The organism is Azorhizobium sp. AG788, assembly GCF_004364705.1.
GTDB lineage: Bacteria > Pseudomonadota > Alphaproteobacteria > Rhizobiales > Xanthobacteraceae > Azorhizobium > Azorhizobium caulinodans.
In genome coordinates, this window is sequence record NZ_SOBM01000008.1 from 1 (window position 1) to 114,822 (window position 114,822).

General features: G+C 67.2%; 97 protein-coding genes, 1 tRNA gene, 1 pseudogene and 1 riboswitch (1 of these 100 only partly in view). Of the genes and pseudogenes, 53 read left to right on the forward strand and 46 right to left on the reverse strand.

From position 1 onward, the window contains the following. Window positions 1–161 (reverse strand): annotated as a pseudogene (locus DFO45_RS20105) (flagellin); the annotation flags it as partial. A gap of 503 nt (window positions 162–664) precedes the next feature. Between DFO45_RS20105 and DFO45_RS20110 the strand changes: the two are divergent. From DFO45_RS20110 to DFO45_RS20130, 5 genes are all read left to right on the forward strand, one after another. After that, window positions 665–1,228 (forward strand): isochorismatase family protein, encoded by a 564-nt coding sequence (locus DFO45_RS20110; RefSeq protein WP_133866255.1) that lies wholly within the window; start codon window positions 665–667, stop codon window positions 1,226–1,228. Next, on the forward strand, window positions 1,225–2,232 hold the full coding sequence (locus DFO45_RS20115; RefSeq protein ID WP_133866256.1) for a helix-turn-helix domain-containing protein: 1,008 nt from the start codon (window positions 1,225–1,227) through the stop codon (window positions 2,230–2,232). Before DFO45_RS20110 ends, DFO45_RS20115 begins: the two co-directional genes overlap by 4 nt. A gap of 116 nt (window positions 2,233–2,348) precedes the next feature. Then, a riboswitch (cobalamin riboswitch) is annotated at window positions 2,349–2,575 on the forward strand. Window positions 2,576–3,126: 551 nt separating this feature from the next. Further along, on the forward strand, window positions 3,127–5,271 hold the full coding sequence (locus DFO45_RS20120; protein WP_133866257.1) for a TonB-dependent siderophore receptor: 2,145 nt from the start codon (window positions 3,127–3,129) through the stop codon (window positions 5,269–5,271). Beyond that, on the forward strand, window positions 5,271–6,779 hold the full coding sequence (locus DFO45_RS20125) for a PepSY domain-containing protein (protein WP_133866258.1): 1,509 nt from the start codon (window positions 5,271–5,273) through the stop codon (window positions 6,777–6,779). Before DFO45_RS20120 ends, DFO45_RS20125 begins: the two co-directional genes overlap by 1 nt. Window positions 6,780–7,042: 263 nt before the next feature. Then, window positions 7,043–8,056, forward strand: a complete 1,014-nt coding sequence (locus DFO45_RS20130) for an alpha/beta hydrolase (protein WP_043879375.1) — start codon at window positions 7,043–7,045, stop codon at window positions 8,054–8,056. Between the two features lie 118 nt (window positions 8,057–8,174). On the opposite strand, the gene DFO45_RS20135 is transcribed toward DFO45_RS20130, so the two are convergent. The 6 genes from DFO45_RS20135 to DFO45_RS20160 form a co-directional block, all read right to left on the reverse strand. Next, window positions 8,175–8,900, reverse strand: coding sequence for a haloacid dehalogenase type II (locus DFO45_RS20135; RefSeq protein WP_133866259.1), 726 nt, complete (start codon window positions 8,898–8,900; stop codon window positions 8,175–8,177). Between the two features lie 121 nt (window positions 8,901–9,021). Further along, window positions 9,022–9,759: an AraC family transcriptional regulator gene (locus tag DFO45_RS20140; RefSeq protein ID WP_133866260.1), complete on the reverse strand. Its 738-nt coding sequence runs from the start codon at window positions 9,757–9,759 to the stop codon at window positions 9,022–9,024. Window positions 9,760–9,838: 79 nt separating this feature from the next. Then, window positions 9,839–10,891 carry a polysaccharide deacetylase family protein gene (locus DFO45_RS20145; RefSeq protein ID WP_166657196.1) on the reverse strand — a complete coding sequence of 351 codons (1,053 nt, stop codon included), beginning with the start codon at window positions 10,889–10,891 and terminating at the stop codon, window positions 9,839–9,841. Window positions 10,892–11,234: 343 nt separating this feature from the next. Then, a complete protein-coding gene (locus DFO45_RS20150; protein ID WP_245518197.1) occupies window positions 11,235–12,218 on the reverse strand; it encodes a phosphotransferase in 984 nt (327 codons plus the stop codon). Between the two features lie 141 nt (window positions 12,219–12,359). Continuing rightward, window positions 12,360–12,560, reverse strand: a complete 201-nt coding sequence (locus DFO45_RS20155) for a hypothetical protein (RefSeq protein ID WP_043879377.1) — start codon at window positions 12,558–12,560, stop codon at window positions 12,360–12,362. Window positions 12,561–13,014: 454 nt separating this feature from the next. Beyond that, window positions 13,015–13,239, reverse strand: coding sequence for a hypothetical protein (locus DFO45_RS20160; RefSeq protein WP_133866263.1), 225 nt, complete (start codon window positions 13,237–13,239; stop codon window positions 13,015–13,017). A 620-nt stretch (window positions 13,240–13,859) separates the two neighbouring features. On the opposite strand from DFO45_RS20160, the gene DFO45_RS20165 reads away from it, so the two are divergent. The 20 genes from DFO45_RS20165 to DFO45_RS20260 all read left to right on the forward strand — a co-directional run bounded on the left by DFO45_RS20165 (window position 13,860) and on the right by DFO45_RS20260 (window position 38,250). Then, window positions 13,860–15,350 (forward strand): glycerol-3-phosphate dehydrogenase, encoded by a 1,491-nt coding sequence (locus DFO45_RS20165; RefSeq protein ID WP_245518198.1) that lies wholly within the window; start codon window positions 13,860–13,862, stop codon window positions 15,348–15,350. 57 nt (window positions 15,351–15,407) lie between these two features. After that, window positions 15,408–16,904 carry a glycerol kinase GlpK gene (gene glpK / locus DFO45_RS20170; protein ID WP_012171234.1) on the forward strand — a complete coding sequence of 499 codons (1,497 nt, stop codon included), beginning with the start codon at window positions 15,408–15,410 and terminating at the stop codon, window positions 16,902–16,904. 198 nt (window positions 16,905–17,102) lie between these two features. Beyond that, on the forward strand, window positions 17,103–17,828 hold the full coding sequence (locus tag DFO45_RS20175) for an MIP/aquaporin family protein (protein ID WP_012171235.1): 726 nt from the start codon (window positions 17,103–17,105) through the stop codon (window positions 17,826–17,828). Between the two features lie 342 nt (window positions 17,829–18,170). Beyond that, window positions 18,171–20,261, forward strand: a complete 2,091-nt coding sequence (locus DFO45_RS20180) for a HAMP domain-containing methyl-accepting chemotaxis protein (protein WP_133866265.1) — start codon at window positions 18,171–18,173, stop codon at window positions 20,259–20,261. A 228-nt stretch (window positions 20,262–20,489) separates the two neighbouring features. Further along, window positions 20,490–21,659 carry an FMNH2-dependent alkanesulfonate monooxygenase gene (gene ssuD / locus DFO45_RS20185; protein WP_133866266.1) on the forward strand — a complete coding sequence of 390 codons (1,170 nt, stop codon included), beginning with the start codon at window positions 20,490–20,492 and terminating at the stop codon, window positions 21,657–21,659. A 26-nt stretch (window positions 21,660–21,685) separates the two neighbouring features. Then, entirely contained in the window at window positions 21,686–22,687 is a 1,002-nt protein-coding gene (locus DFO45_RS20190; protein WP_133866267.1) for an ABC transporter substrate-binding protein, read from the forward strand. 3 nt (window positions 22,688–22,690) lie between these two features. Continuing rightward, complete coding sequence (locus DFO45_RS20195; RefSeq protein ID WP_133866268.1) at window positions 22,691–23,491, forward strand: ABC transporter ATP-binding protein; 801 nt, start codon at window positions 22,691–22,693, stop codon at window positions 23,489–23,491. Beyond that, the gene (locus DFO45_RS20200) at window positions 23,484–24,323 is read left to right on the forward strand and encodes an ABC transporter permease (RefSeq protein WP_133866269.1); all 840 of its coding nucleotides are present in this window, start codon (window positions 23,484–23,486) and stop codon (window positions 24,321–24,323) included. The genes DFO45_RS20195 and DFO45_RS20200 overlap by 8 nt, the downstream gene beginning before the upstream one ends. Window positions 24,324–24,498: 175 nt before the next feature. Next, complete coding sequence (locus DFO45_RS20205; protein ID WP_133866270.1) at window positions 24,499–26,031, forward strand: sensor domain-containing diguanylate cyclase; 1,533 nt, start codon at window positions 24,499–24,501, stop codon at window positions 26,029–26,031. 169 nt (window positions 26,032–26,200) lie between these two features. Next, entirely contained in the window at window positions 26,201–26,974 is a 774-nt protein-coding gene (locus DFO45_RS20210; protein ID WP_133866271.1) for a gluconate 2-dehydrogenase subunit 3 family protein, read from the forward strand. A 58-nt stretch (window positions 26,975–27,032) separates the two neighbouring features. Next, window positions 27,033–28,802: a GMC family oxidoreductase gene (locus tag DFO45_RS20215; protein WP_133866272.1), complete on the forward strand. Its 1,770-nt coding sequence runs from the start codon at window positions 27,033–27,035 to the stop codon at window positions 28,800–28,802. Window positions 28,803–28,810: 8 nt separating this feature from the next. Continuing rightward, entirely contained in the window at window positions 28,811–30,064 is a 1,254-nt protein-coding gene (locus DFO45_RS20220) for a cytochrome c (RefSeq protein WP_133866273.1), read from the forward strand. A gap of 231 nt (window positions 30,065–30,295) precedes the next feature. Further along, a complete protein-coding gene (locus tag DFO45_RS20225; protein ID WP_012171245.1) occupies window positions 30,296–31,072 on the forward strand; it encodes an IclR family transcriptional regulator in 777 nt (258 codons plus the stop codon). Then, window positions 31,069–31,929, forward strand: a complete 861-nt coding sequence (locus DFO45_RS20230) for an ABC transporter permease (protein WP_043879382.1) — start codon at window positions 31,069–31,071, stop codon at window positions 31,927–31,929. The genes DFO45_RS20225 and DFO45_RS20230 overlap by 4 nt, the downstream gene beginning before the upstream one ends. A gap of 9 nt (window positions 31,930–31,938) precedes the next feature. Further along, the gene (locus DFO45_RS20235) at window positions 31,939–32,736 is read left to right on the forward strand and encodes an ABC transporter permease (RefSeq protein ID WP_133866274.1); all 798 of its coding nucleotides are present in this window, start codon (window positions 31,939–31,941) and stop codon (window positions 32,734–32,736) included. A 32-nt stretch (window positions 32,737–32,768) separates the two neighbouring features. Beyond that, window positions 32,769–33,830, forward strand: coding sequence for an ABC transporter substrate-binding protein (locus DFO45_RS20240; RefSeq protein ID WP_012171248.1), 1,062 nt, complete (start codon window positions 32,769–32,771; stop codon window positions 33,828–33,830). Beyond that, the gene (locus DFO45_RS20245; RefSeq protein ID WP_133866275.1) at window positions 33,827–34,894 is read left to right on the forward strand and encodes an ABC transporter ATP-binding protein; all 1,068 of its coding nucleotides are present in this window, start codon (window positions 33,827–33,829) and stop codon (window positions 34,892–34,894) included. The genes DFO45_RS20240 and DFO45_RS20245 overlap by 4 nt, the downstream gene beginning before the upstream one ends. A 6-nt stretch (window positions 34,895–34,900) precedes the next feature. Then, window positions 34,901–35,575: an AroM family protein gene (locus tag DFO45_RS20250; protein WP_245518199.1), complete on the forward strand. Its 675-nt coding sequence runs from the start codon at window positions 34,901–34,903 to the stop codon at window positions 35,573–35,575. Beyond that, window positions 35,572–36,693: a DUF917 domain-containing protein gene (locus DFO45_RS20255; protein ID WP_133866276.1), complete on the forward strand. Its 1,122-nt coding sequence runs from the start codon at window positions 35,572–35,574 to the stop codon at window positions 36,691–36,693. The genes DFO45_RS20250 and DFO45_RS20255 overlap by 4 nt, the downstream gene beginning before the upstream one ends. A gap of 3 nt (window positions 36,694–36,696) precedes the next feature. Continuing rightward, the gene (locus tag DFO45_RS20260) at window positions 36,697–38,250 is read left to right on the forward strand and encodes a hydantoinase/oxoprolinase N-terminal domain-containing protein (RefSeq protein ID WP_133866277.1); all 1,554 of its coding nucleotides are present in this window, start codon (window positions 36,697–36,699) and stop codon (window positions 38,248–38,250) included. 60 nt (window positions 38,251–38,310) lie between these two features. Here the strand turns inward: DFO45_RS20260 and DFO45_RS20265 are convergent, their stop codons facing one another. From DFO45_RS20265 to DFO45_RS20275, 3 genes are all read right to left on the reverse strand, one after another. Then, on the reverse strand, window positions 38,311–38,775 hold the full coding sequence (locus tag DFO45_RS20265; protein ID WP_012171253.1) for a YbaK/EbsC family protein: 465 nt from the start codon (window positions 38,773–38,775) through the stop codon (window positions 38,311–38,313). A gap of 114 nt (window positions 38,776–38,889) precedes the next feature. Next, window positions 38,890–40,272, reverse strand: a complete 1,383-nt coding sequence (locus tag DFO45_RS20270) for an amidohydrolase family protein (protein ID WP_133866279.1) — start codon at window positions 40,270–40,272, stop codon at window positions 38,890–38,892. A 135-nt stretch (window positions 40,273–40,407) separates the two neighbouring features. Then, complete coding sequence (locus DFO45_RS20275) at window positions 40,408–41,319, reverse strand: LysR family transcriptional regulator (RefSeq protein WP_133866280.1); 912 nt, start codon at window positions 41,317–41,319, stop codon at window positions 40,408–40,410. Window positions 41,320–41,447: 128 nt separating this feature from the next. Here DFO45_RS20275 and DFO45_RS20280 point away from each other — a divergent pair, with 128 nt between their 5' ends. The 6 genes from DFO45_RS20280 (at window position 41,448) to DFO45_RS20305 (ending at window position 47,383) form a co-directional block, all read left to right on the forward strand. After that, window positions 41,448–42,389 carry an N-carbamoyl-D-amino-acid hydrolase gene (locus DFO45_RS20280; RefSeq protein WP_133866281.1) on the forward strand — a complete coding sequence of 314 codons (942 nt, stop codon included), beginning with the start codon at window positions 41,448–41,450 and terminating at the stop codon, window positions 42,387–42,389. Between the two features lie 33 nt (window positions 42,390–42,422). After that, complete coding sequence (locus DFO45_RS20285; protein ID WP_133866282.1) at window positions 42,423–43,259, forward strand: amino acid ABC transporter permease; 837 nt, start codon at window positions 42,423–42,425, stop codon at window positions 43,257–43,259. Beyond that, a complete protein-coding gene (locus tag DFO45_RS20290; RefSeq protein WP_133866283.1) occupies window positions 43,256–44,026 on the forward strand; it encodes an amino acid ABC transporter ATP-binding protein in 771 nt (256 codons plus the stop codon). Before DFO45_RS20285 ends, DFO45_RS20290 begins: the two co-directional genes overlap by 4 nt. Window positions 44,027–44,039: 13 nt before the next feature. Then, window positions 44,040–44,861 (forward strand): ABC transporter substrate-binding protein, encoded by an 822-nt coding sequence (locus DFO45_RS20295; protein ID WP_133866284.1) that lies wholly within the window; start codon window positions 44,040–44,042, stop codon window positions 44,859–44,861. After that, window positions 44,848–45,729 (forward strand): polysaccharide deacetylase, encoded by an 882-nt coding sequence (locus DFO45_RS20300; RefSeq protein WP_133866285.1) that lies wholly within the window; start codon window positions 44,848–44,850, stop codon window positions 45,727–45,729. Before DFO45_RS20295 ends, DFO45_RS20300 begins: the two co-directional genes overlap by 14 nt. Before the next feature lie 70 nt (window positions 45,730–45,799). Continuing rightward, window positions 45,800–47,383, forward strand: coding sequence for an ABC transporter substrate-binding protein (locus DFO45_RS20305; RefSeq protein WP_133866286.1), 1,584 nt, complete (start codon window positions 45,800–45,802; stop codon window positions 47,381–47,383). Window positions 47,384–47,393: 10 nt separating this feature from the next. Here the strand turns inward: DFO45_RS20305 and DFO45_RS20310 are convergent, their stop codons facing one another. Continuing rightward, window positions 47,394–48,158, reverse strand: a complete 765-nt coding sequence (locus tag DFO45_RS20310; RefSeq protein ID WP_133866287.1) for a DeoR/GlpR family DNA-binding transcription regulator — start codon at window positions 48,156–48,158, stop codon at window positions 47,394–47,396. 380 nt (window positions 48,159–48,538) lie between these two features. On the opposite strand from DFO45_RS20310, the gene DFO45_RS25135 reads away from it, so the two are divergent. Further along, window positions 48,539–50,236: a methyl-accepting chemotaxis protein gene (locus DFO45_RS25135; RefSeq protein WP_133866288.1), complete on the forward strand. Its 1,698-nt coding sequence runs from the start codon at window positions 48,539–48,541 to the stop codon at window positions 50,234–50,236. A gap of 42 nt (window positions 50,237–50,278) precedes the next feature. Here the strand turns inward: DFO45_RS25135 and DFO45_RS20320 are convergent, their stop codons facing one another. After that, window positions 50,279–51,232 carry a helix-turn-helix domain-containing protein gene (locus DFO45_RS20320; protein WP_245518200.1) on the reverse strand — a complete coding sequence of 318 codons (954 nt, stop codon included), beginning with the start codon at window positions 51,230–51,232 and terminating at the stop codon, window positions 50,279–50,281. A gap of 80 nt (window positions 51,233–51,312) precedes the next feature. Here DFO45_RS20320 and DFO45_RS20325 point away from each other — a divergent pair, with 80 nt between their 5' ends. Continuing rightward, complete coding sequence (locus DFO45_RS20325; protein WP_133866290.1) at window positions 51,313–51,987, forward strand: DJ-1/PfpI family protein; 675 nt, start codon at window positions 51,313–51,315, stop codon at window positions 51,985–51,987. Window positions 51,988–52,061: 74 nt separating this feature from the next. Continuing rightward, on the forward strand, window positions 52,062–53,624 hold the full coding sequence (locus DFO45_RS20330) for a cryptochrome/photolyase family protein (protein ID WP_133866291.1): 1,563 nt from the start codon (window positions 52,062–52,064) through the stop codon (window positions 53,622–53,624). Between the two features lie 11 nt (window positions 53,625–53,635). Here the strand turns inward: DFO45_RS20330 and DFO45_RS20335 are convergent, their stop codons facing one another. After that, a complete protein-coding gene (locus DFO45_RS20335) occupies window positions 53,636–54,499 on the reverse strand; it encodes an FTR1 family protein (protein WP_133866292.1) in 864 nt (287 codons plus the stop codon). A gap of 571 nt (window positions 54,500–55,070) precedes the next feature. Here DFO45_RS20335 and DFO45_RS20340 point away from each other — a divergent pair. From DFO45_RS20340 to DFO45_RS20360, 5 genes are all read left to right on the forward strand, one after another. Beyond that, a complete protein-coding gene (locus tag DFO45_RS20340) occupies window positions 55,071–56,381 on the forward strand; it encodes an imelysin family protein (protein ID WP_133866293.1) in 1,311 nt (436 codons plus the stop codon). Window positions 56,382–56,528: 147 nt separating this feature from the next. Then, window positions 56,529–58,001: a multicopper oxidase family protein gene (locus DFO45_RS20345; protein WP_133866294.1), complete on the forward strand. Its 1,473-nt coding sequence runs from the start codon at window positions 56,529–56,531 to the stop codon at window positions 57,999–58,001. Beyond that, on the forward strand, window positions 58,001–59,245 hold the full coding sequence (locus DFO45_RS20350) for a di-heme oxidoredictase family protein (RefSeq protein ID WP_133866295.1): 1,245 nt from the start codon (window positions 58,001–58,003) through the stop codon (window positions 59,243–59,245). The genes DFO45_RS20345 and DFO45_RS20350 overlap by 1 nt, the downstream gene beginning before the upstream one ends. An 81-nt stretch (window positions 59,246–59,326) precedes the next feature. Further along, entirely contained in the window at window positions 59,327–60,400 is a 1,074-nt protein-coding gene (locus DFO45_RS20355; RefSeq protein ID WP_133866296.1) for an imelysin family protein, read from the forward strand. 16 nt (window positions 60,401–60,416) lie between these two features. Next, window positions 60,417–61,526, forward strand: coding sequence for a DUF1513 domain-containing protein (locus DFO45_RS20360; RefSeq protein ID WP_133866297.1), 1,110 nt, complete (start codon window positions 60,417–60,419; stop codon window positions 61,524–61,526). Between the two features lie 4 nt (window positions 61,527–61,530). On the opposite strand, the gene DFO45_RS20365 is transcribed toward DFO45_RS20360, so the two are convergent. The 4 genes from DFO45_RS20365 to DFO45_RS20380 all read right to left on the reverse strand — a co-directional run bounded on the left by DFO45_RS20365 (window position 61,531) and on the right by DFO45_RS20380 (window position 67,822). Further along, the gene (locus DFO45_RS20365; RefSeq protein WP_133866298.1) at window positions 61,531–63,024 is read right to left on the reverse strand and encodes a carboxypeptidase M32; all 1,494 of its coding nucleotides are present in this window, start codon (window positions 63,022–63,024) and stop codon (window positions 61,531–61,533) included. An 80-nt stretch (window positions 63,025–63,104) separates the two neighbouring features. Next, window positions 63,105–65,192 carry a glycogen debranching protein GlgX gene (glgX, locus tag DFO45_RS20370; protein ID WP_133866299.1) on the reverse strand — a complete coding sequence of 696 codons (2,088 nt, stop codon included), beginning with the start codon at window positions 65,190–65,192 and terminating at the stop codon, window positions 63,105–63,107. A 76-nt stretch (window positions 65,193–65,268) separates the two neighbouring features. Next, a complete protein-coding gene (locus DFO45_RS25510; RefSeq protein ID WP_166657197.1) occupies window positions 65,269–66,528 on the reverse strand; it encodes a PAS domain S-box protein in 1,260 nt (419 codons plus the stop codon). Window positions 66,529–67,201: 673 nt separating this feature from the next. Beyond that, window positions 67,202–67,822, reverse strand: a complete 621-nt coding sequence (locus DFO45_RS20380; RefSeq protein ID WP_133866301.1) for a hypothetical protein — start codon at window positions 67,820–67,822, stop codon at window positions 67,202–67,204. 225 nt (window positions 67,823–68,047) lie between these two features. On the opposite strand from DFO45_RS20380, the gene DFO45_RS20385 reads away from it, so the two are divergent. Continuing rightward, window positions 68,048–68,770, forward strand: a complete 723-nt coding sequence (locus DFO45_RS20385) for a response regulator (RefSeq protein WP_208299844.1) — start codon at window positions 68,048–68,050, stop codon at window positions 68,768–68,770. Further along, window positions 68,767–70,029 (forward strand): ATP-binding protein, encoded by a 1,263-nt coding sequence (locus DFO45_RS20390; RefSeq protein ID WP_133866303.1) that lies wholly within the window; start codon window positions 68,767–68,769, stop codon window positions 70,027–70,029. The genes DFO45_RS20385 and DFO45_RS20390 overlap by 4 nt, the downstream gene beginning before the upstream one ends. Window positions 70,030–70,127: 98 nt before the next feature. On the opposite strand, the gene DFO45_RS20395 is transcribed toward DFO45_RS20390, so the two are convergent. Then, window positions 70,128–70,204, reverse strand: a tRNA-Pro gene (locus DFO45_RS20395). Window positions 70,205–70,934: 730 nt separating this feature from the next. On the opposite strand from DFO45_RS20395, the gene DFO45_RS20400 reads away from it, so the two are divergent. Continuing rightward, window positions 70,935–71,132, forward strand: coding sequence for a hypothetical protein (locus DFO45_RS20400; protein ID WP_133866304.1), 198 nt, complete (start codon window positions 70,935–70,937; stop codon window positions 71,130–71,132). 474 nt (window positions 71,133–71,606) lie between these two features. Here DFO45_RS20400 and DFO45_RS20405 read toward each other — a convergent pair whose 3' ends face one another. Together DFO45_RS20405 and DFO45_RS20410 are read right to left on the reverse strand one after the other, a co-directional pair. Next, entirely contained in the window at window positions 71,607–72,512 is a 906-nt protein-coding gene (locus DFO45_RS20405) for a hypothetical protein (RefSeq protein WP_133866305.1), read from the reverse strand. Window positions 72,513–72,648: 136 nt separating this feature from the next. Then, complete coding sequence (locus DFO45_RS20410) at window positions 72,649–74,454, reverse strand: ABC transporter ATP-binding protein (protein ID WP_133866306.1); 1,806 nt, start codon at window positions 74,452–74,454, stop codon at window positions 72,649–72,651. 153 nt (window positions 74,455–74,607) lie between these two features. On the opposite strand from DFO45_RS20410, the gene DFO45_RS20415 reads away from it, so the two are divergent. Beyond that, complete coding sequence (locus DFO45_RS20415) at window positions 74,608–75,666, forward strand: glycosyltransferase family 4 protein (RefSeq protein ID WP_133866307.1); 1,059 nt, start codon at window positions 74,608–74,610, stop codon at window positions 75,664–75,666. Between the two features lie 45 nt (window positions 75,667–75,711). Here DFO45_RS20415 and DFO45_RS20420 read toward each other — a convergent pair whose 3' ends face one another. The 3 genes from DFO45_RS20420 to DFO45_RS20430 form a co-directional block, all read right to left on the reverse strand. Continuing rightward, window positions 75,712–76,965 (reverse strand): MFS transporter, encoded by a 1,254-nt coding sequence (locus DFO45_RS20420; RefSeq protein ID WP_245518201.1) that lies wholly within the window; start codon window positions 76,963–76,965, stop codon window positions 75,712–75,714. 86 nt (window positions 76,966–77,051) lie between these two features. After that, a complete protein-coding gene (locus tag DFO45_RS20425) occupies window positions 77,052–77,789 on the reverse strand; it encodes a PRC-barrel domain-containing protein (protein ID WP_245518202.1) in 738 nt (245 codons plus the stop codon). Between the two features lie 44 nt (window positions 77,790–77,833). Next, window positions 77,834–80,005: an amylo-alpha-1,6-glucosidase gene (locus DFO45_RS20430; RefSeq protein WP_133866308.1), complete on the reverse strand. Its 2,172-nt coding sequence runs from the start codon at window positions 80,003–80,005 to the stop codon at window positions 77,834–77,836. 406 nt (window positions 80,006–80,411) lie between these two features. Between DFO45_RS20430 and DFO45_RS20435 the strand changes: the two genes are divergently transcribed. Next, complete coding sequence (locus tag DFO45_RS20435) at window positions 80,412–80,822, forward strand: hypothetical protein (RefSeq protein ID WP_133866309.1); 411 nt, start codon at window positions 80,412–80,414, stop codon at window positions 80,820–80,822. Window positions 80,823–80,877: 55 nt separating this feature from the next. On the opposite strand, the gene DFO45_RS20440 is transcribed toward DFO45_RS20435, so the two are convergent. Together DFO45_RS20440 and DFO45_RS20445 are read right to left on the reverse strand one after the other, a co-directional pair. Beyond that, the gene (locus DFO45_RS20440) at window positions 80,878–82,473 is read right to left on the reverse strand and encodes a PEP/pyruvate-binding domain-containing protein (protein ID WP_133866310.1); all 1,596 of its coding nucleotides are present in this window, start codon (window positions 82,471–82,473) and stop codon (window positions 80,878–80,880) included. A gap of 26 nt (window positions 82,474–82,499) precedes the next feature. Then, window positions 82,500–84,428 carry a hypothetical protein gene (locus DFO45_RS20445; protein ID WP_133866311.1) on the reverse strand — a complete coding sequence of 643 codons (1,929 nt, stop codon included), beginning with the start codon at window positions 84,426–84,428 and terminating at the stop codon, window positions 82,500–82,502. Window positions 84,429–84,675: 247 nt separating this feature from the next. On the opposite strand from DFO45_RS20445, the gene DFO45_RS20450 reads away from it, so the two are divergent. Together DFO45_RS20450 and DFO45_RS20455 are read left to right on the forward strand one after the other, a co-directional pair. Beyond that, on the forward strand, window positions 84,676–85,602 hold the full coding sequence (locus DFO45_RS20450) for a diguanylate cyclase (RefSeq protein ID WP_166657198.1): 927 nt from the start codon (window positions 84,676–84,678) through the stop codon (window positions 85,600–85,602). Window positions 85,603–85,689: 87 nt separating this feature from the next. After that, the gene (locus tag DFO45_RS20455) at window positions 85,690–86,367 is read left to right on the forward strand and encodes a carbonic anhydrase (RefSeq protein WP_012171290.1); all 678 of its coding nucleotides are present in this window, start codon (window positions 85,690–85,692) and stop codon (window positions 86,365–86,367) included. 160 nt (window positions 86,368–86,527) lie between these two features. Here DFO45_RS20455 and DFO45_RS20460 read toward each other — a convergent pair whose 3' ends face one another. Both DFO45_RS20460 and uxuA read right to left on the reverse strand, forming a co-directional pair. After that, the gene (locus DFO45_RS20460) at window positions 86,528–87,241 is read right to left on the reverse strand and encodes a GntR family transcriptional regulator (RefSeq protein ID WP_133866313.1); all 714 of its coding nucleotides are present in this window, start codon (window positions 87,239–87,241) and stop codon (window positions 86,528–86,530) included. A 13-nt stretch (window positions 87,242–87,254) separates the two neighbouring features. Beyond that, window positions 87,255–88,475: a mannonate dehydratase gene (gene uxuA / locus DFO45_RS20465; protein ID WP_133866314.1), complete on the reverse strand. Its 1,221-nt coding sequence runs from the start codon at window positions 88,473–88,475 to the stop codon at window positions 87,255–87,257. A gap of 325 nt (window positions 88,476–88,800) precedes the next feature. On the opposite strand from uxuA, the gene fabI reads away from it, so the two are divergent. Continuing rightward, a complete protein-coding gene (fabI, locus tag DFO45_RS20470; protein ID WP_133866315.1) occupies window positions 88,801–89,583 on the forward strand; it encodes an enoyl-ACP reductase FabI in 783 nt (260 codons plus the stop codon). 3 nt (window positions 89,584–89,586) lie between these two features. Here the strand turns inward: fabI and DFO45_RS20475 are convergent, their stop codons facing one another. Both DFO45_RS20475 and DFO45_RS20480 read right to left on the reverse strand, forming a co-directional pair. After that, on the reverse strand, window positions 89,587–90,030 hold the full coding sequence (locus tag DFO45_RS20475; RefSeq protein ID WP_133866316.1) for a DUF1810 domain-containing protein: 444 nt from the start codon (window positions 90,028–90,030) through the stop codon (window positions 89,587–89,589). A gap of 54 nt (window positions 90,031–90,084) precedes the next feature. Beyond that, window positions 90,085–91,689 (reverse strand): gamma-glutamyltransferase family protein, encoded by a 1,605-nt coding sequence (locus DFO45_RS20480; RefSeq protein ID WP_348633847.1) that lies wholly within the window; start codon window positions 91,687–91,689, stop codon window positions 90,085–90,087. A gap of 252 nt (window positions 91,690–91,941) precedes the next feature. On the opposite strand from DFO45_RS20480, the gene DFO45_RS20485 reads away from it, so the two are divergent. Further along, window positions 91,942–93,483, forward strand: a complete 1,542-nt coding sequence (locus DFO45_RS20485) for a class I adenylate-forming enzyme family protein (protein ID WP_133866317.1) — start codon at window positions 91,942–91,944, stop codon at window positions 93,481–93,483. A gap of 6 nt (window positions 93,484–93,489) precedes the next feature. Here the strand turns inward: DFO45_RS20485 and DFO45_RS20490 are convergent, their stop codons facing one another. Further along, window positions 93,490–93,957, reverse strand: a complete 468-nt coding sequence (locus DFO45_RS20490) for an Lrp/AsnC family transcriptional regulator (protein ID WP_012171297.1) — start codon at window positions 93,955–93,957, stop codon at window positions 93,490–93,492. Between the two features lie 378 nt (window positions 93,958–94,335). On the opposite strand from DFO45_RS20490, the gene DFO45_RS20495 reads away from it, so the two are divergent. Then, window positions 94,336–94,815 (forward strand): hypothetical protein, encoded by a 480-nt coding sequence (locus DFO45_RS20495; protein ID WP_133866318.1) that lies wholly within the window; start codon window positions 94,336–94,338, stop codon window positions 94,813–94,815. Window positions 94,816–94,825: 10 nt separating this feature from the next. On the opposite strand, the gene otnK is transcribed toward DFO45_RS20495, so the two are convergent. The 3 genes from otnK to ltnD are packed head-to-tail and all read right to left on the reverse strand — an operon-like array spanning window position 94,826 to window position 97,916. Next, the gene (otnK, locus tag DFO45_RS20500) at window positions 94,826–96,100 is read right to left on the reverse strand and encodes a 3-oxo-tetronate kinase (protein WP_133866319.1); all 1,275 of its coding nucleotides are present in this window, start codon (window positions 96,098–96,100) and stop codon (window positions 94,826–94,828) included. Further along, window positions 96,097–96,891, reverse strand: a complete 795-nt coding sequence (locus DFO45_RS20505) for a TIM barrel protein (protein WP_133866320.1) — start codon at window positions 96,889–96,891, stop codon at window positions 96,097–96,099. The genes otnK and DFO45_RS20505 overlap by 4 nt, the downstream gene beginning before the upstream one ends. Beyond that, a complete protein-coding gene (ltnD, locus tag DFO45_RS20510; protein ID WP_133866321.1) occupies window positions 96,888–97,916 on the reverse strand; it encodes an L-threonate dehydrogenase in 1,029 nt (342 codons plus the stop codon). The genes DFO45_RS20505 and ltnD overlap by 4 nt, the downstream gene beginning before the upstream one ends. Window positions 97,917–97,987: 71 nt before the next feature. On the opposite strand from ltnD, the gene DFO45_RS20515 reads away from it, so the two are divergent. Both DFO45_RS20515 and DFO45_RS20520 read left to right on the forward strand, forming a co-directional pair. Next, complete coding sequence (locus tag DFO45_RS20515) at window positions 97,988–98,992, forward strand: LacI family DNA-binding transcriptional regulator (RefSeq protein WP_245518204.1); 1,005 nt, start codon at window positions 97,988–97,990, stop codon at window positions 98,990–98,992. Between the two features lie 28 nt (window positions 98,993–99,020). Continuing rightward, on the forward strand, window positions 99,021–99,770 hold the full coding sequence (locus tag DFO45_RS20520; protein WP_133866323.1) for an aldolase: 750 nt from the start codon (window positions 99,021–99,023) through the stop codon (window positions 99,768–99,770). A gap of 12 nt (window positions 99,771–99,782) precedes the next feature. On the opposite strand, the gene DFO45_RS20525 is transcribed toward DFO45_RS20520, so the two are convergent. From DFO45_RS20525 to DFO45_RS20535, 3 genes are all read right to left on the reverse strand, one after another. Next, entirely contained in the window at window positions 99,783–100,796 is a 1,014-nt protein-coding gene (locus DFO45_RS20525; protein WP_133866324.1) for an aldo/keto reductase, read from the reverse strand. 103 nt (window positions 100,797–100,899) lie between these two features. Beyond that, window positions 100,900–101,196, reverse strand: coding sequence for a putative quinol monooxygenase (locus DFO45_RS20530; RefSeq protein ID WP_133866325.1), 297 nt, complete (start codon window positions 101,194–101,196; stop codon window positions 100,900–100,902). 67 nt (window positions 101,197–101,263) lie between these two features. Further along, window positions 101,264–102,064 carry a type 1 glutamine amidotransferase domain-containing protein gene (locus DFO45_RS20535; RefSeq protein ID WP_133866326.1) on the reverse strand — a complete coding sequence of 267 codons (801 nt, stop codon included), beginning with the start codon at window positions 102,062–102,064 and terminating at the stop codon, window positions 101,264–101,266. A gap of 124 nt (window positions 102,065–102,188) precedes the next feature. On the opposite strand from DFO45_RS20535, the gene DFO45_RS20540 reads away from it, so the two are divergent. Beyond that, complete coding sequence (locus tag DFO45_RS20540) at window positions 102,189–103,118, forward strand: LysR substrate-binding domain-containing protein (RefSeq protein WP_133866327.1); 930 nt, start codon at window positions 102,189–102,191, stop codon at window positions 103,116–103,118. Between the two features lie 112 nt (window positions 103,119–103,230). Here DFO45_RS20540 and DFO45_RS20545 read toward each other — a convergent pair whose 3' ends face one another. The 5 genes from DFO45_RS20545 to DFO45_RS20565 form a co-directional block, all read right to left on the reverse strand. Next, a complete protein-coding gene (locus tag DFO45_RS20545) occupies window positions 103,231–104,619 on the reverse strand; it encodes a DUF1254 domain-containing protein (RefSeq protein WP_133866442.1) in 1,389 nt (462 codons plus the stop codon). 273 nt (window positions 104,620–104,892) lie between these two features. After that, a complete protein-coding gene (locus DFO45_RS20550; RefSeq protein WP_133866328.1) occupies window positions 104,893–105,636 on the reverse strand; it encodes a hypothetical protein in 744 nt (247 codons plus the stop codon). A gap of 260 nt (window positions 105,637–105,896) precedes the next feature. Then, the gene (locus DFO45_RS20555) at window positions 105,897–106,841 is read right to left on the reverse strand and encodes a PDR/VanB family oxidoreductase (protein WP_133866329.1); all 945 of its coding nucleotides are present in this window, start codon (window positions 106,839–106,841) and stop codon (window positions 105,897–105,899) included. Window position 106,842: 1 nt separating this feature from the next. Then, entirely contained in the window at window positions 106,843–107,352 is a 510-nt protein-coding gene (locus tag DFO45_RS20560) for an MOSC domain-containing protein (RefSeq protein ID WP_133866330.1), read from the reverse strand. Between the two features lie 58 nt (window positions 107,353–107,410). Beyond that, on the reverse strand, window positions 107,411–108,724 hold the full coding sequence (locus DFO45_RS20565) for an MFS transporter (protein ID WP_043879401.1): 1,314 nt from the start codon (window positions 108,722–108,724) through the stop codon (window positions 107,411–107,413). 571 nt (window positions 108,725–109,295) lie between these two features. Here DFO45_RS20565 and DFO45_RS20570 point away from each other — a divergent pair. Continuing rightward, window positions 109,296–109,892: an XRE family transcriptional regulator gene (locus tag DFO45_RS20570; protein ID WP_052286090.1), complete on the forward strand. Its 597-nt coding sequence runs from the start codon at window positions 109,296–109,298 to the stop codon at window positions 109,890–109,892. Between the two features lie 65 nt (window positions 109,893–109,957). Here DFO45_RS20570 and DFO45_RS20575 read toward each other — a convergent pair whose 3' ends face one another. The 5 genes from DFO45_RS20575 to DFO45_RS20595 form a co-directional block, all read right to left on the reverse strand. Beyond that, complete coding sequence (locus DFO45_RS20575) at window positions 109,958–110,425, reverse strand: MarR family transcriptional regulator (protein WP_245518205.1); 468 nt, start codon at window positions 110,423–110,425, stop codon at window positions 109,958–109,960. Window positions 110,426–110,539: 114 nt separating this feature from the next. Further along, a complete protein-coding gene (locus tag DFO45_RS20580; protein WP_133866332.1) occupies window positions 110,540–111,244 on the reverse strand; it encodes an ABC transporter ATP-binding protein in 705 nt (234 codons plus the stop codon). Continuing rightward, entirely contained in the window at window positions 111,241–112,056 is an 816-nt protein-coding gene (locus DFO45_RS20585) for an ABC transporter ATP-binding protein (protein ID WP_133866333.1), read from the reverse strand. Before DFO45_RS20585 ends, DFO45_RS20580 begins: the two co-directional genes overlap by 4 nt. After that, window positions 112,053–113,954: an ABC transporter permease gene (locus DFO45_RS20590; protein ID WP_133866334.1), complete on the reverse strand. Its 1,902-nt coding sequence runs from the start codon at window positions 113,952–113,954 to the stop codon at window positions 112,053–112,055. The genes DFO45_RS20585 and DFO45_RS20590 overlap by 4 nt, the downstream gene beginning before the upstream one ends. Before the next feature lie 160 nt (window positions 113,955–114,114). Continuing rightward, window positions 114,115–114,822, reverse strand: partial view of an ABC transporter substrate-binding protein gene (locus DFO45_RS20595; protein ID WP_043879404.1) — the 3' portion only. It continues 489 nt past the right edge of the window; only the last 708 of its 1,197 coding nucleotides appear in the window; its start codon lies beyond the right edge, outside the window — the gene reads right to left on this strand; the stop codon is at window positions 114,115–114,117.

The window sequence follows — 114,822 nt, forward strand, 5'->3', positions numbered from 1 at the left end:
GTCAGGGTGGTGGAGATGTTCCAGTAGGCGGCGCCGTCAGCGGCAGAATTGATCTTCTTGCCGGTGGAGACGCGGTCGTTGGTGGTGTTGAGGCTATCGTTGATGGAGCGCAGGGTCGCGAGAGCAACGCTGGCGGCATTGTTGGTGATGATGCTGGTCATGACTGATGTCCCATCATTGGAAAGAGCGATGATGTCGGGACATACCGGGCTGATACCGGCAATGGCAGGGCGGCTTCATGCCTTTGATCGAGGGTCAGCCAGTGGCACACCCGGCTCTTCTTGGAAGAGCAATCAACCTGTCATTACCCAATCATCATACCCAGCAAGCTTGCGCGAGGCTAGTACCTCCGCGGAGGAAAATTCGCCGCAGGCCGAATACGGTGCGGGACCCAGCATTTGCCTTTCGACATATCATCAGTCGGACTGAATTTACTGTCACGCCGACTTGCCCGGCGCTGGCCACGTCCGTCCGCCGCATCTCAGGTCCGGAATAATGATCACCTACTTATTCCACGATATGGTCCGATCCGGACCGGACCACGCGCCGTCCTGGCCTGCGAGACATTTGGCGTGAAATGTCCGCATTTGGGCCGTACGGGCCATTGGCGGCAATGCCACAGGGGCTAAGATCCATGACGCTTCCCCAACGAGGATTGCCGAAAATGTCCGATCCCGCCGCTCTTCTGGTCATCGATGCGCAGGAGTCCTTCCGCCACCGCCCCTACTTCCGCGCCGATGAGCTGGATGCCTATGTGTCCCGCCAGCAGGCGCTGATCGACGGGGCACAAGCCGCGGGCCTGCCCGTCATCCAGATTTTCCACGTGGAAGACGCCGGTCCCTTCTCCGAGGCCTCCGGCTTTGTCACGGCCCTCGATCCGCTGCGCGTGGAGGCGAGCGCCGTCTTCCGCAAGCGCCGCCACAGCGCGCTGGTGGGCACCGGCCTCGATGTCTGGCTGACAAGCCACGGCATCCGGCGGATCATCGTCTCCGGCATCCGCACCGAGCAGTGCTGCGAGACTACCACGCGCCATGCTTCCGACCTCGGCTATGCGGTGGACTACGTCACCGAGGCCACCCTCACCTTCCCCATGACCGACCGCACCGGCCGGGACTGGAGCGCGGCCGACATCCGCGCCCGCACGGAACTCGTGCTCGATGGACGCTTCGCGCGGATCGCCAGCGTTGCGGAGGCTCTCGCCGGCCGCGCGTCGCGGCAGGCGGCATGAGCACCCGGCGCCCCGCACGGATCACTCCGGTCCTCGCGGTGGTGCCGCCGCGGGCGCTCCTGCTCGACCTTGCGGGCCCCATCGAAGTCCTGCGCCAGGCCAATCAGGCGCAGGACGACGTGCGGTTCGACGTGACGTACGTGGGTCCATCCGAGCAGGTGCACAGCTCCATCGGGCTGCCGCTCGCCGGCATTCGTCCCCTGCCCCGCTCGGTGCCGGACGGCGCGCTCGTCCTCGTCTCGGGGTCCGTGGAGACGCCGCTCGGCTCTCCATCCTCGACGGCAGCACAGGACGAGGCGGACGCAGCGTCCATCGTCGCGTGGCTGCGCACGGCCATCCGCCCGCAGGTGCGTCTCGCCACCATCTGCTCGGGCGCGCTGCTGGCCGCCCGCGCCGGGCTTTTGGACGGCTATGACTGCACCACCCATTTCGGAACGCTGGCACAGCTCGCCGCCCTCGCCCCACACGCCCGTGTCCGGGAGAACCGACTCTATGTGGAGGATCGCGACCGCCTGACCAGCGCCGGCGTCACCGCCGGCATCGATCTCATGCTCGCCTTCGTGGCGCGCGAGGTCGGCCACGCGACGGCCGTCGCCGCGGCCCGCATGCTGGTGGTCTATCTGCGGCGCGGCGGCGGCGACCCGCAGTTGTCTCCCTGGCTCGAGGGACGCAACCATATCCATCCGGCCATCCATAGAGCGCAGGATGCGGTGGGTGCCGATCCCGCCCGCGACTGGTCCGTCGAGGCGATGGCCGACGTGGCCGGCACCAGCCCGCGCAACCTCTCGCGCCTGTTCAACGAACATGCGGGCATGAGCGTCACGGAATATGTGAACCGCATGCGCATTGCGCTCGCCCGCGACATGGTGGTGCATTCGCGTCTCGACATGGACGCCATCGCCGAAAGCTCCGGCTTTTCCTCTGCCCGCCAGTTTCGCCGCGCGTGGAACCGCCTGCAGGCCGTGCCTCCGGGCCAGTTGCGCGCCCAGCTGGCGCAGGGCTGATACGGCCGGTGAGCCGGGCCTCAGCACGTCCTGGGACAGCCGAACGTGCGGCACAGCCATCACATGCCCGCAAAACGTGTAGCGACCGCCCCTTGACGGTGCCCCTTCCCAAGAGGCACCGTGGGCGCCGTCGAGGTTCTCCGCACCGAATCCGGTTGCGGAGCTAAGAGGGAATTCGGTGCGACCTGCTTCCTTTGGGAAGCGCGCCAATGCCGAAGCTGCCCCCGCAACTGTAAGCGGCGAGCAAGGGCCCATTCGCGCCACTGGGAGGGATATCCTGGGAAGGCCGGGCCGTTGCGCTGACCCGTGAGCCAGGAGACCTGCCCCGACGCTGCGTGTCCTCGGGCGGGGTGTCCCGGTGGTCTGTCGAGCCCTCGCTACCGCGGGCGCCCTGCATACCGCCATGCCTCGCCCGCAATCGGGGTTGAGACCTATGGTTCGGATGTGTGCGTGGCACGGAACTTCCCGTCCGTCAGAGTTTTTGCGCGTGCGCCCTTGCAGGGCGCCTTTCCCCATGGCATGTAAAAGATACATTATATCATTTACCATGAGCCGCATGACCACGGATGATCGGGCTCGTGGAGGCCACAAGGGTGGGGGCAGACGTGCTGACCGACGCAGCCGCACGGCGAGAGACATGCAACACGCCAACCGCCTGCCTGCGGCAGCGGTGCTGTTGACGCGCGCGGCCGTCGCCATCCGGCGGCACTGAGCCGGCGACCCTCCTCTTTCCAGGCAAGCTTCCGCAAGCCCACCGCCCGCGTCCACGGACCGCGGGTGCGTGAGGCTTCGCATCTCTTCGCCTGATCGCCACCGCTGACGCCGCGCCCCGCGCGCGGCGAACACCTTCGTCATGCCATTTGCTGACTTTTTGCTCACTTGAAAGGTGACACCATGCCGCCGCGCGCGCACGCCTCCCGGGCCCAAGGGGCCGTCCTCGCCCTCGCCGCCACCCTGCCGCTCGCCGATGCCGCGCGCGCCCAGTCGGCGCCCCCGGAGACCACCACCATCGCGCTGGATACGCTGGACGTGAGCGCACAGCCGCTGGGCGACGGGCTCAATCTGCTCGTGCCCTCCATGACCGGCAGCCGCCTCGACCTGACGCCGCTTCAGACGCCGTCCAGCGTGCAGATCATCCCCGGCGAGATCGCCCGTGAACGCGGCCAATATACGGTGATCGAGGCGGTGACGCAGGATGCCGCTGGCTTCAGCGCCAGCCCCGCGCCGGGCAACGGCGGCACGTCGCTCAGCACCCGCGGCTTCTCCGGCCACGGCTCGGTGATGCAGCTCTATGACGGCACGCGGCTTTACGTGGGCGCGGGAACCGTCACCTTCCCGTTCGACACCTGGTCCGCCGAGCGGATCGAGGTGCTGCGCGGCCCCGCGTCCGTTCTCTATGGCGACGACGCCATCGGCGGCGTGGTCAATGTGGTGCCGCGCAAGCCGGACCCGCTGTCCAGTCATGGCGAGGCCCTGATGGCGGTGGATTCCCTCATGTCGGGCCGGCTGGCGCTCGATGCCACCGGCCCCATCAATGACCGCGTATCCTACCGGTTCGACATCGCCGGCAAACTGTCCGACGGCTGGGTGGACCGGGGCGACAATGGCTCGCTCGCCGTGTCCGCGGCGGTGCGCATCCAGGCGTCGGATACGCTCGTCCTCTCGCTGAGCAATGATTACGGCTATCAGGAGCCGCAGAAATATTTCGGGACGCCGCTCATCAACGGTCAGTTCACGGGGCTGCTGCGCAACCAGAACTACAATGTCGGCGACGCCGCCATCCGCTATTCCGACAACTGGAGCCAGTTCAAGGCCGAATGGGCACCGAGCGATGCGCTGACCGTGCGCTCGACCTTCTATTACCTGATCAGCGACCGGCACTGGCGCGATTCCGAGACCTATGCCTTCCAGCCGGCCACCGGCCTCGTGCGCCGCTCGGACTATATCGAGATCATGCACGACCAGAGCCAGCTCGGGAACCGCACGGACGCCGCCTGGCGCGGCAGCGTCCTCGGCTTCGCGAACGAGGTGGTCGTGGGCTTCGACATCAACAGCATCGACTTCACCCACACCAACAACTCGCCCTATCGCGGCTCCTCGTCCGTGCCCCTCATCGGTTTCAATCCGGGCACGTTCGCGAGCCCCGATCCGACCGTGCCGAAATATCACACGGACACAACGCAGTATTCCCTGTTCGCGGAAGATCGCCTCGTGCTCGACGAGCACTGGTCCATCGTCGGCGGGCTGCGCTGGGAGAACCCGACCATCACCCGCACCAATCTCGTCACCGCGCAGGAGGAGTTCCAGAAGTCCTATTCCGCGGTGACCGGGCGCATCGGCGTCATCTACTCACCGGTTCAGGATCTCTCGCTCTATGCCTCCTACACCACCGGCATCGACCCGGTGGCCGGCCTCATCACGCTCTCGAGTGCCAATGCCAATTTCAACCTGACCACCGCCGAGCAGTATGAGGCGGGCATCAAGCAGGTGTTCTGGGGCGGTCGCGGCGAGTGGACCTTCGCCGTCTACGACATCACGAAATACAACCTGCTGGCCCGCTCTTCCGCCAATTCCCAGGTGACCGAACAGATCGGCCAGCAATCCTCACGCGGCGTCGAGGGTACGGTGTCCGTCTCCTTCCTGGAGAACTGGCGGATCTCGGCCAATCTCGCGCTGCTCGACGCCCGCTATGACAATTACATCACCACGGGCGGCATCAACGCCACCGGCAACACGCCCGTCGGCGTGCCGGAGCAGGTCGGCAATGTCTGGCTTACCTGGAATTTCGCACCCAAGTGGAAGACCTGGGCAGGCCTGCAATATGTGGGGCCGGTGTTCGTGAACGAAGCCAATACCGTCCAGCGGCCGGAGTATTATGTGGTCAATGGCGGGCTCCAGTGGGCCCCCACGCCGGCGGCCAACATCACGCTGCGGGTCTACAACCTGTTCGACGAGACCTATGCGGTGGCCGGAAATACAGGCCAGTGGGTGCTCGGCCAGCCGCGCACGGTGGAACTCTCGTCCAGCGTGCGCTTCTGATGGCACGGGCCCCGTCGCGCGCCCGCGTGTGGAAGGTCGTCCGGTCCTGGCTCTACAAGGTGCACCGATGGGTGGGGATCGCCGCCTGCCTGCTGTTCGCCATGTGGTTCGCCTCCGGTGTGGTGATGATGTACGTGCCCTTCCCGTCGCTGTCCGAACGGGCGCGCCGGGAGGCTCTCCCGCCCATCGACTGGTCGGCTGTGAAGATCACCCCGGCGGAGGTGACGCATGCACTCGGCGCACCACCCCGCGACCTTCTCCTGCACATGCGCGGCACGGAGCCCGTCTATCGGGCGGTGCGGAGCGACGGGACGCTGAGCGTGCTCTCCGCCCGCACCGGCGACATGCTCCCACCGGTGGACGGGCCGCAGGCCCTTGCCCTTGTCCGTGCTGGCCGCGGCGGGGCCGAGGCCCGGCTCGTCGAAACGCTTGCGCGCGATCAATGGACCGTGCCGCAATCCTACGGTCCCCATCGCCCCCTGCATCTGGTGGCGCTGGAGGATGCGGCCGGCACGCGCCTCCACGTCTCCTCCCGGACAGGCGAGATCGTGCTGCGCACGACGCGGGCCGAACGCTTCTGGAACTGGCTCGGCGCCGTCCCGCACTGGATCTATGTCACGCCCCTGCGCCAGAACGGGACGCTCTGGGCCAATGTGGTGCTCTGGATCTCCGGCCTGTCCTTGGCGGTCGCCGTGACCGGCCTCTGGATCGGCCTGCTGCGGGCAAAGCTCGGGCGGACGCGCTATGCGGGCGGGCGGGTGTCCCCCTATCGCGGCTGGATGCTCTGGCATCACATGGCGGGGCTGGCGGGCGGCCTCGCCGTTCTCACCTTTCTCTTCTCAGGCTGGATGTCGCTCAATCCGGGCAACGCCTTCGCCCGTTCGCCCTTATCACCGGCGCAGATGGCGGCATTCGAGGGGGCAGACGGCCGGACCTTTCCGGGCGATCCTGCACAGATCACACCGCGTACGCTGCCGCAGGCCGTCGAGGCGCGGGTGACGTGGTTCGCCGGCCGGCCCCTCGTGCTGCTGGCCGATGGCCGCTCGCGCCTCGCTTTGGTGGATGCCGAAGGCAGTCCGGTTGTGCTCTCGGATGCCGACATTGCAGCGGCCGCGCCTCTCCTGCGGCCCGGCACACCGATCCTTCAGGTGACGCGCCTCACCGAAGCGGACGCCTATTGGTACAGCCACCACCGCGAGAGGCCGCTGCCCGTGGTGCGTATCGTGTTCGGCGACGCGCAGCAAAGCTGGGTGCACGTGGACCCGGCAACCGGACGGATCGTCGGCAGCAGCACCGCCAGCCTGCGGCTGTACCGCTGGCTCTATAACGGGCTGCACAGCCTCGACCTGCCGCTGCTTCTGCGCCATCGCCCGGTCTGGGACGGGGTGATGCTGGTGCTCTGCGCCGCCGGGATGATCATCAGCGTCAGCGGCATTGTCATCGGCTGGCGCCGGCTCACCCGCCGCAAGCCTGCCGCGCGGCGGCCGGAAGCCGGCTCGGCAAGCTGAGGCTTCACTATTTCGCGCTGGAGCCCGCCGGGCCGTGTGAAAGTTCCAAGCATCATGTGATGCGACAAGAAGGCTCGTGCAAACGGCGGCAGTTTGCGCGGGCTGGCACGGCCCCGAGGTTGCAACCGAAGGGCTCCGGCACGGGTTGCCAGAGCGCCCGGACCTCTGCCCGCTCATTCGCGCCGGGTGCGCCTGGCGCTTTCCGACGAGCACCAAAACCAATGACCGCAAGTGCCAACTCAGGATCCGTCGCGACGGATCTCATGCCGAAGGAGCTGAACCGCTCCGCAGACGTCCCCACACCGGACGCCGTTTCGGCCCCCAGCCGACGCGACGTTCTCGGCCTTGCCGCCGGTGCGGGCCTCGCGCTCACACTCGGCTCCATGCCGGCCTTTGCTGCCGGTCCCTCTTCCCCCACTTCAGCCAACGGACATACCGCCATGCCCAGCGTGACCACCAAGGACGGCGTCGAGATCTTCTACAAGGACTGGGGTCCGAAGGAGGCCCAGCCGATCGTGTTCCACCACGGCTGGCCGCTCTCGTCCGACGACTGGGACGCCCAGATGCTGTTCTTCGTCAGCAAGGGTTTCCGCGTCGTGGCCCATGACCGCCGCGGCCACGGCCGCTCCAGCCAGGTGAGCTATGGCCACGACATGGACCATTACGCCGCCGACGCCTTCGCCGTCGTCGAGCACCTCAACCTGAAGAATGCCGTCCATATCGGCCATTCCACCGGCGGCGGTGAAGTCGCCCGCTATGTGGCCAAGCACGGACAGCCGGCCGGCCGCGTCGCCAAGGCGGTGCTGGTCTCCGCCGTGCCCCCGCTGATGCTGAAGACCGCCGCCAACCCGGAAGGCCTGCCGCTCGAAGTGTTCGACGGCTTCCGCAAGGCGACCGCCGAGAACCGCGCCCAGTTCTTCCTCGACGTGCCCACCGGCCCGTTCTACGGCTTCAACCGTCCGAACGCGAAGGTCTATCCGGGCGTGATCCAGAACTGGTGGCGTCAGGGCATGATGGGCAGCGCCCTCGCCCATTACGAAGGCATCAAGGCCTTCTCCGAGACCGACCAGACCGAGGACCTCAAGACCATCACGGTCCCGACCCTCGTGCTGCACGGCGAAGACGACCAGATCGTTCCGATCGCGGACTCGGCCATGAAGTCCATCAAGCTGCTGAAGCACGGCACGCTGAAGACCTACCCCGGCTATTCGCACGGCATGCTGACCGTCGATGCGGACGTGCTGAACGCCGACATCCTCGCCTTCATCAAGGCGTGAGGCCACAGGCTCCGGCGCGCAAAGCCGGAGCCACTTCCTCGCGGCAGCTTTTGACATCGACACCCGCGTGCCCGACCGGCGCGCGGGTGTCGTGCTGTCTGGAGCCCGGCGTCCGGCTTCAGCCCCCGACGAGCGTGCGGTGCGCGTCCGCGAGTTCGCCGAGGGTGCGGAAATGGAAATCCACCTGCGGCTGTCGCTCGGTCGGCAGCGTCGCCCCGCTGCCCGACTGTCCAAATCGCCGGTCGATCCAGGCCCGCGCCAGCCCGGCCCGCTCCGCCGGCACATGGTCGTGATGCAGGCTCTGAGCCGTGTGCAGCACCTGCCCCGGCTTCACGCCCAGTTCGGCCTCAAGATGTGCGAGCAGAAACGCGAAATTGCGATCGTCCGGCTTGTATGAGCCGATGTCCTCGGCCGTGTAGATGGCATCAAACGCCACGCCCAGCTTGCGATTGCTGGCGGCAAAGCTGGTGCGATCCACGTTGGAGAGGATGACCAGCTTGTAATGGCGCTTCAGGTAGGCGAGCGCCGCGGCCGAGTCGGGAAAGGTCGGCCAGTCCGGCACCGAAGCTCCGAACCGCTCATGCAGGTCCGCATGGACATGGAGGCCCCAGACGCGGGCGAGGCGGGCATGGACGACAGCCAGCAGCGCCGAATAGCGCAGGGACGGCGTCTCGATCTCCTGTTCCGTCTCGTGCCTGGCGAAGGTCTCCAGCGCCTCCTCCCGGCCGATGGTCAGGCGCCCCTCGCTCAGCAGCGGCTGGAGGGCATTCCAGATGCCGGTCTCCCAGTCGATCAGCGTGCCGTAGCAATCAAAGGTGAGCGTGGTGAAGTCGGTCAGTTGCATGGATCAGGCCTCAGGGCGCACCGGCGCCGGTCTGTGCCTTCCTTAGCCGAAGCGGCTCACGGAGGGATGAGCCGAACCTGCGGACGGCTTGTCCAAACCTGCGGTGGGCTCACTTGCCGGTTCAAGCTGTCCGGCCGGCGGCGCGGAAGACGGACGGCGTCACGCCGAAGCGGCGCTTGAACTGGCGGTTGAAGGACGAGGCGTTCTGGTAGCCGAGCCGATAGGCGATCTCCGCGACCGGCTCGTCCGTCGACGCCAGCAGATCCGCCGCCCGCTCGAAGCTGTGCGCGAGCTGATACTGCTTCGGCGACTGCCCGGTGGTGGCGCGGAACACGGCGTGGAACTGGCTCTGGCCGAGCCCTGCCCCCTCCGCCATCTCGGCTACGGGCACCCGCTGGCCGGCAATGCAGCCTTTGGCAAACTCGGTCACCCGCGCGGCGGCATCGCGCCGATGTCCCGGCCGCGGCGCAACGAGGCGGAGGCCCGCCAGCGCCAGCGGCGCCGCGTCCCGCGCCCGCCGCGCATTCTGCCCAATCTCGGCACCGAGCAGATGGAACAGGCGCCAGGCGAAGGGATCGAGCCGGGAGACCAGCGGGACGCGTGTATCCACCAGCCGGGGCGCTGCTTCGGCAAGGGCGGCCCGCTCCACATCCAGCACCATCAGGCTGCAATCGCGGCTTGGCGCGAAATCATGGGCATGAAGGCTCGGGATGACCGCGACACACTGGCTCGCGACCACATCCACCTGCCCTTCCACGTCCAGCTGCATGGCCCCACGCATGGGGACGAGCACCTGCACATAATCGTGCGTGTGGCGCCCGGCACCGCTGTAGGAGCGAATCTCAAGCTGGATGGACATGGAACGACCTAGCCTGCACCTCAGGCGGAAGCGCCCAGTCTAGAACAGGCACGGGCCGCCACAAGCGGCCCGTTTCAGCTCAGTAGATGCCGACGGTTCCGCCGGGACGGATCGTCATGGGCTCGCCCGGAACCGTGGCGGACGCCGGCGACGGCGCAGGCGCCGGACGCGTGGCGACAGCGGGCTTCGCCTGACCCGCCGGCGTGTTCTGGGCCGTCTGCTTCGGCTTCTTGCGCTGCTGCACCGCGCCGGGAGGCGCCGCGGCCACGACGGGCTTGGGCGGGGCCGGCTTGTTCATGGCAATGAGTTCGGAAACCGTGACGAACTTGTAGCCCTTGGCCAGCAGCGTATCGATCACGCGCGGCATGGCGGCCACCGTGGTCGGATGGATATCGTGCGACAGGATGATGGCGCCGGGCCGGACCTGCTTCATGATCTGGTCGTAGACGCTCTGCGAATCGCGGATCTTCCAGTCCAGCGGGTCCACCGACCAGAAGATCAGGCTGAGGCCGTACTTCTGTTCAATATGGGCTTCCAGGGACTTGGTCATGGCGCCATAGGGCGGGCGCAGATAGATGGGACGACGGCCCGTCACGTTGAAGATGGCGTCGGACGTATCCTCAAGCTGCTTGTCCGCGGCCGCGACCGGAATCTTCGGCAGTTGCGGGTGGTTCCAGGAATGGCTGCCGATCTCGTTGCCTCCGGCCGCCACCGCGCGCACCACCTCGGGGTTCGCGGCGACATTCTGGCCGAGCATGAAGAAGGTCGCCTTGATGTGGCGCTCTTCGAGAATCTTCAGCAGCTTCGGCGTCGTCTCCGGGCTCGGGCCGTCGTCGAAGGTCAGGGCGATATAGGGCCCGTCCACATTGGCCTGGCGATAGGCCGCAGGTCCCTTGGGCGCGGACGCCTCGACGGGCGGCGGCGCGCTCGGGCCGAGCATGGCGACCGGGTTCGGATTCGCCGCACCGGGCGGGAAGGCCGAGGAGAAGAAGGGGTTGCTGGAGGCGTCGCTGGAGATGGGGAGCTTGGCCGGAACATTGGCCTGCGCCACCTGCACCGCGCCCGTGGCGGGAGCCGAAATAGTGGGCACGGGCTTGGATACGGCGGCTGTCGCGGACTCGGACGACGACATCAACATGGGTCCGAACACGAACCCGAGGCCAAGGACGGCCGCTGCCCCGGCGGCAGACGCTGCGACGATGACTTTCACGGCCAGACCTTGCACCCGTTGAACGATGATTGCCGCCAGTTTCAGCCCAACAGAGTGGAGAAAGTGTGAAGCCGTGGCTCCATCCAGCCCGAAAGCGCAGATTGCGGCGATCAACCCCAAGTAGTTTCTTACGCCTTTGCGCGGGCGCGCGCCAGCGCGGCGCCACGCGATGGCCGCATGGCTGACGGTGTGTCCATGCAGGATCAGGATTATTTGCGGGATCACCCGGCAGCGACCGACGGTAAAAGGCCGCAACGCCCCCTGCTCAGGCAAAGCTGCTCAGGAAGCTGTCTGCCAGTGCAAGCGTGCCGTCGGTATAGGCCGCACCCAGGCTCTGGGCGGTCGGAGTCTCGCTGTGCGACGCGATCCAGGCGGTGAGCAGGATGCGCCGCAGCATGACGAACAGGTCGAGCTGGCGCACCTGCTCCGCCGAAAGCCGCGCGCGTTGGCCATAGCCCTCGATCCAGGCCACCTTGAGTTCCGGAATGAAGGGCTCATGCTCGATGAAGCTGACGGCTGCGGCGAAATCATAGAGGAACCAGGAGAAGCCGCAGTCATCGAAATCGATGAGGGTGAGGCGGTCGCCGTCCACCAGCAGATTGGCCAGCCGCAGGTCCGCATGGATGAGGCCAAACGCCTCCGGCCCCTCCCCGAGGTCTGCGCACGCCCGCCCCACCACATCCACCGTCCGCTGCAGCAGGGCCCGCCCCGGTGCCTCCAACCCCAGCGCCGCGCGCCAGTCGCCCCACAGCGGGGCCTCACCGAGCGTGGACGCGAAATTCCAGCGCTTGCGCGCGAAGTCCGTGGGGCGCCGCCACCGCCGCGCCTGATCGTGCAGCACGGCATGGATGCGCCCGAGTTCCCGGAACCAGGGCGCCAGGGCGGCGCCGGCAACCGGCTCCTGTCCGGGAATGAAGTCGAAGGCGACCACATGGCGCGGCACCCCGCGATCGTCGATATCCGCGATCAAGGAGCCATCGAGCTGGCGAATGGGATGGGGCGTGGCGACGAGCCCTTCGGCCCGCAGGGCGTCAAGCCAGGCCAGTTCCGACGCGATTTCGGCACGGGTGTGATAGCCGGGCCGATGCACCCGGAACACCATGGCGTTCGCGCCCGGCACCTCGACCTTGAAGGTCGCATTCTCGGAGATGGCCAGAAGTTCCGGCGCGCAGCCCGGGCTCAGGCCCCAGCGCGGCAGCGCGCGGGAGAGCGCATCCTGCAATCTGGCAATGAAACCGCTGTCGTACACCCTCGTCCCCACGGCCGCCCACGGCAGTGCGCCGATGGATTCGCTCGGGCGTGTTTTGCCACGAGAGCCCGCCAACCGGGAGAGGTGCCGGCGCTGGTGTGGGCCGACACACAAGCGCCCGCGCAATCGCCGGACGAACCGTCAGTGTTTCACGGCGGCTTCCGAGCGGTGGCTGACCGCCTGCTCGCGGTGCGAGAGCTGAAGATCGAAAGAGGCCTCGAGCACAGCCATGTCGAGCAGATAGACCAGCGTCTGGCCGCCGTGGCGGGTGGCCAGCGCCCGCAGGCGCAACAGTTCATCCCTGAGATAAGCGGCATCGTCCATCGGAACCTGACCCTGCATCACGTTTCCCCATGCTTTGATGCCGTTATATCGCGCTCCGGCAGGACCCAAGAATGGGGATGCTTCCATTCGGCCAAATATAAGCATCCCATTTGATGCCCCGAGCCGCCTCCGCGCCGAAAATACCGCAGAACAAGCATAATACTTTCGTTCGACGCGCAACACGACCGCTCGGCATACCGCCGAAGACCTCAAGCAACGATCCTTGAATTTCAACGGGACGGAATTGTGATCTCGGCAGGCCCTTTTTCCGGCACAGGAAAAGACAACACACGTTGATCAATTGTACATACGAGAGCTTCTCGCGCCCAACGTGCATCCAGTCGGCAAAGCATCCCCGCCAATCTGGCGCGATTCGGCACACGATGGAGATGGATCAGGACAATCCGGGGATGGCCATGCCTTCATGGCCGCAGGCGCGGGCCGTCAGCGATAGAGACTGAGAATGCGGCGATCACGAACCCGAAATGACCCCCGTTAGCAGCAGAGAGAAGAGTGTGGACTTCGATCTCGCCCGGCTCAAAGCAACCGTGAGCGCCGGCTGGTTGGCCAAACAAAAACGCCCGCCAAGAAAGCCTGCGACGCCAGCGCATTGGGGGACCGCGATCAGCGCCACCTTGGGATGTTCCCCCAACGCCAGCCGCAGTCCGAGCGTCCGGTGCGCGGCGAGGTCACGCATCAGCACATCCGACAGCGGCTTGATCCCCTCCCCAGCGTCCGCGCCGCTCGTCCGTGCCTCTCCCCCGTCTCGCCCCGTGAATCCTCCGTTTCCTCGGCCAGCGGCTCCTCGTCCTCCGACCGGATAAACCCGCGCTCCACGCGCGCCCTGCCGTCGCGGCTCAACACCACGAGGACGCCACCGGCGGCGATCTGCTCGGGGTCTTAGGCGTAACGCACGGCAACGATACGCGCGATCTCCGCTTCCAGCTCGCCGGACTGCCGGTCCACACTCGTCCGGAAGCTCGTCACTGCGACACCCGGCTTCGATGGCCGCTATCACCCCAAGGTGGACCTTTGCGTCAATTGAGCGGCCCGAAAGGGTGAATGACCACGTCTAGGGGTGAATCCACAGACCGAAAGGCGAAAACGCGCCCGGCGAGCAGACCAGACCTCCAACATCCCGCACCATTCATTTCCTTTTGCATTGCAGCATGTTGTGCGGATTAGGCGCCGCACCGCAACAAGGAACAACTTTCTTGAAATTTTCGTTTTTCGCGCACTATGAAATTTTGATGAAAGGTGATTAATGTCATTGCAGACAGTTGCACAATGGTGCGGCAACAGGGGAGCGGCGGCGACGTGAGCAGCCCGTTCGACATTCTGGTGGTGGGTGGCGGCATCAACGGCGCCGGCATTGCCCGCGACGCCGTAGGACGCGGACTGTCCGTGATGATGGTGGAGCAGGACGATCTCGCCGCTCACACCTCCTCCTGGTCCACCAAGCTCATCCATGGCGGCCTGCGCTATCTCGAATATTACGAGTTCCGGCTGGTGCGCGAGGCGCTGCTGGAGCGTGAGCGGCTGCTCGCCATGGCACCGCACATCATCCGTCCGCTGCGCTTCGTTCTGCCGCACGACGTCTCCATCCGCCCGGCCTGGCTCGTGCGGCTGGGTCTGTTCTTTTACGACCACCTTGCCCCTCGCAAGCGCCTGCCCGGCTGCGAACGGATCAACCTCGCCAGCGACCGGCGCGGTGCACCGCTGAAGCCGCTGACCAAGGTCGGCTTTGAATATTCCGACTGCGCGGTGGATGACGCCCGCCTCGTCGTGCTCAACGCGCTCGATGCAAAGGAGCGCGGCGCGATCGTCGAAGTGGGCACCCGCCTCGAGAGCGCCCGGCGCGAGGGTAAGCTGTGGGTGGCGACCCTCAAGGACGCCAGCGGCGCGACACGCGAGGTCCGCGCCAAGGTGCTCGTCAATGCCGCCGGGCCGTGGGTGGCGGATGTTCTCAACCATCGCCTCGGGCTCAACACCTCCAAGGGCGTGCGGCTGGTCAAGGGCAGCCATATCGTGGTGCCCCGCCTCTATGAGGGCACGCAGGCCTATATCCTGCAAAATCCCGACAAGCGCATCATCTTCGCCATCCCCTATCAGGACGATCTGACACTGATCGGCACGACGGACGTGCCCTACACGGGCGCGCCGCAGGATGTCGCCATCTCCGATGACGAGACGGACTATCTGATCTCCTCGATCAACCACTGGTTCAAGCGCGAGATCTCGCGCACCGATATCGTGTGGGACTATTCCGGCGTGCGGCCGCTGTTCGACGACGGCTCCATCAATGCCTCCGCCGTCACGCGCGATTATGTGTTCGATATCGATGCGCCGGAGGGCCAGGCACCGCTGCTCTCGGTGTTCGGCGGCAAGCTCACCACCTATCGCAAGCTCGCCGAGCATGTGATGCGCGATCTCGCCCCGCACATTCCGGGCCTCAAGCCCGCCTGGACGGCGGAGGGGACGCTGCCCGGCGGCGACATTCCCGATGGCGATGCCGACCGCTATGCCGCCGACCTCCTGAAGCGTAAGCCCTTCCTCGGCGCTGATCGCGCCCGGCGGCTGGTGCACACCTACGGCACGCGGGTGGAAGCCATCGCGGGCGGCGCCCGCTCGGCCGAGGACCTCGGCCGCGACTTCGGCGGCGGGCTGACCGAAGCGGAGCTGCGCTATCTCAAGAGCGCGGAATGGGCGCGAACCGCCCGCGACGTGCTGTGGCGGCGCACCAAGCTCGGCCTGAAGCTGCCCAAAGAGGCGGCTGCCGAAATCGACGCATTCCTCAACAGCATCTGACGCCGGCCGCACCCAAGACGCGGACGGATGCCGGCAAGGTTAAAACGGGAGGAGACCATGACCAAATACGTGGGCGCCATCGATCAGGGCACGACGAGCACGCGCTTCATCGTGTTCGACCGCAAGGGCCAGATCTTCAGCGTGGCCCAGCGCGAGCATGAGCAGATCTATCCCCGGCCGGGCTGGGTGGAGCACAATGCGGTCGAGATCTGGCTCAACACCCGCACGGTGATCCTGGAGGCCCTCGAGAAGAAGGGTCTCTCCACGTCCGACCTCGCCGCCGTCGGCGTGACCAACCAGCGCGAAACCGCGCTCCTGTGGGACCGCAAGACCGGCGAGCCGCTCTACAACGCCCTCGTCTGGCAGGACACCCGCACCGACCAGCTCGTCGCCCGCTACGCGAAGGAAGGCGGCCAGGACCGACTGCGCGCCAAGACCGGCCTGCCGCTCGCCACCTATTTCTCCGGCCTGAAGCTGCACTGGATCCTCGACAACGTGCCCGGCGCCCGCGCCAAGGCCGAGGCCGGCGACGCGCTGTTCGGCAATATCGATACCTGGCTGCTCTGGAACCTGACCGGCGGCCCGGACGGCGGCATCCACATCACGGACGTCACCAACGCCTCGCGCACCCAGCTGATGGACCTCGAAAAGCTGGCGTGGGACGAGGACATCCTGAAGCTGTTCAACATCCCGGCTGCCTGCCTGCCGCGCATCGTCTCCTCCTCAGAGCGCTACGGCACCGGCAAGGGGCCGCTGGAAGGTGTGACGCTCTCCGGCATCCTCGGCGACCAGCAGGCGGCCCTGTTCGGCCAGGCCTGCCTGCATCCGGGCGAAGCCAAGAACACCTACGGCACCGGCAACTTCATGCTGATGAACACCGGTGAGAAGCCCTTCCCCTCCACCTGCGGTCTCATCACGACGGTGGGCTACAAGCTCGGCGATGCGAAGGCGGTCTATGCGCTGGAAGGTTCCATCGCCATCACCGGCGCCCTGGTGCAGTGGCTGCGCGACAACCTCGGCATCATCAAGAACTCGGCCGACATCGAGCCGCTCGCCCGCACGGTCAGCGATAACGGCGACGTCTATTTCGTCCCCGCCTTCTCCGGCCTTTATGCGCCGCGGTGGGATGACAGCGCGCGCGGCGTCGTCTGCGGTCTCACCCGCTTCGCCAACAAGGGCCACATCGCCCGCGCCGCGCTGGAGGCGACCGCCTACCAGACGCGCGAGGTGCTGGAAGCCATGGTGAAGGATTCCAAGGTCGCAATTCGCGAGTTGCGCACCGACGGCGGCATGGTGGTGAATGAACTGCTCATGCAGTTCCAGGCCGATATGGTGAACGTGCCGGTCGTCCGCCCCAAGGTCATCGAGACCACGGCGCTGGGCGCCGCTTATGCGGCGGGCCTTGCCGTCGGCTACTGGGCGTCCACCGACGACATCACCCAGAACTGGGGTGTCGACCGGCGCTGGCACCCGCACATGGCTGCGGAGCAGCGCGAACACCTGTATGGCTCGTGGAACAAGGCCGTTGAGCGCTCCCTCGGTTGGGCGCGCTGACGGTGTAAGGTGTCCCGTGCCGGCGGCTGGCAAAGCAGCCTCCGGCACGGTCTGAGGCGCGATCCGAAGGGAGTATTCACCTCGTCCGCAGTCGCGCCCTCTTGATGGCAGAGACCGCATGGCCGATGGGTCCGCGACGCGCGCGCATCGGCTCATGCTCTTGAACAATCAATCAAGAATGGGTTCTGGAGACGTCCCATGCACACCCCCTTTACCGGCGAGCTGCTCGGCACGCTCGTTCTCATCCTGCTCGGCGATGGCGTCGTGGCGGGCGTATTGCTCAACCACTCCAAGGCCCAGAATTCGGGCTGGATCGTCATCACCGCCGGCTGGGCCTTCGCAGTGATGGCCGGTGTTTTCACCTCGGCCGCCACCGGCAGCCCGGATGCGCACCTCAACCCCGCCGTGACGCTCGGCTTTGCCATCGTGTCCGGCGATTATTCGAAGCTCGCGGTCTATATCCCCGCCCAGCTCATCGGCGCCTTCCTCGGGGCCACGTTGGTGTGGCTCCAGTATCTGCCGCACTGGTCGAAGACACCCGATCAGGGCCTGAAGCTCGCCATTTTCTGCACCGGCCCGGCCATCCGCAACGCGCCTGCCAACCTCATCAGCGAGATCATCGGCACGGTGGTCCTGCTGTTCGTCATCGCCGCCATCTTCTCGAAGCCGGTGATGGGCGCGGGCATTCCATCGACGCTTGGCCCCTACATGGTCGGCATCCTCGTGTGGGCCATCGGCCTCTCGCTTGGCGGCACCACGGGCTACGCCATCAACCCGGCCCGCGACCTCGGCCCGCGCATCGCCCATGCGGTGCTCCCTGTGGCCGGCAAGGGCGGCTCGGACTGGGGCTACTCCTGGATCCCCGTGGTCGGCCCGCTCGCTGGCGCCGTGGTGGCCGGCCTCCTCATCAAGGCGTTCATCTGACGCCATCCGCCGCGTTTTGAAGTTACAGCAGCCCCCGGCCCAAAAGCCGGGGGTTTTCTGTTTCGGCCCCCACCTCACCTTGCGGCAGGGCACCGGGGACTTGGCAGCAGCACTCCAGCGGCATTTTCGGACCGCCTTTCGATAAGAAGACAAATTTTTACAAATTACATCCAGGACGGGTTAGGCATCAGGCACTCACTCCAGCCCGCCGAATAGGCATAAACCTTTAGCTTCACGTTATAATTCCTGCCGGAAAGGCCCATAGAAGCCGTGCACCCACCTGAAAGGTTGGCACAAGCTTGTCATGCCCAGAATGCCGCAGAATTCCCTGGGGCTTTTGGCATGACCATCACCATCCGGACGGCACTTGTTTCCCTGTTCTGCGTCATGAGCGCAGTCATCATCGTAATGTGCGGCCTCACGCTCTCCACCGCGAAGCGCAATTACGATGGCGCGAAGGAGGCGGCCAGTCTCGCCTCCGTCGAAATGGACATTCTCCAGGCCCTTTCGGTCTTCCGCCTGGAACGCGGGTCCATGGTCACGCTGCTGACGGTGGAGGGTGCCTACACGCCCGCCCAGCAGGAGCAGATGAACCAGCGCCGTCAGATCGCCGCCAAGGCGATGACCGCGGCTGCGCCCAAGATCGACGCTCTGACCCATCAGAAGCTCCTCGCCATCGGCAAGGATCTCAAGAGCCAGTTCGCCAACATGGACCGCCTGCGGGAAGCCGCCGACCGTGACCTGCCGCGTCCCCTGGCGCAGCGCGAGGCCGGCCTCTCCAAGCGGATCAACGACGACGGCGGCCGCCTGATGACCACCATGGAGAAGTTCCTGGACACGGCGGAAGACGGCATCCGCGCGAACGATCCGACACTCTCCCAGTTCATCCTCTCCCGCACCATGGCGTGGGACGTGCGCAGCTATGTGGGCACGATCAACGGCATCCTGAACACCGTCGTCGGCGCAGAGCGCCCGTTCAAGCCGGAGGAAGACCGCACGGTCACCGACCTCGACGGCCGCGTGACCGCCGCCTGGAAGCCGGTGCTCGACGTTGCGGACAATGACGATACTTCGCCAGACCTGAAGAAGGCGATCCAGATCGCGCAGGAGACCTATTTCGGCGGCTCGTTCAAGAAGTTGCGCGACGACATCCTGTCCAACCTGCGCAGCGGCAAGCCTGCCGGTGTGGCCCTCAACGCCTGGCGCGACGCCAGCCAGACGCAGAACACCTTCTCCGACGTCGCCATGGTCTCCATCAAGTCGATCGTGGAAGCGGCGAATGCGCGGGAGGCGACCGCCTTCCGCAACCTGCTCACCTACAGCGCCATCCTCGTGTTCGCCGTCGCTCTCACGGTGGTCGGCCTTCTGGTGGTGCTGCGGCGCGTCACGGGACCCATCAGCCGCCTGACGCATGTCATGACGGACGTCGCCGGCGGCGACCTCGAGGTGGAAATCCCCGGCACCCAGCGGCACGACGAGATCGGCGCCATGGCCAAGGCGCTGATGGTGTTCAAGGAGAGCCTCGTGCGCAACCGCGGCATGGAGGCCGAAGCCGCCCGCCAGCGGACCGAGGCCGAGCTGGAGCGCAAGCGCATGATGCAGAACCTCGCGGGCGAATTCGAGCGCGAGGTGGGCGGCATCGTCGGGACCGTGGCCTCCTCCTCCCAGCAGCTTCAGCAGACCGCCGGCCGCATGGCGAAGGCCGCCGAGAAGACCTCCAGCCAGTCCACCGCCGTCGCGGCAGCCGCCGAGGAGGCTTCCACCAACGTGGTCATGGTCGCTTCCTCCGCCGAGGAACTGGGGTCCTCCGTGGACGAGATCGGCCGTCAGGTGCTGCAGTCGGCGGAAATGTCGAAGGTCGCCGTTGCGGAAGCGGAGAAGACCGGGACGGTCATTCAGGACCTGGCCCAGGCGGCCGGCCGCATCGGCGCCGTGGTGGGCCTCATCTCCTCGATTGCCGAGCAGACCAACCTGCTCGCCCTCAACGCCACCATCGAGGCCGCACGTGCGGGTGATGCCGGCAAGGGCTTCGCGGTGGTCGCGTCCGAGGTGAAGGCGCTGGCCACGCAGACGGCCAAGGCCACCGAAGAGATCGAGAGCCAGATCGGCGCCATCCAGGCCACCACCCAACAGGCGGTGACGGTTATCGAGGGTGTCGGACTCCAGATCCGCAAGATGAGCGATGTCGCTGCCAGCATTTCCGCTGCCGTGGAAGAGCAGGGCGTCGCGACCCGCGAGATCGTGCGTAACGTAGACCAGGCGGCCACCGGCACGAACACCGTCACCTCCCACATCGCGGACGTCGCCAAGACGGCGGACGAGACGGGAGAGGCGGCGGGACAGGTGCTCCAGGCCTCGACCGCGCTTACCGATCAGGCCAAGCGCCTGGAGGCCCAGATGCAGCAGTTCCTCGCCACGGTCCGGGCCAGCTGACCCGCATCCTCGAGGACGAGTGCAAAGCCCCGACCATCGGTCGGGGCTTTTGTTTTTCAAGCTTGGTCTGCTGAGTGGACGCGCCCGAGCGGCGAACCTTCTGCACGGGGTTGGCGGCGCATGTTTCGAGGCGCCATTCCGCCTGCCAGACCGCCGCTGTGATAATTTCCATTTAAATAATTGACTATATCGTTTTTAACGGCATTTTGGGGTGAAACGGAGTGCCCCATGAGCAACCTCACCCCTCCTCCGCCCCACATGTTCTGGTTCATCCCGACCCATGGCGATGGCAGCTATCTCGGCTCGGAGACGCGGCAGCGCCCGCCGGAGTTCGGCTATTTTCGGGAAGTCGCAACGGCGGTGGATCGGCTCGGCTTTGAAGGCGTGCTGCTGCCGACCGGCCAGAGTTGCGAGGATTCATGGATCACGGCCGCCGGCCTCGCCACTGCAACGGAGCGCCTGCGCTTTCTGGTCGCCCTGCGGCCGGGCGTCACCACGCCGGTCTTTGCCGCCCGCCAGACGGCTGCCCTCGACCGCCTCAGCGACGGGCGCCTGCTGCTCAACCTTGTGGTGGGCGGACATCCGGGCGAGCTGGCGGCCGACGGTGTCTTCCTTGGCCATGACGAGCGCTATGCGCAGAGCGCCGAATTCGTCGCCATCTGGCGCGCCTTGGTGCGCGGCGAGACGGTGAACCATGAAGGGCGCTATTACCGTGTGGAGAACGGACGCCTCGATTTCCCGGTCGTGCAGGAGCACCTGCCACTCTATTTCGGCGGCTCTTCCGATGCCGGGCTCAATGTGGCCGCCGAGCATGTGGACCTTTATCTGAGCTGGGGCGAGCCGCCCGCCCTGCTGGCGGAGAAGATTGCCGCTGCGCGCGCCCGTGCAGCCGCCCGGGGGCGCACGCTGCGCTTCGGCATCCGCCTGCACTTCATCGTCCGTGAGACCGATAGCGAAGCGTGGGCGGCGGCCGACCGGCTCATCAGCCAGGTCTCGGACGCGCAGATCGCCAACGCCCAGAAGCGTTTCAAGGAAGAGATGGATTCCGTCGGACAGGCGCGCATGGCCGCGCTGCACGACGGCCGCCGCGACCGTCTGGAGGTGGCGCCCAACCTGTGGGCCGGCGTCGGACTGGTACGCCGGGGCGCCGGCACCGCCCTTGTAGGCGATCCGCAGACCATTGCCGCGCGCATCCGCGAGTATCAGGCCATCGGCGTCGACACCTTCATCGGCTCGGGCTACCCGCACCTCGAGGAAGCCTACCGGGTCGCGGAACTGCTCTTCCCCGCCCTCGGCATCGATGGCCGCCGCCGCGGCGTGCGGACGCAGATCGTCAATGAATTCGCCGTGGGCAGCCACGGACCAGCCGCAACCGCCACGATCCGCGCTGCGGAATGATGGTGGGAAGACATCTGGAGTTCGCAATGTTCAAAAAAGGTCTGGCCGCTTCCCTGATCGCGGCGGTGCTCGGCACCAGCGCTCCTGCCTTCGCCGAAGGCACGATCCGCATCGTGGAGCAGTTCGGCACGCTCTACACGCCTTTCCACGTGATGAAAGCCCAGAAGCTCATTGAGAAGCACGGGCAGGCCCTCGGCCTCGACATCAAGGTGGACTGGGCCAAGCTCTCCGGCGGTTCGGCCGTGAATGACGCCTTGCTTTCCGGCAATGTGGACGTGGCGGCGGCCGGTATCGGCCCCTTCCTCACCCTGTGGGACCGCACGCGCGGCAGCGCCAACGAGGTGAAGATCATCGGCGCGCTGGGCGCACAACCGAACTATCTCGTCACCAACAATCCCAACGTGAGGACGCTGAAGGACTTCACCAAGGCCGACAAGATCGCCCTTCCGGCAGTGGGCGTGTCGGTGCAGGCCCGCATCCTGCAGATGGCGGCGCAGCAGGCCTTCGGTCCGGGCAAGGAGAAGTCGCTCGACGACCTCACCATCACCCTGCCCCACCCGGACGCGACGGCCGCCCTGCTCTCCGGCTCCACGGAAATCACCGCCCATGTGTCCAACCAGCCCTATCAGGATCAGGCCCTGAAGGATCCCAAGGTCCACAAGGTGTTTTCCTCCTATGACGTGCTGGGCGGGCCCGTGACGCCCACCTTCGTTTACAGCACCGTCCGCTTCAAGACGCAGAACCCCAAGACCTACAAGGCCTTCTTCGACGCCTTCCGGGAAGCGACCGCATGGGTGGATGCGCACAAGGCGGAAGCGGCCGCCATCTATGTGAAGACCGAGAATTCCAAGCTCGATCCGGCCTTCGTCACCGAGGTGCTGTCCGACCCGCAGGTGAAATACACGCTCACCCCACTCGGCTCGCAGAAGTTCGCGGACTTCCTTGCGCAGATCAGCGCGATCAAGAACCGCCCGGCGAGCTGGAAGGACTACACCTTCGACGATCTGCACAACGATCAGGGGAGCTGAACGATGCCCGCCCTCGCCCCCCTCTTAGATGCGGCGCCCCCGGTCCTGGAGGCGCGGCGCCTGACACTCGACTATGTGACGGAGGCGGGCAGCGTCCGCGCCGTGGAGAATGTCGATTTCAGCGTCGGTGCGGGCGAGCGGCTGGTGCTGCTTGGGCCTTCGGGGTGCGGCAAGTCCTCCATCCTCAAGGCTCTGGCCGGCTTCATTCCGGCCACCTCCGGCACGGTGCTGGTGCGCGGGCGCCCCGTCACCGGGCCAGGACCTGACCGCATCGTGGTGTTCCAGGAGTTCGACCAGCTCCTGCCTTGGAAGACCGTGCGGGACAATGTCGCCTTCCCGCTGCGCATCGCGCGCAAGCTGTCTCGCCGCGAAGCGGAGGCGCGGGCGGAAGGCGCCATCGCCCGTGTGGGGCTCACCCGGGCCCTTGATGCCTTTCCCCATGCTCTGTCGGGCGGCATGAAGCAGCGCGTCGCCATTGCCCGCGCGCTCGCCACCGATCCGGACGTGCTGCTGATGGACGAGCCCTTCGCGGCGCTCGATGCCCTCACCCGCCGCCAGTTGCAGGAAGACCTGCTTAAGCTCGCGGACGAACTCGGCTTCACCCTCGTCTTCGTCACCCACGCCATCGACGAGGCGGTGCTGATCGGCACCCGCCTGCACCTGCTGAGCCCCCATCCCGGCCGGACGCTGACCACGCGCGATACTGCCCATCTGGGCCTGGCCGACATGGGCACCCCGGCTTTCGAAAGCCTCACCCTCGAGGTCCACACTTTGCTGTTCGGAAGCGAGCGCGGCCATGTCTGAAGTCGAACTGACCACGCTGCGGCCGCGACCGCTTCCTCGGCCGAGCCTCTCCGTCTCCCGCCTCTGGCGGCACACGGGCGTGCGCCGGATCGTCATCCTCGCCCTGCTGGCGCTGATCTGGCAGGCGGCGGCGCTCTGGCAGAACAACCCGCTGCTCTTCCCGACCTTCACCGACACCGTGAAAGCCTTCGTCGAGGCCACGACCTCGGAAGGCATGCTGTGGTCTGCGCTCGCCTCCCTCACGGTGCTGCTCAAGGGCTACGCCATTGCCATCGCTCTGGCGCTGGCCATCGTCTCGGGCGCCGTCGCCATCCCCTTCCTACGCGACGTGCTCCAGACGCTGACCTCCATGTTCAACCCATTGCCGGCCATTGCCCTGTTGCCGCTGGCCATGATGTGGCTCGGCCTCGGCGAGCCGGCGCTGCTGCTCGTGCTGGTGCATGCCGTGCTCTGGCCCTTTGCGCTCGCGACCCTCTCGGGCTTCGAACAGGTGCCGGAAACCCAGCGGCTCGTGGGCCGCAATTACGGGCTTCGGGGCCCGGCCTATGTGGTCCACATCCTGCTGCCGGCGGCTCTGCCCTCCATCCTCTCCGGCCTCAAGATCGGCTGGGCCTTTGCCTGGCGCACGCTGATTGCGGCCGAACTCGTCTTCGGCGTCAGCTCGAGCCAGGGGGGCCTTGGCTGGTTCATTTACCGGAACCGCAATGAACTGCTGACCGACCGGGTCTTCGCGGGCCTTGCAACGGTGATCCTCATCGGCCTCGTCGTGGAGATGGTGGTGTTCCGCTTCATCGAGCGGCGAACGGTGGTCCGCTGGGGCGTCCAGCACTGACGGCGTGCAGGCGCGCACGCCGGCCGCATGGAACGCACAACCGGATCGAGCGGGTTGTACGCGCCGAATGGCTCTAGCTTCGCGCCAGAACGGATGCGCTTGTCCTTGCGGCATATAGCTCGCAATTTTAAACGGAGGTCAGTGCTTACCCCCAAGGGCATGACTCCGCCGCGCCGTGACCCAGACACCGCCTTCCCAACCGGACCAACTGCCGAAGGACGCAGTTCCTCCTTCGGCGACCCGCTGGATCATTCCCGGTGGGCTGCTGATCGTTCTGCTGGTCGCCGTCCTCACGACGGTGAGCCTTTGGGAGGCCCGGCAAAATGCGCTCGGAAACGAGCAGCGCCAGATCGGCGACCTCGTCCTGATCACCAGCCAGGACATTCAGCGCCATTATGAACTGTATGACCTCCTGCTCCGGGAGGCGGCCGCCCAGATCGTGGATCTGCCACCGTCCCGCGGCACAGGTGCGCCCGCCAACATCATCCGGCGGACCATGGACGCGAGCCGCATCCCGGCGGAGATGATCCTCATCTCGGAATCCGGAAAGCTGGTCGCCAGTTCCCGGCATCCCACCAATGGCGAGCAGGCGGCCGACCGCGACTATTTCATCATCCAGCGCGACCAGCCGGCGACCGGGCTTTACCTCAGTCGCCCCTTCCGGAACCGGCTTGATCAGGAGCCCTGCGTGGCGCTGTCCCGCCGCCTCACGGACAGCCATGGCAATTTCGCCGGCATTCTCGCCATCCTCGTGCCCCTTCAGAGCGTGCGCGAGATGTTCGCCAGCCTCACCCGCCACCGGAGCGACGCGATCAGCCTGATCCGGCTCGATGGCACCATCCTCGTCCGCCAGCCCGATCTCGGCTCGTTCGGCGGGTTCGGGCTCAACGTCTTCGGCCGACCGAACTTCCAGCGCATGGCGACAGCGCCGCAGGGCAGCTTCACCAGCACCTCCGAAATCGATCGGGTCAAGCGCTACTACGTTTTCTCACGCGTGGGCGACCTGCCACTTATCGTGGTGGTCGGTGTCGGCATGGACGCTGTCACCGCCCCCTGGCAGGCCCAATGGCTCGCCGGGGCGGCGACCTCGGTGGTCCTCTGCCTCCTGATCCTCGGCGCGGCTGTGGCCCTCCGGCGGGAAATGCTGCGGCGCTTTGAAATCGAGCAGGAATTTCTCCGCCTGTCCCAGACCGACAGTCTGACCGGCCTGCCCAACAGGCGGCATTTCGACGAGTTCGGCCAGCGGGAATGGCAGCGGGCCGCCCGACAGCGCAGTTCCATCGCCGTCCTCATGGTGGACATCGACCATTTCAAACAGGTCAACGACCGTATCGGTCACCCTGGCGGCGACCGGGTGCTGCGGGAGGTCTCCGACATCATCCGCGCCAGCCTCCATCGGCCGGGCGACTTCGCGGGGCGCTACGGCGGGGAGGAGTTCGCCATCATCCTGCCGGAGACGGACGCCCCCGCTGCAGCGCATGTGGCCGAGCGCATTCGCGCAGCCATTGAGGCGAATACCGCCGAGGGCGTCGCGCCCGTCACCGTCAGCATTGGCCTTGCCGCGGCCCTCGCCGCGCCCAAGGGCACGCTCGCGGAGATGATGATCGCGGCCGATCACGCCCTCTATCGCGCCAAGGAGACGGGCCGGAACCGGGTCGTGAGCAGCCACGTCGCCCGCAACGACAATCTGCGCCCGCTCGCCTGCTGAGCCGGCGCAGAAAAGCCGCGTGCTCGACCGCCACGCCTTCCGCTTCCGAGCCGCCGAGGGTTTTCAACCGACCCATTGCGATGCAGCACGATATCTGTGGCACAAGCCCGCTTTTTCCTTGCGACACCGGCCTGCTTGGCATTACTAAAAACTAAGGTAATGCGACAATATGTCAGCAGGCGCGGCAATGACAGGCCTACCTATTAATCACTCAATCAATAGACGAACCCTGCTGGCATCGACAGCAGCAGCCGTTCTGGTGGGTCTGACGCCCGCGCATGCGCGCTTTCTGTCAGGCGAAGTCCCCTGGGCGCCGGGTGCGGCAACGCCGCCGGAGCCTGCAACGCCGGGCGGCTGGCTCTTCTTCACGCCCGATGAGGCCCGCGCGGTGGAGGCCATCGTCGAGCGTCTCATCCCGGCCGACGAGCTGAGCCCCAGCGGCAAGGATGCGGGCTGTGCCGTCTTCATCGACCGCCAGCTCGCGGGCCCGTATGGCGCTGCCGAGCGGCTCTACATGAAGCCGCCCTTCGCCACCAATGCGGCGCCCGAATTCGGACCGCAGAGCCCCTTGTCACCGGCTCAGCAATATCGTGCGGGCCTCAAGGCGCTTGATGCGTGGTGCAAGGCCAACCGCAGCGGCAAATCCTTCGCCGATCTCTCGCCGACGGAGCGCGATACCGTCCTGACGGCGATGGAAAAGGGCGAAGCCAAATTCGAGGGCTTTGGTGCGCGGCCGCTTTTCAACCTGGTGCTGCAGAACACCATGGAAGGCTTCTTCGCCGACCCGCTCTATGGCGGCAACCGCGACATGGTGGGCTGGAAGCTCATTGGCTTCCCCGGTGCCCGCTATGACTATCGCGACTTCATCGACCACGTGACCGATCCCTACCCGCTTCCGCCCGTCGGCCTGCAGGGTCGCGCCGGCTGGACGCCGGGTCGCTGATCGGACCCATCCCCTTCCCTCTCCCGGGCCGCCGCGCGCGGACCGACAGGATAGAACGATGGCGCGCAAGCTCCCAAAGAAAGACGTGGTGATCATCGGCCTCGGCTGGACCGGATCGCTGCTCGCCCATGAACTCACGGACGCAGGTCTCGACGTTGTCGCGATCGAGCGTGGTCCATGGCGCGACACCTCCACCGACTTTTCGCCGACGCAGGATCCCGATGAGCTGCGCTACGGCATCCGTCTGGACCTGTTCCTGCGGCCGGCGCAGGAAACCTTTACGTTACGGCATAACATCGCCCAGCAGGCGCTGCCCATCCGATGGCCGGGCGCCTTCATCGTCGGAAACGGCGTCGGCGGCGCGGGCGTGCACTGGAACGGCCACACCTGGCGCTTCCTGGAGACGGATTTCACGCTGAAATCCCACCTCACCCAGCGTTATGGCGCCAGCGCCCTGCCAGAGGACATGCAGATCGAGGACTGGGGCGTCACCTACGCCGACCTCGAGCCCTATTACGACAAGTTCGAATACATCGCCGGCACGTCCGGCCGCGCCGGCAATATCCAGGGCAAGATGCAGGCGGGCGGCAATCCCTTCGAGGGCCCTCGCACGCGGGACTATCCTCTGCCTCCGCTCAAGGACACCGCGCCCACGGCGCTGTTCGCGAAGACCGCGAGCGAGATGGGCTATCACACCTTCCCGCGCCCTGCGAGCAATGCCTCAGAGGCCTATGTGAACCCGCTCGGCATCGCCATGGGGCCCTGCACCTACTGCGGCTTCTGCGAGCGCTTCGGCTGCGGCAACTATTCCAAGGCCAGTCCGCAGGCGAACGTTCTGCCGGTGCTGATGCGCAAGTCCAATTTCAGCGTGCGCACCGAATGCGAGGTGCTGCACATCAACAAGCATCCCGGCGGCAATGTCGCGACGGGCGTCACCTTCGTGGACAGCTCCGGCGAGGAATGGGACCAGCCCGCCGACATCGTGCTGGTGTGCGCCTACGGCCTGCACAATGTGCGGATGATGCTACTCTCCGGTATCGGCCAGCCCTATGATCCGAAGACGGGCGAAGGTGTGGTCGGGCGCAATTATGCCTACCAGTCCGCCGGTGCCGCCGGCCTGCTGTTCGAGGGCAAGCGCTTCAATCCCTTCGTCGGCGCCGGCTCGCTCGGCCAGTGCATCGACGACTTCAACGGCGACAATTTCGACCATACCGGCCTCGGCTTCGTGGGCGGCGCCAGCATCACCACGTCGAACTATCATGGCCGCCCCATCGCCATGTCGGCCACCCGTGCCCCAGGTACGCCGGCCTGGGGTTCTGCGTGGAAGAAGCAGGTGGCCTCCACCTATCAGAACACCTCGGCCGTGGCGGGCCAGGGCAGCGTCTATTCCTACCGCGACAAGTATCTGGACCTTGATCCCGTCTACAAGGACAGGTTCGGACGCCCGCTGCTGCGCATGACGTTCGACTGGCACGAGAACGAGAAGAAGATGACGCGCTTCATCGCCCAGAAGTGCGCCGAGATCGGCAAGGCCATGGGCGCCAAGCATGTGACGCCCCGCTCCCTGCCCGACCACTTCAACGTGGTGCCCTATCAGAGCACGCACAATACGGGCGGCGCCATCATGGGCGACAATCCCAAGCGCAGCGCGGTGAACCGCTATCTGCAGAGCTGGGACGCCCACAACGTGTTCGTCATCGGCGCCTCGGCCTTCCCACAGAATGCCGGCTACAACCCCACAGGCACCGTGGGTGCGCTGGCGCTCTGGGCAGCGGATGCCATCCGCACCCAGTATCTCAAAAACCCCGGCCCCCTGGTTCAGGCATAGGTCCGCCCATGTCCAGCGTCCTCAGCCGCCTTCTCGCCTGTGCCTTCGGCCTTGCCGTGGCCGGAACCCCGCTTCTTGCCCACGCCGACGGGCAGGACTTCGTCACCATCGAACGTGGCCGCTATCTGGCGACCGCGGGCGACTGCATCTCCTGCCACACGGCACCGGGCGGCAAGCCCTTCGCCGGCGGCCGTGGGATCATGACGCCCTTCGGCGTCATCTATACGCCCAACATCACGCCGGACCGCGACACCGGCCTCGGCACCTGGAGCAACGACCAGTTCGTCGCCGCCATGCAGCACGGCGTCGGCCAGAATGGCGAACTGCTCTATCCCGCCCTGCCCTATCCTTATTACACCAAGGTCAGGCGGGATGATCTGGTGGCCATCAAGGCCTATCTGGACACGCTGGACCCGGTGCGGAACGAAGCGCCACCGAACGGTCTGCCCTTCCCGCTCAACGTGCGCACGGCGCTCCTAGGCTGGAACATGCTGTTCTTCACGCCGGGCGAGTTCAAGCCGGACGCGGCGAAGTCCGAGGAATGGAATCGCGGCGCCTATCTCGTGGAGGGCCTCGGGCATTGCGGCGCCTGCCACACGCCCAAGAACCAGCTGGGCGGCGACAAGACCGACAAGGTGCTCGCCGGCGGCGTGCTGGATGAATGGTACGCACCGAACCTCGGCTCCGACCTGCGCACCGGCCTTGGCGCCTGGAGCGTCGAGGACATCGTCCAGTATCTGAAGACCGGACGGAACGCCAAGTCCGCCGCCTCCGGCCCGATGGCGGAAGTGGTCTATTACTCCACCCAGCACATGACCGACGCCGACCTGAAGGCGATGGCGACCTATCTGAAGGATCGCCCCTCCGCTCCCGCCGCCCCCGCACCCAAGCCGCTGCCGGCGGAAGACCCGGTGATGAAGGCGGGCCTTGCAGTCTATCAGGACAACTGCTCGGCCTGCCACGTCTCGACGGGCGCCGGCATCGCCCGCCTTTTCCCGGCGCTCAAGGACAGCGCCGTGGTGCAGGCGGACGAGGTGCAGACGCTGGTGCGCATCATCGACCAGGGCACCCGCGCCACCGCCACCAAAACAGCGCCCACCGGTCCCGGCATGCCGCCCTTCAACTGGAAGCTCAACGACGTCCAGACGGCGGCGGTCATCACTTACATCCGCAACGCTTGGGGCAATGCGGCCGCGCCGGTTTCCGCCGAGGATGTGAAGCGCATCCGCGTGCGCCTGACGGACACGGCCGCAACGCCCTGAGCGGCCCGACCGATCCACCTTTTGCAACCGCAGGCGCTCCCGGGCGCCTGCGGTTTTCTTTTGCGTGCTGGCGTAACGCACCGGCAGATCCGTTTTTACCGTTCGGCCAAGCTCAACTCTTGGGCATCTGCTGATATGAGCAGCAACTGAGCAATAGCGATTGACAGGGGAAGTCCATAGCTCGCAAAATTGGAACATGGTTCCGTATTTTGGAACCAACGAGACATGGACATGGGCGCCCTCGACACTGCAGTCGTCATTCTCCGTTGCTTCTCCGAAGCGCGCCCCGAGCTGAGCTTCGCGGAGATCATGACGGCCACCGGCATGCCCAAGAGCTCGACCTCGCGCATGCTCAGCGCACTGCGCGAGGCTCGCCTGCTGGAGCAGGACGAGGTGACCCGGCGCTTCCGTCCCGGCCTCCTGGCCTTCGAACTGGGCCGCCTCTATCGCGCCCATGACGATCTGATCAGCCGCACCGAAACCGCCCTCAAGGACGTGTGTGCCCGCACAGGCCATACCGGCTATATCGCGGTGCTGGACGGCTGCGATCAGCTGGTGCTGCGCATGGTGCCCGGCTCGAATCCGCTACGTGTGGTGAGCCCTGCCGGCCAGCGCGGCTCGGCGCTCGCCACTTCCAATGGCCGCGCCATGCTGGCCCGCCTGTCGGACGCGGAAATCCTCGCCCGCCTGCCGAAACCCTTTCCCAAGCTGCCGCGCAACTGCCCGCAATCGCCCGACGAACTGTTCCAGCGCATCGCCGAGATCCGCCGCACGGGACGGTCCATGTCCGACAACGAGGCCATCGAGGGCGTTGCGTCACAGGGCTTTGCCCTGTGCAGCCGGGAGACCAGCGAAATGATCGGCATCGCCATCTCCTACGCCAGTCAGGCCACCCCGCCTGACGAGCGCGCCCATGTGGCGCGGGAGATGGAGGCCATGGCCCGCAGCGTCGGGCGGGCCATTGGCGATGCGGTGTGGGGCCTTGAGACGGGAGAACAGGCGCGATGAACCGCACGGGCGCCAATGTGATGGGCCTTGCGCTGCTGCCGAGCGCGCTGTTCTTCGCCCTGTTCTTCTTCCTGCCCATCGGTCTCATGGCGGTGATGAGCTTTCTCACCGGCAATCCGGTGGTGATGCCAAATGTCACCGCCACCACCCGCCATTACGAGCGCATTCTCGACGATCCGTATTATTTCGAAGTGATGTGGACCACCGTTCGCATCGGCCTCTACACCACCGCAGCGACGCTCATCCTCGGCTATCCCCTCGCCCACCTGATGGCGCGCATCAAGAGCCGCTCCTTGCACGCCCTGCTGCTCATGGCGGTGCTGATGCCCATGCTCACCGGCATCGTGGTGCGCACCTTCGCCTGGATGGCGCTGCTCTCCGACAAGGGCGTCGTGAACCAGATTCTTCAGGCCCTCGGCTTCGCGCCCATGCAGTTGATGTATAACGAGTTTGGCATCGTGCTCGGCCTCGTGCATATCTATCTGCCCTTCATGATCCTGACGCTCACCGGCGTCATCGGCCGCATCGACGAGCGGCTGGAGCAGGCGGCGCAGAACCTCGGGGCAAGCCCCATCCGCGCCTTCATCGAGGTGACGCTGCCGCTCAGCGTGCCTGGCATCCTCGCCGGCTCGCTGCTGGTCTTTGCGCTGGCCATCAGCGCCTATGTGACGCCGATCCTGATGGGCGGCTTCCAGATCATGACGCTGCCGATCCTGATCTATCAGCAGATTTCCGCGAACTTCAACATCGGCTTCGCAGCGGCGCTCGGCATGGTGCTGCTCACCCTCTCGCTGATCCTCGTGTTCGCCTACAACCACATTCTCGCGGCCGTCAGCGGCCAGCGGGACCTTGCGTGAGGCCCGGCCATGCTCTCCCTGAAACTCGGCCGCTTCCTCTATCTCGCAGCCAACTGGGCGGTGCTGGCCTTCCTGCTGCTGCCCATCGCCATCATCTTCGTCTTCGCGCTCAACCCCACGCCCTATATCGAGTTTCCACCGGTCGGCATCTCGCTGAAGTGGTTCGACAAGTTCTTCGCATCCAGCCAGTTCATGTCGGCGCTCGCGCTGAGCCTTGAGGTGGCGGCGCTCACCACGGTCGCCGCGACCGTTCTCGGTGCCAGCGCGGCGCTCGGCATTGCGCGGGGCAATGTGCCTGGCTCGCGTTTCATCACCGCCATCATGCTCTCGCCGCTCATGCTGCCGGCGATCCTCACCGGCCTTGCCCTGTTCCAGACCTATGTGCTGATGGATGTCGGCCGCCCGCTCTGGGGGCTGGTGGTGGGCCACTGCCTCGTCACGGTGCCTTATGTGGTGCGCACCACTTTGGCCGTGCTGCACAATTTCGACCTGCGGCTGGAAGAGGCGGCACGCAATCTCGGCGCCAGCCCGCAACGCACATTCTTCGAGGTGACATTGCCGCTCATCAAGCCCGGCGTCATCGCCGGCGGCATCTTCGCCTTCATCGTCTCCTTCGACCAGTTTCCGGTGTCGCTGTTCCTCGTCACGCCGGGGCAGGAGACGCTGCCCATCACGCTGTTCAACTATCTGAAATACGACCTCGACGGCACGATTGGTGCCGCGTCCGTGGTCTCCATCCTCCTCGCCGCGCTGGTCGTCATCGGCCTCGACCGCACGGTGGGTCTCCGCTCCTACGTCAAGCTCTGAAAACAAACACCTTCCAGACGGGAAACCCAGCCATGACCGAGCACAGGACGTCCCTCAGCCGCCGTCAGTTCCTCGCCGCCGGCGCCGCCCTCGGGGCGGGCGCCATCGCCGCCCCGCATGTCTCGCGCGCCCAGGAGGCAGCGACGCTGCGCATCACGGGCTGGGGCGGCAAGTGGGGGCAAGTCATGTCGGCGGACGTGGTTCCCGCCTTCGAAAAGGAGTTCAAGTGCAAGGTGGTCACGGACACCGCCTTGCCCTTCCTGCCGAAGCTGCAGGCGAGCCCGCGCTCGGCGCCCATCTATGACGTGCTGCACACCAATTCCAACGAACAGTGGGCGGCGGTGGAGATGGGGCTCGTCGAGCCCAAGATCGACCCCAAGCTCGTGCCCAACCTTGCCGACGTCTATCCGTTTGCCATCAGCGACAAGATCGTCGGCGTCTCCATCTTCACCAGCGCCATCGGCCTCGGCATGCGCACGGACAAGGGCTATCCGACGCCGACCTCCTGGAAGGACCTCTGGGACGAGCGCTACAACGGTGTGCGTGGCGGCTATGTGATCCCGGTGAACAGCCTCGGCCAAGCCTTCGTGCCCATGTGCGGCATGCTCTACGGCAAGGGACCGACCGATCTCGACGCCGCCTATGCGGCGCTGGAAAAGGTGAAGCCGATCAAGCTCGTGGACTTCACCGGCGCGATGGAGAAGATGCTCCTCTCCGGCGAAGTCGGCATGTGCATCATCCACGACAGCGGCATCAACCGCTATTATGACGACAAGCCGCCGACCGCTTTCGTGGCGCCGAAGGAAGGTGTTCTGGCGCTGGAGCAGGTGCTCACCATCACCCCCGGCAGCAAGGTGAAGGAACTCGCCAACGCCTACGTCAACTACATGCTCTCGCCGGACGTGCAGAAGAAGCTGGCGCAGGCGGTGTGGTATTCGCCCTCCAACAAGATGGTGAAGCTGGACGAGCCCTATGCCTCCCGCCTGCTCACCACCCCGGAGAAGGTGGCGAGCCTCATCCAGGTGGACTGGAAGTGGTACAACGCCCACAAGGACGCCATCGACAGCCGCGTGAACCGGATCTTCCGCGCATGAGCGCACGGATCGAAATCGCCGGCGTGTCCAAGAGCTATGACGGCGCCACCCGCGCCGTCGATGCCATCGACATGACCATCGAGCCGGGGGAGTTCTTCTCCCTGCTCGGGCCCTCTGGCTGCGGCAAGACCACGACGCTGCGGATGATTGCCGGCTTCGAGATGCCGAGCGAAGGCATCATCCGCGTCGGGGGCGTGGACATCACCCGCGTGCCCGCGCACAAGCGCGACATGGGCATGGTGTTCCAGAACTACGCACTCTTCCCCCACCGCACGGTGCGGGAGAACGTCGCCTTCGGCCTCAGGATGCGCGGGCTGGCCCGCGCCACCATCGCGAAGAAGGTGGACGAGGCGCTCGCCATGGTGGCCCTCACCGGCTTCGAGGACCGCATGCCGGGCCAGCTCTCCGGCGGCCAGCAGCAGCGCGTGGCGCTGGCGCGGGCCATCGTCATCGAGCCACGCGTGCTGCTGTGCGACGAGCCGCTCGGCGCGCTCGACAAGAAGCTGCGCCAGTCCATGCAGTTCGAGCTGAAGCAGTTGCAGAAGAAGCTGGGTGTGACCCTCGTGTTCGTGACCCACGATCAGGAGGAAGCGCTCGCCATGTCCGATCGCATCGCAGTGCTCTCGCGCGGCAAGATCGAGCAGGTGGGCACGCCGGTGGAGATCTATGATCGCCCGGCCACCCGCTTCGTCGCAGACTTCATCGGCGAGACCAATCTGTTCAAGGGCGAGCTTGCCGCCACCACCGATGGCGGCCCGGCGCTGAAGGTCGGCGACGGCTTCGTGATCCCGCTGCCCGAGACGCCAGGCCTCGCCGGCCTCATCTCCGTCGGCCTGCGGCCGGAGAAGGTGCGGCTGGCCCCCGGCGACGCTCCCGGCATCGCGAGGGGCACCATCGAGAGCGCCAATTTCCAGGGCGGGCATGTGCTCTATCGCGTCGCCCTCGCCGGCAATCGCCATCTGCTGGCCCAGAGCCCCAATGACGGCAGCGGCGCGCCGCTCGCCGCCGGCACCGCCGTCTCCCTGTCTTGGACGCCGGGCGACCTCGTGATCCTGAAGGACTGATCCACCATGGAAAAGACGCGCATGGGCGTGGTCGTGATCGGCCAGAGCCCCCGCCCGACCATCGCGGCGGAGATCGCCGCCGTGGTCTCTCCCCATTTCGAGATCGACCTGCGAGGCGCCCTCGATGGCATGACGCGCGCCGAGATCGACGCCATTCCGCCCAAGGACGGGGCCGACTCCCTCTTCACCCTGCTGCCCTCCGGCGATGCCGTGAAGATCAGCAAGAAGGAGGTGGAGGCACGCGCCGCCCACCAGATCGCCCGTTTCGCGGAAGAAGGCGTCGCGGTCACGCTCATGGCCTGCACCGGCAAGTTCCCCAACCTGCCGGAAGACGGCAAGGTCATCTTCCCCTCCGCCGTGCTGCACAAGCTCGTGGAAGCGGTGCTGCCCAAGGGGCGGCTCGGCGTCTTCTCGCCGCTCGCCGAGCAGAGCGCGCTGATTCACAAGAAGTGGGAGCGCGATGGCGTCGAGGTGGTCGGCGTCACGCTCCAGCCGGGCTCGGACGAGGCGGCCGTGGATGCCGCCGCCGCCGAAATGGCTGCGCTCCAGCCGGACCTCGTGGTGATGGATTGCATGAGCTATTCCAGCGCCAACAAGGCCCGCGTCCGCCACACCTACAAGGGGCCGGTCGTGCTCGGCATCGCCACCGCGGCCCGCATCGTCGAGGAACTTCTGTCATGAGCGCCCAAGTGCGTGCGCCTGCCTTGCGCGAGATCACCGCGGACGAGATCGAGGCCCTGGCCATCGGCGCCTGGGTGCTGGGCACCGGGGGCGGCGGCAGCCCCTATCTCGGCCTCCTCAACATGCGCCGCCTCTACGCGGAGGGGCGCCGCGTCCAGCTCATGTCGCCGCTCGATCTGGCCGACGATGAATGGGTGGCGGTCGTCTCCAACATGGGCGCGCCGCTGGTGGGACAGGAGCGCCTCGCCGACAGCCGCAACACCGCCCGCGCGGTGCGGATGCAGGAAGAGATCAACGGCATCAAGTTCCGCGCCGTGATGTCGGTGGAGATCGGCGGCGGCAACGGCGTGCAGGCCCTCATGGCGGCGGCCGAGCTGGGCATTCCGGTGGTGGATGCGGACTGCATGGGCCGCGCCTTCCCCGAAGCACAGATGACCTCGGTGGCCATCGGCGGCCTCAAGCCCTATCCCTGCACGCTCTATGATCCGCGCGGCATTGAGGCCGTGGTCACCAAGGTGCCGAGCTGGAAGTGGATGGAGCGGGCGAGCCGCAAGATCTGCGTCGAGATGGGCTCCATTGCCTCCACCTCAAAAGCCCCGCGCACGGGCCGCGAGGTGAAGGACTGGGGCATCCACTTCACCACCACCGCCGCTATCCGCATCGGCCATGTGGTGATGGAGGCGAACCGCCGCCATGAAGACCCGGTAGCCGCCATCCTCGCCTCCGAGGGCGGGCTGAAACTCTTCACCGGCAAGGTGGTGGATGTGGCCCGGCGCACCACGGAAGGCTTTCTGCGCGGCAGCGCCGTCGTGGAGGGGCTGGAGGAGGATCGCGGCAGCCGCCTTGAACTCTCCTTCCAGAACGAGTGGATCGTCGCCTGGCGCGACGGCAAGGCCATCGCCACTTCGCCGGACCTCATCTGCGTCCTCGACAGCGTGACCGGCAATGGCGTCGGCACCGAGACGGTGCGCTATGGCCAGCGGGTGAGCATCATCGCTTTGCCCGCCCCCGCCGTGCTGACGACGCCCAAGGGTCTGGAGCATGTGGGCCCGCGCGCCTTCGGCTACGACCTCGATTTCCATTCCCTCTTCCAGCCGTCCGAAGGACGGGGAGCCTGACCCATGCGGCGCATCGGCATCGACGTCGGCGGCACCAATACGGATGCCGTGCTCATCGACGGCACCACCGTCATCCATTCCGTGAAGCGCGCCACCACGGCGGACGTGACCACGGGCATTCTCGACGCCCTCGCGGCGCTGCGCCAGCATCCGGCGACGGGCGGCAAGGTGGATGCGGTGGTCATCGGCACCACCCATTTCATCAATGCGGTGGTGCAGCGCCGCCACCTCCAGAAGGTGGCCGCCATCCGCCTCGGAATGCCGGCGAGCGCCGCGCTCCCGCCCTTCTGCGACTGGCCGTCGGATCTCGGCGCGCTGGTGAATGGCGAGGTCTTCATGCTCGAAGGCGGGCATGACTATGACGGCCGCCCCTTCATGCCGCTGGACACGGCCGGCGTGCGCGCGGCAGCCAGGCGCATCCGGGACCACGGCATCCGCTCGGTCGCCATCTCGGCCATCTTCTCCCCGCTCGATCCCAGCGGCGAGGAACAGGCGCGGGACATTCTGCTGGAGGAATGCCCGGACATCGCCGTCACCCTCTCCCACGACCTCGGCCGCATCGGCCTTCTGGAGCGGGAGAATGCGGCGCTGCTCAATGCCGCGCTGCGCGATCTCGCTGCCACCACTGTCTCGGCCTTCCGGAAGGCCATCGCGGACAGCGGCATCGATGCCCCGCTCTACCTCACCCAGAATGACGGCACGGTCATGCAGGCAGAGGTGGCGACCCAGTTCCCGGTCATGAGCTTTGCCTCTGGAGCGACCAACTCCATGCGCGGCGCGGCCCATCTGTCCGGCCTTGAGGACGCCATGGTGGTGGATGTGGGCGGCACCACATCGGACATCGGCCAGTTGCGCCATGGCTTCCCCCGCGAGGCGAATTCGGTGGTGGAGGTGGGCGGCGTGCGCACCCTGTTCCGGATGCCGGACCTGCTCTCCATCGGGCTAGGCGGCGGCAGCCATGTGGACCCGGACACGGGCCGCATCGGCCCGCTCTCGGTGGGCTACCGGCTGACGCAGGACGCCCTGGTCTTCGGCGGCACCCAGCTCACCGCCACGGACATTGCGGTGGCCGCCGGGCTTCTGGACATCGGCGACCGCGCCCGCGTGCAGCATCTCTCCGCCGGCCTCATCAAAGCGGCGCTGGAGAATGCGCGCCAGCAGCTTGAGGACAATGTGGACCGCATGAAGACCGAGGCGGGTGAAGTGCCGCTTCTGGCGGTCGGCGGCGGGGCCTTCCTCGTACCCGAGAAGCTCACCGGCTGCTCGCAGATCGTGCGCGTGCCCCATGGCGATTGCGCCAATGCGGTGGGCGCGGCCATCGCGCAGGTGAGCGGGGAGACCGATCAGGTGTTCCGCGATCTCTCCCGCGATGCGGCCATCGAAGCGGCCCTCACCATCGCCCGCGACCGGGCGGTAGCGGCGGGCGCGGATCGGGACAGCCTCAAGACGGTGGAAGTGGAAGACATGCCCATCGCCTATCTGCCCGGCAATGCCCTGCGCGTGCGGGCGCGGGTGGCCGGCGGCATCGCAACGCCGGAGGTGCGCGACGCGGCCTGAGCCCAAAAATGGAGACGCCGGCAGCGGGTGAACTGCCGGCTTCTCCACTTCATCCGCTCGTCAGTCCTGCCGCACGTCCGCGACGGCGCCGCCGGTGAGGCGCACCAGTTCCTGCGGCGTGGTGCGGAACACGTGCATGGGCGAGCCGGCAGCAGCCCAGACGGGATCGAGCGCCATCAGATCGGCGTCGATCAGGGTGGTCACGCCGCAGGCATGGCCCACGGGCGCGACACCACCCACCGCAAAGCCGGTCTTTTCCTGCACCCAGGCCGGATCGGCGGGCTTCACCGCAAGGCCCGTCACCGCCGCCACCTTCTTGCGGTCGATGCGGTTGCTGCCCGAGGCCACCACCAGCACAGGCTCATCCCCGGCGCGGAAGATGATGGATTTCGCGATCTGCGCCACGTCACAGCCGACGGAGGCGGCAGCGTCCGCCGCGCTGCGCGTGCCGCTCTCGAAGGCGGCGATGCTGTCGGGATGATCGGCGGCCTTCAGGGCCTCGCGCACGCGGTCAACGGCTTCCACTGAACCTGTCTCCTGTCCCGCCGCGCGGCACATCTGCCAGCGCCAAGGCGGCGGAGGCTCGAAAGCACGAAATGCCGCGCCCGTCCACCCTGCGCCGACGCGGCGTCAGCGCGGTCAGCTCGCGAACGCGGCGCGGGCTTCCGGCAGATCCCAGATGCGCTGGATGGCGGCGGTGCCGGCGGCAACGATCGCCGCCTCATCGGCATGGACATAACGCCCGCCCGAAACGAGCACGCGCCCGTCCACGATCACCGCATCCACATTCGCGCGATTGGCGAGCCACACCAGCGCCCGGCGGGGATCGAACAGCGGCTGGAGGTGGGGATGGGTGAGGTCGATCACGGTGAGGTCTGCCGTCGCGCCGGGCCGGAGCGCGCCAAGGTCCGGCCGCGAGATGGCCGCTGCCGCCTCGCTGGTGACGGCGGCGATCAACTCCGGCGCCGAGGCGATGGTGGCGGAACCCGCCTGCGTCTTGGAGATGAGGGCCGCCGCGCTCAATTCTCCCAGAAGGTCGAGGTTATAACCGTCCGTGCCCACCAGCGTGCGGATGCCGAAGCTGCGGAAGCGGCCGAAATTGGCCACCATGCCGGCGCGGGCGAAGACGCGGGGGCAGTTGAGCACGGTCATGCCCCGCGCCGCCATCAGGCGCAGGTCATCGTCCGTGCTGGCGATGCAGTGGGCTGCCAGGAGATCCGGCGCGAGAAGGCCGAGCCAGTCCAGATATTCCGCCGGCGAGCGGCCGTGGCGCTCGCGGATGGTCGCGACCTCCCGCTCGCTCTGGGCGAGGTGGGTGGTGATGGGCACATTCAGCTCCCGCGCCCGCGCCGCCGCCGCCCGCAGCAGGTCCGGGTCGCAGGTATCCGTGGCGTGGGGGCTCATGGCGAGGCGGATGCGACCTTCGTCCGCGCCATCCCAGCGCTGGTAGAGCGCGTTCCAGGCGGCAAGGTCGGCTTCGCCGTCGCTGCCCTTGTAGCGCACGGTGCCATCCGCATCGGCGCGGGCATCGGCGGTGGAGAAGAGATAGGGCGCGCCGTAGAAGCGCAGGCCCATCTCTTCGGCCGCCTCGAACATCTCCGGCAGGCCGTTCCGGAACGGCTCCATGACGGTGGTCGCACCGCCCTTCAGGATCTGGAGGATGCCGAGGCGGGCGATGGCCATGCGCTCGTCGGGGGAGAGAATGTCGAGCCCGGTCCGCGTGAGGGGCAGGAGCACCGTATAGACCACGGACTGGTTGTTCTTGCGCCCCGCACCGTCCTCCGTGTGGGTACGCGCCACCATCTCGCTGAAGCAGTGATTGTGCAGGTTCATGAGGCCCGGCAGCACGAAACGGCCGGGTGCGTCGAGTACCACATCCGCGCCTTCGGGCCGGGTGGGCGTAATGGCGGCGATGCGGCGCCCCTCGGTGAGCACCCAGTGATCACGCAGCACCTCAGGCCCGTCTACTCCCTGCGCCAGCACATAGGAGCCGAAGACGGCGGTGGTGGTGGGGGCGAACATGGGGGCATCCTCTCTGCCGGCGGCCCGTGGCCGCGTCATGCCTCGATTATGGAAGATGCGCGCGCGGATGCGCGGCGTGTTCAATCCTCACCGCTATGAAATTGCCGTCCCCTGTATTCCCGTTGCGAATAGAGCTCAGCCACCCTGGCCCACCAGATGGGGCACCGTCACGGACAGCGTGACCCGCAGCGCATCGAGAAAGCGCCCGGCCGCCACCGGTGGACGCCGCAGGCCCGACCAGAAGGCGGAGGCGACGCAAGGCACGCGGGGCGCGAAAGGCAGCACTACGAGCCCTGCCTGCCCAGATGACGCCGGGGAGAAGGCATCCACCACCGCAGCCCCGAGTCCCGCCGCCGCGAGCACGCAGGCGGTGCCGCAATAGCGCACCATCACGCTCGCCTCATAAGGCACGCCAGACGCCTCGAACGCCGTGCGGACGGACTGGCCCATGCGCGTTTCGCCCTCCAGCCCCACGAAGCTGCGGCCCCTCAGGAGATCCGGCGTCACCACCTCTTCCCGCGCCAGCGGATGGTCCTCCCGGCACACGCAGACCATCGCCCCCTCATGCAACGCCTGCACCTTCAGGGCTGGCGTGTCGCCCAGCGCGAGGCCGAAGCCGAGGTCGGCCGCGCCCGTTTCCACCCCCTCGATCACCTCGTCCAGATGGCGCACATCGAAGCCCACGCGCACCTTGGGGTTGGCGGCGGCAAAGCGCACCAGCGTCTGCGCAATCACCCCATGGCCGAGCGGCGGCGTGGACAGGATGCGCAGGCGCGCCACCTTGTCGTCCCGCAGGTCGCGCACGCGCGTTTCAAGGGCGGCGTGCATGGCGAACAGGGGCTCGGAATCCTCATAGATCATCCGCGCCGCATCGGTGGGGAAGAGGCGGTTATTGATGCGGTCGAACAGCAGGAAGCCAATCTGGCTCTCCATCTGCTTGAGCGCGTTGCTCACCGCCGGCTGGGACATGGACAGCGCGGTCGCCGCGCCCATGGTGGTCTGGCACCGCATAACGGCGCGAAAGATCTCCAGCTGGCGCAGGTTCATCGCGCACCTATTCGGAATGCAAATGGCGAAGGCTGCGTTTTTATAATCAAGAACGTTGAAATGCGCAAAGAGTGTGCGAGGCTCTGAAGTGACGAAAATTCGATCACTTCTCGAAAGCCAGCCTGCCCATGACCCGCGTTCTCCGCCTCGCCGCCGCCCAGATGGGCCCCACCTCCCGGACGGAGCCGCGTGCGGTGACACTCGACCGCATGATCCGCCTTCTGGAGGTGGCCGCCGCCGATGGCGCGCAGCTTGTGGTGTTTCCCGAGCTGGCCTTCACCACCTTCTTCCCGCGCTGGCTGCTGGACGACGCCGAACTGCTGGCAAGCTTCGAAACCGCCATGCCCAATCCCGGCGTGCAGCCCCTGTTCGACCGGGCGCGGGCGCTCGGTGTCGGCTTCTATGTGGGTTATGCGGAACTGACCCCCGCTGGTCAGCGCTTCAACAGCTCCATCACGGTTGGGCCGGACGGCACCATCCTCGGCAAGTATCGCAAGGTGCATCTGCCGGGCTCCGTCGAGCCGCGCCCCGGTGACCGGTTCCAGCAGCTTGAGAAGCGCTATTTCGAATATGGCGACCTCGGCTTTCCGGCCTTCCGCGGGCCGCAGGCATGGCAGTCTCCCGTTCTGGGAATGCTCGTGTGCAACGACCGCCGCTGGCCCGAGGCGTGGCGCGCCTATGGGTTGCAAGGCGTTGAACTGATGCTCATGGGCTACAATTCCGCCGCCTATGACCCCAACGGCGGCAACACCGAGGATGCCGCGCTGCGCACCTTCCACTCCACGCTGGTGGCGCAGGCCAATGCCTATATGAACGCCACCTGGGCGGTCAGCGTCGCCAAGGCAGGCGACGAGGACGGCTCGGCCCTCATCGGCGGCTCCTGCATCGTCGACCCCAATGGCGTGCTGGTGGCGCAGGCCAAGACGCTTGAGGACGAGGTTCTGGTGGCGGATTGCGATCTCGATGCCTGCCGGCAGGGCAAGGAGAAGATGTTCAATTTCGCCGCCCATCGCCGCCCCGAGCATTACCGGCGGCTGGTGGAGCAGGTCGGCGCTGTTCTTCCCGCATGATCATTCAGGGCAAGGAGTGACCGGAGTGCAGCGATGACCGCGCCATTGCCCGACATCTCGGGCTACAGCATCGCCCCGCAGCGCCACTGGGGGCGATGGATCGCGGTTGCGGTCATCTTGCTGCTGCTGGCGGCCCTCGCCCGCGCTTTCGCGGTGGGCATGATCGAATGGCAGTTTGTCGGCACCTTCCTCACAGCGCCGGTCATTCTCACGGGCCTGCTCAACACCGTCGTCATGACGTTCGCGGCCATGGCGGTGGGCATCCTGCTCGGCGTCATCACTGCCATCATGCGCATGTCGCCCAATCCGGTGCTGCGCGGCGTCGCCATGGGCTATGTCTGGCTGTTCCGGGGCACGCCGGTCATCCTCCAGCTGCTGCTGTGGTTCAACCTCGCGCTCATCTTCCCCCGGCTCGGCCTCAGCGGCGTGTGGACGGTGCGCACGGTGGACGTGATGACGCCGGTGGTGGCCGCCCTCCTCGGCCTCGGCATCAATCAGGGCGCCTATACGTCGGAGGTGGTGCGTGCGGGCCTGCTAGCGGTGGACACTGGCCAGTATGAGGCGGCGAAAGCCATCGGCATGACGCGCCTTCTGGCGCTGCGCCGCGTCGTGCTGCCGCAGGCCATGCGGGTGATCATTCCGCCACTCGGCAACGAATTCATCGGCATGGTGAAGCTGACCTCGCTGGCGTCCGTGATCCAGTTCACGGAAATCCTGCACAGCGCGCAGAACATCTATTACGCCAATTCCCGGGTCATCGAGCTGCTGATCGTCGCTGCCATCTGGTATCTTGCGATTGTGTCCCTGCTCACTCCCTTGCAGATGCTGCTGGAGCGCCGGTTCGCGCGCGGCACGGCAGGTGGCCGATGAGCACCGCTCCCATCGTCTCCATCGTCGGGCTGGAAAAGCATTTCGGCGCCTTTCAGGTGCTCCACCATGTCTCGCTGGATGTCTCTTCCGGCGAGGTTGTGTGCATCATCGGGGCCTCCGGCTCGGGCAAGACCACGCTCCTGCGCTGCGTGAACCAGCTCGTGGAGCAGGACGCCGGCGCCATCTGGGTGGATGGCGAGCTAAACGGCTTCTCCATCCATAACGGCCGCCTGCACCGCCTGCCGGAAGCCGCGATTGCCCGCCAGCGTCTCGCCACCGGCATGGTGTTCCAGCGCTTCAACCTCTTTCCGCACATGACGGCGCTGGAGAACATCGTCGAGGGGCCGGTGCAGGTGCAGAAGCGCGAGCGCAAGGCGGTGGAGCAGGAAGCGTGCGACCTTCTCGCCCGCGTGGGCCTTGCGGACAAGGCGGGCCACTATCCCGCCCAGCTCTCCGGCGGCCAGCAGCAGCGTGTCGCCATCGCCCGCGCGCTCTGCATGAAGCCGAAGGTGATGCTGTTCGACGAGCCGACCTCGGCGCTCGATCCCGAACTGGTGGGCGAGGTGCTCGCCGTCATGAAGGAACTCGCCGCCTCCGGCATGACCATGATTGTCGTCACCCACGAACTGGGCTTCGCCCGCGAGGTGGCGGACCGGGTGGTGTTCATGGATCAGGGCCGCATCGTCGAGGCGGGCAGCGCCGAGCAGGTGCTCGGCCAGCCCCGCGAAGCCCGCACACAGGCTTTCCTATCCGCCGTTCTCGGCTAACCGGAGACGCATCATGCTGAAACGCCTTCTGCTCGGCGCCTGCCTGCTTCTTCCCCTCGCCGCCGGCGCAGCGGAAATTCCCACCGAAATCAAGACGCGCGGCACGATCATCGTCGCCGTCATTCCCAATTATCCGCCGCTGGAATTCAAGGATCCCGCCACTGGCCAACTCAACGGCTTCGACATCGCGCTCGGCAATGCGCTGGCCGAAAAGCTGGGGCTCAAGATGCAGTGGCAGGAGACGAGCTTCGAGGCCATGCTGCCGGCGCTGAAGACCGGGCGCGTGGACATTATCCTCTCCGGCATGAGCGACCTGCCCACCCGCCGCGATGGCGCGAGCTTCATCGACTATCTGCGCTCGGGCACGCAATTCTTCACGCAGGCGAGCCGCGCGTCGGAATTCCCGAACCGCGAGGCCCTCTGCGGCCAGAAAGTGGGCGCGAGCCGCCGCACCTCGCTGCCCGGCGTCATCAAGGACTTCTCCGACACCGCCTGCGTCGGCGCCGGCAAGCCGGCGATCGTTGTGGTGGGCACCGAAGGCTCGGCGGATGCGCGCACGCAGCTCCGGCAGGGCCGCATCGATGCCGCCATGCAGGGCGACGAGACGCTGCCCTATATCATGGCCCAGGAACCCAACACCTACGCTCTGGTGGGAGAGCCCACCCGCTGGACGCTCATGGGCCTTGCCACCAACAAGGAGGCCACCGGCCTGCGTGATGCCCTCGCGGACGCCCTGCGCGGGCTGATCGCCGATGGCACATACGCCAAGCTGCTCGCCACCTGGACGCTTTCCCGAAACGGCATTCAAGAGGTCACGATCGATGCCGGACAATGACGCCTTCGCGCGCCTTCCTCTGGCCCCGGCCAACCGCGCGCCGGCCGCCCCGCTCATTCCCTGGCCGCACGGCAAGCGTGGCGCCATGTTCCTCTCCGCCGACGTGGATGCGGAAAGCGCTTGGACCTCGAAGGATCCGGCCCGCTATGAGGAACTGGTCACCATGTCCTTCGGCGGCTTCGAGGCGCGCGTGGGCGTGCCGAAGATGCTGCAACTGTTCGACCAGCTGGAGATGAAGGCCACCTTCTTCATCACCGGCTGGAGCGTGGAGGCCCATCCCGCCACCTGCGAGGCGATCCTGAAGGCGGGGCACGAGATCGGCCATCACGGCTTCCATCACATCATGCCCATGCCAGGCGACCCCTCGCTCACGGAGGAAGTGGACCGGGGGCTTGAGACGCTGAAGCGGCGCCTCGGCGTGGTGCCGGTGGGCTATCGCGCGCCCTATGGCGAAAGCTGCGAGGAACTCCGCGTGCTGCTGAAAGAGCGCGGGCTGAAATATTCCTCCTCCTGGCGCGATGATGTGCGGCCCTACCGCCACGTGCTGGCGGACGGCACGCCGGGCCTCGTTGAGCTTCCGGTCACCATGACCTATGATGACTGGCTCTACGGCCTCACCAATCGCTATTCGCCGCGCCCGCTGTTCCCGCGCGAGCACGTGCTGTCCATCTGGAAGGACGAGCTTGAGGAAACCGCCGACTGGGGCGGGCTCATCACCACCGTCCTGCACCCGCAGGTGAGCGGACGGCCCATGCGGCTGAAGCTGCTGCGCGAGTTCCTGACCTGGGTGCGCGATCGCGGCGACATCTGGACCGCCACGGGTGCCGAGATCACCGCCCATTTCGAGGCCCACGAGCCGACGGCCTGATTGCCCGCCGACTCTCCCCGCCCGGCCCATCTGGCCGGGCGTTCTCCTTCCGCCAACAAGGCCCTGCCCGATGCTGCTCTCCCGGCGCTCTTTCCTGCGCGCGGCCGCCGCCGCGCCGCTGGTGTCCCTGCCCTCCATCGTGCGGGCGCAGGCGCAGACCACGCTGCGTTTCGTGCCGGTGATCGACCTCACCTTCACCGACCCGATCTATTCCACCGCGCAGGTGTCCCGGAACCATGGCTTCATGGTCTATGACACGCTCTACGGCATGAATTCGGCGCTCGAAGCCTCGCCGCAGATGGTGGAAGGCCATCTCGTCAGCAATGACGGGCTGCAATGGGACCTGACACTCCGCGAGGGCCTCGTGTGGCACGATGGGGAGAAGGTGCTCTCGCGCGACTGCGTGGCCAGCATCAAGCGCTGGGCCAAGCGCGACGGCTTCGGCGCGGAATTGATGTCCGCCACGGACGAACTCTCCGCCCCCGACGACCGCACCATCCGCTTCCGCCTCAAGCGCCCCTTCCCCCTGCTGCCCGCCGCCCTCGGCAAGGCGGCGGTGCAGGCGCCATTCATGATGCCGGAGCGCCACGCGACGCAGGATCCGTTCAAGCCGCTGACCGAGGTGGTGGGGTCCGGCCCCTTCCGCTTCGTGGCCGACGAGCGGGTGCAGGGCGCACGCAACGTCTATGCCCGCTTCGAGCGTTACAAGCCGCGCGAGAGCGGCACGCCGGACTGGACCGCCGGGCCGAAGATCGTCCATTACGACCGCGTGGTCTGGACCACCATGCCGGACGCCGCGACGGGAGCCGCCGCCCTCCAGACCGGCGAGCAGGACTGGCAGGAAACCGCCCCTCACGACCTGCTGCCCATCCTCAAAAAGGCGAAGGGCGTCTCCACCCGCATTCTCGATCCGCGCGGCTATGCCTGCATGTTGCGGGTGAACCACCTCCAGCCGCCCTTCGACAATCCGGCCATCCGCCGCGCCCTGTTCGGCGCCATCGACCAGTCCAGCTTCATGACGGCGGTGGCGGGGGATGATCCGCAATATCAGACGACGCCCATCGGCTTCTTCGCCCCCGGCACGCCCTTCGCGAGCGACGTGGGGCTCGACGCGTTCAACGGCCCGCGGGACTATGCCAAGGTCAAGGCGGCGCTGAAGGCCGCGGGCTACAATGGTGAGAAGGTGGTGCTGATGGTGCCGGCCAATTCCGCCGCCCAGAAGCCGCTTGGAGATGTCGCCTTCGACATGCTGCAACAGGTCGGCATGAACGTCGAATATGCCGCCATGGAGTTCGGTGCCATCCTCCAGCGCCAGCTCAAGAAGGATCCGGTGGATCAGGGCGGCTGGAGTGCTGGTGTCGGCAACTGGCAGGGCATCGACTGGCTCAACCCCGCAGGCAACACCAATCTGCGCGGCGATGCCGGCACGGCGGGCTGGTACAAGAGCGAGAAGATGGGCACGCTGCGTGCCCAGTGGCTCTCCGCGCCGACACTGGCCGAGCAGCAGCGCATCTGCCGGGATATCCAGGCCCTCGCCTTCGAGGAGGTGCCTTATTATCCCGTCGGCCTCTACAAGCAGCCGACCGCCTATCGCACCGCCATCACCGGCATCATGAACGGCACGGCGGTGTTCTGGAACGTGCGTCCGGCCTGAGGGGACGGGCCTACTCCCCCGCCTCGATCACTTCCACATTCGCCTCACGGCACACCTTGGCGAGGCGGGAGGAGACCATCTTGTCGGTGACGAACACGTCCACCTGCTTCAGGTGGGCGATGCGCACCGGCGCCGAGCGGCCGACCTTCAGATGGTCGGAGACCAGCACTACGCGCCGGGCATTGGCGATGATGGCCTGGCTGACGCGCACCTCCTGATAGTCGAAATCCAGCAGCGCTCCATCCTCGTCGATGGCCGAGGCGCCGATGATGGCTAGGTCCACCTTGAACTGCTGGATGAGGTCGATGGCGGAGGCGCCGATCACCGCACCGTCGCTGTGGCGGACCTGTCCGCCGGCGACAATCACCCGCATGTCGGGGTTCGGATAGAGCTGCATCGCCACATGCAGATTGTTGGTGATGACGAGCAGGTCGCGCCGGTCTCCGAGCGACTTCGCCACCTCCTCGGTGGTGGTGCCGATATTGATGAACAGCGAAGACTTGTCAGGAATGAGCGCCGCCGCCGCGCGGCCGATGGCCCGCTTCTCCGCGTCTGCGATCAGCCGGCGGGCTTCGTAGGCCACATTCTCGACGCTGGAGGTGACCACCGCCCCGCCATGGGTCCGGGCCAGAAGCTGCCGGTCGCAGAGGTCGTTCAGGTCCTTGCGGATGGTCTGCGGCGTCACCTGGAAACGGAGGGCGAGGTCCTCGACCATGACGCGACCGGAAGACCGGGCGACGGCGAGAATCTCCTGCTGGCGATCAGTAAGGTCCATGGCGGCACACTGCCTCCGAGGCCCGGAGCATTGCAAGCGCCGCGTGTGATCCGCGCAGGCGCCGGCCGGGGCCGACGGATGCATGGCTTGAAATGATGAAGCTGCCTGCTCCTCTAATGCCCCACAAGGCATCACGGAATGCCGTCGAGCGCAGCAAAGCGTGGCAGGAACCTGCCACGCCGGCTTGGGAAAGGCCACCAACCGGAGGGTTGCGAGGACCTGCAAATGCGCATGGCAGCAAGGCGTCCGGCACATTGGCGCGGAGGAAAGACGCAAGCCCCGCGAAAGACTGGACGCGAACCGTGATGCGTCACCTCCGCCCATCGGCCCGTTGCGTTCCGCCGCATATTTCGGCGCGCGCTCGTCCGCGAGATACCCCCATGTCCTATCGCAATTTTCCGATGATCTGGAAGGTCGTCAGCCTTCTGCTCGTGCTCGGCCTCACCAGCGCGGCCGGCGCCTACTACGCCACGCACAACATCTCCGCGCTGAACGACATGTATCGCACCCAGGCGGAGGGGCCGCAGGCGGCAGCCATCAACATCGCCCGCGCCGGCCGTCTCGCCGCCAGCACCAGCGTCGCCATCTACCGGCAGGTCTCCGCCTTTTCCGACGACGACGTGAAGGCCGCCCGTGCGGCACAGGCCGAGGCACTCAAGGGCTTCGACGACCGCATGGGTCTTGCCGCCAAGGCCATGCCCGAAGCCGCCGACAGGATCGGCGCCGCCACCCGCGTGCTGCACACCGCCTATGAGCAGGCCTGCGCCGAGACGCTGAAGCTTTCGAGCGTGGTCGGCGACATGACAATGAGCACCCGCGCCTCGCGGCTGATGCAGCGGGATTGCGAGCCGGCCCTGAACAAGACAATCACGTCGCTTGTCGAGATCAACGACATCATGCGGGACCGTATCGCCACGATGAATGCGGAAGGCGAGCGGACCACCAGCAACACCATCCTGCTCACCTTCGCCGGGGTGATCGGCTCCACTGTGGTCATCATTCTCATCGCCGCCCTTCTGGTGCGCAGCGGCATCGTGGCGCCCATCAACGCCATGGTTGCCGCCATGACTCAGATCGGCGCCGGCAAGCTCGACGTGGCCATCACCGGCGACACCCGCAAGGACGAGATCGGCGCCATGGCCAAGGCCCTCGACGTGCTGCGCGGACAGCTCCAGCAGGGCGAGGAACTGCGCGCCGCGCAGGCTGCCACCGAAGCCGCCGAGCGTGAACGCCTCGCCCGCCGGGAAACCGTTGCGGTGGGCTTCGTCGCCCGCATGCAGGAACTGGCGGGCCGCTTCGCCCAGTCCTCCGGAGAGGTGGCGAATTCCGCCCGCAACCTCTCCTCCACCGCCGAGGAGACGTCCCGTCAGGCCCAGGCCGTGGCAAGCGCCGCGGAGCAGGCCGCGGCGAACGTGGAAACGGTAGCCTCGTCCTCGGACAGCCTCGCCATTTCGGTGCGCGAGATCACCGGGCAGGTGGCCCACTCCGCGGAGGTGGCCGATGTGGCCTTCCGCGAAGCGGAAGCGTCCAACGCCCGCATCACGGAGCTTGCCGGCGCCGCGACCGCCATCGGCGACGTGATCAATCTCATCAAGGGCATCGCCGACCAGACGAACCTTCTCGCGCTCAACGCCACCATCGAGGCGGCGCGCGCGGGCGAGGCCGGCAAGGGCTTTGCGGTGGTGGCGACCGAAGTGAAGGAACTCGCCACACAGACGGCCCGCGCCACCAACGACATCGCCCAGAAGATCGGCGAGATCCAGACCGCGACCCAGGGCACGGTATCGTCCATGGGCGAGATCGTGCGCGTGGTTTCCGACATCAAGTCCATCTCCGCCGCCATCGCCAGCGCGGTGGAGGAACAGGGCGCGGCCACCGGCGAGATCGCGCAGAACTGTCAGCAGGCAGCCGTCGGCACCAATCAGGTGACGGAGAATATCGAAGGGGTCGGTCGCGCGGCCGTCGAGACCGGTTCGGCTGCCTCGCAACTGCTCGATCTCTCGCAGGGCCTCTCCAGCCAGGCCGCCGACCTGCGGGAGGTGGTGGAAACCTTCGTCCGCGATCTCAACGCCGCATAATGCCGCCTGCCCCGCGCCCTTCGCGGGCGCGGGGCGGTTCAGCTAGAACCGCTCCCGATAGGCCTGCGGGGAAACTGAGAGCAGCCGCAGGAAGCTGCGCCGCATGGTCTCCTCGGTGCCGAAGCCGCAGCGGCGCGCGGCTTCGCTGACGCTCGTGCGTGCCTCCAGAAGCCTGCGTGCGGCTTCCACCCGCATCTGTTCGACGGCACGCGCCGGCGTGCGGCCGGTGGTCTCCTGATAATGGCGAGCGAAGCTGCGCGCGCTCATTCCCGCCTGATCGGCCAGCACCGGCACCGACAGATCGGTTTTCAGGTTCTCCAGCATCCAGCCGTGCAGCGCGTCAAACCGCCCGCCGCCGTCCTGCATGTCGAGGGCGGCGCTGAACTGCGCCTGGCCGCCGGGCCGCTTGAGGAAGACGACCAGTTGGCGGGCCACCGCAAGAGCCGGACCGTGGCCCAGATCCTCCTCCACCAGCGCCAGCGCAAGATCGATCCCTGCCGTGATGCCGGCGGACGTCCAGATGTCGCCGTCCCGCACGAAGATGGGATCGGGCTCCAGCTTCACATGCGGGAAGGTCCGGGAGAATTCCGCACAGCGCTGCCAGTGGGTCACCGCCCGCCGGCCGTCGAGCAGCCCCGCCTGAGCCAGCAGAAAGGCGCCGCTGCACACGGAAGCGGTGCGGCGGGCGGCGGCGGATCGACGCCGGACGAGATCCACCATTTCCGGGTCGAGGATCGCGACATTCACCCCGCGCCCGCCGGCGACAACGAAGGTGTCGAGCGGGGCTTCCGCGTCCGGGATCGTTGTGGTGGCAAGCCGAAGGCCCGAGGACGTACGCACCTCGGGTGCCCGCGCCACGGTCTCGATCTCATAGGGCGCGGGTTCTCCGGCGCTTTTGGCCAGATCGTTGGCCGTCGCGAAGACCTGCAGGGGACCGGCGACATCCAGCAACTGGACATCGGGGAAGGCCAGGACTTCGACCCGGCGGACCGGCATTGGCAGAAAGCGAGGGGCATTTGGCATTTGCGCCAGATGCAATCGCCCTATGGTGGCTGCGTCAAGCTCCGGAGTGTCCCATGCCTCTTCGTTTCGGCATCCTTGCCTTTCCTGATGTCCAGCAGTTGGACCTGACCGGCCCCTATGAGGTGTTCGCATCCGCGCCCGGGAGCGAAGTGCTGCTGATCGGCCGCGAGCGCGCACCCGTCATCGCATCCACTGGCCTGCCGCTGGTGCCCACCGCCACCTATGCGGACTGCCCGCCCCTTGATGTGCTGTGCGTGCCCGGTGGCGCGGGGGTGAATGCGCTCATGGAGGACGCGGACGCGCTCGATTTCATCCGCAGCCGCGCGGGCGAGGTGCGCTATCTCACTTCCGTCTGCACCGGCTCTCTGGTGCTGGGCGCCGCCGGTCTCCTGAAGGGCAAGCGCGCCACCAGCCACTGGAATGCGGTGGACCTGCTCACCGCCTTCGGCGCCATTCCGACCGAAGGGCGCGTGGTGCGGGACGGCAATCTCATCACCGCCGGCGGCGTCACCTCCGGCATCGACTTCGGCCTCACCGTGATCGCCGAGCTGCTGGGGGCGGAGACCGCGCAGCGGGTCCAGCTGGCACTGGAATATGCGCCCGCCCCGCCCTTCCAGTCCGGCACGCCCCAGGAGGCACCGGCGGAGATCGTGCAGGCGGTGCGCGAGCGCTTCTCGGCCTCCCGCAAGGCTCGCGAGGCCATCATCGCCCGCATCACGGCCGCTTAAGAGGCTCCGCAAAACGCTGGTGCAAACCGCCCGCCCGCCCCGCCCGTATAGGGCGGGTGACGCTGCGGGGTGACATGGCAAAGATCGGGACATTGCGCTTCGTGCTGGGCGATCAGCTCTCGCCCGGCCTCTCCGCACTCAGGGGCGGGGATCGCGAGCGGGACGTGGTGCTGATGGTGGAGGTGGCCGAGGAGACCACCTATGTACCGCACCACAGGAAGAAGATCGCCTTCATCCTCGCAGCCATGCGGGCCTTCGCCCGCGAGCTGGAAGCGGATGGCTGGCGCGTCGACTATGTGCGCCTCGCGGATCCCGCAAACACCGGCTCCTTCAGCGGCGAACTGGAACGCGCCGTCGGACGCTGGAGCCCCGAGCGCGTGGCGGCGACCGAAGCCGGCGAATGGCGCGTTCTGGAGGCGCAGAAGGCCTGGGCCGACGCCCCCTGGATGGAGGGGCGGACGCTCGACCTTTCGCCCGATGACCGATTCCTCTGCCCCGAGGCCTTCTTCCGCGCCTGGGCCGGTGAGCGCAAGGGCCTGCGCATGGAGTTCTTCTATCGCGAGATGCGCCGCCGCACGGGCCTGCTGATGGATGGTGGGGAGCCCTGTGGCGGGCGCTGGAACTTCGATGCCGAAAACCGCAAGCCTGCGCGCGCCGACCTCTTCATGCCCCGCCCGCCCCGCTTTGCGCCTTCCGCGGACACGCGGGAGGTGCTCGATCTCGTCGCGGCCCGCTTCGCGGACCATTTCGGGGACACAGAGCCTTTCTGGTTCGCCGTGACGCGGGCGGACGCGGAGGCCGCCTTCGCGCATTTCCTGAGCGAGGCCCTGCCGCGCTTCGGCGACTATCAGGATGCGATGCTGGAGGGCGAGCCCTTCCTCTATCACGCCGTGATCGCACTCTATCTCAACGTCGGCCTGCTCTCGCCCCTCGAGGTATGCCAGCGGGCCGAGGCCGAATATCGGGCCGGCCGAGCGCCGCTCAATGCCGTCGAGGGTTTCATCCGCCAGATTCTGGGCTGGCGGGAATATGTGCGCGGAATCTACTGGCTGACGATGCCAGGCTATCTGGACCGCAACGCGCTTGCCGCGTCACGGCCCCTGCCCTCGCTCTACTGGAGCGGCGAGACGCGGATGGCCTGCATGGCCGCGGCCATCGGCCAGACCAGGGCGGAAGCCTATGCCCACCACATCCAGAGGCTCATGGTGACCGGCAATTTCGCGCTGCTGGCCGGCATCGCGCCGCGGCAGGTGCACGAATGGTATCTCGCGGTCTATGCCGATGCCTTCGAATGGGTGGAAGCACCCAACACCATCGGCATGAGCCAGTTCGCGGACGGGGGCCTGCTCGGCTCAAAGCCCTATGCGGCGAGCGGGGCCTATATCGACCGCATGAGCGACTATTGCGGTGGCTGCGCCTATGACGTCGCGGCCAAGACGGGACCAAAAGCCTGTCCGTTCAACTACCTGTACTGGGACTTCCTTGCCCGTAACCGCACGGCGCTCGCCGGCAATGCGCGGCTCGCCACCGCCTATCGCACCTTCGACCGGCTGGACGAAAAGAGGCGCGACGCCATCGCTGAGAGCGCCCACGCCTTCCTGACGCGGCTGGACGCGACGGGCTCCGATCTCGACTGAGACGCTCCGGCTCACTCGCCGGGCTGGAGCATCGGCGTATGGCGAACGGGTGCAGCCGCCTTGGCGCGGGCGAGGCGACCGTTCACCGCAACGGAGAGGCCCACGATCACCGCCACGGTGGCCGCATAGGCGATGAGCTGCATGCCCGTGGGCTGCGCGCGATAGCCGACGAGGGTGCGCAGCACGCGGCCGACGGCGCTGTCGTCCGCCAGCAGCCAGGTGCTGTCCCACAGCGGATCGGCCAGCGACTGGATGAAGCCGGAATCCTGGAGGATGCCCACCACCTGCGCCGAGAGGCCGGCAGCCAGAAGCGTGATGAGCACCGTCGTGGTCTTGAACAGGTGCTTGACCGGAATGCTGACGAGGCCCCGGTAAAGCAGGAAGGAGACGGCTCCGCCGGCAGCCACACCCATCATGAAGCCGAAGAAGACGTTCAGCGGCGTTTCGCCACCGGTGATGGCGATGCCGTACATGAACAGAACGATCTCGACGCCCTCGCGCAGCACAGCCATGCCGACCACGAGCCCCAGCGCGGCGAGCGGCCGGCGCCCGGCCTTCACATCGCCGCCCAGAGCCCGCATCTCGATCACCATCTCGCGGCCGTGGCTCGCCATCCAGACCACCGTCCAGACCAGCATGACCACCGCGACGGACAGGATGGCCGCATTCAGGAGTTCCTGGCCCGAGCCTTCGAAGAGATTGGCGATCTGCTCCGCAAAGAGCGCGATCACGGCCGAGCCGATGGCACCGCCGAGAATGCCGGCCGAAATCACCGCACCCCGCCCGCGCACGCCTTCGGAGGCCGCAAGCATCACGCCGACGATGAGGCCGGCTTCGAGCACTTCCCGGAACACGATGACGAAGGCCGCCAGCATGGGGCATCTCCCGACGTCGCCCTGCAAGGTTCGATCGCATCATCATCGGGACATGGCAGCCCCTCAAGATCCGCGACGAAGCCCCGACGGGCACCTGTACGCATCAGCTCAATTTCCGCGCCTGACCTGCCGTAACGGCAAGCATTTGCAAGGTCCGGCGCGTGTCTGATCTGTGGTACACGGCCCGTCCGGCGGTGTCACCGAGACGGCGAATATTTAGAAATGATCTACTTTAGATCATCTCAAAAATAGCCCTTCCACCTCCTCCGTTGGAGGCGGCTACCGAAAGAGAAGTGGCGTGCCGCGCTGCGTCACCTTGCCCGCAGCGGTTCTGGCGAACAGATGTCACACCCCCGGTGCAACCGCCTCACAATTCTGCGATACGAGGACTTTCCTCCATTTCATTACGGATGTCTCGCGGAGCTTCCATGGAATTATTCCATTGTCTTTGACTCACCTTGTGATCTTGCTTGGCTCGGGGATAGGTTCCCGCTTGGCGCTTGGCGCCGCTTCGCAGGAGCGCGGTTCCGCGCCATTGACCCGCTGCGAAGCCGATTGGGAGATGTCATAGATGCGCGCGCAGATGGTCGCCGCCGCTTTCGCGCTGGCCTTCGGAATGGCCGGACCCGCGATTGCCCAGACCGCGAAACCCGCCCCGGCGCCAGCGGCCAATGCCGCCCCGAGCGCCCGGTCCGTGATCACCAGCTACGCCGATCTTGCGCAGGCGATGTATACGGACAGCTACACCGCTGCCGCCGAGATGCAGAAGGCCATCGACGCCTTCATCGCCGCCCCCAGCGCCGAGACCCAGAAGGCCGCCCAGGAGGCCTGGCGCAAGGCCCGTGTCCCCTACATGAAGACGGAAGGTTTCCGTTTCGGCAACAAGATCGTCGACGAGTGGGAAGGCAACGTCAACGCCTGGCCGCTCGATGAAGGCCTGATCGACTATGTCGATACCAAGAGCTACGGCACGAAGTCGGATGAAAATCCGCTCTATACGGCGAACATCATCGCCAACAAGTCGATCCGCATCGGCAAGAAGACGCTCGACACCACGAACCTCACGCCCGAGCTGCTGCACAAGCTGAACTCCGCGGGCGGCGTGGAGGCCAACGTGGCGAGCGGCTGGCACGCCATCGAGTTCCTCCTGTGGGGCCAGGACCTGCACGGCACCGGACCCGGCGCCGGCGAGCGTCCCTATACGGACTATGACAAGAACGCCTGCACTCACGGCAATTGCGAGCGCCGCGCCCAGTATCTGAAGGTCGCCACCGACACGCTGGTCGCGGATCTCAAGGAGATGGCCGAGGACTGGGGCCCGAAGGGCAAGGCGCGCGCCGCGCTGCTCAAGAAGAATGACAAGGCGGGCCTTGCCACCATCTTCACCGGCATCGGCTCGCTCTCCTACGGCGAACTGGCCGGCGAGCGCATGAAGCTCGGCCTCATCCTCCACGACCCGGAAGAGGAGCACGACTGCTTCTCCGACAACACCCACAATTCGCATTATTACGACGAGGTGGGCATCGCCGACATCTATTACGGCCGCACCAAGCGCTACGACGGCTCCACCTTCACCGGTCCTTCCGTCGCCGACCTCGTGCGGGCGAAGGATGCCAAGATCGCCGATGAGATCGATGCCAAGATCAAGGGCGCCGATGCGGCTCTGAAGGTCATCAAGGACACCGCCGACAGCGGCCGCATGTATTACGACATGATGCTCGCCGAGGGGAATGCCGAGGGCAACAAGATGATCCAAGACGGCGTGGATGCGCTCGTGGCGCAGGCCCATGCCATCGAGCGTGGCGTCGCCGCCCTCAAGATCCAGATCAAGGTCGAGGGCTCCAAGAGCCTTGATGATCCGAAGAACGCCAAGAAGAAGTGAGTCTTTTCCCGTGCCCGGCGCCCCATGGCGCCGGGCACGGCCTGAACCCTCTGCCTGCTGGCACCCTTCGGTGCCCGCCGCCCGGACGGCCCGACGATCGGGGCCACAGCGGACCCTGCTGAGCGGGGTTCGACGGGAGATGTTGAAGTGAAGATTTCGCGTCGCAGTCTGTTGCTGGGAGGGGCCGCCGTCGGCGTGGTGTCCTTCGTGCCGTCTGCCATCGGTCAGGTGCCTGCCGCCTTCGACACGCTGCCCGCCTCCGCCCCGACCCGCAATCTGACGCTGACCGCGCGCGAGATAGACGCCCGGCTGCTCGGTGCCGATGGCCCCCTGACACGTCGCGTCTGCGCCTATGACGGCGAACTGTTCAAGATGTTCCGCTTCCAGCGGGGCACGCGCCTCATCGTCGATTTCGAGAACGCCCTTCCCGATCCCACCACGGTCCACTGGCACGGCATCCGCCTGCCCTATCTCTCCGACGGCGTGCCGCCGCTGACGCAGGACGTGGTCGAGCCCGGCGGGCACTTCCGCTATAACGTGCCGCTACCGGACGCCGGCTTCTATTTCATCCATCCACATTGCGACGAGACCGGTCAGGTCGGGCGCGGCCTTGCGGCCCTGCTGGTTGTGGATGATCCCGCCGAGGCAAAGGCGGGTTATGATGCCGAGTGCTTCGTGGTGGTGAAGGACTGGCGCCTGGCCACCGACGGCAATTGGCTGGACATGACCACGGACGACGGTGCCGCGAACGCCGGCACATTCGGCACCATCCGCGCCACCAACGGCAAGACGACGCCCCCTCGCGTCGAGGCGCCGGCCTTCGGTGACGTCCGCGTGCGCGCGCTGGTGGCGGATGCCACGCGGGTCATCGACCTCGGCTGCGACAGCGATGATGCCTTCCTGATTGCCGTGGACGGGCAGGCCCTGCCGCCGGTCTCCCTCAATGCGCTGCCGAACGGCGTATGGCGCATGGGGTCGGCCATGCGCGCCGACGTGCAGATCCGGATGCCCGCGCCGGACGAGGAAGTGAAGATCTATGACTACCGCTCGGACCAGCCCTATCTGCTGACGACGCTGGTGGCGGTGGACAAGGGCAAGCGCAAGACGCCGGTGAAGCCTCGCCCGCTGCCCGCGCCGCAGGTACCGCTGCCGGACCTGAAGAAGGCGCAGAAACTGGAATTCCTGCTCCAGGTGTCCGCCGGCCCCACCGCCGTCTCCCCGCCCCTGCCGGCGGACGCCCCCCTGTCCAAGGCCCTCGCCAATTCGCTATGCGTGGGATCGACCACCCACTGGGCCATCAGCCGCGACAGCTGGTCCACCCGCGAGGATCTGCGGCTGCCGCCGCCTCTGGCCCGCATGGATCATGGCGCCAGCTACATCGTCTCCATGACCAACGTGACCAAGCACGTGCATCCCATGCACCTGCACGGCCACATCTTCCGTGTGCTCTCCCACTCCAAGAAGCCGAAGATGCCGCAATACCTTGCGGACACGGTGATCGTGGAGCCGAACGAAACGGTGGAGATCGCCTTCAAGGCGGTGAGCGGCAACTGGGTGTTCCACTGCCACATCCTGGAACACATGGACACCGGCCTCATGGGCTGGTTCAAGGTCGCCTGATGATCTCCCGTCCGACCCGCGTCCTGCTCGGCCTGAGCCTCCTTGCCGGCCTGTGCGGGGCGGCAACCGCTGCCCTCGCCGCCGGAGGCCTCGATGGGCTCGACATCCGCATCGGCCGCGCCCTGTTCAACCGCGCCTGGGTGCCCGCGCCCTCCTCCACCCATGCGGACGACGGGCTCGGCCCGCTGTTCGATGCCCGCTCCTGCGCCTCCTGCCATCCCGACGGCAGGCGCGCGCGCACAATCGTGACGCCGGATGGACAGCTCGATGGGCGCGGCATGGTATTGGTGCTCATGCAGCCGGGGGGCACGGGCGATCCGGTCTATGGCCGGCGGTTACAGATCGACGCCGTGCCTGGGCTCACGCCGGAGGGCATTCTCGGCGTCGCGGACAAGCCGCTTCCCGACGGACGCACCGCCCGCACGCCCGCGCCCCAGCAACTGGGCTATGGACCTCTGGCTTCCGCGACCGGGCTGTCGTTGCGCGTCGCGCAGGATCTGCGCGGACGCGGCCAGCTTGAGCAGGTTTCGGACGCCGCGCTTGAAAAGCTGGAGGCCCAGCAGGCCAAGGGCCCCGAGGCGGTGCATGGCCGGCTGCGGCGCGTGCCCGCCGCCAATGGGAAGACGGTGATCGGCCGTTACGGCTGGAAGGCCTCCCAGCCTACCCTCGCCTCCCAGTCGGCGGAAGCCTTCTTCCTCGACATGGGCATGTCCACGTCCTTCCATCCCGAGCCCTGGGGCGATTGCACGCCGGTGCAGACCGCTTGCCGCAATGCGCCGCACGGCGAGAGGGGCGAAGGGGGGCTCGAGATTCCCGACAGCATTCTCGATCGCGTGGTGGCCTATGTGGCTTCCCTTCCGACACCGGACACGGAAAAGGACCCCGCCGGGGCGCGGCTGTTCGCCGCCACCGGCTGCGCCGCCTGTCACCAGCCGGCGCTGCCCTCGCGCCAGGGCGGCACCGTGCGCCTCTTCACCGACCTGATGCTGCACGATCTCGGCGAAGGCCTCGCGGATACGCTGCCGGACCCCGGCGCAAAGCCGAGCGAATGGCGCACGGCGCCTCTGGCCGGCCTGTCGGATGCGCTCGCCCGCGACACCGGACTGCTGCACGATGGCCGGGCCAAATCGGTCGAGGAGGCGGTGCTGTGGCATGGCGGACAGGCCGCAGGCGCGGTCGCGCGTTTCAGGGCGCTGCCCGCTGGCCAGAAGGCGGCACTCCTGCAATATGTTTCCAAGCTATGACCTGTTCCAAGCTATGATCCGGCCGGTTCCCGCCTCTTGCATGCCGTGACATGCACCGGCCGCCGTGGAGAGCCTTGTTCGATGATCCGCCTGTCCCGCCGCTTTCTCCTGACGCTGGTCGCCGCAAGCGGCCTGCCGCGCCTTGGCTTTGCGGCGGATCCAAAGCTCGATCCCATCCCACTCATCGAAGGCTGGCTGCTCCCGCGCTATGACACGCTGCGCGAGACAACCGAGGCCCAGAAGGCCGCCTGGGAGGCCTTCGTTGCCAAGCCGGACGCGGGCGCCATACCCGGCCTCAAGAGCGCGTTTGCCAAGGCGGCGGACGCCTGGACGGCGGTGGAGTTCATCACGCTGGGTCCCGCCAGCCAGAACCTGCGGCCGGATCGCTTCAACTTCTTCCCCGACCGGCGCAACGCCATCTCCCGCGCCATGGGCGAGATCATCTCGGATGCCGATGCCGGCCGCGTCGCGCCCGACCGCCTCGCCCAGTCGAGCGCTGGCGCACAGGGCTTTCCGGCCCTGGAGCGGCTGCTATTCGAGGACGGAGCGGCGGATGCCCTGCTGAAGGGCGATGAAGCCGTGCGCCGGCGGGCCTATGGGCTCGGCATCGCCCAGAACCTCGCGACCATGGCCGGCGAGATCCGCACCGCCTGGGGCAGCCGCACCGAAGGCGTGCTGGGCGCCATCGTCTCGGGCAAGGGCGACACCACGCTCTTTCCGGATCTCGGCGCCCTGCCGGGCATGTTCCTGACCGACCTTGCCATGGCCTATCAGCGCACGACGGACATCAAGATCCTGCCCGTGCTTGGCCCGAATCCGGAAAATGCGAAACCCCTGCTGGCGGATGGCTGGCGCGCCGGCCGCTCGGGACAGGTGGTCAAGGTGATGATCACCAGTGCCAACTCCCTGTTGCAGGAGGTGGCCAAGCAGTTGCCGAGCCGCCCGCAATATGTGGTGAACCGCGCCGCTACCGCCGCCGACAAGGCGGCCGCCGATTTCCCCGCCGACCTCTCCGCCGCCGCCCAGACCGCCGCAGGCGAGCAGAAGGTGCAGGCGGAGGTGAAGGTCTTTAAGGCGGCGCAGCTCACCGTCTATCGCCCCATCGCCTCCTATTTCGGCATCTCGCTGGGCTTCAACGCCCTCGATGGGGACTGATCGAGAGGAGGCCGCCATGGGCTTTTCCCGCCGCTCGCTGCTGGGCCTCGCCAGCGCCGTGATCGCCTGGCCGCGCCGCAGCTATGCCGATGTCCATGCCCTTGATGAAGGCTGGCTGACCACCGCCGGGCTGGACAAGGGGTTTGGCGCGCTCGCCATGGGCACGGACATGGCGGCTGCCCCAAAGGCGACGACGCCCGCGCGCCTCCACGGCATCGAGGCGAGCCCCAACAGCCCGCTCGCCGTTGCCGTCGGCCGTCGGCCGGGTCATGTAGCGCTGGTGTTCGACCGCGCGCGGGGTGGGCTTGTTTCCCAGTTTGCGCCAGGAGAAGGCCGAGTGTTCTCCGGCCATGGACGCTTCTCGCCGGATGGGGCGCTGTTCCTCACCAATGAGATCGAGCGCGGCATCGAGGACGGCTCCCGCCGCACCATGGGGCGCGGCATGGTGGCGGTGCGGAGTGTCGCCGGGAAGTTCGAGATCACCGCCGAATGGCCCACCAATGGCGACGGCCCGCACGATTTGATGCGGGTCGGCGAGACGCTGGTGGTGGCGAATGGCGGCATCGAGCCCCACACGCCTGAGGCCCGCGATGCGGAGGTGTCCGGCTCCACCATCTCGCTGCTCGACCCCGCCTCCGGCAGCATCAGGGGCGAAGGCGCGCTCTCGCAGGATCTCGCCAGCCTGTCCCTCCGCCATCTCGCCCGTGACGGGCAAGGCGGCGTTGTGGTGGCGGCGCAGGATCTACTGGCAGATGGTGTCGCGCGGCCGCTGCTGTTCGACATCGCGAAAGACGGCAAGCTCACCGCCTATGAGGCGCCGGAGAACGAACTGCGCGCCTTGCGCGGCTATGTGGGCTCGGTGGCCATCGACGCCTCGGGCGCCTTTGTCGCCTGCGCCAGCCCGCGTGGCGGGCGCGTCTCCGTCTGGCAGCGGAACGGGCGCTATGTGGGCACGGTGCCACTCGTGGACGGCTGCGGGCTCGCGGCGACGCCGGAGCCCGGCCGCTTTATCGCCACCAGCGGCTATGGCGAGGTGATCGTGATCGCCGCCGAGGCGGACGGCCTCGGCGTGGTGGCCCGCCGCACCGGCGGGCCGCGCTATGACAACCACATGGTGGTTGCCTGAGGGATCAGATTTCCTCGATGTAGCGCCGGCGCAGGTGCGCCTTGAACACCGAGGCATCCAGCGGGCGGCCGGTGGCACGGGTCAGGAGATCGTCCGTCTCATAGAGCGAGCCCTGGCCGTGGATGTTGGCGCGCAGCCACGTCACCAGCGGCTTGAAATCGCCCCGCGCGATGCCGGGCAGGATGTCCGTATCGGCGTGCTTGGCGGCATCGAAGATCTGGGCCGCCGTCATGGCCCCCAGCGTATAGGTGGGGAAATAGCCCCAGCCGCCACTCGGCCAGTGGACATCCTGAAGGCAGCCGAGGCGATCATCCGGCGGGGTGACGCCCACCAGTTCCTGCATCTGCGCATTCCAGGCGGCGGGGAGCTCCGAGAGCGGCATTTCGTCCGCAATCAGCGCCTTTTCCAGCCGGTAGCGCAGGATGACGTGGGCGGGATAGGTGACCTCATCCGCATCCACGCGGATGAAACCGCGCTCCACATGGGTGTAGCGCCGCCACAGGGCATCCGCCTCCCAGGCCGGCCCCTCGCCGCCGAACGCCTCCCGCATGAGCGGGGCGGCGAAGCGCAGGAACTCGCGGCTGCGGCAGGCCTGCATCTCCATGAGCAGCGACTGGCTCTCATGCACGGACATGCTGCGCGCCTGCGACACCGGCTGGCCAAGCACCGCCTGCGGGCGGCCCTGCTCATAGAGCGCGTGGCCGGTCTCGTGCATCACGCCCATGAGGGCATGGGTGAAATCGTCCGTGTTGTAGCGGGTGGTGATGCGCACATCATTGTCGGCTCCACCGCAGAAGGGGTGCGTGGAGACATCGAGCCGCCCGCGCTCGAAATCATAGCCGACGACGCCCATCATCTTCACGCCGAAGGCCCGCTGGGCCTCCACCGGAAAGGGGCCGACGAGCGGCGCATCCTGAGGTCGCCGGCCCTGCACGGCGAGCACCTCATCGAGGAAGCCGGGCAGGAATGCGGCGAGGTCCGCGAACAGCGCATCGATGCGCGCCGAGCGGCCGCCGGGCTCGTAATCGTTCAGCAGCGCGTCATAGGCGGACAGCCCGAGCTTCTCGCCCTTGGCGGTGCCGATCTCCCGCTGGAGGCGCAGCACTTCGGAGAGATAGGGCAGCAGAGCCTTGAAGTCGGCATCCGCGCGGGCTTGCCGCCATGTCATCTCGCAGATGGAGATCGCCTTGCTGGAGGCTTCCACCAGATCGGCCGGCACAGCGGTTTCCACCGTCCACACGCGGCGGATCTCGCGGATGTTGGCCTTCGCCCAGGCATCGAGCGCGGTGTCGGCTTCCGCATCCGCGATCCAGTCGCCAATGCGCGCGTCCGTCACCATCTCGTGCGCCAGCACGCGCAGCAGCGCCATGCTCTCGGCCCGCGTGCCCACGGCGCCCTTGGGCATCATGGTGTCGCTGTCCCACTGGAGGATACCGAGCGCGTTGGAGAGCGCCGCGGCGCGGCCGAAATGGGCGGAAAGCGCGGAATAGGCGGTCATGGTGTCCCCGGATCGAACGTTCCGGGGGCCATGGTTAGGCGCTGGGAGGCCGCTTGCCTAGGGGGCCGCTCCCGTCGCCCTCACGCGAACAGCACCAGAGAGCGACCGGCGAGTTCCACGGCCTCCGCGCCACCGGCCGTTGAGCGGGCCGGCCCCTCGCCCATGTCCGTGTCCAGCACCGCCTCCCAGCGCTTCCCCCCGCGTTCGGGAAGGACGAACGGCACGGGCGCCTCATGGGGATTGAAGGCGAGGATGAGTTCAGGCCACACACCCTCCTGTCCCTGAAGGTCCTCCCGCGCCAGGCGAACGGCGATGGAGGTGGCGCCGGCATCGGCCCATTGTTCCAGCGTCTGCTCGCCGCCGCCCGGATTGAGCCAGGTGACGACCATGCCATCGCGGAAGCTGGCGCGCCGCAAGAGCGGCTGGCGGGCGCGCAGGGCGAGCAGCTTGCGCACGAAAGCGGTCAGCGCCTTGCCCTCCTCCGTTATGCCCTTCCAGTCGATCCAGGAGAGGGGATTGTCCTGGCAATAACAATTGTTGTTGCCAGCCTGCGTGCGGCCGAACTCGTCGCCGCCGAGCAGCATGGGCGTGCCGTGCGAGAGGAGCAGCGTCGCCAGCAGGTTGCGCTTCTGCCGCTCCCGCACGGCGCGAATGCCCGGATCGTCGGTCGGGCCTTCCACGCCGTAATTGAAGCTGCGGTTGTGGGAGTGGCCGTCGGCATTGTTCTCGCCGTTCGCCTCGTTGTGCTTGTCGTTGTAGGAAACGACGTCGTTGAGGGTGAAACCGTCGTGGGCGGTGATGAAATTCACCGAAGCCCAGGGCCGGCGCCCGCGCTGGTTATAGATGTCGCCGGAGCCCGTGAGGCGAGCCGCAAAGTCGCCTGTGGTGCCCTCGGTGTCACGCCAGTAATCGCGCATGGTGTCGCGGAATTTGTCGTTCCACTCGCCCCAGCCGGGCGGGAAGGCGCCGACCTGATAGCCGCCAGGGCCGATGTCCCAGGGTTCCGCGATCAGCTTCACTTGCGCCAGCACAGGGTCCTGACCGATGGCGTCGAGGAAGCCACCGCGCGGATCAAAGCCATGGGGCTCGCGGCCGAGGATGGTGGCGAGGTCGAAGCGGAAGCCGTCCACTTCCATCTCGTTCGCCCAGTAGCGCAGACTGTCCAGCACCATCCGCATCACGCGCGGATGGGCGACATTCATGGTGTTGCCGGTGCCGGTGTCGTTGATGTAGTGGCGCGGCGTCTCCGGCATCGTCCGGTAGTAGCTGAAGTTGTCGATGCCCTTGAAGGAGAGCGTCGGCCCCAGCTCATTGCCCTCGGCGGTGTGGTTGAACACCACGTCGAGGATCACCTCGATGCCCGCATCATGGAAGGCCCGCACCATTCGGCGAAAACCGGCGCGCCCGCGGGGACCGCGATAGCGCAACTCCGGCGTGAAGAAGGAAATCGTGTTGTAGCCCCAGTAATTGGCGAGGCCCTTTTCCACGAGATAGGGATCGTCGGGAAAGGCATGCACGGGCAGGAGCTCGACGGCAGTGACGCCAAGGCTCTTCACATAGTCCACCACCGCGCGATGCCCCATGCCCTCGAAGGTGCCGCGCAGGTCCGCCGGAACGGAAGGGTGCAGCTTTGTCATGCCCTTCACATGGGTCTCATAGATCACCGTCCGGTCCCACGGCACGCGAGGCTTGGCGTGGATGCGGCCGCCGTCCTCGCGCGGGTCCACCACCCGGCACTTGGGCATGAAGGGCGCACTGTCCTGCGCGTCGAAGGCGAGATCCTGTTCCTCGCCGCCGAGCACATAGCCATAATGAGCAGGAGACCATTTTACCGCCCCCACGAGATCGCGGGCGTAGGGATCGATCAGCAGCTTGTTGGGATTGAAGCGATGCCCCTCCTCCGGGGCGTAGGGGCCATGCACCCGGTAGCCATAGAGCGTGCCGGGTCCAACGCCCGGCAGATATCCATGCCAGACCTCGTCCGTATATTCGGGCAGGGTGATGCACTCCATCTCCTGCCGGCCTGTGCCGTCGAAGAGGCAGAGTTCCACCCGCTCAGCATGGGCGGAGAACAGCGCGAAATTCGTCCCCTGCCCGTCGTAGACGGCGCCGAGCCGCGTCGGATCGCCGGCCAGGATTTCGCGGGCGGGGTGAAAATCATGCTGCATGGGGGGCTCGCGCGGTTCGACATCCGAACTGAAACGCTGCCGCGCCCGCAAAGTTTCCCTTGCCGGAGGCGAGGGTTCAGGCGCCCCCCGCCGCCTTCTCCAGTTCCGCCACGCGTTTCTTGAGAGCCTTGGTTTCCTCGAAGCGGCGGGAGACGTCGCGGATGGAGGAGATCATGCCCGAGACCTGCCCCGCCCCATCCTTCAGGAGGACGATGGTGAATTCGATGGAGATGCGTCCCCCATCCTTGCGCAGGCCGGGCACCGCGAGGAGATCGCCGGCGCCGTAGCGGCTCTCGCCGGTGGCGACCGTGACGTGATAGCCCTCCCAATGGCGGGCGCGGAACGGCTCGGGGATGATGATATCCAGCGACTGGCCCACCGCCTCCTCCGGCGTAAAGCCGAAGATGCGCTCGGCGCCCGGGTTCCAGAGCGTGATGATGCCGTCGCGGTCGCAGGCCACCACCGCATCGGCGGCGCTGCCGAGAAGGGCGCGACCCAACTGGTCTTCAAGGCTCATGGTTTCGTCCGTCACGGGCTGGGGGGCGCGGGGCGCTGCGGGGCGCGCGGGGATAGGAGCGGCGGGGCTTGCCGACTCTTCCAGAATATCCTCCGGAGGCCCGAAGAATTCGTAATGGATGCGCGCGCGGTCTACCCCCGCCTCATGGAGCCCTCGGGCCATGTCGCGCAGGAAATCGGCCGGACCGCAGAGGAAATAGTCGGCATCGCCGAGGGGCGTCTGGGTGCGCAGGAAATCCACCGTCACGCGACCGGCATGCTGGTTCGCCCCAAGTCCCGCCTGCGGCGCGCGGGAATAGAAGATGTCCGAGCGGCCGGCGGGCAGCTTCGCCAGAAGGTCCGCCACGTGTTCGGCGAAGGCATGATGCGCGGCATCGCGCGTGCAATGGATGAAAAGCATGGGCCCCGACCAGCCCTGCGCCACCGCCTCTTCCAGCATGGCCACCATGGGCGTCACGCCGACGCCGGCGCTCACCAGCACCAGCGGACGCTCGGCCGAAGACGGCAGCACGAAATCGCCACCGGGGCCGGCCACCTCCAGCGTGTCGCCGACCCGGAGCGCGTCATGCAGCCAGTTGGAGGCCGCCCCTTCCCGCTTCACCGAAATGCGCCAGTGATGGCCGTTGGGGGCGGTGGAGATGGTGTAGTTGCGGATCAGCCGGGACGGATCGGAGAGGCGCAGGGTCAGGTGCTGACCGGCCTTGTGCACCGGAGGCGCCCCGCCATCGGCGGGCACGAGATGGAACGAGGTGATCTGTGCCGTCTCAGGGTGCCGTTCGGCAACCGTGAACGCGCGCCATCCGCTGGACAATCCTGACATGCCGTGATCGCCGGAACGGCGGCCAGGGGCGAACCGCCTCTCGCTCAACCTCCCGCGCGCCTCCTTTGTATTTTGCATACAAGGGTAACAGCCGCCGGCGAAGAAACAACCCGACCCGGATAGGGGGCGGTGTCGCAGGCACGAAGTGCAGCGGACGCGCCGAAGCGCGTCCGCTGCCGGACGTCATCCAGTGGTGGGGAAAGGATCACGCCCGTTCCGGTCGCGGCGCCCGGCCATCCGCCGGGTGGCACCGCAAAAGGGGGCGGCGGATTGCCCCGCAGCAAATCCGCCGCGCAGAGAAGACCAACGGTGGGGGATGGTCATCTCCGTCTCGAATCCGGCCTGCGCCGGGGAAGCGTGAGGGCGGCGGGTGGCACGAAGGCACACCCGCCGCGAGAAGCCGGCCGTGGTGGGGAATGGCCGGCCTCATTCGCCTTCGGCACGCCGCCGAAAAGGGGGTGGCGGGCCGCCCGGAAGCGCGCCCGCCGACGGAAATGGCCAGTGGTGGGGAAAGGCCATTCCCGTTTCCGGTCCGGCCGAAGCCGGGGAAGGAAGAGCGACGGGCGGTCCAAGGACACGCCCGTCGCCGGAAGACGGCCAGTGGTGGGGAAAGGCCGTCTTCGTCGGGGATCCGGTCGAACCCGGAAAGCAGATGGGCAGAGCCCGATGCGCCTCAGCCGGGCACGCCGGGCGGCGGCAGGCGGAGCGGAGGAAGGCCCGGAGCCGCGGGAGGGAACGGCGGCGGAGGCGGCAGTTGCGCCTCGAACACCTTCGCCCGATCCAGTTGCTCCGCCGTCAGCTTTGCCTTCAGCTTGTCGAGCGCCGCGAGCACCGCGGCCGCCTTCTTGCCGGAGGCCTGCACCCGTGCCGCCATTTCGGCCGGACGGGCGAAAGCATCCGTGCGGGCCGCGGGTTCATCCTTGGGCGGCGGCGGGAGCGCCATCAGCGCCTGAACCGCATCGGCATAATCCCGCCAGACATCGAGCTGGTCGGAGCGGATGCCGATGGCCGTCTCCTGCGCGTTGAGCATCGTGGCGAGCGCCAGCGGCGGAGGAAAGGGCGGCAGGCCGTGCAGCGGCGGGCGGGGCGGCAGACGTCCCGACGGGCCCTCGGCGCCAGGCGAGGACCGGTCCGGGCCGCCGGGCGGCAGACCAGTCGCATCGGCCACACGCTGCTGGAGCGAGGGGCGCTCAAGGCCCTCGCTCGGATCCGCATGCGCGCTGGCGGTGACATAACCTGCGATCCCCGCCCCCATGAAAAGGGCGACCAGGCCGGCGTTTCGTGTTGCTGTCACGTCCTGCATCCCGTCGTTCGATGAAAGCCATCCTGACGGGACAGGTTTGCTGCCGAAGGTCAGCGATTTGCCCGATGTTGCCGCGCCGGGCGATTTTGTAACCGGATGTTTCCGCGCCCGCGCAGGCAATGCTCGGATGCACTCTGGCGAAGGCACGAGGCCGCGCGTAGCGTAATCAGGTTTCCCGACACAGGGCTTGGAAACCGAAGCAGGACAGGACGCCGAGTGGAAAACGCGCCGCATGTACTCGTGGTCGACGATGACCAGGAAATCCGCAAGCTTCTCGCGCGCTATCTTCTCAGCCAGGGCTTCCGGACCACGGTCGCCGCAAGCGGGCGCGAGATGGAGGAGTGCCTCGCCTCCAGCCGCTTCGACATGGTGGTTCTCGACCTGATGCTGCCCGACGGCTCGGGGCTCGATCTGTGCCGCGCCCTGCGCGCCCGTTCGCGCCTGCCGATCATCCTGCTGACGGCGTTGAAGGAGGATGTGGACCGGATCATCGGACTTGAGATCGGAGCGGACGACTATCTCGGAAAGCCCTTCAATCCCCGCGAGCTGGTTGCCCGCATCCGCGCCGTGCTGCGGCGGGCGACGGAGCGCGAGGAACCCGCGGCGCCGGGTGCGGTCTATCGCTTCGCTGGCTTCACCGCCGATCAGGGCACGCGGCAGGTGACCAGCGAGACGGGCGCGGAAGTGGCTCTCACAGCCGCGGAATTCGACCTGTTGGTGGCCTTCCTCGAACGTCCCGGCCGCATCCTGTCGCGCGACCAGTTGCTCGACATCACGCAGGGGCGCGAGGCCGGCCCCTTTGACCGTTCCATCGACGTGCTGGTCAGCCGCCTGCGGCGCAAACTCGGGGACGCCGGCAGCTTCCAGATCCTGAAGACCCAGCGCAACGGCGGCTATCAGCTCTCCGTGCGCGTCGAGGCGCTGAAGCCCTCCGCATGAATTCGCTCCGCACCAAGCTCATCGCGCTTCTCGTCACCGCGCTGGTGGTGGTGATCATCATCGCGACGGTCGTCTTCTTCTATCTGGTCGCGCCCCGCCCGCAGCGACCGGAGGGGGAGCGGCACATGGCGGAAGCCAGCGTCGTCGCGCTCATCATCGGTCTCCTCAAGGATCAGGCGCCGCCCCCGCACCTGCCGGCCATCAGCAATGGGGAGCCGGATGGCATGTATGACCCCATGGCGACGCAGGAGCTGGCCCATCTGCTGGCGCAGCTCGGTGTCACGGAACCGGTGCGGGTCTATCGGCGCGAATTCGGCCGCCATGCAGCCGCCGTTCCGCTACCCGACGGCCGCTACGTGGTTCTGCCCATCCAATTGATGCCTCCCGGGCCGCCCGGCGACCTGCCCTTCTTCCTCATCGGCTGGCTGGCGCTGGTGGCGCTCGGGACCACCGGCGTCGTCGTCGTCGCCGTCTATCGCATGACGAAGCCACTCGAGATCATCGAGCGGGCCGTGGCGGAGATCGGCCCGGACGGTGAGCTGCCGCGCCTTGAGGAAAAGGGCACCACGGAAGTGCGCGCGGCGGCCGTCGCCATCAACCGCCTCTCGGACCGGCTGCGCAGTTCCATGGAGAGCCGCATGCGCATCGTCGCGGCCGCCGCCCATGACCTGCGCACCCCCCTGACCCGCATGCGCCTGCGCGCGGAATTTCTGGAGGAAGAGCGCGAGCAGTGGCTATCAGACCTGAGCGAGCTTGACCGCATCGCAGACAGCGCCATCCGGCTCGTGCGCGAGGAAGTGGAGAGCGCCGGAGACGAGCCGGTGGACCTCCACACTCTGGCCCGCGACCTGGAGCGGGAGCTGAAGCAGACAGACCTCAACATCGAGCTGGTGCGGGCCGAGCCGGTGACGGTGGCCGGCCGTCCCATGGCGCTGAAGCGGGCCATGCGCAATCTCATGGTCAATGCCGCCACCCACGGCCGTTCCGCCCGCATGGCGGTCTCCGCCGAGGGCGGCAAGGGTGTGCTGGTGATCGAGGACGACGGGCCAGGCATTCCCGATGCGCTGATGGCCCGGGTGTTCGAACCCTTCTTCCGCGTGGATCCCGCGCGGCAGGCAATCATTCCCGGCGCCGGGCTCGGACTTGCCATCGCCCACGAGATCGTCACCCGCCACGGCGGCCGCCTCTCCCTCTCGAACCGCCCGAGCGGCGGCCTGCTCCAGCGCATGGAGCTGCCCGCCACGACCGAGACGCTGTGATACACGTGGCGCCCTTGGGCGACGTCCATGGCCTTTCAAAATCCGCGGCCGGACCGCTGCCAAACCAGTGGGGGTGCGGCGCAGCGTTGCGCTGACAATGGTCGGAGCAGCAGGATTTGAACCTGCGACCCTCTGCTCCCAAAGCAGATGCGCTACCAGGCTGCGCTATGCTCCGACACGCCGCGAGGGCTTGGCGTCTCTACGTTCTTTCGCCGCGTCGTGCAAGGCCAGCGCGGTGGAAAACGGAACGAAAAGGCGCCGGTCGGGACATGATGGAGCATAATGTCCCGACCAACTCCCGACCAAAGTTCGCGATACATTCTTCCAAGACAGCAGCAGCGGTCGCGCGTCTTCCCCGCTCCCCAGAGACGGCATGCCGCGTGGGGAGGGCTCGCACCTCGAGCAGGCGGGGCAGCAGCCGACCGCGCAAGTGTCCGCGGCCGTGCGGACGTTCAGTATCCGTTCATCTCCAGGGCGGTTAACTTTTCGGCAGCAGCGTAGACGTCACCGGGAGAGTTCTGGCGTGTCATCGCCCGCATCGTTGACATTGCTGGTGGTTGCGGTTGTCGCCCTCTTTATGGTGGGCGGCCTATGCCTTGCTTTGGCAAACGGCACCGGCCAAGGGTCGCTGAAGCGCCAGCGCCGACAGGCTCGGAGAGCCAACGAACTTCCGGGCCGACGCAAGTACCAGGAGCGGCTCTACGATGGCGGCGACGGGGCTTGACCGGCATCAGCTCCAAGTTCCTCTGCGTTCATCCACCGCGCGGCGACCGCCTGCAAAAGCTGACCCCAGCCGGAAACCAGATAGCGACAACAGTCGTTGATGACACATGCCGTGGCGGCCCAAACTATCCTTTCCGATCAAGCTTCAAGGCGGCGAGACGCTCCGCACCTTGGAGGATGCGATGATGGTGCTCGCAGAACGGAGCGAGCGCCTTCCCTTCAACGAAGCTCGTCGGGCCGCGGAGGACGCGCTTGAACAGGCCGCGCGAACGCATCTGTCGGAAGACATAAAAGCTGCAACGGAGCAAACCCGCGACTATCTGCGCAGCCAAGGGGAGCTCGGATTCGACTGGATGTTCTGGCGTTTCTGGCGGCGGTGACGCCGCGCAGACAGCAAAATACCGCTCAATTGCCACTCGCCAAGAAAAAAGATCTGATCAATCCAGCCATCTTCCGCTTATTTCAGCACAACCATAAAGCAGATAAATGCACGGAAACGATATTCCACTTTTGTTCTAACAGAAAAAGTGTAAGTTAAATCCGTCGGCACCCGGCCGGCACCCACGAGGTGCGGCTATGTCGATGCCAACTCTGCTCGCCATTTGTATATTTGCGTTCGCTGGTCTCCTTATGGCGTACGGCCTATGGTTCATCCTCTGGAATGGACCAAGACGCCATAACCCGATGCGACCGCGTAAACGCGATCGCTCCAGCCGCAAATCAGGACCGACGCGGACGCCGCCAGACGGCGGCGGGATGAACGCCGAACGATGAACCGCTGAAGCCTGCAGCGCACCCGTCCTCGCGAGCGGACCGCTCATAACGGTGGGGACCCGGAGTATGGCGGGATGCCGTCACTTGCCGCGGGCCAAAGCGAGGACGGCTTCGGCCGCCTTCACGGCGGCGGGGAAGAAGGCCTGCTTCGGCGCCTCGCGGGCAAAGCACGCGCGATAGGCATCCGTGCCGTCGCTTGCGAGGCGCGTGATCTCGTCCTGCCGGTTGGCGGAAGGCTTTTTCTCTTTCGCCAGCATGCGTGCAAGCGCGTCGGCTTTGACCTTGAAGGGCGTCCACACGGCCTCGCAGGCAGGAATGGGCCCGATGGTGAGCTTCGCCATGGTCATGCCGACCACCGCTCGTCCTTGCCCGATGCGCAGGATGGCAATCTCGTTCGGCGCCGTCGTGCCCGCCGGCTCGTCCACCTGAAGGCCGAGGACCGCGAGGGCCGTCTCATCTGGCGTAGCCGCAACAGGCAGCGCCACATAGGGCTGGAAATAGCCGCCGTCCACGGCAACGGCGTTTTGGAAGAATTCGGCTGTTCCCACAGCCGTCGGCAGGCCCGAGCGGAGCGCGCGAGGCGCACCGTCATCCTTCGCGCGGGCGGCGAGCCAGGCGGTGAAGACAGCCTCGGGGGTCACCACCATGCGGGTCGAATAATCGGGAGTGGCGAAAGCGAGGCCATCGAGCCGGCGCGTGGGCGTTGCCGCGTCTTCGGCGAACGTTCCAAGACTATATCGCGGCGGCCCCATCCCCTTGAACGCGAGCGGTCCGAGCGCGACGGACAGGAGGCGCGCCAGCTTTGCGGCGGAAGCTTCCTCCTGCTTCTGAACCGCCAGATCGTCCGCTTTGCCGGCCTTGGCGGCGGCGAGGGAGGCGGCTATGGCCTGATCGCGGGCGGCGACATAAGCGTCGATGGGATCGGCCTCAACGGGGAGCGGCAGCAACACGGCCAGCAGGCCCGCAGCGAAAAGCCTGCGGCGCATAACGCGCCACCGGAGCGCGTAAGTGCGGGTATCGGCGCGCATGTCCCCTGCCCGATTCGCGCGCTGGCAGAGGCGCCAGCGCCTTCCTTATGCGCAAGGAACGCCGGAGCATCAATCCGGCCGGGCTTGAGGCCCTTCAGGAAGCCGCCAGTTGCTCCAGCCCGCCCCGCTGGCGTTCCACCATGTCGTAATAGACCCCGCCCTGCCGCATCAGGACATCCGGCGGGCCGTCCTCCACGATGCGCCCGCCTTTCAGCACGAGGATGCGGTCAAAATTGCGCAGGGTGGAGAGGCGGTGCGCGATGGTGAGCACGGTGCGCCCCGCCATCAGATTCTCGAGCGCCTCCTGTATCATCTCCTCCGCCTCCGTATCGAGGGCGGACGTGGCTTCGTCGAGGATCAGGAGCGGCGCATTCTTCAGGAAGGCGCGGGCGATGGCGATGCGCTGGCGCTGCCCGCCGGAGAGCTTCACGCCGCGATCGCCGACGATGGTCTCCAGCCCCTCCGGCAGGGCCTCGATGAAGGGGCGGCAGCGCGAGGCGATGGCGGCATCCCACACTTCCGCATCAGACGCATCGGGGCGGCCATAGCGGATGTTCTCCAGCAGCGTGCGGTTGAGCAGGGCGGTGTCCTGCGGCACCACGGCGATGGCGCTGCGCAGGCTCTCGTCGGTGGCGCGGGAGATGTCGTGGCCATCGATGAGAATGCGCCCCTCATCCACCGCATAGAAGCGCTGGAGCAGAGCGACGAGCGTCGACTTCCCTCCGCCCGAAGGGCCGACGAGCCCCACCCGCTGCCCGGCGGGAATCTCGACATTCATGCCTTCGAAAACCTTGCGCCCCGAGGGATAGCGGAAGGACACCCCCTCGAAGCTGAGGCTGGCGCCCTTCGGCACCAGCGCGCAGGCTTCCGGATGCTCGCCCAGTTCATGCGGAGACAGCAGCATGGAGAGTGCTTCGGAGAGGCGCGCCATGTGCTGGGTCACATCCACCAGCGCCACCGCCAGATCGCGCGTGGCGCTGAGCACCGAAAGGCCGAGGGTACAGACCAACACCACGTCTCCCGCCGTGGCCCGCCCCTCCTGCCACAGCGTGATGGCCCAGGCGAGGAGCGCCAGCGTCATCACGACGACGATGAGAGCGTGGGTGAGCCGCAGTTTTTCGAGATAGATGAGGCTGCGCCGGCGCGCGACGAGTTCGGCGTTCACGGTGCGGTCGAACCGCAGATGTTCCCGCGCAAGGCCTCCGAAGGCACGCACCAGCGTCATGTTGCCGACCACGTCCACCATTTCGCCATCCACCGCCGCCGCCTTGTCCGCGAAGGCGTGATGGAGCGGGCGCCCGGCGGAGGCGATGCGGAACATCACCGCCATCACAAGGGCAGCGATGCCCACCAGAACAAGTGCCATGGTGCCGCTCACCAGCGCCAGATAGGCGATGGCGCCGACGGTCGCGACGCAGGGCGGCAGCACGTTCCAGACGAACATGTTCTCGATCTGGAAGGCGGCATTGGAGGTCGCCGTGATGCGGCTCGTCAGCACGCCGGGCAGGCGATCGGCGAAATAGCTTGGGGCGTGTCCTGTGAGGTGGCGGAAGAGGTCCGAGCGCAGATCGCCCGTGACGTGCACGAAGGCATAGCTCGCCGTCCAGCTCGCGATCCGCCACAGGAAATTGTCGGCCGCGACGAAGGAGACCAGCAGCGCGAAGGCGCCCCAGGCACCGCTCCCCTGCCCCGGCCCAGCGGAGAGCGTATCGACGAGATACTTCACGCCATATTGGGTGCTGACCGAGAAGCCCACCGCGCCCAGGACCGCGATGAGGATGACGGTGTGCGAGATGGGACGCCGCCCCACGTAATGGAGCAGGAAGGCGATGGGCCGCGCAGCAAAGCGCGTGATGTCGCGCGCGCCCGCAGCGTCATGCCGGCGTGTGCTGTCTGTCATTCTCGGGCTTTTCTGGAACATTCGGACAGATGCCGCATTGCGATACAAGGCCTGCCTTCCCGTTCTGCGTTTCCCCAATGGCAGCCCTGACCGGTCATGGTCGCCGATCTTCCAGCGTGCCGTGACCTTAACTTTGTCGAAGGGCTTTCGTTCATGAAAATCGCACAAATCGCTCCGCTGACCGAAGCCGTGCCGCCCACGCTGTATGGTGGCACCGAACGTGTGGTGTCGTGGCTGACGGAAGAACTGGTGGCCCTCGGCCATGAGGTGACGCTGTTCGCCAGCGGGGATTCCCGCACGTCCGCCCGGCTGGAGGCCATGTGGCCCCGCGCCCTGCGCCTGGACGGAACCGTCCGGGACCCCAATGCCCTGCATATGGCGATGATCGAGCACGTCTATCGCCGGGCAGGCGAGTTCGACATCATGCACTTCCACCTCGACTATTACCCCTTCTCGCTGATGTCGCGGCAGCCGACGCCCTTCGTGACGACGCTGCACGGGCGTCTGGACCTGCCGGAGCACCAGCCCCTGTTCCAGACCTTCTCCTCCCTGCCGGTGGTCTCCATCTCGGACGCCCAGCGCCGCCCCGTGCCCAATGCCAATTGGGTGGAGACCGTCCATCATGGCCTGCCGGTGGACCTGCTGGGGCCGAAGCCCGCCGAGCCGCGCTATCTCGCTTTCCTCGGCCGCATCTCGCCGGAGAAGCGGCTCGACCGCGCCATCCGCATCGCCCAGCGCTGCGGCCTGCCGCTGAAGGTGGCGGCCAAGATCGACCGCGCCGACGAGGACTATTTCAACGACCAGATCCGCCCCCTGATGGCCGATCCGAACATCGAATTCGTCGGCGAGATCGGCGATGCGGAGAAACCCGAATTCCTGAGCGGCGCTATCGCCCTGCTCGTCCCCATCGACTGGCCCGAGCCCTTCGGCCTCGTGATGATCGAGGCCATGGCCTGCGGCACGCCCGTCATCGCCTATAACCGCGGCTCCGTGCCGGAGTTGATCGAGGATGGCATCACGGGCTTCATCGTCGAAGACGAGATCAGCGCGGCCGGGGCCATCCGTGATCTGCCGGCCATCTCGCGCGAGGGCGTACGGCGGCGCTTCGAGCAGCGCTTCACGGCGCGCCGCATGGCTGAACAATATCTCCGCCTCTACCGACGCCTCATGGACCGGGGCCGCATGCGACCCCATCTCGTCTCGGCGGGCTGAGAACGATCCGAGGGGAGCCCGAGCGGCTCCCCTTTTGTTTGTGGATCAGGCCGCCTCGGGCGTGCGGCCGCGCGTCTCCGGCATCAGCATCGCGACGCCCCCGAGGCCCAGCGTCGCAACGGCTGCCATCCCCATGAAGGCGGTATAACTGCCCCAGGTGTCCGCCATATAGCCGCTGAGAACGGTGCTGATGGAGGCGCCGATGCCCATGGCGCAGCCCACCGTGCCCTGCGCGAGATTGAAGTGGGGCCCGCGCGCCACGTCGGCCACCGTCAGCGGCACAAGCACGCCGAGGACCGCTGCCGAAATGCCATCCAGCACCTGAATGGCCACGAGGATGTAAGGTTCGGACGTCAACGCGAAGCAGACGCCGCGCAGCACAAGCGCGGCAAATCCGACGATCAGCAGCGGCTTGCGCCCCCACGATTGCGCGCCCTGTCCGACGAAGGGAGACAGCAGCGTCACCGTAAACTGCGGCACCACCATCGCGGCGGCCACCATGAGCGTCGCCGCCTCGCTGGAGCGCAGGGTGAGCACGCTGGCGGCCAGCGGCAACATAGCGGCATTGGCGAGATGGAAGGTGACCACGCAGCCGCAGAAGATCAGCAGCGGCCGGTTGGCAGCCAGATGCCGGAGACCCGAGAGGGTTGTGCGCCAGCCCCGCCCTTCGCCCGGCTGCGGCGGCGCGGGCGGCGCGATCTCGCGGCCGTCGATGCTGAAGAGCGCATAAAGTGCGGGGATGACCAGCGCGGCGGCAAGAAAGAACACCGCGTGGTTCGAAACATAATAGCCGACCGCGCCCATGGTGAGCGCGGCCACGCCGGTGCCCGCCGACGCGAAGGCGGCGTTGCGGCCAAGGCGTGCGCTGATCCCGCCCGCCCCCACAAGGCCAAGGCTCAGCGACACCAGGCACAATCCCAACACGCTGCTCGCGGCAGCGTGGAGCACGCGCGAGGCCAGCACCACGGGAAAGATGGGCCATGCGGCGAACAGGACGGCGCTGATGCCGATGGCGATCAGCGCAACCATCGCCGTGCGGCGCAGGGCGCCGAGTGCGTCCACCAGCGCGCCAAAGGGGATCTGCCCGAAGAGGCTGACAAGGCCGCTGATGGTGAGCACGAGGCCAATATCGAGTTGCGTCCACTTCTGCGTGGTCAGAAACACCGCCACGAAGGGACCGAAACCTGTCTGGATGTCCGCCACACAGAAGACGAACCAGTCGAGCCCCCGCCTGCTGCGCCGGGAGGGCGAGGTGCCGTCATGCGGGGGATCGGGCAGTCGGGAGCGGGGCTCATGCACGTCGCAAAGGTTCCTCGTCCGCGAGAAATGCGGTTCCAGTGCGAACCGGACATACGCCTTCCGGCCACGGCTTTACCGTCGCCGGTTCAGGGCTTCGGCTGGACCTCGCCGGCAGGGGGCGGAGCCACCTCCGCGGCAGGAGGCGCAGGTTGTGGCGGGACGGAGGCCGGCGGTGTGGCCGCAACCGGCGGCTGCGCAGGCGCTGCTCCCGCCGCGGGCGGAGTGGGAGGAGGCCCGGCCGGTGCCTGAGGGGCGCCGGCACTCTCGGACCGGCCGACCACCACAATCGGTTCTCCCGCCTTGTACACGGGAGCGGAGCGCAGCTGATTGCGCTGGAGCTGGACCGTCAGCTTGTCCATCGTCCCGCCGGGCGGAAAATGCATGACGCGCCAGTCGACGGCGATCTTGCGGCTGCCGACACCGAGGAAGCCGCCGAAATCCACGATCACCGCTCGCAGCATGCCGGAGCGGTCGGTGATGACGTCCACGATGCGCCCCATATCCTCGCCGCTCGGGCTGAGCACGGGCTTGCCAAGCAGCGTATCGGCGGAATTGCCGTCGATGACGAGCGCGGGTGTTTCAGTGGGGCGCTCGCCCGGCGGGGGCACGGCGGCAGAAGGGGCCGGCGCAGGCGCCGGGCTCGCGACAGGCGGTGGCGTCTGCTGGGCAGAGGGAGCACCCGCGGGGGCGGCCGGCGCCTGAGGAGCGGGCGCCGTGGGGGATGCCGGCGGAGCGGGAACGGCGGGCTGCGCAATGGCCGTCAGCGGCATCATTCCCGCCGCGACGAGCACGATCTTCAGTCGGGCGGCACGGGATCGGCGCATGGGTCATCCTCTCGATTGGTGTTGCGCGACGGGCGGGCGCATCCTCACAGGAGGACCACCGCCTGCCCGTGGCCAACCCGGCGGTCGACGCTGACCGCCACGTCCTCGCCCCGCCGCTGCACGGTCACGTCGAGTTCCGTACGGCCGACCCGCAGGTTCTTGAGGGAAAGCTCGGAAATGGACGGGGGCAGCCGGGGGCGTCGGAAGATCACCTCTTCCGTCTCCGGCCGGAAATCGATGCCAAGGCAGGCCTGCACGCCCGCGAAGATCGCGGCGCTCGCCCAGGCCTGCGGGGCACATGCCACCGGATAGAGGGTCGGCCCCCGGCCCTTGCGCCGCCGAAAGCCGCAATAGAGCTCCGGCAGGCGCCCGAGCGGCAGGCTGCAACCCGCATCGAGCAGCGCCTCCAGCACGTTCACCGCCGCTTGCGTGTGTCCGTACCGGGCCATGCCGAGGGCCGCCACTGCATTGTCGTGGGGCCAAATTGAGCCGTTGTGATAGGACATGGGATTATAGCGCGCCTCTGTCCGCGCCACCGTGCGGATGCCCCAGCCGGAGAAGCTGTCCGCATCCATGAGGCGGCCGATGACGGAGGCCGCACGGTCCTCCCGCACGATGCCCGAGAAGAGGGCGTGGCCCGGATTGGACGTGACCACCCGGCACGGGGCCTTGTGGCCGTCGAGCGCCAGCGCATAGGTGCCCATGTCCGGGCACCAGAAGTGGGTCTCGAACCGCTCCGCCAGCGTCGCCGCTTCCAAGGCGAGGCCCGTCGCAAGGTCGGCATCCCCGAGATCGTGGGCGACCCGCGCCAGCGAGACCTTGGCCGCATACACATAGGCCTGCACCTCAACGAGGGCGATGGGCCCTTCCGCCAGCCGCCCGCCGGCGTGGAAGGTGCTGTCGAAGGAATCCTTCCAGCCCTGGTTGGAGAGGCCGGTCTCGGTCGCGCGGTGATATTCGAGGAAGCCGTCGCGATCCCGGTCGCCGGCACCGTTGATCCAGCCAAGCGCAGCGAGGATGGCGGGCCAGAGGCCACGCAGTGTCTCAAGGTCGCCGGTTCGCTCGTAATAGCGCCCTGCCAGCAGAACAAAGAGCGGGGTTGAATCGACGCTGCCGTAATAGCGGGCGAACGGCACCTCCTTCATGCGGGCCATTTCGCCGCCGCGCATCTCGTGGAGAATCTTACCGGGCTCGGCATCCGCCTCGGGATCCGTTTCGGTCGCCTGAAGGTCTGCCAGACGCTTCAGCACGCCACGGGCTATGCCGGGGTCCGCCCACAGCATGGACAAGGCCGTGAGGAGACCATCACGGCCGAATGTGGTCGAGTACCACGGGATGCCGGCATAGGGATAAAGACCCTGCGGAGTGGGGGTGAGCAGCATCGAGAGGTCGGCCGCGGAGCGCTCCAACACCTCGTTGACGCGAGCATTGGACGAGACGATAGCCGCCATGTCAGAGCGGATGCCGCGTGTCGCGCGGCAGGCCTGCTGGAGGCTCTGGAGGAAGGGCCGCCGCATCGCTTCGCGCTGCGGGCCGGCGGCGATGGTGGCAAAGAGAGATGTCCGCTCGCCCGGTGCGAGCTTCACCCGGAAGTCGGCGCGTCCCGCCGTCAAGGTCTCGGGCGTCGGGCGGAACTCCACGCGGGTGCGTGCCTCGACGCCATCGAGCGCCCGATATCCCAGTTCCACGCGTCCCGGCTGCATCTCCGGCGGCAGCGGCAGCCCGCGCGCCTTGCGCCTGGCGCCACGCGCCTCGAACAGATCAATGAAGTCGGCATCGAACCTGTAGGTGAAGACGAGATCGACGGGCGCGCTGCCGTGGTTCTGGATGGAGCAGCGCTCGTGCGCAGCGTCCTGCCAGAGAAAGAAGAAACGCACCACATGCAGCGTATCCTTGGGGATGAGCTTCTGGGCGCCGCCGTGAATGTCCGGATTGGTGAGATCGACGGCCAGCCCGGCATTGCCGTCAAGAATGGTCGAGGCGAGGAACAGCGGCTCCTCACCGCCAATGCTCAGCGACCAGAGGCACAGGTGGCGCGTGTCGGCGTGATAGATGCCGTCGGGCATGCCCACGGACACGCCCATGTCGCCATAAAGATCAAAGACCGCGAAGGTATCGCCCTGTTTGAGCGTACCGCGCGGACGGGAGGGCGGACCGTGGGAAGCAACGTCGAAGAGCGGCTCTTCGCTGCCATCGGGCATGTGCTGCAGGTTCATGGCTCCATCGGGTGCGTTTGAGCCGTGGCGGTTCAAGCACAACGGGCGGTGGATGAACGGAACGGAGCGTTTTTTTTCGCACCGCGCGACAACAGGCCAACGCGCACGGCGCAGCTTGGTTCCCGACGTGGGGATGCCCGCCTTTGCGACGAAAGGCGATCGATCAGCGCCAGCATACCCCCGATTCAGCTTTGCTTTGCGAGCAATGGATCGATGATCCAGATCAATGCTGCGCCCGGCGCGGCTCGCATTATGGCTGTACCTGCGTAGGGCTTACACCTTTGCGGGTACCGCCGTGAGCCTCAACGGCGCTCGATCACGGAGAGCTTCCCGCTCTGGAGCAGCGCCGAAAGCCGGGCTGCTGCGCCCGCAACGCAGCAGCCCCGTTCGTCCGGGGGGACCTGGTGTGCGCCATCGGTATTTCACATTGCTCACCGCCATCGGCGGGCTGGCCGGACTTCTGGCCGCGGAACCTACGGCCGACAGCGTCGCGAGCGATACGGTTCCGCAGGCGCACACGGCCCCGCGCGCCGGTCTCTATGTGGACGTGACCGTCGCGGACGCCTGCAAGGCGTTCCTGCCGGAAATCACGCGCGGGCTGGCGGCGGTGGGCGTGAACAAGCCTCCGCCCTGCCCCAGCCGCAGCGGCGTGGTCGTCCACCAGCCCGAACGCAACCAGTTCTTCCTTCGGGATTCCGTGAAGGCGACGACGGACGGCACGGAACGCATCATCGCCTTCTCCGTCACCGCCACCTACCGCATCGACGACAGCGGCCACCCCATCTGGACAGAGGTGCAGTTCCGCTGCGAGCAATAAGGCGGCAGTGCTCGGACAGCACCCGTTCCTACGTGCCAGCTTCTGCCCTCTCCCTTCAGGCGCAGGCCGGGACAGGCGCGGCCGTCCGCCAGACCGCGACCTGTGCGAGGTCCGCCTCCGGGCGTGAGGTCACGATCTCGAAACGGCCGGGATATATCGCTCCGGTGCCGCCATCGAGCGCGAGCCAGTCGCCCTCGTGGATCTCCTGTCCCGCGATGCGTGCCACATGCCCCACCTCGTCCATCACGAGCGCGGCGCATCCCACCACGCTGGGCTTGCCCATCTGGCGCGCCACCAGCGCGGCATGAGCCGTGCGGCCACCCACCGCCGTCAGGATGCCGCTCGCCACCGAGAAACCCGTGACATCCGCCGTGCTGGTATCCGGCCGCACGAGGATGACCGGCTCTCCGCCCCCGGCCATGCGCTGGGCCGTCTCCGAAGAAAAGGCGACGCGCCCGCATGCAACACCGGTAGAGGCGCCGGTCCCGTATGCGACGGGATCGCCCGACCCGGCCAGGTGCGTCTCGCTGAGCCCATCCATGTCGCGGTCGTCGAGCCGCGCGAGCGCCTCGTGCGGCGTGATGAGGCCTTCCTCCACCAGCGCGACGGCGATGCGCAACGCGGCCTGCGGCGTCCGCTTGGCGTTACGGGTCTGGAGGATGAAGAGCCGCCCGTCCTCCACGGTGAACTCCACGTCCTGCACGTCGCCGAAGGCCCGCTCCAGCCGCACCAGTACGTCGCGCAGTTCCGCCGCGGCCTCGGGCACCGCCGCACGCAGCACCTCCTCCCCGAGCGGGGTGCGGCTGCCGGAAACGACCTCCTCGCCCTGCGCCGAGAGCAGGACGTCGATCATGGGCGCCGCATCGCCGGTGGAGGGGTTGCGGGAGAAGGCAACGCCCGCGCCCGATGTCAGGCCCCGATTGCCATAGACCATCGCCTGCACGGTCACGGCCGTCCCCGCCAGATGCTCCAGCCGCTCGATGCGCCGGTAGGCCACCGCGCGCGGGCTCATCCAGGAGCGATAAACGGCCTGCGCCGCAGCCAGCACCTGCTCCATCGGCGCGTCCGGCACGCTCTCGTCCGCCTCCTCGATGAAGTGCTGGTAGGTCTCCGAGAGCCGCTCCAGCGCTTCGCCGTCAAGGTCGAGGGCATCCGGCAGCCCTTCCGCCGCCGCGAGGGCGGCGGCGGCGCGATCGAAGCCGTGCGGATCGAGATTCAGGACCACGCTCCCGTAGCTTTCGAGAAAGCGGCGGCGGCAGTCCCAGGCGAAGCGCGGATGCCCGGTCATGCGGATGAGGCCCTGCGTCGCGAGGCGCGTGCATCCCACGTCGAGTACCGTTTCGAGCATGCCCGGCATGGAGCGCGCCGCCCCCGAGCGCACGGACACCAGCAGCGGCTGCCGGCCATCACCGAACCGCCGTCCGGTGCGCTCCTCCAGGAAGGCGATGCCCTCGGCGAGCCCCTCTTCCAGCGCCTTGCGGGCCTTGGACTCGCCAGCCACGGTCGCCGCGCACAGGCTCACCGGCAGCACGAACGCCGGGGGAACGGGCAGACCCAGCGCGGCCATGCGCGCGAGATTGGCGGCCTTCGCGCCCACCTGCTCCGCGCTCGGAAGGTCGGTCATGTCGGGGGCGATGCGTACGATGCGCATGATGGCGTCTCCGCAGATTTCGGGGATCAGAGCGCAAGCTCGGCAAGGACGTGGCCGCGCAGAGCGTGGCCGTAGCCCGCCAGCCGGTCGGTGGCACGCTCCAGAGCGCGGGCGAGATCGAGCGCGCACAAGGCCACGGTCAGGTCCGCGCCGCCCCGGAGCACCCGCCCCGTGACGGTACGCTCCTCGGCGTCACCGATGTGCTCGAGGTCCGCCAGCAGGTCCGCACTGGCGAGCGCATCCTCCGCATCGATCCTCTGGCCAGCCGGCACGGCCGCGGCTGCCGCCGCCCCGGAGGCTGCCGCCTCGGCGCCGCGCACGGCGGCCGCGCACAGTTGCGACAGGGGGGCGAGGATGTCGGACGGCACATTGGCCGGCAGCAGGGAGGCGATGAAAGCGGCCTGTTCGAGTTCGTCCACCGCCTCCTCCACATGATCGGACAGGCGCTGGATGGCCGGGGCCGCCTCAAAGCGCGCGGCCTTCTGGCGGGCATCGAGGGCGAGACGGTCGGCCTTCTCCTCGCGCCGACGGGCGGCGGCGGCCAGGGCCGTGTGATCGAAGCCGACACCGGAGCGTTCCGCCACCAGCGCAGCGGCCACCTCCGCCGCCACTTCGCGGGCCAGTCCCGCCTGCCGCACCACGATGGCGAAGAGCGTCGCCTCGATCCGCTCCAGATGACGCATCAGTTCGGCCTCGATGCGATCGCGGGCGAGGCGGGCGGAACTGCCTTCCTTCAAGGTCTCCGCGCAGATGCGCAGGACGCTCTTCAGGAAATCCACCGCGCCGTCGCGACCGAGCACGCCATCGAGCCGCTCGCCGAAGCCGATGCGCGCCGGGGCGGCATGCTGGACCGCAGCGGCCAGAAGCTCGCCTCCGCCAAGTTCAAGAAAGGCCCGCTGGCCACAGCGATGGCGGGCCGCCCATTCGAGCACCCGAACCGCCTCCTCCTTCGGAATGGCGGTGCGCAGCACCTTGCGGGCCTTGTTCCAGTCGATGAGGAAGACAAGGTTGGCGCCGATCGCCTCCAGCACCGCTTCCCGGATCGCCGCGTCCGGGCTCTCGCAGCGGCCGGTGACGAGATAGAACACGCCTTCATCGGCGAGGCCCTCGGCCGTCTTGCGGTCCAGTCCGCTCCAGGCGAGCGGCACATCGCTGAGCAGGCCGGTGAAGAAGCGGGCACGGCGCAGATGGACGTCGGTATAGGTCACGCTCACGGCTTCGGGCTCGACCGTGATGACCACCACGTGGGCGTCGGTCTCGCCAATGTCGTTCTGGATGGTCAGGTGCTCACCGGACCTCGCGGCATGGGTGCCGAGGCCCGGATGGTCGAACTTGAGGCCCCGCGTCGCATTGAGCCCGCGCATGAAGGCTTCCACCAGCCGGCGGTCCCCGGTTGTGAGGCCGGAGACCCGCGCACCCGCGACATCCTCCTCCGCATGCGCGACGGCAAGCCGATTGAGGGCGCGGTGGAGGTCCATGATCAGCCGGTGCAGGCTGTCGCCCGTCTCGCCCGGAAGGCCGGTGAGCCGGGCGACCTCGCCAGCGGCGATGCTGTCGGTGCGGCCCAGCGCATGGGCCTCGCGCAAGGCGAGAAGACGAGCCTGGGCGGGTTCTGCGGCCCCCGGATCAGCGGCCGCCACGCCCTGCGCCATGGCCTCCACGTCGCCCCAGATCGCCTCTCCCAGGGCGGCAAGCCCGGGCGCCGAGACCTCGCCGGCGGTGTCGGCCACCGCCGAAGCGACCAGTTCTTCCATCGCAACGGGATCAAGGCCCGCCGTCCGGCATTCCTGCGTCAGGGGCGAGCGCGACGCATCGGGGGCCGCCGCATGACGGACCGCCGCCTGCAGGACGCTGAGGCGGACCTTCGCCCGATCATTGGCGCGCAGGGCCTCCGCGATAAGGCCCGGCAAGAGGACGTCCCTGTGTCCGAGATGTTCGATGATGCCCGTCTTCATCACGCCTGCTCCTGCTCTCGGTCCAACGAAAGCACAGAGCGGCCAGGACCGGTTTGCGGCAGGTCATTCATGGAATTGTCACGCAAAGCCCGGCCTACAGGCCCGAGAAACGCGTGGAATGGGTTGCGCTGATGGCCGGCTCACCATTAAAGCCGATGGGAAGCCGCACGCCGGTCGATCTTACCATCGTCGCGGCGGATACGGCTCCGCTCAAGCTTGTTGATCCGCTGCGCACGGGACCGCGATGATGTCCGAGCAACATGATATCCCGAAGCAGCCCTCCATCACGGCGCTGCTGCACGCGCTGCCCATCGGCGTGGAGATCTACGACCGCGACTTCAACGCCATCTTCTTCAACCGCGCCGCGGACGATCTCTTCCTCTACCCGGACAAGCCCATTCTCCACCACGACGAATGGTGGGAACTCGGCTTTCCCGAGCCGCGCGAGCGTGTGCGCGTCATCGCGGAATGGTACCGCATGGTCGATGCGGCAAGGGCCGACCCGGCACAGGTGCAGGTGGGGGAATGGAACGTGCGCTGCCGGGACGGCGAGCAGCACATCGTACAGTTCCGCTTCCGCTTCATCGACGACACCTTCCTGCTGGTGCTGCTGGACGTGACGGAGCGGCGGCGGATGGAAACCGAGCTGCGGCGGCTCGCCACCATCGATCCGCTCACGGAGATCTTCAACCGCCGCCACTTCATGGAGGTGGCACGGCAGGCCTTCGCCGAGGCCGAGCGCAGCCATGCGCCCCTCAGCCTGCTGACGCTGGACATCGACCACTTCAAGATCGTCAACGACACCCACGGCCACGGTATCGGGGACGAGGTGATCCGCGCGGTGGCGCGGCGATGCGGCGAGACGCTGAGGCCGAAGGACGTCCTGGCCCGCATGGGCGGGGAGGAGTTCGCCATTCTCATGCCCGGCACCACTGCGCAGGAGGCCTGCGCGCAGGCCTGGGCCTTGTTCGACGGTGTGACCTCCGAACCTCTCGTGTTGCCGGAGCTGCAACTGCGCGTCAGCATTAGCGTAGGCGGAGCCCAATGCCTGCCGGACGACAGTTCGCTAGACGCCACGCTGACACGGGCGGATCGGGCCCTGTATGCGGCCAAGCGGAGCGGCCGCGGCCGGGTGGTTTTCGACGGCCTGGCGGGCGGCGCGTCCCTTGGCTGAAGGCTGCCTGGGGTGCGGCGGCTTGGCCGCAGGCCCGAAAACCTGCTATGCCGCCGCCCCGAGGGTGGGCAGGGGCGAGGACAAGCCATGTTTCCAGACAGACTGACCCAGGGCTACCGCTCCTTTATCGACGGGCGATTCCTGGCCGAGCGCAGCCGCTACGAGGTGCTGGCGGAAACCGGGCAGAAGCCGGAGATCATGGTCATCGGCTGCGTGGACAGCCGCGTCTCTCCGGAAGTCATCTTCGACGCCTCCCCGGGTGAGCTTCTGGTGGTGCGCAACGTCGCCAACATCGTGCCGCGCTACGAGCCGGACGGGGACACCCAGCACGGCACCAGCGCCGCGCTCGAGTTCGGTGTTCAGGCGCTGCGGGTGAAGCACATCGTCGTGCTGGGCCACGCCCTGTGCGGCGGCATCCGCGCCTTCGCCGACGAGCAGGAGCCCCTGTCTCCTGGCGACTTCATCGGCCGCTGGATGTCCCAGATCGCCCCCGCCGCCGAGGGCCTTGGCCCCCGCAAGGCGGAGGACGGCGACGGCTACCTGCGCCGGCTGGAGTTCGCCTCGGTGGAGCTGAGCCTGCGCAATCTCATGACCTTCCCTTGCGTCCGCATCCTCGTGGAGCGGGGCAAGCTTCAGATTCACGGTGCCTATTTCGGCGTCGCCTCGGGGCGTCTGCTGGTCCGAGATCCGACCACCGGCCATTTCGCGCCGGTCACCGACACGGGCGACGAGCGCCGAGCTATGTTCCGGTGTGCGGGCGACTAGGCAAGAAACGCAATTCTCTCACACGACGGTGATATGACATTAATCAGGGGCCGCTTACTATAGCGCCAGCTTCTTTGGGGACTGCCCCCCAACGTGGCCTCCAGACGCCTCGCCCGCACCCTCGGGCGAGGCGTTTCGTCTTTTGAAGCATCGCCCTAAGTCAGCCGATCGCGACTTCCCCCAGCAGGTGCAGGCTGCCCCGCACCGCCTCCACATGATGGGCCATCCGGGCTGCGGCTTCCTCCGGATCCCGACGGCGGACCGCATCGAGCACCGCCTGATGCTCGGCAAAGGCCGCATGGAAGCGGTCCGGCTGGCGGCGCGTCACCAGAAGGCGCACGCGGTCGATGTGGGCCTTGACCGCCTGAAGCAGCCGCCACGCCTGCGGCACGCCCGCCATGTCCGCGAGCGCGGCGTGAAACGCCTCGTCGGCGGCGAAGAAGGCATCCGCATCATTGGCGCCCACCGCTGCCGCCTGCGCCGCCATGAGAGCATCGAGACGCGCCCAGTCCGGCGCACCGGCGCACAGGAGGCGAACCACCTCGCCTTCGAGCGCCCGGCGGATGATGAGGCCTTCCTCGATCTTGGCCCGGTCCACCGCTGCCACCACCGAGCCCACCTGGGGCCAGGTGTTCACCAGCCCTTCCAGCGCCAGCTGCTGGAAGGCGGCGCGCACAGGGGTGCGGGAAATGCCGAGAGCGGCGGCGATGTCTGCTTCGTGCAGCGGCGCGCCGGAGGGCAGGCGCGACAGCACGATCAGCCGCCGCAGGACGTCATAGACCTGCGGCCCGATCGGCAAGGCGCGGTCCACCTGCGCCCCCGAAAGCGCGGCGGCGAGGTCGAAGCCCGGCAGCGTGCGCTTGACGCGCGGCATGAACGCGCCCCGGTCAGGCGCGTTCGAGGTGTAGGGGATGGGCGAGCGCGGTCATGATGCCCCGCAGTTCCGCCAGCCCCTTCAGGCGGCCGATGGCCGGATAACCCGGCTGCCCGCCGCGCCCGATGTCGTCCAGGATGTCCTGCCCATGGTCCGGCCGCATGGGGATTTCCCAATCCGTCCGGCCTTCCGCGCGGCGGCGCGCTTCCTCCGTCTGGAGGGCGGCGATGGTGGCGACCATGTCGGTCTCGCCCGCCAGATGCTCGTCCTCGAAGAAGGAGCGGCGCAGGCCGTCCACCGGCTCCTGCCGGCGGATGTTGCGCAGATGCACGAAATGAATGCGCGGGCCGAGACGCTCCGCCATGCCCGGCAGATCATTGTCCGGCCGCACGCCCAGAGAGCCGGAGCACAAAGTGACGCCATTGGCCGGGCTGTCCACCGCATCCAGCATGAAGCGGTAGTCGGACTCGGTGGAGACGATGCGCGGCAGGCCGAGCAGCGGGAACGGCGGATCGTCCGGATGGCAGCACAGGCGCAGGCCGAGCTTTTCCGCGTCGGGCACCACCTCGGAGAGGAAGTCCACCAGATGCTGTCGCAGGCGATCCGAGCTGATGTGGTCGTAGAGCGCGAGCTGTTCGCGCACGCCGTCCAGCGACCAGCCATCCGCCGCGCCGGGCAGGCCGGCGGTGAGGTTGGCGGCGAGCTGCTTGCGGTCGTCCTCGCTCATGGCGGCGTGGCGGGCGGCGGCGGCCTCCTTGATGGCCGGGCCGTAATCCTCCTGGGCGGCGGGGCGGGCCAGTACGAACAGGTCGAAGGCGGCAAAGTCCACGAGATCGAAGCGCATGGCCTCACCGCCATGGGCCACCCGGTAGCGCAGGTCGGTGCGGGTCCAGTCCAGCACCGGCATGAAATTGTAGCAGATGGTCTGTATGCCTGCCTGCGCCAGCGCGGCCATGGAGCGCTTGTAGGAGGCGATATGCTCACGCCACGCGCCGGTCTGGCGCTTGATGTCCTCGGACACCGGCAGGCTCTCCACCACATCCCAGCTGAGGCCCGTGGGGGCGCTGCCCGCGCCGCTCACGAGATCCTGCCGCTTGCGGATCTCCTCCAGCGTCCAGTCGGACCCGGTCGGCACATGATGGAGTGCGGTCACGATGCCCTGGGCGCCGGCCTGGCGCACCGCGCTCAAGGGCACGATGTCCTTGGGCCCGAACCATCGCCATGTCTGCCGCATCCTGTCCTCCCGATTCCGCCGTGGGCGTCCTGATGATTTCTCGTATTCCAGTATCCCAGTTTCGTAAAGCCAGGAGGCCAGGGCCCGCCCCCACGTTGCGGCCCCGCTAACGAGGTCTTCCGCAACGCGAAGCCGCGTAGGCAGGAAGCCGGCAAATCATCACGACGAGCTGCACGCTTTCACTTCCGCTGCTGCCAGCCGACGAAATAATAATTCCGAGGCGACCAATCACCGGGTTGATTCACTTCAAGGATGATCGGCGCCGAACCTCCATATTGCGTCGCACCATACTTGCGTTTCGCAGGATGTTCCGCCCGAGGTCTCCATGATCGACGCCACGCAAATGCCGGCTCTGGAGGGCAAGCGCGCCCTCATCCTTGGCATCGCCAACGAGCATTCCATCGCGTACGGATGCGCCCGCGTGTTCCGCCGCCTCGGCGCGGAAGTCGCCCTCACCTATCTCAACGAGAAGGCGCGCCCCTTCGTGGAGCCACTGGCCCATGAGTTGGATGCCCGCATCTTTGCCCCCTGCGACGTGGAGCAGGAAGGCGCGCTGGATTCGGTTTTTGCCGAAGTGCGCGAAACCTGGGGCGGCCTCGACATCGCGCTCCATTCCATCGCCTTCGCCCCGAAGGACGACCTGCACGGACGGCTGGTGGACAGCTCGGCGGCGGGGTTCGCGCTCGCCATGGATGTGTCCTGCCACTCCTTCATCCGCATGGCTCACCTCGCCGAACCCTTGATGACCCAGGGCGGCACGCTTCTCGCCATGACCTATCAGGGCGCCAACAAGGTGGTGCCCAACTACAATCTCATGGGGCCGGTGAAAGCGGCGCTGGAGAGCGCCGTGCGCTATCTCGCCTATGAGCTGGGGCCGAAGGGCATCCGTGTGCATGCCATCTCGCCCGGCCCCCTGAAGACGCGCGCCGCGTCGGGCCTCAAGGATTTCGACCTCCTGCTGAACGAGGCCGCCACCCGCGCGCCGGTGCACGAGCTGGTGGACATCGACGACGTGGGCATGACCGCCGCCTTCCTTGCCACCCCCTTCGCCCACCGCCTCACGGGAATGACCGTCTACGTCGACGGCGGCCTCAGCATCATGACCTGAGGCTCAGCGGGGCGGGTGGTCACCGACCAGTCCCAGCGTTCGTGGATCAGCCTCGCCGTTGAAGAAGACAGCGAGCGCCTGACGGAAGATGCTGTCCGGATCGCTGGCGGCGCCCGCGAAGAGCGTGAGGCTGGAGCGGAACTTCATGTCGTCGGGCGATCCGAACAGCGCCGGCGCTCCACGCGACGCGTGGGGCAGAGTCGCCGCCGTGGCGCGGCGCAGACGCTCTCCCAGGACGGGGTGCGCGAGATAGGCGCGCGCCTCCTCAAGGCCGGTGAGACCGTAGAAGTGGGCGGTGGTTGAAAAACCGAGGCCCTGCATCTGCGGGAAGACGAACCACATCCAGTGACTGTTTTTCTGGCCACTGGAGATCTCGGCAAGGGCCTCCTCGAAACGCCCGTTCTGTGCATCGAGGAAGCGCTGGAGGTGGAACGGATCGTCGGCCATCACCTCCTCCAAACCTCTCAATGGCATGCCGCCCGGCGGACCGGGCGGCGTCGGTCAGAAGGCGGCGGCCTGGCTGTCCTTGCGGCTGTCGCAGCCGGCGGCATAGAAGCCGTTGTCGCCGCGCACGATGAGCTGGGCCGAGCCGAAAGCGAAGACCGCCTCCGGCGGGTCCACCACGATCTCGTGGCCGAGCGCCTTCAGCCCTTCCAGAACCTCAGGTCCGACACCCGGTTCCACCGCCACCTTGCGGCCCGCCACCACGCGCCAGCGCGGCGCATCTGCGGCCGCCTGCGGGTTCTGGTTGTGCCGCAGCACCCGGAGCGCCATCTGGGTGTGGCCCTGTGCCTGCATCGGCCCGCCCATGACGCCGAAGGACATGAGCGGCTCGCCCGCATGGTCCATGGCAAAACCTGGAATGATGGTCTGGAACGGGCGCTTGCGCGGCGCCACCTCATTGGCGTGGCCCTGCTTCAGCACGAAGCCGGCGCCGCGGTTCTGCAGGCTGATGCCGGTGCCCGGCACGACCACCCCCGAACCGAAGCCCATGTAGTTGGACTGGATGAAGGACACCATCATGCCCTTCGCGTCCGCCACCGTGAGATAGACCGTGCCGGCCTGGCGCGGCGCGCCATAGCTGGGCAGGCTCGCCTTGCTGCGGTCGATCAGCTTCGCACGCTCGGCGAGATAGGCGGGATCGAGGAGCGAGGCGGGATCGATATTCATGTAGGCCGGATCGGCCACATACTGGAACAGGTCGGCCAGCGCGAGCTTGGTGGCCTCGATGCCCAGATGAATGCCGGCGACGCTGTCCACGTCCTCATGCGGCGCGCCGAGCGCTTCCAGAATGCCGAGGGTGATGAGGGTGGCGATGCCCTGCCCGTTCGGCGGCAGTTCGTGCACCACGCCGGAGCCGAAGGGCTGCGACAGGGTCTCGACGAAGTCCGCCTGATGGGCACCTAGATCGTCGAGGGACATTGCCGCGCCATGCGCCTTGGCATGGGCGATCATCTTGTCGGCGAGTTCGCCGCGATAGAAGGCCTCGCCTTCGGTCTGGGCGATGAGTTCAAGGCTCCGGGCCATGGGCTCGCAGCGGAACACCTCGCCCGCCTTCGGCGCCCGCCCCTCGGGCAGGAAGGCCTCCGCGAAGCCGGGCTGGTCGGCCAGGATCTTCTCGGCATTGGCCCAGAGCTTTGCGACGCTGGGAGAAACCGGATAGCCCTCGCGCGCATAGCGGATGGCCGGCTCGGCGATCACCTCCAGCGGCAGCGAACCGAAGCGCCGCCACAGCGCGATCCAGCCCGAGACCGCGCCCGGCACCGTCACCGCGTCCCAGCCGCGCTCGGGCATCACCGCCCGGCCGGCGAAGCGGTCGCGCGTCCAGCCGGCGGGCGAGCGGCCGGAGGCATTGAGGCCATGCAGTTGCTGCCCGTCCCACAGGATGGCGAAGCCGTCCGAGCCAAGGCCGTTGCCGGACGGCTCCACCACCACCAACGCCATGGCGGTGGCGATGGCGGCATCCACCGCATTGCCGCCGCGCGCCAGCATGGACAGGCCCGCTTGCGCCGCCAGTGGCTGCGAGGTGCTGACCACATTGCGGCCGAGCACCGGCTGGCGATGCATGGGATAGGAGGTGCGATAATCGAGCGACGACAGATCCACGGTGGGCCTCTTCTGCGCTGGGGCGTATGTCTGCTTCGTCTCTAGTGCGCCCGGGGTCAGGAGGAAAGCTTGCAATGCATCAGAACCTGACCGGAGCCGCAGGAAACCGCATGCCGCAAAGGTATGAGAGGGTCTTCGCGACCATGGGCTTGGCCTTCGGTATCGGACGACTAAGATGCGCCGGCCGGACCACAGGGAGAGGTGGTCGGGTGCGACCGTCGGCACCAGCGCAAGGTCATGCGCGGAGATGACATGAGATCGAGTCTTCCCTCTCCGCCCCCCAACCGCTGGCGCAACCTCGGCGACCTGATCGACCGCGGCGGAGACCTCTCGCGACCAGCCCTGATCGACCTCTCCACGGCACCACCGCGCGTCCTGACCCATGCCGAAGCCGACCGGCTCATCAATGGCGTCGCCCGCTTCCTGACCGATCGGGGGCTGAAGCGGGGAGACCGCGTCGCCATCCTCTCGTCCAACCGCGCGGAGGTGCTGCTGAGCTATTTCGGCATCATGCGCGCCGGCTTCATCGCCGTCCCCATGAACGTGAAGCTCCCCCGGGACATGATCGACTACGTGGTGACCGACTCCGGTGCCCTCTTCGCCTTCACCGACCGGGCAAACCGGCCGCTCGTGCAGGGCGCGGTGACCTTTCTCGATTTTGACGACGATGGCCCGTCCGGCTTCCACGCCGCCATCACCCCCTGCGATTTCGCGACCGTACCCATGGCGGAGGGAGAGATCGCGCAGATGCTCTACACCTCGGGCTCCACCGGCCGGCCCAAGGGCGTACCCCTCTCGCATTCCGGCCAGCTCTGGTCGCTCGACATGCGCACCTCCGACGGCGCGCGGCGGGAGGACCAGCGCTATCTCATCGCCCAGCCCCTGTTCCACATGAACGGGCTGTTCTCCGCCAAGACGGCGTTTGCCACCAACGCCTCCATCGTGCTGATGCCGGCTTTCGACGTGCGGCCCTATGTGGACGCCATCGCCACCTATGGCGTGACCGCGCTTTCCAGCGTGCCGACCATGTTCGCGCGGATCGTCAAGGATGCGGACTATGTGGCGAGCCGGGACATGACGAGCCTCAAGCGCATCATGATGGGATCGGCCCCGACCACGGCGACGCTGTTCTCGTCCGTCGCGGCGCTGTTTCCGCAGGCGACGCTGGTCCTCACCTTCGGCGCAACCGAGACCGGCCCTGCCATCTTCGGCCCGCATCCGGATGGACGGCCCACGCCACCAGTGTCGCTCGGCACGCCTGTTCCGGGCACGCAGGTGCGCCTGGTGGATGGACCGGATGCGGATGAGGGCGTGCTCTGGGTCCGCAACCCGGCGATCATGCCCGGCTATCATCGCAAGCCGGAGCTGACCGCGGCCGTGCTCAAGGACGGCTGGTACGTGACGGGCGACATCCTGCGCCGGGATGCGGAGGGCTTCTATTACTTCGTGGGGCGCGCGGACGACATGTTCGTCTGCGGTGGCGAGAACATCTATCCGGTGGAGGTCGAACGCCTGCTGGAACGTCATCCCGGCGTTCAGCAGGCGGCGGTGGTGCCCTTGCCCGATGCCGAGCGCGGCCAGATGCCGGTGGCCTTCCTGGTGCCGAAGCCAGGTGCCCGCCTCAGCGCGGCCGAGGTGAAGACCTTTACGCTGGAGAATGGCCCCGCCTACCAGCATCCCCGCCGTATCGCGCTCGTCAGCGAACTGCCCTGGGCCGGTACCAACAAGATCGACCGCGCCGCGCTCAAGGCCGAGGCGCTGCGACGGGAGAGCGAGCAGTGCTGGGCGTCGTGAGCGCGGTCAGCGCGCCATGTAGGTTGTAGGGATGGCGGTCGTGAACTTCATCTCCTCCATGGCCAGCGATGAGGAGAGATTGGAGAATTCCAGCTTCGAGATGAGGCGCTTGTAAACCTCATCATAGGCGTCGATGTCCGGCACCACCACGCGCAGCAGATAGTCGGTCTCTCCGGTCAGGCGCCACGCTTCCACGATCTCGGGCATGGAGGAGATGGCCCGGCGGAAGCTCTCCAGCCATTCCATACTGTGGCGGGCCGCCTTTACGGCCACGAAGACGGTCAGCGGCACGTTGGCCTTGCGGCGGTCCAGCAGGGCGACACGCTTCAGGATGTAGCCGTCATCCTCCAGCTTCTTGATGCGGCGCCAGCACGGTGTCGGGCTGAGCCCGACCTGCTCCGCCACGGTTGCGGAGGACATGAGCGCATCCTCCTGCAAGAGGTCGAGGATGCGGCAATCGATGGCATCTGGCACGGCACGCTCCGGAAAATTTTAAACCACGGCAATCGTCTTATTGTAGCATGCGCATGTCGTCCCGCACACAAGATCGCGAGCGCCGATTGCTCCAGATCGAGCAGGCACGCAATCCTGATGCGGACAACGCCGCGCGACACTAGGCGCCGGTTTCTGTGTGCGTCTACGCGCGGGGAACCGGAAGCGTGGCGACGGCCCCTGGCGTGCAGGTCGGTCCGCCGGAGATCGCGCGTTCATCGCGGCGGTCGCGGGGCATTTCGCCGTCGGCCAGCCCGGAAGATGACGTCTCCTGCTGGAACCGGAAGCGTAGCTGGAGCGTCCTGCTCCAGAGTCCGGCCACGGCCTGGCCGTGAGAAACCGGCGAGAGAGGAGAGAGACATGCGGCGCGGTGCACTGGCGATGACGACAATGCTGCTGGTGACACCGGCCGCGGCGGCTGAAAGCGGGGCCTACTGGACCTATGCGGTGTCGGCGCGGCCCGAAGACCAGTCGAGCATCGTCTGGGCTTCGCCCATCGGCACGACCGAGAAGGACGGCGGTCTCGCGCTGATCTGCAAGGCGGGGCGTGTGCGGGTTTCGGCCCTGCCGGTGCCGCAAGGTGTCGATGGGATCGAGGTGCGCTACCGCTTCGACGACGGCCCTTGGGCGAGCGCCCGCTGGGCCGCCGAAAAGACCCGCCTCGTGCTCGATGGCGACACGGCCCGTGCCTTCGCCGAGGGTCTGGTGAAAGCCCGCCAGACCGCCTGGGTGCAGGTGGGCGGCGGGCGCAGCATGATGTTCCTCGTCGATCACGAGAAGGACCGCGCGCTCATCGGCACCGTGGCGCGCGCCTGCCGTGTCTCCGCTGCGGCAGGCTGAGGCCGTCCGCTCAGGACATGGCCGCAAACGCCCTGGCGAAGAAATCCGGGCCGCCGAAATTGCCGGACTTGAGGGCCAGCAGCATCTGCGGCGCGTGGGCGACCGTCCGCAGGAGCGGAACGCCGGCCGCGATCTCCGGCCCCACCTCGAAACCGGCAATGCCCAGCCGGTCGACGCAGGCGCCTGAGGTTTCCCCGCCCGCCACCACCAGCCGGCGCACGCCGGCCTCGACGAGGCCCGCCGCGAGGGCGGCGGACGCCTGCTCGATGGCGAGGCCCGAGGCATGGCGGCCATGGCGCGCCTGAACGGCCGCCACCTCCTGCGGGGTGCCGCTGGCGGCGATCAGCACCGGCCCGTGCGCCAGCCGCTCCCGCGCCCAGCCGATGGCTTCGGCAACCACGGCTGCACCGTCGGTGACGAGTTGTTCGGCCGCGAGGCGCAGCACAGGCATGTTCTCTTCAGCCCGCGCGATCTGTTCCAGCGTTGCGGCCGAACAACTGCCGGCGATCGCCGCCATGGCGCCGGGGACCGACGCGCCCCAGCGGAGGGCGCCGTCAGTCGGAGCTGTCCGCCCGGCTGCGAGGGCGCGGGCAAGGCCAAGACCGAGGCCAGAGGCCCCCACGGACAGCGGCCCGTCCAGAGCGACGGCACCAATCGTCTCGAGATCGCGCTCGAACACCGCATCGATGATGGCCGCGCCCTTGCCCTCTTGCGCCAGCGCGGCGAGGCGGCTGCGCACCGCATCCGGCCCGCGCGCCACGGTGTGAAGATCGACGAGCCCCACCGGCGCTGCCGACTGGCGCTCCATCACCCGCACCAGGTTGGCGTCGGTCATGGGGTTCAGGGGGTGGTCCTTCAGCGGGCTTTCGTTGAGCGGCAGCGCGCCGACGAACAGATGCCCGAAGTAGACCGTCCGCCCGGTCTCCGGAAAGGCGGGCGTCACCAGAACGGGGCCGGCAGCCGCATCGGCACGCAGGGCATCGGTGACCGGACCGATATTGCCGGCGTCCGTGGAATCGAAGGTCGAGCAGATCTTGAACAGGATGTGCCGCGCCCCCTCGCCCCCGAGGAAATCGCGGGCGCCGCGGGACAGCGCCACCGCCTCGGCGGCTGGAATGGAGCGGCTCTTGAGCGCCACCACCACCGCATCCACCTCCGGCAGGGCAAAGTCCGCCGCCGGGACGCCGATGGTCTGCACCGTGCGCAGGCCCGCTTTGGTCAGGGTGTTGGCGAGATCCGAGGCACCGGTATAGTCGTCGGCGATACAGCCAAGAAGAAGGGTCATGCGATGGCCCGAACGCGAGGAAGATAAGGCTTCATCCAGCCGAGACCCGCAAGGGTGGAACGCCCGCGGGGACGATAATCGCAGCCGATATATCCGTCATAGCCGAGGCATTCGAGCCGGCGCAGGATATAGGCATAGTTGAGTTCGCCGTCATCGGGCTCACCCCGGTCGGGCACGGCAGCGACCTGCACATGGCCGATCTGCTTGATGCGGCGGCGCAGCGCCATGGCCACATCGCCGCGCGCGAGCTGGCGCTGATAGACGTCGAACAGCATCTTCACGTGCGGCACGCCGAGTTCGGCCACCAGATCGGCCACATGGCAGAAATCGGTGAGGAAATAGCCAGGGATCTCGCGCGGATCGAGCGGCTTGAGCAGCAGGCAGAGCCCCTCCCGCTCCAGTCTTTCACCGGCGAAGGCCACCGCCCGGCGGAAGCTCGCCTCTGCCTGCGGATCCTGCCGCGAGCCGAGGCCCGCCATCATGACGAGCTTGTCGGCACCGATCGTCCGGGCGTAGGCGACGCCCTGCTCCAGCGTCGCCCGGAATTCGTCGAACCGCTCTGCCTGGCAGGCAAGGCCGCGGTCTCCCGCCGCCCAGTCCCCGGCGGGCAGATGCAGCATCGCCGCCTTGAGACCATGACGCTGAAGGCGCTCGGAGATCCGGTCCGCCGGCACGTCATAAGGGAAGGTGAATTCCACGGCGGCAAAGCCGGCCTCGGCGGCGGGCGCGAAGCGGTCGAGAAACGGCAATTCCGTAAAGAGCGAATGGAGGTTCGCAGCGAAACGGATCATGAAACGCTCTCCCCCTTTGGCAATGTCACCCCGGACAGGCCGGCATAAAGACGTGCGAGCGAAGAATCGTCATCCCGGCCCATGCCGGCACCCGCCGCGCCGAGATAAAGCTGGAGCGCGGCGGCCGCGAGCGGCACGGGGTAACGGGCGGCCCGAGCCATGTCCTGAATGATGCCGAGGTCCTTCACGAAGATCTCGACCGCGCTCAGGGGCCGATAATCACCGGCGAGCACATGCGGGATGCGGTTCTCGAACATCCAGCTGTTACCCGCCGAGGCTGTAATGACTTCATACACCATCTCAAGGTCGAGTTCCTGCCGGGCGGCAAAAGTGATCGCCTCACAGGCGGCCGCGATGTGCACCCCGGCCAGAAGCTGGTTGATCATCTTGAAGGCGGCGCCGGTGCCCGCCGCATCTCCGAGCCGATAGAGCTTGGCGGACATGGCCTCGAGCGCCGCGTCAGCGGCCGCGAAGGCCTCCGGACGGCCGGAGGCCAGAATGGTGAGTTCGCCCTTGGCCGCCCGCGCCGCCCCGCCGGAGATGGGCGCATCGAGATAGAGGCGCCCGAGCGCTTCGAGGCGGCCCGCGAAATCGCGCGCTTTCTCCGGCGCCATGGTGGCGCAAGAGACGAACACGGCATTGGCGGGCATGACCTCGGCAATGCCTTGAGGACCGAACAGGATGGCCTCCGTCTGGTCGGCGTTCACCACCACGCTCACCACCACGCTGGCGCCTTGCACCGCTTCCGGCAGCGTGGTGCAGCCCGTGCCGCCGGCCTCCGCCAGCGCGGCAACGGCGGCCGCCGACAGATCGCAGCCGCGCACCATGAGACCTGCGGCGAGCAGCGACTTCGCCATGCCCAAGCCCATGGCCCCGAGGCCGATGACCGCGACCGTCCGCGTCTGGGTCTCACCGTCAACTGCAACCGACATGGGTTTCCTCGCCCTTATGTTTTGGCAGCGCTGCCACGCCGATAAATACTCGATCCTCCGCCCATCGCAACCGAATTTTGGCAGCGCTGCCATTTTTGTTGCGGCTGTGCCTGCGACGTGGGATGGTGCCGCCCGTTGGCCGTATGACCTGCCGGAGTGCCCCTGTGACCGCGTTTCCCGTCCGCGCCCCCGCCGCCACCCTTGCGGACGTCGCCTCGGCGGCGGGCGTGGGCGAAAGCACGGTGTCGCGCGTGCTCCGCAACCACGGCTCCTTTTCCGAGAAGACCCGCAAGCGTGTGATGGAGGCCGCCGCCCAGCTCGGCTATGTGCCCAACCGGATCGCGGGCACGCTGGCCTCTTCCGGGTCGCGGCTGGTTGGCATCATCGTGCCCTCGCTGTCCAACATCGTCTTTCCCGAGGTGCTGAGCGGCGTGAACCAGGCGCTTGAGGACGAGGGCTATCAGGCGGTATTCGCGGTCAGCGAATACAAGATGGCCCGCGAGGAAGAGATGGTCGCCTCCATGCTCGCCTGGCGGCCCGCCGCGCTGATGGTGGCGGGCCTCGAACACACGCCTGCGGCGCGCGCGCTCCTGGAGTCCGGGGGCACACGCATCATCGAACTGATGGATCTCGACGGCGAGCCCATCGACATTGCGGTGGGCTTCTCCAATCTGGAGGTCGGCCGCGTCAGTGCCCGGCACCTGCTGGCGCGGGGCTATCGCCGGATCGCCTATGTGGGCCACGATCTTGCCGCCGACACACGCGCCGCCAAGCGCCTCGAGGGCTTCGAGGGCGTGCTGCGGGACCAGGGCCTCGCCCTCATGGAGCGTTCGACCTTGCCCACGCTGTCCTCCATCGAGGCCGGGCGCGCGGGACTGGAGCACGTACTCGCCCGCCGGCCGGACCTTGAAGCGGTCTATTTCTCCAATGACGACATGGCCTTCGGGGGCTATTGCCTGTGCCTGTCACGCGGCATCCGCGTGCCGGACCAACTGGCGCTGTTCGGCTATAACGGCCTCGGCATCGGTCAGGCGCTGCCCCAGCCGCTCTCGACCATCCGCACGCCGCGGGTCGAAATCGGCGCCACGGCGGCCCGCCTCGCCGCTCGCAACGCCCCGGCCCAGCGCATCGATCTCGGCTTCGAACTCATCGCGGGCGCAACCGCCTGAGGTTCACATCCAGCCACGGGAGACGGCCATGAGTACCGCCGACGAAAATGCCCTGCGGGACGACATCTGCCGCTTCGCGCGTTCACTGTTCGAACGCGGGCTCACCCCCGGCTCATCGGGCAACATCTCGGTGCGGCTGGAGGATGGCGGCTGGCTGGTGACGCCCACCAATGCCTCCCTCGGCCATCTCGACCCGGCCCGCCTCTCGCGCCTCGATGCTTCCGGCACCCTGCTCTCGGGCGACAAGCCCACCAAGGAAATCCCGCTCCACGCCGCGCTCTACGAGACGCGCGGTTCCGCCCGCGCGGTGGTGCATCTGCACTCCACCCACGCGGTGGCGCTGACGCTGCTGCCGGAGATCGACCCGCGCTCGGCCCTGCCGCCGCTGACGCCCTATTATCTGATGCGCGCCGGACAGACCGCCCTCGTGCCCTACTACCGGCCCGGCGATCCGGCGGTGGCCGACGCAATCAAGGGGTTGGCCGGCCGGTATTCATCCGTCCTGCTGTCGAACCACGGACCGGTGGTGGCGGGCGAGAGCCTGGAAGCCGCCGTTTTCGCGACGGAGGAACTGGAGGAAACCGCCAAGCTCTATCTCCTCACCCGGAACGTGAACCCGCGCTTTCTCTCGCGGGCGCAGGTCGATGACCTCGTCGCCAGCTTCAAGTGCGAGATCGCCGATGCCGACGCGCTGGACCGGCAATGCCGCGCGCCGGACTGCCCGACACACGGCTTCGGCTTTCTCGGCGGGATCGCACGCGAACCCGCCGAGGATTGAGAGCAGCCGTTCTCACGCGCCGCCGGGGAGCGGCGCGGCCGGATCGACGAGACCCGCCGTCCGCAGCTCCCGCCAGAAGTCGGCCGGAACGACCTCACGCAGCGCAGCGCCATCCTCGGCAATGCGCGCGGGGCGGCTGGCACCGGGAATGACCGCGGCGACCGCCGGATTGGCGAGGGAGAATTGCAGGCCCGCCGCCTTCATGCTCACCCCGTGCCGGTCGGCAATGCCTTTGATCCGGGCCACCTTCTGCGCCATGTCCGGAGTGATGGGCGCATATTCGAAGTTCGGCCCGCCCACCAGAGCGCCCGAGCTGTAGGGACCGCCCACGACGATGCCGAGGCCGCGTTCGGCCACCTGCGGCATCACCCGCTGAAGGGCGCGGGAATGATCGAGCAGCGTGTAGCGGCCGGCCAGAAGGAAGGCGTCCGGCTTCGGTTCCTCGAGCCCCAGCAGCAGCTCGATGGGTTCCACCTTGTTGACGCCGAGGCCCCAGGCTTTGATCACGCCTTCATCCCGAAGCCGGTCCAGCACCCTGAAGGCGCCGGTGCGGGCTTCCTCGAAGCGGCCGAGCCAGGCGTCGCCCCAGAAATCCTGGGCCACGTCATGCACGAAGACGATGTCCACATGCGCGGTCTTCAGCCGCTTGAGACTGTCGTCGATGGACCGAAGCGTGGCATCGGCCGTGTAGTCGTTCACGATCTTGTTCGGGCGGCCGTATTTGAAGACATCGCCCTTCTCGCCGAGGTCGCGGGCGCTCATCTCCTCGATCTCGTCGAGGATCACCCGGCCGACCTTGGTGCTGATCACATAATCCGCCCGCGGGCGGTCGGCGAGCGCCTCGCCCATGCGAATTTCCGCAAGGCCCGCGCCGTAGAGGGGCGCGGTGTCGAAATAGCGGATGCCGTCATTCCATGCGGCTTCGACCGTCGCCAGAGCTTCCGCCTCCGGAATGTCGCGGAACATGTTGCCCAGCGGCGCCGCACCGAAGCCGAGACGGCCGGGGAGAATATCCTTGAGTGCCATGGTCCTGTCCTCATGCGAATAGGGCGCTGCACACGGCGCGAGGGCCGCGATCTGGCAGCGGAGATGTCAGGGGCGGATGTGCGGGCCTGCGCGGCCCGCACCCTCACGCAACGTCCACAGGGTCGAGCAGTTGCGAATTGCGCTCGGCGAGATCGTTGATGCGGGAGATGTAATCGAGGAAGTGCGGCGTCTGGCGGTGGGCGGCCACGGCGGCGTCGCTGACATAGAGCTCATCGAGCACGAAGCGGCCGGGCACCGCCTGATCCTGCCAGATGTCCCAGCGCAGGTTGCCGGCCTCGGCGCGGCAGAGCGGCGCCATCGACGAGAGCAACGCCCTCAGTTCCTCGGCCTTGCCCGGACGGGCCGCGAGGATCGCCACGATCTTGACGGGATTCGACATCGATTCTGTTCCTTCGGCATTCGGCAAGCGGCGGGAGCGGCCATTCGCTCGCGCCTCGATGGACGGTTCATAAACGGGCGGCGGCGCGCTCCAGCGCCTCGACCAGTCTCTGCCCCACGAGATGGTCGGAGCGGGGATTCTGGCCGGTGATAAGTTCACGATCGACAATGACGTTGGGCTCGAAGTCCGCGGCGGTCGTCTCCACCGCGCCGCCCGCAACGGTGAGCGCATCCACCATGCTGAAGTGAAGGCGGGCCTTCAGGACGTGTTCCTCCACCACCTTCTCCTCGCTGTTGGAGAAGACCGTCATGCGGTAGCCCGCATACTGCCAGCCGCGCGCCCAGTCACGCGCCTTCGCCACATCGTCGGCAATGAGCGCCGCGCGGAACTCGCGCGCATGGGGCATGGCGGCGGCGACCACGATGGGACCATGGCACAGCAGGGCGGTGGGCTTCGCCCGCTCGTGGAAATGCCGCAGGATGAAGCCGACGTCCGCGTCCTGCATCAGATCGACCACCGGCGCCTGCCCGCCGGGAACGAAAACGCCGGCATAGGCGTCGAGGCCTTCCTCGATCACAGCACGCAACGTGCGCACGTTGGTCATCGCCGGGTGCTCGGCATAGAAGGCCTTGGCGCGCCCATAGGCCGCCTCGTCGCCCTCGAAATGAACCGCCGAGTCGGACGCCGGATCGATATGGGGACGGGTACCGTCGGGCGTCGCCAGCACGACGTCATAGCCTGCCGCGATCACGGCCATGGCCGGCACCACCGTCTCGTTCAGATACTGGCCCGTGGCCGCCCAGCCGCCGCCGCGGATCTCGATGCGGGTGGCGTTGGACCCGATGACCAAAACCTTGCCCTTGCTCATGACTGCCTCCGTTTGGTCGGGCCGGGTCAGGTGACCCGGCTTGGATGGGCAGACCATGCGCCATGCGAACATATTCTAGAAATTTATTTCTATGAGATAAGATATTCACATGAGATTATAACTCATGCGCTACGATCTCAATCTCCTGCCGGTTTTCGTGACCCTCATGGAGGAGCGCAGCGTCACACGAGCCGCCGAACGACTCGGCATGACGCAGCCGGCGCTGTCCAACGCTCTGGCGCGCCTGCGCGTGGTGATGCGCGATCCCCTGTTCATCCGCGAGCGTTACGGCATCCAGCCGACGCCGCTGGCGCTGGAACTGGCGCCCGTGCTGCGGGCCGCGCTCGCGCAGATCGACGAGGTGGTCCATAGCCAGCAGGCCTTCGAACCAGCCGAGGCCGAGCGGCTGATGACGATCGCGCCGAACTCCTATGCGGAGTTTGCGCTGATCCCTGCCGTCGTGGCGCGGCTCCGGGCGGTTGCGCCCGGCATCAGCCTGCGCCTGACGCCCTATGGCAGCGACCTGTCCGAAACCGGGGTCATCTCCGGGACCACGGCCATGGCCATCGGCCGCTTCGTGGAGGTTCAGGACAATCTCGTGGTGCAGCACCTGATGGACGATGGCCTCGCCTGCGTCGTGCGGGCCGACCATCCGGACGTGGGCGATGTCCTGACGCGGGAGACTTACGAGCGCCTGCGGCACGTCAATGTGCTGCCGCCCGGCCGCCTGCGCGCCGGCCTTTTCCAGGTGCTGGAGCGCCATGGCCTGAAGCGGGACGTGGCGGTGTCCGTCACCCACTTCCTGGCCGTTCCCGAGATGATCGCGGTGACGGATTATTGCGCCACCCTGCCCCGCCTCATCTGCGCGCGCCTCGCGCATGATACGCGGCTGAAGTTCGTTCCGGCCCCGGTGGACCTCGGCACCTTTCCCGTCGACATGGCCTGGCACGTGCGCTACCGGCACGATCCCGCCCACCGCTGGCTGCGCACGCTCATCGCAGAGGTGGCACGGGAGGCGGCCGGAACCGCCCCCGCACCGGATGATGCGCCCTGAGAGCGCCGGATCGGGACAGACGCCTCCGTCTCTGGCGCAGGCTCTGCGTATCCGACTTGGACGCCCGGCGCCGGAAATCGCAGGGCGTCCGTGACTTCAGACGCGTCCGGCCTCACTGCGGCAGGAGTGCCGTAGCCGGCTGTTTCTCCACCGCCGGAGGCGCCCAGCGTCCGGTCAGCACGTCCGAGCGCGGCGCATAGAGCCGCATGGTCAGATTGAACGGCCCCTTGGGCGTGGGCAGCCAGTTGGCCTCCCGCTCCTTGCCGGGATTGTCCGCCTGGATAAAGAGGGTGAGACCGCCGTCAGGATCGGTCTTCAGCGGCATCCAGCTGCTCACCGCGAAGCGGTTGAGCGGATTGGCCACCTGGAAGCCGTCCTTGTCGTACAGCGTGATGGACCAGAAGGCGTCCACCGGCGGCACCGCGCCTTTCTCGAAGCGGATGAGGTAGGCATTGACGCCATCGAGCGGCTGGTTCTGCCCGTCGAGCAGGGCCATCGGATAGACCGCATCCTGCGGCACGTTCGCGCCGAGGCCCACCTGCGCGACGATCGCGCGCTTCAGATAATAATTGCCATAGACACCCATGGTGTCAGTGTTCAGTGACCAGTTGTTCACCACCCGCGCCAGCGTCGGCAGTTTCCAGAGCATGAGATGCTGCGCCTTCTCCGGTGCCGCCTCCATGGCCGCACGGGTTTCCGGCGGAAGCTTGGACGGATCTAGGCTCTGTCCTGGCTCGATGCCGAGGCGCTTCAGCTGGGCGATGATGGGCTGGTCCGTGGCGTGGGGCGGATGCAGCTTCAGGAGCTCCGCCGCATAGGCGAAGAAGGCGGGCCCCGGCATGGTGTCCACCTGGATCTTCGGCGGCGTCTTCACATCCACGGATGCATCGATCTTCTGCTCGGGCTCCGGCGCAGGCCCCTTGCCCCAGTAGGCGAGCGGGGTGAGCTTGAAGCCGGCCTGGATCTTGTGCACGGCGGGATAGTCCGCCGGGCCGTCGGTCTTGGTCCGGCCGATGATCCAGATGAACGGGGTGGTGGCGCCGATGCGCGTGACACCCTCGGGCACCGTACCCGTCCAGCCGGGCGGGGTGACGAGGAAGTTGCCCGCCTTGGTGCCGGTGGTGCGCGAGCCCGGCGAGGCGAACACATCCGTCCACATGTCCATCATCGGCAGCAGATAATAGCGCCCGTCCGTATCCGGCACGGAGACGACGATGGGCCCCTGCGTCAGGTCGAGCCAGGCGGAGGAATAGAGCGTATCGAAGTTCGGGCGCACCACGGCGCGCATGTCCGCGCTCGGGAAGGCCGGCACGTTGACGAAGCTGTTGGCCGGCCCGCCGATGCCGGCGCCCTTCGGCAGGTTGGTCAGCTGCTTGCGTGTCACATCCATGGTGACCAGCGGGTAGAAATAGAGATAGGCATCCACCGCCAGCTCCTGAAGCTGCTCGGCGGGCGCGGCAAGCGCCGGTGTGACGGCGCACAGGGGCAGAAGCGCGGGCATGGCGCAGCCGAGCGCCAGCGCGGCGGCCGCGGTCCGCAGCGGACGCGCTGCAAGATGCAGAATTGCTCGATTTTCCATTGGCTTCCCCCTTTTGCTCATTCAAGGCGCAGGTCGCACCCGGCACAACGCCGAGCCCTGTCGACCTCCGCCGCATGTGACGGCCGGACCGCCGAGGGGGTGTGACGCCCGTCGGCTTCCGCCATCGCGGACAGGATGTCGTCCCATGATGCCGTCGGGGGTCACGGCAGCCATGGGCTGGATCAACGCGGACGCTCAGAAGTGGTAGGCGATGCTCGCGAATGGGCCGTGGATGGTCACGTCGTAGCGAAAGTCGGAATTGGGGCCGCTGACCGAGCGATAATCGGTGTAGAGCACGCGATAGCCGAGCGCGCTCGAGACCTGCGGCGTCCAGAAATAACCCACCGACAGGAAACCCTGCGTGGTCAGCTCCGAGCCGACGCCGAAGCCGCCGATATCCGCCAGCGCATTGACGAACCAGCGCTCGTTGACCCGGTAGGTGGCGGCGAAACCGACGATGGGATCCAGCCACTCCTTCGTCTCGGAGCCACCGGCCGCAAGCGGCACGAGGCCGGACGTGAGCGTCATGTCGGCCGTCAGGCGCTGATAGCGGAAGCCGGCCGTGGCATAGACATCGAAATTGGGCGTGCTGACCGGCAGGCGATAGCCCGCAATGCCCGAGGCGATGGTCAGCTTCTGCGAATAGGAGAGGCGCGGATTGTTCGCGACGTTCAGCGTCTTGTCGGCGCCGATGTCGGCCCAGATCAGGTCCGCCAGCAGCATCCAGTCGCCGTTCTTGGCGAGGAAGGAGCCCATGAAGGCGCCGTTGAGATTGTTGAGAATGTCAGAAAAGCCGACGTTCACGTGGCTCGTCGGCAGGTCGCGGACGCCCACGTCACCGGTGAGGCTGGTGCCCCACAGATAGAGTGTCGCCTGATAGGTCCAGCCGGACGGAGTGGCCGGGACGACCACCGGAACGCTCGCCCGGGACGGCGACACATCCGCCGCCGATACCGACGCGCCCCACAGGCCCAGCCCGCACACCAGACCCGCAACTGCGGCCAACCGCCGCCCGCAACGCCAAACCCGCATCCCGGTCCCCCCGAACCGACCTTCCGCTTCCGGAAAGCGACATGGAGGTATCTAAAGCCCAAAAGACGCAAAATGCGATACCGCTGGGTCAAAAATCCCCACCCTCACCCTCTGGTTGTGGACGAGTGTGGCTTTCCGACATCGCCTCTTCCGTCGCTCCCCTCGGATCACAGGTCCAGCACCAACCGTTCGCCCGCCGACTGTGCCACGCACGGCATGAGCCGGCTCGCGCGCTCGGTCTGGGACAGGCAGCGGTCGCGATGCAGGGGCTGGCCCTCCAGATAGACGACCGCGCAGGTGCCACAGATGCCGCCGCCGCAGGAGACCGGCACCTCCACGCCCGCTGCCGCCAGCGCATCGGCCATGTTGGCTCCGGCGGGCACGTCGAGTTCGATACCGCGCTTCGCCAGCACCAACCGATAGTCCCGCGCATCCGGATCGGGCACGAGGGGCGGCGGCACGAAGCGCTCCAGATGCACCCGCTCGGCCAGCCATCCCTCGGTGGCCGCCGCGACGTCATCCAGCATGGACAGCGGACCGCAGCAGGCGAGGGAAGCCTCTCCCGGCGCCCGCGCGATGACATCCGCGAGAGCCGGCCGCGCCCCTTTGGTCGTATCATGAACGGTCGCGAGGTCCCGTTCGAGTAGCGGGGCGAGCTGGTCCGCCAGCGGCGGGGCGCCCCGGCTCGCCACGTGCAGGTGGAAGTCCTCCCGCCCCTGTGCCAACAGCGCCGCGGCCGCCGAGAGGAAGGGCGTGACCCCGATCCCGCCTGCGATGAAAAGCTGAAAGCCGGGCCCGAGCGGCACGCCGCCACGCGGCAGGCCCACGTGCATCTCATCCCCCACGCTCACAGCGTCGTGCAGCCGGATGGACCCGCCCCGGCCCTGCGCCTCACGCTTCACCGCGACCACATAGCGGTCCCGCTGCGCCGGGTCTCCGCACAGGGAATATGTGCGTGTGAGGCCTCCGGGGAGATAAAGGTCCACATGGCCGCCGGGCCGCGCCGGGGGAAGATCCCATCCTTCCGGGTCCCGAAGGGTGAAGCGCTTGACCCCCTCGCCCGCATCCTCGATGGCGCTCACGCGGGTCAGGATCGCACCGTGTCGCCGCATGTCAGACGTTCCGCAGCAGATCGCCGATCCGCACCGTGCCGCCTTCGAGGATGCGGCAGTTGAGGCCGGAGCGGTTGATCAGGGGATCAAAAATTGCCTTGCCGGTGATCTCCTCGATGTGCCGGCAGGGCACGGAAAGGCGCGTCGCCTCCAGCAGCGTCTCCCCCAGCCAGAAACGGCGGCCGACCAGATGGTTCAGCGGCACGCCCTCCACCGTCACGTTGCGGCGGTGGTCCTCCGGCTTCAGTTCGATCTTGTGGTCGCGCAGGAGGGCGTCGAGCGTCTCCATCTCGAACAGCGTGACCTGCCGCCCCTCCTCCGGCCGGTCGGAATAGAAGCCCTCTTCGCGGCCGATCATGTAGCGATCGCCCTCGATGCCCTTGCCAGCGACGAGATGGATTTCCTCCATGGCGCGCATCGGCAGGAAGGCGCGGGCGGTGATGTGCAGGTGGCGCACGACGCCGACGAAGGCGGGGGCCGGCGTCTCGATTGCGGGTTGCAGACTGAGCATGTCCTTGGGCCTTTCGGATCGAGCCTCCGGGAGATCGCTCTCCCGGGGACCGGGAGCTTCAGATCATTTCCTTGCGCGCCGTCTCCGGCGCCATGAAGGTGGCGAAAGCGGTGATGAGCGCACAGCCGATGAGATAGAGCGAGATGGGCCAGGTGCCGCCGCCGCTCCACTGCATCAGGGCCGCCGCAATGAAGGGCGTGAGCCCGCCGGACAGCGCCGCGCCGATCTGGAAGCCCAGCGAGGCGCCGGAATAGCGCAGCCGCGCCGTGAACAGCTCCGAGTACCAGGGGGCGCCGATGCCGAACATCACCATCTGGCCGCAGGAGATGGCCACCACGATAGTCGCCGTGACGATGGCCGGATCGCGGGTCTCAAGCAGCGAGAACATGGGGAAGGCGAAGCCGGCGCAGAACAGGCAGCTCAGGAAGAACATGGTCTTGCGACCAAGCTTGTCCGACATCCAGCCGAACAGCGGGATGGTGAACAGCGCGATGAAGGAGGAGAGCCAGACGCCGTTGAGAATGGTGGAGCGTGGCATGCCGAGCTGGACGGTGGCATAGGAGATGACGAAGACGCCGGCGATCGAGGCGTAGGAGATTTCGGCGATCTTCAGGCCCACGGCGGTGAAGAAGGGGCGGCGGTGATCGCGGAAGATCTCGACGAGGGGCGCCTGGGCACAGGCGTTCTTCGCTTTCATCTCGCGGAAGGCGGGCGTCTCGTCCAGCTTCAGCCGGATGAAGAGGCCCACCGCGATGAGGACGATGGAGAGCAGGAACGGCAGCCGCCAGCCCCAGGACAGGAAGGCGCTGTCGGGCAGTTGCGAGACGAGGGCGAAGATGCCGATGGCGGCGAGATTGCCGATGGGGTTGCCCACCTGCACCATGGAGCCGAAGAGGCCGCGGCGCTTGGCCGGCGCATTCTCCACCACCATGAGCACCGCCCCGCCCCACTCGCCGCCGATGCCGATGCCCTGGAGAAAGCGCAGGATCAGCAGCAGAATGGGAGCGGCGATGCCGATCTGCTCGTAAGTCGGCAGGAGACCGATGCAGAAGGTGCCGAGCCCCATGATGACGATGGTGGTGGCGAGCATGGCCTTGCGGCCGAGCTTGTCGCCATAATGGCCGAAGATGGCAGCGCCGAGCGGCCGGGCCAGGAAGCCCACCGCATAGGTGCCGAAGGCGGCGATGGTGGCGAGTGCCGGATCGCCCACCGGGAAGAACAGCTTGTTGAAGACGAGGGCGGTCGCTGCCGCATAGATGAGGAAGTCGTACCACTCGACGGCCGTGCCGATGACGGACGACCAAACGATGCGGCGCATCTCGTTGCGTTCAACTGCCGCCGAGGGCGGCGCCAGGGTGCCGGTATACGTCATGAATGCCTCTCTGGAAGGTCGTTGGGACGCGCACGCGGGGTCGTTGCCTGTCCGGCTTCTGCGTCCGGGCAGGCGGGCATCCGGCGCCGACGCGCGGAGCCGGTCCGGCGAGGGTTCGCCGGTATTGTTCATCTGATCACGCTTGAGCCGGCGACCGGTGCCTGCCCGAGAACGGGGCGGCCGGCAGCACCGGTCGCCTTTGCGCTGGATGATCGGTGCAAGGGCTCCGCCGGGCGTGCGGGTGCATGCGCACCGGCGGCCCGCTCGCCCTTCACCGCTCTTGATCGCCGGCCGTCTGGACCCTCGCCCAGGTGCCGGCTACCATCTGGCACAAGGGCACCATGTTTACTGATGGAAATCAAGCGCCCGAAAACGCCAGTCCTGACGCCGGATTGCAGATGCCAGTCGTTTGCATCTTTTTCAGACAGCCAAACGGCCCCAAGCCGTCGCATCTGCACAAAAGCGTGCGCGACACTGACACATATTTCCTCACGGAAAACACATCTGCTACAAGCGCCGTGACAGGCTCGGGCTGCCGCCTCGGCACGCGGCCGGTCGTGGGAGAATGCGCGTGCTCGATGCCAGCAATGCGGACCGTCTCGGGCCCAACCTGCGGCAGCTCCGGCAGGAACGGGGAATGACCCTCGACCGTCTTGCGGCGGAGAGTGCGCTGACGCGCGGCTACCTTTCGCTGGTGGAGCGCGGGCTCAAGACGCCGTCCATCACCGCCCTGCTGCGGGTGGCAACAGCGCTCGGGGTGAATATCGCCCAGCTGTTCGACCTCAACGCCGCTCCCACGGCCCGCTACACCTTGACCCGGCACGGCGATGCCCGCGCGCTCGAGGACGGCACCTTTGGCCTGATGCCGCTCGCGGCCCGACGGGCCCGCAAGATGATGGACCCCTTCCTGCTGACGCCCGCCTTCAAGCCCGGTGGGCGCATCGATCCGCGCTGGGCGCACGGCGGCGAGGAATTCCTGTTCGTGGTGTCCGGCCGGGTTTCCATCCGGCTCGGCTCGGAGGACATGGAACTGGGACCGGGCGATTCGCTCTATTTCGAGGGCGAGATCAAGCACGAGGTCCGCAGCCTCGGACGGGAGAAGGCCCAGGTGCTGGTGGTCATCGCCCTGCCAGCCTCTCCGCCCGCGGCAGCGGAGCCCACCAGCTGAGCCGGCAGGTAACCCCTCCCTGATTCAAGGCTGCGCTGCGGTTTCGACGGCGCGCGGATGTCGGGTTAGCGCAGGCGCTCCAGCAGGCTCACGAGTTGCGCCCGTTCGGCCGCATCGAGGGGCGCCAGCGTCTCTTCGGTGATGTCGAGCGCAAGCGGAATGGACTTTTCCGTCAGCGACGCGCCTTCCGCGGTCAGCGCCACCACGAGACGTCGCCCGTCTTCCGGGTCGGGGCGCGTTTCCACCAGCTTTCGCTTTACCAGCCGATCCACCACGCCCTTGATGGTGGCCGCATCCATGGCGGTCATGCGGCCCAGCAGGTTCTGCGAGCACGGCCCCTTCTCATGGAGCTTCGCAAGCGCCGCCCACTGGGTGGAGGTGAGGTCCTCCCCCATCTTGGCGCCGAAGATGACCGTGTGCCGCTGCACCACCTGCCGCAGCAGGAAGCCGACCTGCGCATCAAGGACATAAGCGGGATCTGCCGGCGCTTTGGCGCGGCGACGGCGAACAGCCGTCTCGGTTGTCTTGCTCACCCCTCGCCCTCTCCCCGCAACCTGTTCGCATCGCATTTAATCGCAATACGATATCAACATGCTCCATCAAAATTAGCGACTGATGTCACCAGTCGCGCATGTCGAAGATGGACCTCAGACGGCGAGATAGGCGTCGCGGATCTCCGGATTGGCCTCCAGCTCCGCCATGGTGCCGGAAAAGCGCATCCGCCCCTTCTCGATGATGTAGGCGCGGTCCGAAATCAGCTTGGCGAAGTGCAGGTTCTGCTCGGAGATGACGATGGAGAGCCCTTCCCGCTTCATGGTCAGGATGGCATCGGCCATCTGCTCCACGATCTTGGGCGCGAGGCCTTCGGAGGGCTCGTCCAGCAGCACGAGAGAGGGATTGCCCATCAGCGTGCGGCCGATGGTCAGCATCTGCTGCTCGCCTCCGCTCATCTGGCCGCCGGGGCGTCTGCGCATCTCGCCGAGGTTCGGGAAAATCTCGTAGATGCGCTCCGGCGTCCAGGTGGCGACGCCGGGCCGCGCCGCCTGCCGGCCCACTGTGAAATTCTCCTCCACCGTCAGCTCGGTGAAGATGCGCCGGTCCTCGGGCACATAGCCGAGACCCCGCCGCACGATCTCATAAGTGGGCAGGCGGGAGACGTCCTCGCCATCAAAACGGATCTGGCCGCTGCGCTGGGAGACGAGGCCAACCACCGAGCGGAAGGTCGTGCTCTTCCCCGCGCCATTGCGGCCGAGCAGCGCCACCACTTCGCCCGCCCCCACCTCGAAGCCGACGTCGAACAGGATGTGGGCCGGCCCGTAATGGCTGTTGAGCCCGGAGACTTCGAGCTTCATGCCGCGCTCCCCTTCTGCTGTTCGCCGTCCTTGTGCGGTTCCGCGTCCTTATGTTTGGCGTCGTAGAGCAGGCCCTCGCCCAGATAGATGGCCCGCACATGCGGATCGCGGCGCACCTCCTCCGGCGTGCCGGTGGCAATCAGCTCGCCGCGATTGAGCACCATCACGCTGTCGGAATGCTCGAACACGACGTCCATGTCATGCTCGGTGAAGAGCACGCCGATGGCCTTCTCCCGCGCGATGGTGGCGGTGAGGCGCATGAGGTCCACGCGCTCCTTCGGCGCCATGCCGGCGGTGGGCTCGTCCATGAGCAGGAGCTTCGGCTCATTGGCAAGCGCGATGGCCAGCTCCAGCCGCTTCAGGTCGCCATAAGCGAGTTCGCCGCACGGGCGGCCGGCCTGTGCCTCCATGCCCACCAGCGCCAGCAGGCGGTCCGCCTCGGCGCGATAGGCCGCGCCCGCATAGCGGAAGGCGGCCCAGAGCTTGTGGTGGAAGGAGAGCAGCGCCACCTGCACATTCTCCCGAACCGTCATGGACGGGAAAGTGGCGGTGATCTGGAAGGTGCGCCCCACCCCGCGCCGCCACACGGTGCGCGGTGGCAGGCCGGTGATGTCTTCCCCATTCAGCCGGATCGCGCCGGCATTGGGCTTGATCTGGCCGTTCAGCATGTTGAAGCAGGTGCTCTTGCCGGCGCCGTTCGGGCCGATCAGCGCGAGGATGCGTCCCGCCTCAAGGCTGAAGGAGACGCCGCGCACCGCATGAACACCGCCATAGGACTTGGCGAGCCCTTCCACTTGCAGCAGCGTGGTCATTCCGCAGCCTCCACCTTGGCGACATAACCGGCCGGCTTCGGCCCCGCCCCGTCCGGCGTGGGCGGGCGCCGGCGATGGCGCAGGTCTTCGAGGAAGCCAACGATGCCCTTCGGAAAGGCCACCACCAGCAGCACGATGACGCCGCCGAGCACGAGCTTGGAGAGCTCCGTCTTGCTCATGAGCCAGATGGCCAGCGCCTTGTAGACGATGGCACCCACCACGGCGCCCGAGACGGTCTCGATGCCGCCGAGCAGCACCATCACGAGCCCGTCCACCGAGGTCGGGATGGCGAGGTTCTCGGGGAAGACGCTGCCCTTCAGGAAGCCGAACAGGGCGCCAGCCACGCCCGCGAAGGTGCCGGCAACAATGAAGGCGGCCCACTGGACGTTCTTGCGGTCGATGCCGATGGCTTCCGAGCGCAGGGCGCTGTCCCGCGCCGCCCGAAGGCCGAAGCCGAAGGGCGAGAAGACGAGCATCCGCAGCACCGCAACACCGATGGCCACCACACCGAGCGTCAGCCAGAAGAAGCCCTGGGGGCTCGACGCCCAGCTCGCCGGCCAGATGCCGAGCATGCCGTTATCGCCGCCCGTCACCTCCACCCACTGGAAGGCGATGGACCAGGTGATCTGCGCAAAGGCGAGCGTGAGCATGGCGAAATAGACGCCCGACAGGCGCACAGCGAACCAGCCGAACAGCACCGCCCCCGCCAGCCCCATGAAAGGGCCGACCAAGAGCGCCACCACCATGGAGGCGCCCGCGAGCTTCACCATGAAGGCCGCGCCATAGGCGCCGAGGCCGAAATAGGCCGCGTGCCCGAAGGAGGAGAGCCCGCCCACGGTCATGAGGAAATGCAGGCTCGCCGCGAACAGCACGAAGACGAGGATTTCAGACCCGACCGTCAGCATATAGTTGCCGAGGAACAGCGGCAGGCTCGCCGCCACCAGCACGGCCGCCGCCACCGCGAGGCGCTCGGCCTGCGTGAACGGACGCCACGGCCGGATGGAGAGGCCGGCGGCCACGCGCTGCGGCCCTTCCGCCTTGCCGAACAAGCCATAGGGGCGGATCACCAGCACCACCGCCATCACGATGAAGACGAGCACGAGGGAAATCTTCGGGAAGATGAGGATGCCGAAGGCATTCAGCTCGGACACGAGGATTGCGGCGACGAAGGCGCCGGTGACGCTGCCGAGGCCGCCGATGACCACCACCACGAACACGTCCACGATGACGCGCAAGTCCATGGCATGGCTCACCGCGTCGCGGGGGATCTGGAGCGCGCCGCCGAGGCCGGCGAGGAAGACGCCGAGGGCGAAGACGCTGGTGAACAGCCACTTCTGGTTCACGCCCAGCGCCGCCACCATGTCGCGGTCCTGCGTCGCGGCGCGCACCAGCACGCCCCAGCGGGTGCGGTGGAAGATCAGCCACAGCACGCCCAGCACGGCCGGGCCGAGGCCGATGAGCAGCAGGTCATAGGCGGGCACCATCTGGCCCATGATGTCCACGGCGCCGCGGAAGCCGGGGGCGCGGCGGCCCATCAGGTCTTCCGGACCCCAGATGAGGATGACGATGTCCTGCACCATCAGCGTCACGCCGAAGGTGGCGAGCAGCTGGAAGAGTTCGGGCGCGCGGTAGATCCGGCGCAGCAGCACGATCTCCAGCGCCGCGCCCAGCACGGCGACGATGAGGGCGGCGAGCACGATGCCGCCCCAGAAGCCGAGCGTGCCCGAGAGCGCCTCGGTGAGGGTGAAGGCGATGTAGGCGCCGAGCATGTAGAAGGCGCCATGGGCGAAGTTCACGATGCGCGTGACGCCGAAGATGATCGACAGGCCGGAGGCGACCAGGAACAGCGAGGCTGCGCTGGCGAGACCGGTGAGGGCCTGGACGACGATGAAATCCACGGCTCGACCTTTCGTTGGAACGGCGTGTGGGGCTCTGGAAACGGGGGCGCGCACCGCGCGGGTCGCCGGCCCGCCCATAGGGCGGCACGGCCGGGCCTGAAGCGCCGCCCGCAACAAGGGCGGCGGGAGCGGCGGCGCCGGGCGGGCGCCGCCGTCAGCGTCAGTTCTGCGGACGCAGCTTCTTCACTTCATCGTCGCTCGGCAGATAGGCGGCGCCGTCGCGATAGACGGTGTCCACCATCACGCCCTTGCCGTCCTTCACCGAGGTCTTGCCGACGAAGGCGCCGAGCGTGGACTGGTGGTCGATGGCGCGGAAGGTGATTGGGCCGAGCGGGGTCGCGACCGAGATGCCCTCGGCGGCGGCGATCATCTTGTCCGTGTCCGTGGACCCGGCCTTGTTGATGATGGCGGCGGCGGCCTTCATGGTCGCATAGCCGACGATGGAGCCGAGGCGCGGATAGTCGTTGAACTTCGCCTGATACGCCTTCAGGAAGGCATCGTGCTCAGGGGTCTTGAGCGAGTACCAGGGGTAGCCAGTCACGATCCAGCCTTCCGGGGTCTCGTCCTTCAGCGGATCGAGATATTCCGGCTCGCCGGTGAGCAGGCTCACCACCGGGCGATCCTTGAACAGGCCACGAGTGTTGCCCTCGCGCACGAGCTTCACGAGATCGGGGCCGAAGGTCACGTTGAAGATGGCGTCGGGCTTGGCGGCGGCTACCGCCTGCACCACCGCGCCGGCGTCGATCTTGCCCTGCGGCGGCCACTGCTCGCTCACCCACTCGATATCCGGGCGCTTGGCGGAGAGGAGCTGCTTGAACACGGTGACGGCGGACTGGCCGTACTCATAGTTCGGCGCGATGGTCGCCCA

What these genes read in the sequence shown, in the direction of transcription:
- DFO45_RS20110 (WP_133866255.1), top strand. Translation starts at nt 665, where the DNA reads ATGTCCGATCCCGCCGCTCTTCTGGTCATCGATGCGCAGGAGTCCTTC.
- DFO45_RS20115 (WP_133866256.1), top strand. Translation starts at nt 1,225, where the DNA reads ATGAGCACCCGGCGCCCCGCACGGATCACTCCGGTCCTCGCGGTGGTG.
- DFO45_RS20120 (WP_133866257.1), top strand. Translation starts at nt 3,127, where the DNA reads ATGCCGCCGCGCGCGCACGCCTCCCGGGCCCAAGGGGCCGTCCTCGCC.
- DFO45_RS20125 (WP_133866258.1), top strand. Translation starts at nt 5,271, where the DNA reads ATGGCACGGGCCCCGTCGCGCGCCCGCGTGTGGAAGGTCGTCCGGTCC.
- DFO45_RS20130 (WP_043879375.1), top strand. Translation starts at nt 7,043, where the DNA reads ATGCCGAAGGAGCTGAACCGCTCCGCAGACGTCCCCACACCGGACGCC.
- DFO45_RS20135 (WP_133866259.1), bottom strand. Translation starts at nt 8,900, where the DNA reads ATGCAACTGACCGACTTCACCACGCTCACCTTTGATTGCTACGGCACG.
- DFO45_RS20140 (WP_133866260.1), bottom strand. Translation starts at nt 9,759, where the DNA reads ATGTCCATCCAGCTTGAGATTCGCTCCTACAGCGGTGCCGGGCGCCAC.
- DFO45_RS20145 (WP_166657196.1), bottom strand. Translation starts at nt 10,891, where the DNA reads ATGTCGTCGTCCGAGTCCGCGACAGCCGCCGTATCCAAGCCCGTGCCC.
- DFO45_RS20155 (WP_043879377.1), bottom strand. Translation starts at nt 12,560, where the DNA reads ATGCAGGGTCAGGTTCCGATGGACGATGCCGCTTATCTCAGGGATGAA.
- DFO45_RS20160 (WP_133866263.1), bottom strand. Translation starts at nt 13,239, where the DNA reads ATGCGTGACCTCGCCGCGCACCGGACGCTCGGACTGCGGCTGGCGTTG.
- glpK (WP_012171234.1), top strand. Translation starts at nt 15,408, where the DNA reads ATGACCAAATACGTGGGCGCCATCGATCAGGGCACGACGAGCACGCGC.
- DFO45_RS20175 (WP_012171235.1), top strand. Translation starts at nt 17,103, where the DNA reads ATGCACACCCCCTTTACCGGCGAGCTGCTCGGCACGCTCGTTCTCATC.
- DFO45_RS20180 (WP_133866265.1), top strand. Translation starts at nt 18,171, where the DNA reads ATGACCATCACCATCCGGACGGCACTTGTTTCCCTGTTCTGCGTCATG.
- ssuD (WP_133866266.1), top strand. Translation starts at nt 20,490, where the DNA reads ATGAGCAACCTCACCCCTCCTCCGCCCCACATGTTCTGGTTCATCCCG.
- DFO45_RS20190 (WP_133866267.1), top strand. Translation starts at nt 21,686, where the DNA reads ATGTTCAAAAAAGGTCTGGCCGCTTCCCTGATCGCGGCGGTGCTCGGC.
- DFO45_RS20195 (WP_133866268.1), top strand. Translation starts at nt 22,691, where the DNA reads ATGCCCGCCCTCGCCCCCCTCTTAGATGCGGCGCCCCCGGTCCTGGAG.
- DFO45_RS20200 (WP_133866269.1), top strand. Translation starts at nt 23,484, where the DNA reads ATGTCTGAAGTCGAACTGACCACGCTGCGGCCGCGACCGCTTCCTCGG.
- DFO45_RS20210 (WP_133866271.1), top strand. Translation starts at nt 26,201, where the DNA reads ATGTCAGCAGGCGCGGCAATGACAGGCCTACCTATTAATCACTCAATC.
- DFO45_RS20215 (WP_133866272.1), top strand. Translation starts at nt 27,033, where the DNA reads ATGGCGCGCAAGCTCCCAAAGAAAGACGTGGTGATCATCGGCCTCGGC.
- DFO45_RS20220 (WP_133866273.1), top strand. Translation starts at nt 28,811, where the DNA reads ATGTCCAGCGTCCTCAGCCGCCTTCTCGCCTGTGCCTTCGGCCTTGCC.
- DFO45_RS20225 (WP_012171245.1), top strand. Translation starts at nt 30,296, where the DNA reads ATGGGCGCCCTCGACACTGCAGTCGTCATTCTCCGTTGCTTCTCCGAA.
- DFO45_RS20230 (WP_043879382.1), top strand. Translation starts at nt 31,069, where the DNA reads ATGAACCGCACGGGCGCCAATGTGATGGGCCTTGCGCTGCTGCCGAGC.
- DFO45_RS20235 (WP_133866274.1), top strand. Translation starts at nt 31,939, where the DNA reads ATGCTCTCCCTGAAACTCGGCCGCTTCCTCTATCTCGCAGCCAACTGG.
- DFO45_RS20240 (WP_012171248.1), top strand. Translation starts at nt 32,769, where the DNA reads ATGACCGAGCACAGGACGTCCCTCAGCCGCCGTCAGTTCCTCGCCGCC.
- DFO45_RS20245 (WP_133866275.1), top strand. Translation starts at nt 33,827, where the DNA reads ATGAGCGCACGGATCGAAATCGCCGGCGTGTCCAAGAGCTATGACGGC.
- DFO45_RS20250 (WP_245518199.1), top strand. Translation starts at nt 34,901, where the DNA reads ATGGAAAAGACGCGCATGGGCGTGGTCGTGATCGGCCAGAGCCCCCGC.
- DFO45_RS20255 (WP_133866276.1), top strand. Translation starts at nt 35,572, where the DNA reads ATGAGCGCCCAAGTGCGTGCGCCTGCCTTGCGCGAGATCACCGCGGAC.
- DFO45_RS20260 (WP_133866277.1), top strand. Translation starts at nt 36,697, where the DNA reads ATGCGGCGCATCGGCATCGACGTCGGCGGCACCAATACGGATGCCGTG.
- DFO45_RS20270 (WP_133866279.1), bottom strand. Translation starts at nt 40,272, where the DNA reads ATGTTCGCCCCCACCACCACCGCCGTCTTCGGCTCCTATGTGCTGGCG.
- DFO45_RS20275 (WP_133866280.1), bottom strand. Translation starts at nt 41,319, where the DNA reads ATGAACCTGCGCCAGCTGGAGATCTTTCGCGCCGTTATGCGGTGCCAG.
- DFO45_RS20280 (WP_133866281.1), top strand. Translation starts at nt 41,448, where the DNA reads ATGACCCGCGTTCTCCGCCTCGCCGCCGCCCAGATGGGCCCCACCTCC.
- DFO45_RS20285 (WP_133866282.1), top strand. Translation starts at nt 42,423, where the DNA reads ATGACCGCGCCATTGCCCGACATCTCGGGCTACAGCATCGCCCCGCAG.
- DFO45_RS20290 (WP_133866283.1), top strand. Translation starts at nt 43,256, where the DNA reads ATGAGCACCGCTCCCATCGTCTCCATCGTCGGGCTGGAAAAGCATTTC.
- DFO45_RS20295 (WP_133866284.1), top strand. Translation starts at nt 44,040, where the DNA reads ATGCTGAAACGCCTTCTGCTCGGCGCCTGCCTGCTTCTTCCCCTCGCC.
- DFO45_RS20300 (WP_133866285.1), top strand. Translation starts at nt 44,848, where the DNA reads ATGCCGGACAATGACGCCTTCGCGCGCCTTCCTCTGGCCCCGGCCAAC.
- DFO45_RS20305 (WP_133866286.1), top strand. Translation starts at nt 45,800, where the DNA reads ATGCTGCTCTCCCGGCGCTCTTTCCTGCGCGCGGCCGCCGCCGCGCCG.
- DFO45_RS20310 (WP_133866287.1), bottom strand. Translation starts at nt 48,158, where the DNA reads ATGGACCTTACTGATCGCCAGCAGGAGATTCTCGCCGTCGCCCGGTCT.
- DFO45_RS25135 (WP_133866288.1), top strand. Translation starts at nt 48,539, where the DNA reads ATGTCCTATCGCAATTTTCCGATGATCTGGAAGGTCGTCAGCCTTCTG.
- DFO45_RS20320 (WP_245518200.1), bottom strand. Translation starts at nt 51,232, where the DNA reads ATGCCGGTCCGCCGGGTCGAAGTCCTGGCCTTCCCCGATGTCCAGTTG.
- DFO45_RS20325 (WP_133866290.1), top strand. Translation starts at nt 51,313, where the DNA reads ATGCCTCTTCGTTTCGGCATCCTTGCCTTTCCTGATGTCCAGCAGTTG.
- DFO45_RS20330 (WP_133866291.1), top strand. Translation starts at nt 52,062, where the DNA reads ATGGCAAAGATCGGGACATTGCGCTTCGTGCTGGGCGATCAGCTCTCG.
- DFO45_RS20335 (WP_133866292.1), bottom strand. Translation starts at nt 54,499, where the DNA reads ATGCTGGCGGCCTTCGTCATCGTGTTCCGGGAAGTGCTCGAAGCCGGC.
- DFO45_RS20340 (WP_133866293.1), top strand. Translation starts at nt 55,071, where the DNA reads ATGCGCGCGCAGATGGTCGCCGCCGCTTTCGCGCTGGCCTTCGGAATG.
- DFO45_RS20350 (WP_133866295.1), top strand. Translation starts at nt 58,001, where the DNA reads ATGATCTCCCGTCCGACCCGCGTCCTGCTCGGCCTGAGCCTCCTTGCC.
- DFO45_RS20355 (WP_133866296.1), top strand. Translation starts at nt 59,327, where the DNA reads ATGATCCGCCTGTCCCGCCGCTTTCTCCTGACGCTGGTCGCCGCAAGC.
- DFO45_RS20360 (WP_133866297.1), top strand. Translation starts at nt 60,417, where the DNA reads ATGGGCTTTTCCCGCCGCTCGCTGCTGGGCCTCGCCAGCGCCGTGATC.
- DFO45_RS20365 (WP_133866298.1), bottom strand. Translation starts at nt 63,024, where the DNA reads ATGACCGCCTATTCCGCGCTTTCCGCCCATTTCGGCCGCGCCGCGGCG.
- glgX (WP_133866299.1), bottom strand. Translation starts at nt 65,192, where the DNA reads ATGCAGCATGATTTTCACCCCGCCCGCGAAATCCTGGCCGGCGATCCG.
- DFO45_RS25510 (WP_166657197.1), bottom strand. Translation starts at nt 66,528, where the DNA reads ATGTCAGGATTGTCCAGCGGATGGCGCGCGTTCACGGTTGCCGAACGG.
- DFO45_RS20390 (WP_133866303.1), top strand. Translation starts at nt 68,767, where the DNA reads ATGAATTCGCTCCGCACCAAGCTCATCGCGCTTCTCGTCACCGCGCTG.
- DFO45_RS20400 (WP_133866304.1), top strand. Translation starts at nt 70,935, where the DNA reads ATGATGGTGCTCGCAGAACGGAGCGAGCGCCTTCCCTTCAACGAAGCT.
- DFO45_RS20405 (WP_133866305.1), bottom strand. Translation starts at nt 72,512, where the DNA reads ATGCGCCGCAGGCTTTTCGCTGCGGGCCTGCTGGCCGTGTTGCTGCCG.
- DFO45_RS20410 (WP_133866306.1), bottom strand. Translation starts at nt 74,454, where the DNA reads ATGACAGACAGCACACGCCGGCATGACGCTGCGGGCGCGCGCGACATC.
- DFO45_RS20415 (WP_133866307.1), top strand. Translation starts at nt 74,608, where the DNA reads ATGAAAATCGCACAAATCGCTCCGCTGACCGAAGCCGTGCCGCCCACG.
- DFO45_RS20425 (WP_245518202.1), bottom strand. Translation starts at nt 77,789, where the DNA reads ATGCGCCGATCCCGTGCCGCCCGACTGAAGATCGTGCTCGTCGCGGCG.
- DFO45_RS20430 (WP_133866308.1), bottom strand. Translation starts at nt 80,005, where the DNA reads ATGAACCTGCAGCACATGCCCGATGGCAGCGAAGAGCCGCTCTTCGAC.
- DFO45_RS20440 (WP_133866310.1), bottom strand. Translation starts at nt 82,473, where the DNA reads ATGCGCATCGTACGCATCGCCCCCGACATGACCGACCTTCCGAGCGCG.
- DFO45_RS20445 (WP_133866311.1), bottom strand. Translation starts at nt 84,428, where the DNA reads ATGAAGACGGGCATCATCGAACATCTCGGACACAGGGACGTCCTCTTG.
- DFO45_RS20450 (WP_166657198.1), top strand. Translation starts at nt 84,676, where the DNA reads ATGTCCGAGCAACATGATATCCCGAAGCAGCCCTCCATCACGGCGCTG.
- DFO45_RS20455 (WP_012171290.1), top strand. Translation starts at nt 85,690, where the DNA reads ATGTTTCCAGACAGACTGACCCAGGGCTACCGCTCCTTTATCGACGGG.
- DFO45_RS20460 (WP_133866313.1), bottom strand. Translation starts at nt 87,241, where the DNA reads ATGCCGCGCGTCAAGCGCACGCTGCCGGGCTTCGACCTCGCCGCCGCG.
- uxuA (WP_133866314.1), bottom strand. Translation starts at nt 88,475, where the DNA reads ATGCGGCAGACATGGCGATGGTTCGGGCCCAAGGACATCGTGCCCTTG.
- fabI (WP_133866315.1), top strand. Translation starts at nt 88,801, where the DNA reads ATGATCGACGCCACGCAAATGCCGGCTCTGGAGGGCAAGCGCGCCCTC.
- DFO45_RS20475 (WP_133866316.1), bottom strand. Translation starts at nt 90,030, where the DNA reads ATGGCCGACGATCCGTTCCACCTCCAGCGCTTCCTCGATGCACAGAAC.
- DFO45_RS20485 (WP_133866317.1), top strand. Translation starts at nt 91,942, where the DNA reads ATGAGATCGAGTCTTCCCTCTCCGCCCCCCAACCGCTGGCGCAACCTC.
- DFO45_RS20495 (WP_133866318.1), top strand. Translation starts at nt 94,336, where the DNA reads ATGCGGCGCGGTGCACTGGCGATGACGACAATGCTGCTGGTGACACCG.
- otnK (WP_133866319.1), bottom strand. Translation starts at nt 96,100, where the DNA reads ATGACCCTTCTTCTTGGCTGTATCGCCGACGACTATACCGGTGCCTCG.
- DFO45_RS20505 (WP_133866320.1), bottom strand. Translation starts at nt 96,891, where the DNA reads ATGATCCGTTTCGCTGCGAACCTCCATTCGCTCTTTACGGAATTGCCG.
- ltnD (WP_133866321.1), bottom strand. Translation starts at nt 97,916, where the DNA reads ATGGCAGCGCTGCCAAAATTCGGTTGCGATGGGCGGAGGATCGAGTAT.
- DFO45_RS20520 (WP_133866323.1), top strand. Translation starts at nt 99,021, where the DNA reads ATGAGTACCGCCGACGAAAATGCCCTGCGGGACGACATCTGCCGCTTC.
- DFO45_RS20525 (WP_133866324.1), bottom strand. Translation starts at nt 100,796, where the DNA reads ATGGCACTCAAGGATATTCTCCCCGGCCGTCTCGGCTTCGGTGCGGCG.
- DFO45_RS20530 (WP_133866325.1), bottom strand. Translation starts at nt 101,196, where the DNA reads ATGTCGAATCCCGTCAAGATCGTGGCGATCCTCGCGGCCCGTCCGGGC.
- DFO45_RS20535 (WP_133866326.1), bottom strand. Translation starts at nt 102,064, where the DNA reads ATGAGCAAGGGCAAGGTTTTGGTCATCGGGTCCAACGCCACCCGCATC.
- DFO45_RS20540 (WP_133866327.1), top strand. Translation starts at nt 102,189, where the DNA reads ATGCGCTACGATCTCAATCTCCTGCCGGTTTTCGTGACCCTCATGGAG.
- DFO45_RS20545 (WP_133866442.1), bottom strand. Translation starts at nt 104,619, where the DNA reads ATGCCCGCGCTTCTGCCCCTGTGCGCCGTCACACCGGCGCTTGCCGCG.
- DFO45_RS20555 (WP_133866329.1), bottom strand. Translation starts at nt 106,841, where the DNA reads ATGCGGCGACACGGTGCGATCCTGACCCGCGTGAGCGCCATCGAGGAT.
- DFO45_RS20560 (WP_133866330.1), bottom strand. Translation starts at nt 107,352, where the DNA reads ATGCTCAGTCTGCAACCCGCAATCGAGACGCCGGCCCCCGCCTTCGTC.
- DFO45_RS20565 (WP_043879401.1), bottom strand. Translation starts at nt 108,724, where the DNA reads ATGACGTATACCGGCACCCTGGCGCCGCCCTCGGCGGCAGTTGAACGC.
- DFO45_RS20580 (WP_133866332.1), bottom strand. Translation starts at nt 111,244, where the DNA reads ATGAAGCTCGAAGTCTCCGGGCTCAACAGCCATTACGGGCCGGCCCAC.
- DFO45_RS20585 (WP_133866333.1), bottom strand. Translation starts at nt 112,056, where the DNA reads ATGACCACGCTGCTGCAAGTGGAAGGGCTCGCCAAGTCCTATGGCGGT.